The sequence below is a fragment of the Bradyrhizobium archetypum genome (genome assembly GCF_013114835.1).
Lineage (GTDB): Bacteria > Pseudomonadota > Alphaproteobacteria > Rhizobiales > Xanthobacteraceae > Bradyrhizobium > Bradyrhizobium archetypum.
The window spans coordinates 415,365-528,693 of record NZ_JAAVLW010000006.1 but is presented as its reverse complement, the minus strand read 5'-3'; the positions used below and the strand labels follow the sequence as shown (position 1 = coordinate 528,693).

The following is a 113,329-nucleotide window of genomic DNA, read 5'->3' as shown; positions in this document are numbered from 1 at the left end:
CTCCGGCACTATTCATTTTGCCGGCCGCGACGTCACCTGGTTGCCTTCTTATCAACGTAGCCGGCTCGGGCTGGCGCGCTCATTCCAGATCACCTGCCTGCTGCCGGACTTCACCGCGGCGGATAATGTTGCGCTCGCAGCCCAGGCGCATGACGGCCACTCGTTCCGCTTCTGGGGCGCGGCGCGCAAGGAGAAGCATCTGCGCGACGCGGCGCAGGCGGCGTTGAGCCGGGTAGGGCTCGCCAACCGCGCCGATGTGCTGGTGTCGAAGCTCAGCCACGGCGAACAGCGCGAGCTCGAGCTCGCGGTGGCGCTCGCGACCAAACCCAAATTGCTGTTGCTCGACGAGCCGATGGCCGGCCTCGGCGTCACCGAATCGGCGCGCATGGTGGCGTTGCTGAAAGAGTTGCGAAAGGAAGTCACCATCGTGCTGGTCGAGCATGACATGGAGGCGGTGTTCGCGCTGGCCGACCGCATCACGGTGCTGGTCTACGGCCGTGTCATCGCCTCAGGCGATCCGGACGCGATCAGGAACAATGAGGAAGTCAAGCGCGCCTATCTCGGCGAGCAACATGCGGTGACGCGTCATGGCTGAAACCTTGCTGGAAATCGATGGCGTCGAGACCTGCTACGGCCTCAGCCAGGTGTTGTTCGGTCTGTCGCTGAAGGTTCAATCGGGCGAGATGGTCGCCCTGATGGGCCGCAACGGCATGGGCAAGACCACGACGATCCGTTCCATCATGGGCATGACGCCGGCGCGATCAGGCACGATCCGCTTTGCTGGCGAGCAGGTGCGCAGCCTGCCGTCGTACAAGATTGCAAAGCTAGGCATCGGCCTGGTGCCGGAAGGCCGGCAGATTTTTCCGAACCTCACCGTGTACGAAAATCTGGTCGCGGCTTCCGGCAACCGTCAGGGCGTGTCCGATCCCTGGACCATCGACAAGATCCACGCGCTGTTTCCGCGGCTCGCCGAACGCTGCAACAATATGGGCGTGACGCTGTCGGGCGGCGAGCAGCAGATGCTGGCGATCGGCCGCGCGCTGATGACCAACCCGAAACTTCTGATCCTTGACGAAGCCACCGAAGGCCTCGCGCCGTTGATCCGCGACGAGATCTGGAACTGCCTGTCGATGCTGAAGGGCCGCGGGCAATCCGTGCTCGTCATCGACAAGAACGTCGCCAACCTCTCCAAGATCGCCGACCGCCACTACATCATCGAGCGCGGCCGCACCGTGTGGACGGGGACATCAGAGCAGTTGATCGCCGAGCCGGACCTGCAGCACCGGTATCTGGGGATATAACCTCTCTCTCTCTCTCTCGTCGTCGCGGCGAACGCCCGGACCCATACCGCGTGATCTATCGATTCAAGGAACGCTGTTCGACCACCTGTCGTAAACACTAACGTTTGTGGTCATGGGTCGCGGCGTTCGCCGGGACGACGAGAGAATGGCCCCCTCAAAACATCTCGAAATATTCGCGGTGCTCCCAGTCCGACACTTCGGCCTGAAAGCGCTCGATCTCCGCGTTCTTGATGTGGACGTAATAATCCACGAATTCTGCGCCCAGTGCCTGCCGGAAGAACGGGTCGTCCTGCAGCGCGAAGACTGCTTCGCGAAGGCTCTTTGGCAATAGCGCGGCCTTGGTCTCGTACGGCGTATCGGCCGACGGCTCCGGATCGAGCTCGCGGTCGACGCCGTCGAGGCCGGAGAGAATCTGCGAGGCCATGTAGAGATACGGGTTGGCTGCCGGCTCGCCGATGCGGTTTTCAAGCCGCGTCGCGGCATCATTGGGTCCGCCGAGCACGCGGATCATGACGCCGCGATTGTCGCGGCCCCAGATTGCGCGATCGGGCGCTAGCGAATAGGAGCGGTAGCGCTTGTAGCCGTTGATGGTCGGCGTCGTGAACACGGTGGAGGCGCGGGCGTGCTCCAGCAGGCCCGCCAGGTAGTGCCTGGCGAACGGGCTCAGCGGCTCGCTGCCATTCTTGGCCATGAACGCATTCTCGCCGCTGGCGCGCGAGACCAGCGATTGATGCAAATGCCAGCCGGAGGCGAATACATTGGGCAGTTTCGGCCGGCACATGAAGGTGGCGTGATAGCCGTGGCGATGCGCGATCTGCTTCACGGCCGAGCGGAACAGCACCATGTTGTCGGCGGGCACCAATCCTTTGGTCGGCTGGAAGGTGAATTCGCACTGGCTCGGCCCGAACTCGACCTCGACCGAGCGCAGGGGAAGCCCGAGCGCCAGCACGTCGCGGCGGATGATTTCCAGCGCCGGCTCCATCTGGTCGTAACGCTGCTCGGTCAGATATTGATAGCCGTGCGAGAGCAGGCTGACGGACGGCGGCCGCCCGGGCTGGCCGGCGTCTTCCGGCGCCATATGCGCATCGTCGAGCTTGAAGAGATGGAATTCGACCTCGAGCCCCGCGACAAAATCGTAGCCGCGCTGTGCCAACTGATCGAGCACCTTGCGATAGAGGTGGCGTGTGGCGAACGGCACGGGGCGGCCGTCGTTGAAATAGAGGTCGCAGAGCAGAAGGCCCGTGGTCGGCGCCCAGGGCAGTACGCGGAAGGTAGCGGGGTCAGCCACCATCAGCACGTCGGCGGCGCCTTCCATCTCCTTCATGCCGAAGCCGCCGCCCGATGTGAACACCGGAAACACCGTCTTGTGCGAGGTGTCCTTGGCGAGCATCGTTGTGGTGATCGAGCAACCGCTCTCCAGCGAGGCAAGCGCTTCACTCGCGATCAGCGCCTTGCCGCGCAGGATACCGTGCTGGTCGGGGAACGACAGTCGGATGACTTCGAGATTCTTCTCTTCGACGATTTTGCGCAGGCGGCTCGCCGCCTCCTGCTGCTCCCCAGACCAGAGCCCGTGACGTTTAACGAAACTCAACGCCAATCCCCCGAAAGCTCGCTTGAACCTACCGCGTCATTGCAAGGAGCGAAGCGACGAAGCAATCCATCTATCCTTGCATTGAGGCGTGGATTGCTCCGCTGCGCTCGCAATGACGGTGGAGAGATCATCACTCCGCCGCCGTCAGATGCGTAACCTTTCCCGCAATCTCCGCCGGCACCGGCGCAGCCCACGGCGCACCGCGGCGGCGCTTGACGTCGACTTCCATCCAGTAGATTTCCCAGCCTAACGTCGGCCCGATGCCGTCCATCGTCGCCGGGCCCTGAATCGAGCGCGCATGCGCCGCGTCCAGGAACAGCATCGGCTTTGCGCCGCCGACCACCTTTTCGATCTCCTGCCGCAAGAGGCGGCGATACTGCACGATCGCCTTGTCGGACTGGCCGAGATGCTCGTTGGTGCGGTCCTGGATCGGGCCCATCGACTCCACCGCCCACTGGTCGTGGACATTGATGTCGGTCCCCATGCCGGTGTAGGTCGCGGTCGCCTGTTCGTGTGGATCGAAGCCGTAATCGTTGCTCTTGTTCTTGCGCGATTTGTAGTCGGGCAACTCGTACAGTTCGAGGCGCTGGTCGCGCATCTTCTTCTTGTCGACCGGAGTCGTGTAGGAGGTGAAGATCGCGTACCAGTAGCAGTTCTCGTCATCGATCGGCACGTGCCACTGCGTGATCGTCATCTCCGTGCTCATCGGGATGACAAAGCCGTGCGGGAAGAGCTGGTTGGTGACGCGCACATGCGTCCGCTCTTCGTCGAGTTCGCGCAGCGCGATCAGGCGCAGGCCGTATTCGGTGTGCTCGACATTGATGATCGGGTTGTCGTATTCGCGCAAGATCCTGGTCATCGGCATGTCGCTTCCGGCGGAGGCGCCGCGGAATTGCTTGCCATAGGCCGTCGAGGTGTCCTCGTCCTCGAAGAAGCGATGCAGGAACGAGGCGTGGGCTGGATCGATGCCGACTTCCAGCGCCTGCAGCCAGTTGCAATTGATATGGCCTTTGAACGTAAAGGTATGGCTGTCGGGCGCGACGAAGCAGTCGATCTCCGGAAACGCCGGCGGCTCGCCCTCGCCGAGAAAGGCCCAGAGAATGCCGCTCTTCTCGACCACGGGGTAGGAGCGCTGCCTGATGCCCTGGCACAGCTTCGAATCCTTGGGCTCCGCGGGTGCCTCCAGGCATTGGCCTGAGACGTCGAACAGCCAGCCATGGAAGGCGCAGCGCAGGCCGCCGTTCTCGAGCCGCCCGAAGGCGAGGTCGGCGCCGCGATGCGCGCAGTGGCGGTCGATCAGGCCATAGCGGCCTTGTTCGTCGCGAAACAGCACGAGGTTTTCGCCGAGCAGCTTTACCGGGCGAACCGGCCGCGGCCCTTGCAATTCGTCGACCAGCGCCGCCGGTTGCCAATACATCCGCATCAGCTTGCCGCAGGGGTCCTTGCGACCGGTGCGGGTGATCAGGTCGTTCTGCTCCTGGCTCATCATGGCGAGGCCTCCGACAGATTTGTTCGCCTATTGAACTTCTGTGCGATTTTAACGTAGGCTGGGCGTGAGGCAAGCGGATTATGGAGGCGGCGATGCCCAAGCTTAAGCGCGCGGCGGACGCAGACAACCGCGGCGCGACCGATTTCATCGAAAGCCTCGACCGCGGGCTGCGCGTGCTCGAAATATTTGGAGGCAGCCGCCAGCCGATGACGCTTAGCGACCTCGCCAAGGCGGCTGAGCTGCCGCGCGCGACCGCGCGGCGCATCCTTTTCACGCTCGAGCGCGCCGGCTTTGTCGCAAGTGACGGCAAGCTGTTCCGCCTGACGCCGCGCGTGCTGGCGCTGGCATCAAGCTATCTCGCCTCCAACCATGTCGTCTCGGTGCTGCAGCCGGCGCTTGATCGATTGTCCAGTGAGGCGCAGGAAATCTCGTCGATGGCGATCCTCGACGGCAACGACGTCGTCTTCATCGCGCGCGCCAGCCCGACGCGGATATTCTCGTCAGGCATCGATATCGGCTATCGCCTGCCGGCGTTCTGCACCTCGGTCGGTCGCGTCCTACTGTCGCGGCTCCCGGATGACGAACTGGCCGCCGCGCTGGAACGGATGGAGCTTACCCCGCTGACGCCGTTTACCGTGACCGACAAAAAACGGCTGCTGAAGACGATCATCGCCGATCGCGCACAGGGCTATTCGCTGGTCGATCGCGAAGCCGAGCCGGGATTTCGTTCGGTCTCCGTGCCGGTCCGCCGCTATGACGGCGCAATCGTCGCCGCCATCAATATGGGCGCGCATGTCGACCGCGTCTCCGCCGCCGAGATGGTCGAGCGCTTCCTGCCGCGATTGCGCGACACCGCGGCCTCGGTCAAGTCGCTGCTGGTGTGATGGGAGCAACGTCATCTCCATCGTCATTGCGAGCGAAGCGAAGCATACATCCGTTATGCGGCGATCGCGGTCACTTCCGCCGGCATCATCCCGCTCAGCATCGCGCCGTTCCGCCGTAATAGACGCGGCTTCTCGGGTGTTGACGGCGCTCCAGCATGATTGTCCCCCATGCGTTTAACGCTTTGGTAACACCCCTATAGGATGTATTGCAGTCGTCACTCGCATGAAAATTGTGCAGCTGGTTAACGGTAGCGCTAGCTTTCGGATGCAACCACAACCGCGCGCCCTCGGCCGGGCCGAAGACAGGCGTTTACCGATAGCGCCCTCTTAACTTAAAAAGAAATCAGGAGACCGCGCTACGCAGGCCGAATGCGTGCTTGTCGTGGAGTACGGGCGTCACCGCATCGCTTAAGCGCGCAGCCGCCGCGTCGACGGAAAGCCCTGCGGTGTCGACCACGGCGGAGGCGCGGGCGTAGAGCGGCTCGCGGCTGATCAGGATGTTGCGCAATTCGGCCATAGCGGAGCGATCGTCCGCCATCGGGCGCAGATCGCCCTGGCCGCGGACACGGGCCATGTGCTCTTCCGGATCGGCCTTGATCCAGATCGTGTAGAACGACGACAGGATCAGATCGAAGGTCAAAGGCTCGGAGACGATGCCGCCGCCGGTTGCCAGCACCATCAACTCCTTTCGCGCCAGCAATTGGCTCAGCGCCGCCTGCTCCATGCGGCGAAAGCCTTCCTGGCCGTAGAGTGCGATGATCTCGGCGACGGACAGGCCGTTCTGCGCCTCGACCTCCTTGTTGAGCTCGACGAACTTCCAGCCGATTTTCTTGGCGAGCATCCTGCCGAGCGTGGATTTGCCGGCGCCGCGCAGGCCGATCAGCGCGATGCCGGAGAACGAGATGCGCCGCTGCGCCGCCGCACCGCCGCCGGCGAGTGCATCCTTGGCTTGCGCGATCTGCGCAGGCGTTGCCTTGCGCAGGAGATCGCGGATAACAGCCCAATCGGGCGCCGGCTCGGCGGACGGAATCAGGTCCTCGAGATGGGCGCCCATTGCATTCGACACGCGCCTGAGCAGCACGATCGAGACATTGCCCTTGCCGCTCTCGAGTTGCGCGATGTAGCGCTCGGAAATTCCCGATACCTTGGCCAGCACCTTTCGCGACATGCCGCGAAGGGCGCGCATGGTGCGCACACGCTGGCCGAGCTGCTCGAGAAATCCGGATTCGGGGTTGCTGGCCTCGGTCATTTGCCTCGTTCGGCGCTGCCCATGGAGTGGCGGTATTTCGGAAACATAATGCCGATGAGGATTGACAGCAAGCGGCGCCAGTGTCTTTGTATGAATTATAATTCTTAAAAGCTCAGGGAGAAGCGTCGTGAGCGGCACGTCCGGTTCGTACAATGCGGTGACCTGGCTGCTTGATCGCAATGTCGACGATGGCCGCGGGGCCAAGCTTGCCTTCACCGATACGGTCTCCGAACTCACCTACAGCGAGCTCCAGCGGCAGACCCGCCGCGTCGCCAACATGCTGCGCCGGCTCGACGTCCGCCGCGAGGAGCGCGTGGCGATGATCATGCTGGATACGGTGGATTTCCCGTGTGTGTTTCTCGGCGCGATCCGCGCCGGTGTCGTACCGGTGCCGCTCAACACGCTACTGACGTCGGAGCAATATGCCTACATTCTCGGGGATTGCCGCGCGCGCGTGCTGTTCGTCTCCGAAGCGCTGTTGCCGGTCGTCAATGACATCATCACGCGCATGCCCGATCTCGAGCACGTGGTCGTGTCGGGCAAGGACGCGCACGGCCACAAAAGACTCTCAGACGAGCTCGCACGTGAAAGCGACACGTTTGCGACCGCCGCGACGCATCCCGACGAGCCGGCGTTCTGGCTCTATTCGTCCGGCTCGACCGGCATGCCGAAGGGCGTGCGGCACCTGCACTCCAATCTGGCCGCGACGGCGGATACCTATGCAAAACAGGTGCTCGGCATCCGCGAGGACGATGTCTGCTTATCAGCAGCAAAACTGTTCTTCGCCTATGGCCTCGGCAACGCAATGACCTTTCCGATGTCGGTCGGCGCTTCCACGGTCCTGCATACCGACCGGCCGACGCCGGCTGCGATGTTTGCGCTGCTGAACAAATATAACCCGACCATCTTCTACGGCGTGCCGACGCTGTTCGCCGCGATGCTCAACGACGAGACGCTGAAGGACGCCCGCGCCGGCAATCGCTTGCGCATCTGCACCTCCGCCGGCGAGGCGCTGCCGGAATCGGTCGGCAACGCGTGGAAGGCGCGTTTCGGCGTCGACATTCTCGACGGCGTCGGCTCGACCGAGCTGTTGCACATCTTCCTGTCGAACGCGCCCAGCGACATCAAATACGGTTCGTCGGGACGTCCGGTACCCGGCTACAAGGTGCGGCTGGTCAATGAAGCGGGCAACGAGGTTGCTGACGGCGAGGTCGGCGAACTCCTGGTCGATGCGCCCTCGGCCGGCGAGGGCTACTGGAATCAGCGCGCCAAGAGCCGCTCGACCTTCGAAGGCCATTGGACTCGCACCGGCGACAAGTACGTCCGCGATGCTGATGGCCGTTACACCTTCTGCGGACGCAGCGACGACATGTTCAAGGTCTCCGGCATCTGGGTTTCGCCATTCGAGGTCGAGAGCGCGCTGATCACCCACCCGGCCGTGCTGGAAGCCGCCGTGGTGCCCGAGGCCGACAGCGAAGGCCTGCTGAAACCAAAAGCCTTCGTCGTGCTGCGCGCCGGCGCCAAGACCGATGGTCTGAATGAGGCGCTGAAGGAGCACGTCAAGCAAAAGATCGGCCCCTGGAAATATCCGCGCTGGATCGACGTGGTGGACAGCCTGCCGAAAACGGCGACGGGGAAGATTCAAAGATTCAAGCTGCGGGAACATAATTGATGTCGTCATTCCGGGACGCGCGATAGCGCGACCCGGAATCTCAAGATTCCGGATCGGCTCGCTTCGCGATCCGTCCGGAATGACGGAGCAAGATTAGCACATGACCACCCTTACCCCCTCAGGCTTCCTCACTGTTGGCGCCTCGCATCTCGAATACCGCATGATCGGCCCGTCGCCCGAGAGCGCACCTACCATCGTGATGCTGCATGAGGGCCTCGGCTCGGCCGCGCTGTGGGGCGACTTTCCCGACAGGCTGCAGGCCGCGACCGGCGCCGGCGTGTTCGTCTATTCGCGCGCCGGCTACGGCGCATCGACGCCGGTGAAATTGCCGCGGCCGCTCGACTACATGCATATCGAAGCGCTCGACGTGCTGCCGAAGCTGCTCGACAAGATCGGCTTTCGCCGCGGGCTTCTGCTCGGTCATTCCGATGGCGCCTCGATCGCGGCGATCTATGCCGGTTCGCATCAGGATCACCGCGTGCAGGGTCTCGCGCTGATCGCGCCGCATTTCATCGTCGAGAATATTTCGATCGCCTCGATTGCGCAGATCCGGACCATCTATGAGACCACGAATCTGAAGGGCAAGCTGTCGCGCTGGCACCGCCACGTCGATAACGCCTTCTATGGCTGGAATGACGCCTGGCTCGATCCCGATTTCCGCAATTGGGATATTTCCGAATATCTCGCCTATATCCGCGTGCCGATCGCGATCGTGCAAGGCGTCGACGACCAGTACGGCACGATGCGCCAGGTCGAGATTGCCAGGGACGAGTGCTACTGTCCGGTCGATGTGACTGTGATTCCGGGCGCGGGACATCAGCCGCATCGCGAAGCGCCGGAGGCGACGCTCGATGCGATCACGGAATTCGCAAAGGCGCTGTTGCATGCCGATGACGGCTCGCAAGGACGCGCCGCGTAACGCATCTTCGCCTTGCGGGACGGTGCCCCGATGAGTGCGCCGCCATCAGGCGCCGGCAATCTGCCGCTGCCGCGATGGGCTTATGTGCCAGGCGTGTCCGAGAAGGCCGGGGCCGATTACGAAACCCTGATGCAGATCGCAGCTTTGGTGCCGCCGCGCTTCCAGGGCTACGTGCCGGCGCGCCACCCGGCGCTGCGCTACGGCATCATGCTCAACGACCGCGGCTACTTCTGGGAGGCGCAGGAGATCCTGGAAGCGGTGTGGGCGGCGGCGCCGCAGGGCGGCCGCGAACGGATATTGCTGCGCGCCTGTATCCTGATCGCGACCGCGAATTTGCGGCTGCGCATGCAGAAGCCGCATGTCGCCGCGCGCATGCTAGGGGAGGCGCTTGGCGAAATCGACGTGCTGGGGATGCGGAATGCCGGTGGCCACGGCTTTGCCGATAGCTTTCCGGTCGCGCGCCTCGCGGCGCTCATCAAGGCCAAACTGGCCCGCCCGCAGCTTGCCGTGACCGATTGGGTGACCCTCGCGGCTGCCGGCCGAACATGAAACAAAATGCATGTTCCAGCGTTTTCGACTAGACTCGTTCGAAAACATGCATTATTGTGCATCTAATTGATCAAGTCTGAATCAGAGAAAACGACAGAGGGTGGCCCAATGGCTGGTGAAAAGCCCGGTGAAGATCGCGTGCTCGCAGGCGGCGCGAAATACATCGATTTTCAAACCGAACCATCGCGCTACCGGCACTGGAAGCTGGCCGTCGAGGGCGAGGTCGCAACGCTGACGATGGATGTCGACGAGAATGCCGGCCTGTTCGAAGGCTACCAGCTCAAGCTGAATTCCTACGACCTCGGCGTCGACATCGAGCTCGCCGACGCCGTGCAGCGGTTGCGCTTCGAGCATCCCGAAGTGAAAGTGGTGGTGATGCGCTCGGGCAAGAACCGCGTGTTCTGCGCCGGCGCCAACATCCGCATGCTGGCCGGCGCAACCCACGCCCACAAGGTCAATTTCTGCAAATTCACCAACGAGACCCGCAACGGGATTGAGGATTCATCCGAGAATTCCGGCCAGCGCTTCATCACCGTCGTCAACGGCACCGCGGCCGGCGGCGGCTATGAGCTGGCGCTCGCGACGGACCACATCATCCTCGCCGACGACGGCGCCGCCGCCGTGGCGCTGCCCGAAGTACCGCTGCTCGCGGTGCTGCCGGGCACCGGCGGGCTGACGCGCGTGGTCGACAAGCGCAAGGTGCGCCGCGACCATGCCGACTTCTTCTGCACCATCGAGGAAGGCATCAAGGGCAAGCGCGCCGTCGCCTGGCGGCTGGTCGACGAGATCGCGCCGAACAGCAAGCTCGATGCCAAGGTCGCCGAGCGCGCCAAGGCGTTCGCCGCCGCCTCGAAGCGTAACGGCAGCGGCAAGGGGATCACGCTTACGCCGCTCAACCGCATCATTGATGACAGCGGCATCCGCTACGGTTTTGTCAACGTCGACATTGACCGTGCCGCACGCATCGCGACGATCTCGATCAAGGCGCCGGAAGCGGCGCCGCCGGCCGATATCGACGGCCTGATCGCGCAAGGCGCCGCGTTCTGGCCGCTGCAGGTGGCGCGCGAGCTTGATGATGCGATCCTGCATTTGCGCATCAACGAGCTCGGGATCGCGATGCTGGTGTTCAAGTCGCACGGCGATCCCGCCAATGTGGTGGCCTGCGACGCCTTCCTCGAAGCCAACAAGGCGCACTGGCTGGTCAATGAGATCAGGCATTACTGGAAAAGGGTGTTGAAGCGCATCGACGTCACCTCGCGCACGCTGGTGACGCTGGTCGAGCCCGGCTCCTGCTTCGCCGGCACGCTCGCCGAACTGGTGTTCGCCGCAGACCGCTCCTACATGCTGATCGGCTCGCGGCAGGGCGACAACCGACCACCGCCGGCAATCCAGCTCACCGCGCTGAATTTCGGTCCCTATCCGATGAGCCACGGCCTGACCCGGCTGCAGTCGCGTTTCCAGGCCGATCCGTCCGACCTGGAGCGCGCGGAAGCGACAATCGGCAAGGCGCTCGATGCGGAGGAAGCCGAAGAACTCGGCCTCGTCACCTTCGCGCTCGACGACATCGATTGGGACGACGAGGTGCGGGTGTTCCTGGAGGAGCGCACGTCCTTCTCGCCCGACGGCCTCACCGGGATGGAAGCCAATCTGCGCTTCGTTGGCCCCGAGACCATGGAATCGAAAATCTTCTCGCGCCTCACGGCGTGGCAGAACTGGATCTTCCAGCGCCCCAACGCGGTCGGCGAAGACGGCGCGCTGCGCCGCTACGGCACCGGCCAGAAGGCGCAATTCGACATGACGAGGGTTTAAGGGGGCGAATAGCGAATAGGGAGTGGCGAATAGTTGCCCTTCTTCCCATTCGCTACTCGCCATTCGCTATTCGCTAAACACCCCCAAACACGGGAGGCCCCAATGAACTACATGAACGTCGACTATTCGACCAAGATTCCGAACAATGTGAATCTCAGCGAAGATCGCCAGGTGCTGAAAGCCCTGGAGGGCTGGCACCCCGGCTACATGGACTGGTGGGGCGACATGGGGCCGGAAGGTTTCCAGCAGTCGCTGGTTTATCTGCGCACCGCCTATTCGGTCGATCCGCGCGGCTGGGCCAAGTTCGACTATGTGAAAATGCCAGAATATCGCTGGGGCATCCTTCTTGCTCCCCAAGAAGAAAATCGCGTCATTCCCTTCGGCGAGCATTACGGCAAGCCGGCTTGGCAGGAAGTCCCCGGCGAATACCGCGCCATGCTGCGCCGCCTGATCGTGATCCAGGGCGACACCGAGCCAGCTTCCGTCGAGCAGCAGCGCCATCTCGGCAAGACTGCGCCCTCGCTCTACGACCTGCGCAACCTGTTCCAGGTCAATGTCGAGGAAGGCCGCCATCTCTGGGCGATGGTCTATCTCTTGCAGAAATATTTCGGCCGCGACGGCCGTGAGGAGGCCGATGATTTGTTGCGCCGCCGCTCCGGCGATGCGGACTCACCGCGCATGCTCGGCGCCTTCAACGAGGCGACGCCGGACTGGCTGTCGTTCTTCATGTTCACCTATTTCACCGACCGCGACGGCAAGATGCAGTTGCACTCGCTGGCGCAATCCGGCTTCGATCCGCTGTCGCGCACCTGCCGCTTCATGCTGACCGAAGAAGCCCATCATATGTTCGTCGGCGAGAGCGGAATCACCCGCGTCGTACAGCGCACTTGCGAGGCGATGAGGGAAGCCGGCATCACCGATCCCACCGATATCGCCAAGGTGCGCGCGCTCGGCGTCATCGATCTTCCGACGATCCAGAAGAAGCTGAACCTGCATTATTCGCTGTCGCTCGATCTCTTTGGCTCGGAAGTTTCGACCAATGCGGCGAATGCCTTCAACGCCGGCATCAAAGGCCGCTACAAGGAGACGCAGATCGACGATGATCACCAGCTCAAGAACGCCACCTATCCGGTGCTCAAGCTGGTCGACGGCGTGATCAAGCGCGTCGACGAGCCGGCGCTGACCGCGCTCAACATGCGGCTGCGCGACGATTACACGCAGGATTGCGTCAAGGGCATGCTGCGCTGGAACAAGGTGATTTCGACAGCCGGTTATCAGTTCAAGCTGACGCTGCCGAACGTCGCGTTCCATCGCCAGATCGGCGAGTTCAAGGATATCAATGCCACTCCCGAGGGCGTGCTGATCGACGACGCCACCTGGAACAAACGCAGGAGCGAATGGTTGCCTTCGTCGCAGGATGGCGACTTCATCGCCTCGCTGATGAAGCCGGTGACCGAAATCGGCGCATTCGCTTCCTGGATATCGCCGCCGAAAGTTGGCATCGACAACAAGCCCGGCGATTTCGAGTACGTGAAGATCGAAAGCTGAACCACCCCTTCATCGGGGAGCAGTAGATGGACCCCGATCAGGACCTTGCAGCAATGAACCGCGACCAACTGGTCGCGGAGGTGAAGCGCCTCAGGGCCGGCATCCGCGCGCACCGCGACAGCACCGGTCACGATCTATGCTGGCACCATCCCGATCTCTGGGGATTGCTGCCCGAGCGGGTCACGCCTGAAGTAGCCGTCCCGCCCTGGCCGAAATTCCTGCGCGGCTGCCTGCGTTACCGCGAAGCGCTGGAGCGCGAATTGTCCAACGCGCCGAAGGCGGATTACGAATACGGGGAGAAAGAGACGTGAACTCCCGTCGCCCCGCCCCTGAGCCGGGGCCCATAACCACCGGGCGCCGTTGTTTTGGCATGGCGTCTGCCATCGCACCCAATTGATGCATCACGCGGTATGGGTCCCGGCGTTCGCCGTGACGACGCTGGTTTTGACTATCCCGCAATCTCACTTCCCGCTGTGGCGTAAACCACGCCGCCATCGACGGCGATCGTGTTGCCAACGACATAGTCGCCCGCCCGCGAGGCGAGGTAGATCGCAACACCGGCCATATCCTCGTCGGTGCCGATGCGCCGCGCCGGAACGCGCTTGGCCACCGCATCGGACTGGTCGCGTGCTGCGCGGTTCATGTCCGATGCGAAGGCGCCCGGTGCGATCGCCGTGACGTTGATGTTGTCCTTGATCAGCTTGGCCGCCATGCGCCTCGTCAAATGGATCACCGCGGCCTTGCTCGCGGCATAGGAGTAGGTCTCCGTCGCGGCGACGAAGATGCCGTCGACCGACGCAATGTTGATCACCTTGGCCGGCCGTTCGGCCGAGGCCGCCGCGCGCAGCGGCTTCGCCAGCGCCTTGGTCAGAAAGAACAGCGATTTGACGTTGAGGTCCATCACTTTGTCCCAGCCGCTTTCCGGAAACTCGTCGAATTCCGCGCCCCACGCCGCGCCGGCATTGTTGACGAGGATGTCGAGCTTCGGCTCGAGTTTGATGATTTCGCCGGCGAGCTTGTCGCAGCCCGCGACGGTGGAGATATCGATCGGCAGCGCGATGCATTCGCCGTCATAGGCGGACGAGAGTTCTTTGGCGGTCGCTTCGCAGGGACCGGCCTTGCGCGCGGTGATGTAGACCTTCGCCGCGCCCTGCGCGAGAAAGCCAGCCGCGATCATCTTGCCGATGCCGCGCGAGCCGCCCGTCACCAGCGCGATCCGGCCATTAAGCGAGAACAGATCCTTGAACATTGCTTTCCTCCATTGTCTTGCGGAGGTTTTGGGCGGGGGGACGGTGCGAGTCAAGGACGCCAATTTTCGTCCTCCCTGCGAACGCAAGGACCCCATAACCACAGGACTTCGTTGTTATGGCGAACTGTCGCTCCAGCTACGTGCAACAACTGACATTTGGGGTTAGGGGTCCTTGCGTTCGCAGGGACGACTGGTGGAAAGATTTCAGGCCGCGTCGATACGACGAAAACCGTTCCACATCGCGGTGGCGGCGCCGGAGGTCAGGACCGGGAGGATACGCGCGTCCTGGTAGTTGCCGTTGAGCGAAACCCGCTGCAGCGCGGTCAGGTGATCGGCGCTTTCCGGGAAGATCATGCCCGGTCGTGTCGTCACCGCGGTCTTGAATCCCGCCGCCTTCGCCAGCGCGAATTCGCGCCGGCCAGCCGCGACCCGGTCGCCATAGGGATAGGCGAGATGACGTATCGGGCGCTGCAGCGCCGCTTCGATCCGCGCGCGGCTCTCAGTCAGTTCGAACGAGGCCATCTCTTCGCTCTGCCGCGCCAGGTTGCAATGCGTGATCGTATGGGCGCCGACCGTCACGAGCGGATCGTCCGCGAACGCCTTCAGTTCTTCCCAGGACATGCAGAGCTCGCGGGCGATCGAAGTCTCGTCCACCTCATGCCGCGTGCAGAGCGCCGAGATTTCGCGCTGCAGGTCGTGCTCGGTCGGCAGTGAACGCAACCAGTCATGCATGCGGTCGAAGGCCGCCTGCTTGGCCGCCGGCGTCGAGGTGTCGAGCCGTGTCTTGGTGCCGCCGACCAGGGCTTCGATCGAAGAAGCCTTGGCGATCGCCCGTTCCAGCGCGACCCACCACAACCGTCCGGTGCCTTCAGCGAAATCGCTCGTTGCGTAGACGGTGAGGGGCGCGTCAAATTCGCGCATCACGGGTAAAGCGTAATCGCGGTTGTCGCGATAGCCGTCATCGAGGGTGAAGCAGACGAAGCGGCGCGCGAAATTGCGCTCGTGAAGCCGCTGATGCACCTCGTCCATGGTGACGATGTCGACATCGAGCGTACGAAGGTGCGCCAGCATTGCCCGCAGGAATTCCGGTTCGACTTCGAGATGGTGGTTGGGCTGAAACTCGCCGTCACGGCGGGGGCGGACATGGTGCAGCATGAAAATGGCGCCGACACCTGCGAAGATCGGTCGCAGCAGGTAATGCGCTCCGGAGAAGTACAGCGCTTCCAGTCCGGCGCGGATGACGGTGTTGCGAAGCAGTTTCATTGAGGTGCGGGGCTGCCCGGTTATTTACGGGCAGAAATTAGCGAAAGATCGCTGAAGAAACTGTTAGCCGGGCTAATTTCGGAGCTCTTCGGCGCCTGCGACATTTCGGGTTTGACAGCCTCGCAAGGGTTTGTTTTCTCTCGGTCCGGACCCTGCGGGAACTCGAATGCACGGACTTTTCAGGTGGAGTGGCAAATGGTGGCCGGGCATCATTCCTTTGGTCATCTTCTGGGCTATCGCGGCCTGGACCAGCACTGAACCGCTGGAAGCCGATCTGGCGCAGCGTTCGGTCGCAGCCCTCAAGGATACCGTCCTCGACAAGAGGCGAATATCGGTCGCAGGCCGCGACGTAACGCTTGCCGCGGATGCTTTCTCGGCAGACGGCCGGCAGAGCGCGGTGGCGTCGGTGGAAGCGGTGCCGGGCGTGCGGCTGGTTAACGATGAAACCAGGCTCGTTCCCGAGGCCAAGCCATTTGTCTGGTCGGCCGAGCGCGATGTCGTCCGGGTGACGCTATCGGGCAGCTCGCCGCTGCCGGCCAGCAAGGGCCGGCTGATGGAGGCGGCCCGCGCCAATCTCGGCGGCGTCGAAGTGGTCGACCGGATGAATCTGTCACGCGGTGCGCCGCCGCGTTTCGACGATGCCGCGCTGTTGCTGCTCGACCAGGTCGGCAAGCTGAAGGACGGCAAGATCACGCTGTCGGATACCAGCGTTACCCTGTCCGGCATGGCGCGCGAGCTCGGCGGCCGGGAAGCCATCGCCGCGGCGCTGAAAAATCTGCCCGAGGGCTATTCAGTCGCGGCCAACGACATTAAGGCGCCACCATACATCTTCCAGGCCTACAAGGATCCGGTCGCGGTGACGCTGACGCTGACCGGCAATGTGCCTGATGGCAACGCCCATGCTGCGCTCGTGGCGGCGGCGGGACGCAAGTTCTTTCGCGAAAAGGTCGTCGACAACCTGAAGGAGAGCATCGGCGCGCCATCAGGCTTCGCCGCCGCAGTGGTGCCTGCGCTCGGTGCGCTGTCGCGGCTGTCAACCGGCACGCTCGTCGTGACCGACCGCGAGGTGACGCTGTCGGGCGATGCGCTCTATGAAAACGCCGCCAGTCAGATCCGCGCCGGCCTTGGCAAAGATTTTCCGCCACGCTGGCAGTTCAAGCCGGAAATCTCGGTCAAGCCGCCCGCAGCGCCGGTGGATGCGACGGTCTGCCAGCAATTGTTCACCGAGCTGCTCGGCAAGGCCCGGATCCGTTTCGAGCCGGGCAAGGCCGACATCGTCGCGGATTCCGCAGGTCTGCTCGACCGGCTGATCGAAACGGCGCTGCGCTGTCCGACCGCCAATATCGAGATATCAGGACATACCGATAGCGACGGCGACGAGGGGGCCAACCAGGCGCTGTCCGAGAGGCGGGCGCAGGCGGTCGCCGACTACCTGGTCAAGGCGGGATTGCCGGCCAACCGGTTCAGCGCGGTCGGCTACGGTTCGACACAGCCGATTGCGGGTAACGATAACGATCAGGGCAAGGCGCAGAACCGGCGCATCGATTTCGTGGTGAAGTGAGCATGGCCTATCTGACCACATTCTACTGGGGCTGGCTGGTGGGGTCGGTGCTGCTCGGCTTTGCCATGGGCTGGATATCCGTGGTTCAGCGCGGCAAGGGTGTCTCGCGGAAACTGCGGTGGTGGCTTTCCGCCCTGGTCGCGGCGCTGGTCGCGGCCGCCTTCGGGCGCGTGGTGCCGGGCCGTTTCGGCTACTGGCTCGATCTCGGCCTGATCATGTTCGCGCTCTATCTCTGCGGCTGTGCGGTCGGATCATGGTTGCGCGACTGGGTGGTTTCGCGCAGCGCGCCGTCGGCCTGACCGCGCCATGATCCGGCCAGCGTCACCGCCATCATTGTCACGGGTTGTTGACCGGTCGCGGCTATGGTCCGGAACCGGCATGGGGTGGCGGGAAAGCAGCAAAAGCTTGCTGCCGCCGTCATCAACTGTGCCTAATATGTTGAAGAAACGCGTTTTATTCTCGTCAGGCGAATTCCACTGCGGCCCAAAACGCGCTACCAGAAAGGCGAGGGAGCAGCGTGGCGTCGCCGGCGGGGTTCACGCCACTGTCGTCGTCGCAGAAGCGCAATTCGAGGTGTAGATGCTGGAAGCAATACGCAGGGCGATCTCGTTTCTGCGCCAGAAGCAGGTGCTGCACAAGCTCGGGGTCTTGATCAGCATCACGGTCATCGCCGTTGCGTGCTACGTCCTCTATCACATGCTTCGCGGCATCGACGCCAATGAGGTGATCGACGCCATCAAGGGGACCGAGCCGCGCCAGATCGCGCTGGCGGCCCTGTTCGTGGCGGCAGGCTATTTCACGCTCACCTTCTATGACTGGTTCGCCGTCCGTGCCATCGGCCAGCACCATGTGCCCTATCGCATCAACGCGCTGGCCGCCTTCACGTCCTATTCGATCGGGCACAATGTCGGCGCCAGCGTCTTCACCGGCGGCGCGGTCCGTTACCGGATCTATTCGGCCTGGGGGCTGAACGCGATCGACGTTGCCAAGATTTGCTTCCTGGCCGGGCTGACCTTCTGGCTCGGCAATGCCGCGGTACTGGGACTGGGCATCGCCTACCACCCGGAAGCCGCCGCCTCGATCGATCAGCTTCCGCCCTGGCTCAACCGTGTCGCGGCGTTCGGAATCATCATCGCCCTGGTCGGCTATGTCGCCTGGGTCTGGGCCCAGCCACGCAGTGTCGGCCGCGGACCGTGGACGGTGACACTGCCGGGCGGCCCGCTGACGCTGCTGCAGATCGCCATCGGCATCGTCGATCTCGGGTTCTGCGCGCTGGCGATGTACATGCTGGTGCCGGATGAGCCCCAGATCGGCTTCGTCGTCGTCGCGGTAATCTTTGTCTCCGCCACGCTGTTGGGATTTGCCAGCCATTCCCCGGGCGGGCTCGGCGTTTTCGACGCCGCCATGCTGGTCGGCCTCTGGCAGATGGACCGGGAGGAACTGCTCGCCGGCATGTTGTTGTTCCGCGTCCTCTATTATATCGGGCCCTTTGTCATATCTGTAATCTTGCTGACGCTTCGGGAGATTATCATCGGTGCGCGATCGAAGCGCCTGCGTCAACTGGCGCAGGCCGCCGAGCCCAAGCCGAGGCATGAGGCCGCCGTCTATGTGCGCGAGCGCGGAGACACGGGTGCCTGATGATGCGGCGGGCGCCTCGCGAATAGAGGAAGAAAGCCTGCACCATGGCGATAGACGATTCCAGCTCCTCCTCCTTCTTTGCACCGTGGCCGGACCGGCTGCGGCATTCGGCCATCATCCTGCTTGCCGCAGGCCTCGCCCTGTGCGCGCTGGTGCTGTTGGCCGATCTCTCGCTGGCACGTGCGGTGGCTGTCTTCATCTGCATCGCCGCCGCGGCGCTGGTGCCATGGCGGCTGCATGATGCCGTCAATTCCCGGGAGGATGTCCGCGCCGTCCGTCCGGTCGAGGCCCCCGCCGTCAGCGCGGTGGTTGCCGGCATGCCGGATCCGGCCGTGCTGCTCGACCGTGCCGGGCGCGTCATCCATCTCAATGCGGCGGCTGCCCAGCTCGCGCCCGCGCTGCGCAAGAACGAACTGGCGCAGTTCGCGCTGCGCTCGCCCGAGATCATCACTGCGCTACGCGAGGCGATCGCGACCAGTGAGCCGCGCCGGGCGACCTATCTCGACCAGGTGCCGGTCGACCGCTGGATGGAACTGATCGTCACGCCGGTGCCGGTGCCGACGCTGTTCGGTGGCACCGAGAAATGCATGCTGCTGACCTTCCACGACCAGACGCCGCTGCGGCGGGTCGAGGAGATGCGCGCCGATTTCGTCGCCAATGCCAGCCACGAATTGCGCACGCCGCTCGCCGCCTTGTCCGGCTTCATCGACACGCTGCAGGGCCCGGCCAAGGAGGATGCCAAGGCGCGCGAGCGCTTTCTCTCGATCATGCATACGCAGGCAACGCGGATGGCACGGCTGATCGACGATTTGTTGTCGCTGTCGCGGGTCGAATTGTCGGCCCATGTCCGGCCCGACGCCTGCGTCGATATCGTGCCGATCATTCGCCAGGTCGCCGACGGGTTGGAGCCGCTGGCGAAGGAGCGTCAGGTCGCGATCGAAATCGACCTGCCGGAGGCGCCCGTGACGCTGGCGGGCGACCGCGAGGAGCTGCTGCGGCTATTCGAAAACCTGATCGAGAACGCGCTCAAATATGGCGCGTCCGGCGGACGGGTGATCGTCTCCCTGACTGAGGCCACATCGAGCGAGGGCGCCCCGGAAGTCCGGGTCAAGGTCCGGGATTTCGGGCCCGGCATCGCGCCGGAACATCTGCCGCGGCTGACCGAGCGCTTCTACCGTGTCGACGTCGGCGACAGCCGCGCGCAGGGTGGAACCGGGCTCGGCTTATCCTTGGTGAAACATATTCTTAACCGCCATCGTGGCCGGCTTTTGATCGAAAGCGTGCCCAAAAACGGCGCCACTTTCACCGCCTGCTTTCCCCAGACCAAGCCCGTGACATCGGCTTAAAGTCTAGCGATTTCAGGCGGTTGCGCCTGTCATCCAACTGTCATCAAACCTTCGTAAAAGCTCTATCGACCGCCCCTACACGGGCGGCATGAGCGCGATCGGGCGCAACGGCGCTTCGCTCAGAAATGGAGATCAACCATGAATTTCGTCAGGACAATCGTCGCCGCCGGCCTGATCGCCGCGTCGACGTCGGCCTTTGCCGCCGATATCACCGGCGCGGGCGCCACCTTCCCCTTCCCGATTTATTCGAAGTGGGCGGACGCCTACAAGAAGGAGACCGGCAACGGCCTGAACTACCAGTCGATCGGCTCCGGCGCCGGCATCAAGCAGATCCAGGCCAAGACCGTGACCTTCGGCGCCACCGACGCGCCGCTCAAGCATGAGACGCTCGAAAAGGACGGCCTGGTGCAGTGGCCGATGGTGATGGGCGCGATCGTGCCGGTCGTCAACCTCGAAGGCGTCAAGCCGGGCGAGCTGGTGCTGTCGGGCGAAGTGCTTGGCGACATCTATCTCGGCAAGATCAAGAAGTGGGATGATGCCGCGATCGCAAAGCTCAATCCGAAACTGAAGCTGCCGGCCGACGCGATCACCGTGGTCCGCCGGTCCGACGGTTCGGGCACCACCTTCAACTTCACCGATTACCTGTCGAAGTCGAACGCCGAATGGAAGGCCAAGGTCGGTTCCGGCACCGCGGTCGAATGGCCGACCGGCGTCGGCGCCAAGGGCAATGAAGGCGTCGCCGGCAATATCGGCCAGACCAAGAATGCGATCGGTTACGTCGAGTATGCCTACGCCAAGCAGAACAAGCTGACCTATGCGGCGATGATCAACAAAGCCGGCAAGACCGTGCAGCCGACCATTGCAGCGTTCCAGGCGGCGGCTTCCAACGCCGACTGGGCCAAGGCTCCCGGCTACTACGTGATCCTGACCGACCAGCCGGGCGATGCTTCCTGGCCGATCACGGCGGCGACCTTCATCCTGATGCACAAGGATGCAACCGACAAGGCGGCGTCCCAGGAAGCCATCAAGTTCTTCAAATGGTCGTTCGAGAAGGGCGCCAAGATGGCCGAAGAGCTCGACTATATCCCGATGCCGGAATCGGTCGTCAAGCTGATCGAAAAGACCTGGAGCTCCGAGATCAAGAGCTGAGGCCTCGTTTCGCGGACGCGGTGCAGCGCCCCCGCGCTGCGCCGCATCCGGAGCACAAGACGGATCAAATAAGATCAAGTAAAGGTACAGGGGATCAGCGTGGCAGAGATGGCGGTTGAAAGCGACGTGATGGAAGCTGCCGGACCCTATGATCGCGCCCGGGCCCTCAGCGCTTTCAAGCTTGGCGATATCACCTTCTACTGGATCACGCGCCTCTGCGCGATCTCGGTTCTCCTCATCCTCGGCGGCATCATCATCTCGTTGATCGTCGGCGCCTGGCCCGCGATCCGGGAATATGGCGCGGCCTTTCTGTGGACACAGCGCTGGGCGCCGTCGGCCGATCCGCCGGTCCTGGGCGCGCTCGGTCCGATCTACGGTACGCTGATCACTTCCGTGATCGCGATGATGATCGCGATTCCCGTCGGCCTTGGCATTGCGGTGTTTCTTACTGAAATCTGTCCGCTTTGGCTGCGCCGCCCGATCGGGCTTGCCGTCGAGCTGCTCGCCGGCATCCCCTCGATCATCTACGGCATGTGGGGCTTCTTCGTGCTGGGCCCGTTCCTGGCCAACACGTTCCAGCCCTTCATGATCAGCGTGTTCGATGGCGTTCCCGTGCTGGGAACGATCTTCGGCGGTCCGCCGTCCTATCTCAGCCTGTTCAACGCCTCGCTGATTTTGGCGATCATGGTGCTGCCCTTCATCACCTCGATCTCGGTCGACGTGTTCAAGACTGTGCCGCCGGTGCTGAAGGAAGCTGCCTATGGCGTCGGCTGCACCACCTGGGAAGTCGTCCGCAACGTCGTCATCCCCTATACCCGGGTCGGCGTGATCGGCGGCATCATGCTGGCGCTCGGCCGCGCGCTTGGCGAGACCATGGCGGTCACCTTCATTATCGGCAATTCGTTCAAAATCCAGTCCTCGATCTTCGCGCCGGGCACCACGATCTCAGCCGCGATCGCTTCCGAATTTGCCGAGAGCGACGGGCTGCACCAGTCCGGCCTGATCCTGCTCGGCCTGCTGCTGTTTGTGCTCACCTTCTTCGTGCTGGCGGCCGCGCGGCTGATGCTGCTGCGGCTGGAAAAGAAGGCGGGGAACTGAGATGAACCCGATCTACGCTTCCCGCCGCCGCAACGACATCATCATCCGCGGCCTGTGCATGGGCGCCGCCCTGTTCGGCGTGACTTGGCTCGCGCTGATCCTGTTCACGCTGTTCTACAACGGCCTTTCCGGCATCAGCCTCGCCGTCTTCACCCAGGACACGCCGCCGCCGGGATCGACCGAAGGCGGCCTGCGCAATGCCATCATCGGCTCGATCATCATGACCGTGATCGGCGTCGGCATCGGCGCGCCGCTTGGCCTGTTCGCCGGAACCTATCTCGCCGAATACGGCAAGCACGATAAGCTCACTTCGGTGATCCGCTTCATCAACGACATCCTGTTGAGCGCGCCGTCGATCATCATCGGCCTGTTCATCTACGGCGCCATCGTGGTGCCGATGGGCGGCTTCTCGGCCTTTGCCGGCTGCCTCGCGCTCGCCGTGATCGTGATCCCCGTGGTGGTGCGCACCACCGAGGACATGCTGGGGCTGGTGCCCAACCCCTTGCGGGAAGCGGCGTCCGCACTCGGCCTGCCGCGCTCGCTGGTGATCCGGCGTATCGCCTACCGCGCCGCGCGCTCCGGCCTGATCACCGGTGTCCTGCTCGCCACCGCCCGCATCGCCGGTGAGACCGCACCGCTGCTGTTCACTGCCCTTTCCAACCAGTTCTTCAGCCTGAACCTGACCAAGACGATGGCGAACCTGCCGGTCACCATCAACAACTTCGTCCAGAGCCCCTATGCCTATTGGAAGGAGCTCGCCTGGAGCGGGGCCTTGTTGATCACGCTCACCGTGTTGGCCCTGAACATTGGCGCGCGCATTCTCGGCGCCGAGAGGACATCCAAATGACCGATCTTTCCGTATCCGTGAGTAACGCAGGCGGACCCGTTCCGCAGGTGGCGCTGCCCGAAGCCGCGCCCAAGGTGACCGCGCGCGGCCTCAACTTCTATTACGGCGAGCATCACGCGCTGAAGAACATCAACCTGACGCTCGGCACCCACCGCGTCACCGCCTTCATCGGCCCGTCCGGCTGCGGCAAGTCGACCCTGCTGCGCATCTTCAACCGGATGTACGACCTCTATCCCGGCCAGCGCGCGACCGGCCAGCTTCTGCTCGACCAGACCAATATCCTCGATCCCAAGCTCGACCTCAATTTGCTGCGCGCCCGCGTCGGCATGGTGTTCCAGAAGCCGACACCGTTCCCGATGACGATCTACGAGAACATCGCCTTCGGCATCCGCCTCTACGAGAAGATCTCGAAGTCGGAGATGGATGACCGCGTCGAGAAGGCGCTGCGCGGCGGGGCCCTGTGGAACGAGGTCAAGGACAAGCTGAACGCCTCCGGGCTCTCGCTGTCCGGCGGCCAGCAGCAGCGGCTTTGTATCGCCCGCACCGTGGCGGTGCGCCCCGAGGTGATCCTGTTCGACGAACCCTGCTCGGCGCTCGACCCGATCTCGACCGCCAAGATCGAGGAACTGATCCAGGAACTGTCGGAGGACTACACCATCGCCATCGTCACGCATAATATGCAGCAGGCGGCCCGCGTCTCCGACAAGACCGCCTTCATGTATCTCGGCGAGCTGATCGAATTCGACGACACCAGCAAGATTTTCACCTCGCCCCGCGATCGACGCACCCAGGATTACATCACCGGACGGTTTGGTTAAGGAGACAACAGATGGCTTCCGAGCACACCGCCAAGGCGTTCGACAGCGATCTTCAGGAGCTGACCCGTCTCGTCGCCGAGATGGGCGGGATGGTCGAGCGTATGATCACCGAATCCGTCGACGCGCTGGTCCGCCGCGACATCCCGCTCGGCAAGCGCGTCGTGGCAACCGACGTCGAGATCGATCGCCTGCAGCATCTGATCGAGGAGCGCGCGGTTCTGACCATCGCCCGCCGCCAGCCGATGGCGATTGACTTGCGCGAAATCGTCGGCGCCATGCGCGTCGCCACCGATCTGGAGCGGATCGGCGACCTCGCCAAGAACATGGGCAAGCGGGTCGCGGCGCTGGAGAATGATTTCCAGCCCTTGAAGCTGATGCGCGGCCTGGAACACATGACTGACCTGGTCCAGTCGCAGGTCAAGTCGGTGCTGGACGCCTATGCCGCGCACGATCTGCCGGCCGCGATGGCGGTCTGGAAGGGCGACGAGGAAGTCGACGCCATCTGCACCTCGCTGTTCCGCGAGCTCCTCACCTATATGATGGAAGATCCGCGCAACATCTCGTTCTGCATTCACCTGATGTTCTGCGCCAAGAACATCGAGCGGATCGGCGACCACGCCACCAATATCGCCGAAACCGTGTTTTACATGATCGAGGGCCAGCAGATGCTCGACAAGCGCCCGAAGGGCGACATGACGACCTTTGCCACCACGGTCCCCAATACTTGACAAAGCGTTTTCGAGCGAAGTGGAGATCGGTTCGCGTGAAGAAAACGCGTCAAACAGAAGAGGCAAGAGCAGAATGAGCGCGCGCATTATGGTGGTCGAGGACGAGGAAGCGCTCACCACGCTGTTGCGCTACAACCTCGACGCCGAAGGCTATGAGGTTGAAACCGTCGGCCGCGGCGACGATGCGGATACGCGGCTGAAGGAGCGCGTGCCCGATCTCGTCGTGCTCGACTGGATGCTTCCGGGCCTGTCAGGCATCGAGCTGTGCCGTCGGCTGCGGGCTCGGCCCGAGACCAAGCAATTGCCGATCATCATGCTGACCGCGCGCGGCGAGGAGAGCGAACGGGTGCGGGGGCTTGCGACCGGTGCCGACGACTACATCGTCAAGCCGTTCTCGGTGCCCGAACTTCTGGCGCGGGTGAAGGGCCTGTTGCGGCGGGCGAGCCCCGAGCGGCTCGCCACCGTGCTGACCCATGGCGACATCGAGCTTGACCGCGAGAAGCGCCGCGTCGCGCGCTCGGGACGCCAGATTGATCTCGGCCCGACCGAGTACCGTCTGCTGGAGTTCTTCCTCGAACATCCCGGCCGCGTCTTCAGCCGCGAGCAGTTGCTCGACAGCGTCTGGGGTCGCGACATCTATATCGACGAGCGCACCGTCGACGTGCACATCGGCCGTCTGCGCAAGCTGCTCAACCCCGGCCGCGAGCAGGACCCGATCCGCACCGTGCGCGGCGCCGGTTATGCGCTGGATGATCGGTTTGCGAAGGTGGAGCCGTAGCGCGCCGCAGCTATCTTGGCAAGCTCCCCTGTCGTCCTCGCGAACGCGAGGACCCATCACCCAAATCTCGATGGTAAAAAGCGCTGGAGCCCCAGCGAGGCATAACCACTGACATCGGCAGTTATGGGTCCCTGCGCTTCGCAGGGACAACGGCGTTGAGATAATCCCGTGCGCCTTACCTGGTCGTCTTCGGCTGCTGCCTCCGCCGGTCGGCGGCGGGCTGGTAGGCGATGCGGGAGTGATGTGCGCAATAGGGCAAGCCGGTGAGCGCCTTGCCGCCGCAGAAGAAGAATTCCGGGCTCGCGGGATCGCCGACCGGCCAGTGGCAGGTGGCTTCGTTCAGTTCGAGCAACGAGAGCCGCTGGCTCATCGGCACCACATTGTCGAAGGCGATCGGATCCGGCTCCATCTCGACTTCGAAGGCGTGCGCCAGCGCCGTGTTGCCGCGCGAGACGGGGCGCGACACCCGCATCATCTGTTGCGCGGCCGGGCGGGCCTTGCGCTGCCGTGGAGCTGCCGAGGAGGGGCTCTTGGCACGGCCGGACAGGCCCAGCCGGTGCACTTTGCCGATCACGGCGTTTCGCGTCACATTGCCAAGTTCCGCGGCGATCTGGCTTGCCGACAATCCGGCTTCCCAGAGCTTTTTAAGCTGCTCGACGCGATCGTCGGACCAGGTCAAAACCGTCATCGTAATCTTCCCTTCGCATCGCGCCGGCCAATCGGGGGCAGCGCGGGCGATGTCATTCGTCTCAAAAATCCCTGCGGTCAGAATCCCTTAGCCCTCGCCGGGCGCGGCATGAGCGCCCGAACGTTTACGCTTGCACAAAAGGACTCTAAGGGATCAGAACCGCCGCACGAGATGTCGTACCCGACAACCCAAAGGCTACAATATGGCGTGACTCGGGCGCAAGAGTCCGGGCCCGAACGTCCACATGTTCTGACATCTAGGCATTTCACTGCGTGTTTTCCACCACACCGCAATCCTACGGATTTCAGGCATCTTGCGGTGCAGGAAGGGCCGTTCCGTGGCGTGTTGACAGCGCTCCCGGCCCACATAGAATGCTTCTCACGTGCCGCCCTTAAGAGGCGGCACGTTTCGTTTTCGCAAGACCGGCTGCTGCCGCCTTCGCGCCTCAGCACGCGTGTGCTCCGCGGCAGGTCTTAAAAAGCTGGTCTCAAACCCTCTGTGATTGCCATGACCAATAGCGCCACGTCGCATCTGCTCCCCGTCTTCGCCAGGGTCGATCTCGGCTTCGAACGCGGCGAGGGCTGCTGGCTGACCGCCACCAATGGCGAGCGCTATCTCGACTTCACCTCGGGCGTGGCGGTGAACGCGCTGGGCCACTGCCATCCGCATCTGGTCACGGCGCTGCAAGAGCAGTCGACGAAGCTCTGGCACATGTCGAACCTGTTCAAGTCGCCCGACGGCGAGAAGCTCGCCGCGCGGCTTTGCGAGCAGAGCTTTGCTGACCTCGTGTTCTTCTGCAATTCCGGCGCCGAGGCGATGGAAGGCGTGATCAAGGTGGTGCGCCGCTATCACGCGTCGAAGGGGCATCCGGAGCGCTACCGCCTCGTCACCTTCGAAGGCGCGTTCCACGGCCGCACGCTGGCGACGCTCGCCGCTACCGGCTCCGCCAAATATCTCGAAGGGTTTGGGCCGCCGATGGACGGTTTCGACCAGGTGCCGCATGGCGATCTCGGCGCGGTGAAGAAGGCGATCGGCCCGCAGACCGCAGGCATCCTGATCGAGCCGGTGCAGGGCGAGGGCGGTGTGCGCTCCGCGCCGCAGGCTTTCTTCAAGGCGCTGCGCCAGCTCTGCGACGAGCACGGCCTGTTGCTCGCATTCGACGAGGTGCAGACCGGCATGGGCCGCACCGGCGATCTCTTCGCCTACAAGCGCGTCGGTGTGACGCCGGATGTGATGTCGCTGGCAAAAGCGCTGGGTGGCGGTTTCCCGATCGGGGCGGTGCTGACGACAGCAGAAGCCGGCGCCGGCATGACGCCGGGCTCGCACGGCTCGACCTTCGGCGGCAATCCGCTGGCGATCGCGGCCGCCAACGCCGTGCTCGATGTGATGCTGAAGCCCGGCTTCTTCGACCATGTGCAGAAGATGTCACTGCTGCTGAAACAGAAACTGGCCTCGGTGGTCGATCGCTATCCCGCCGTGCTCTCGGAAGTGCGCGGCGAGGGGCTTTTGGTCGGCGTCAAGGCCGTGGTGCCCTCGGGCGATCTCGTCAATGCGCTGCGCGACAAGAAGCTCTTGACGGTCGGCGCCGGCGACAACGTCGTCCGCTTTTTGGCGCCGTTGATCGTGAGCGAGGCCGAGATCGATCAATCCATCGAGATGCTCGAGCGTGCCTGTGTCGCGCTATCGGGCGCGCAGTTGAAGAAGGCGGCGGGATGATGAGCAAGTCCGTCCGTCACTTCCTCGACATCAACGAATTGCCGCTCGCCGAATTGCGCAACATGCTGGCTTTGAGCACCGCCATGAAGGCGAAGCTGAAGGCGCACGAAAAGGGCAAAAGGCCGCTCGAAGGCAAGACGCTGGCGATGATCTTCGAGCGCCCCTCGACCCGCACGCGGGTATCGTTCGACGTCGGCATGCGCCAGCTCGGGGGCGAATCCATCATGCTGACGGGTGCGGAGATGCAGCTCGGCCGCGGCGAGACCATCGCCGACACCGCGCGCGTGCTGTCGCGCTATGTCGATGCGATCATGATCCGCATCCTCAACCACGATGCGCTGCTGGAATTGGCCGCGCACGCCACCGTGCCCGTTATCAACGGGCTGACGCGGCGCTCGCATCCCTGCCAGGTGATGGCCGACCTGATGACCTTCGAGGAGCATCGCGGGCCGATCGAAGGCCGCACCGTGGCCTGGACCGGCGACGACAACAACGTGCTGGCGTCGTGGGCGCATGCGGCCGAGCGTTTCAAGTTCAAGCTCAATGTCGCGACCCCGCCGCAGCTCGCGCCGAACAAGGCGATGCGCGACTGGATCAAGGCGACGCAGGCGCCGATCGTGCTCGGCACCGATCCCGAAGCCGCGGTCCGCGGCGCCGATTGCGTCGTCACCGACACCTGGGTCTCGATGGGCGACAAGGACGGCGAGCACCGCCACAATGTGCTCAAGCCCTACCAGGTCAACGCCAAGCTGATGTCGCTCGCCAAGAAGGATGCGATCTTCATGCACTGCCTGCCCGCGCATCGCGGCGAGGAGGTCACCGACGAGGTGATCGACGGTCCGCAATCGGTCGTGTTCGACGAAGCCGAAAACCGACTGCACGCGCAAAAGGGCATTCTGGCCTGGTGTTTTAACGAAGTGGCGTAGGTCGCTCCACTTGCGTTCCCCGGACGCAGCGCAGCGCGGAAGCGGTGCGCTGCAGAGCCGGGGTGTATCGTGCATGCACAAAATGGGTCCCGGCTCTGCGGAGCAGCGTTTCACGCTGCTCCGCGTCCGGGACACGAGATCTAGCGAAACTGAGCCGCAGCGTTTGCATTTCGCACCCCTTTCACTCAGCCCTCACAGACCCCAGATAGAGCGCCATGGTTCCTGAATCTCCCGACATGAAAATCATGACCGAGGCGCCCGTTCGCGCGCCCTCGTCCGTTCCCGTCGATGACGCGGTGCTGCCGTTCGAAGTTGCCGCCCTTGATCTGCGGGGGCGGCTGACCCGGCTCGGCCCCGCGCTCGACGACATCCTGACCAAGCACGATTATCCCGTACCGGTCGGCAAACTGCTCGGCGAAGCGATCGTGCTGGCGACGCTGCTCGGCTCGGCGCTGAAGTTCGAGGGCCGCTTCATCCTGCAGACGCAGACCGACGGCCCGGTGTCTTTCCTGATCGTTGATTTCCAGTCGCCGGATCGCTTACGCGCCTATGCGCGCTACGACGCGCGGCGGCTGAAGGAGGGTCAGGATTCCGGCAGCCTGCTCGGCAAGGGCCATCTGGCGATGACCATCGATCAGGGCGGCGACATGAGCCGCTACCAGGGCCTTGTCGCGCTCGACGGCGGCAGCCTGGAAGACGCCGCCCATGAATATTTCCTGCGCTCCGAGCAGATCCCGACCCGCGTGCGGCTCGCGGTCGGCGAGGAATGGCGCGGCGGCGACGGCGGCAAGCATCGCTGGCGCGCCGGAGGCATGCTGCTGCAGTTTCTGCCGAAGGCGCCGGAGCGGGCGCGGCAGGCCGACCTGCATCCGGGTGACGCGCCCGACGGCACGGCGACGCATACCGTTGCCGAGGATGATGCGTGGGTCGAGGGCCAGTCGCTGATCGGCACGGTCGAGGATGTCGAGTTGATCGATCCGGATCTGTCCGGCGAGCGCGTGCTGTACCGCCTGTTCCACGAACGTGGCGTGCGCGTTTTCACGCCGCTCACCTTGCGCGCCCAATGCTCCTGCTCGCGCGAGGCGGTATCGGCCATGCTGAAGAGCTTTGCGCCGAAGGACCGCGCCGAGATGGTCAAGGACAACAAGGTGGTGGTGACCTGCGAGTTCTGCTCCTCGGTCTACCAGTTCACGCCGCACGAGGCGGGCGTGGAAGAGTAGTGATGACGAGCGTGAATGCTCGTCAGTTCAACACCCGCTTGTTGTCCGGGCTGTCCAGCGAGAACGTCGGCACGTCGATCTCGAACCGTTCGCCGCTTTCACTGACCATCTGATAGCGGCCGGTCATGAAGCCCGACGCGGTCGGCAACGGCACGCCGCTCGTGTATTCGAAGCGCTCGCCGGGCGCGAGCACGGGCTGCTCGCCGACCACGCCTTCGCCGCGGACTTCCTGCTTGCGGCCGGTGGCGTCGGTGATGATCCAGTGCCGGGTGCGCAGTTGCACGGTCTCGGCGCCGGTATTGGTGATGACGATGGTGTAGGACCAGAAATATTGCCCGCGATCGACCGAGGAGCGCTCGGGAAGGAAGTTCGGCTCGACGGTGACTTCGATCTGACGGGTGACAGCGCGGTACATGCGGGCAAGCTTCCGAAAATCCTGTTCCGCATCATAGCCAAGAATGCCGGCGGAACCAATCTCCGGCCCGCTTGGTTTGTCGCCTGTCAGATCGCGGTTTCAACACAGTTCCGTTCTAGAGCGCGGGCCGCGCGCTGCCGGTCCCGTATCACCTGTTCGTGCACCTTGTGTGCAAGTTGCGGGCCGATATTATCTTTTCCGGCCAGTGCACGCGTGAATCTCAACCAGCGGTGCCAGATGTCGTCCATTGCCGATCCAGTTGCCGGAACGCCTCGCAGCGACGCCGCCACGGCCCCCGATGCCAAGGCCGCCGCAGCATCTTCCGCGCCGGCGATTGCGTTGCCCGTGGCGGGCGAGCGCGAATTGCGGCTTGATCTGTTCCGCGGGATGGCGCTGTGGCTGATCTTTATCGACCATCTGCCGACCAACATCCTGACCTGGTTCACGATCCGCAATTACGGATTTTCCGACGCCACCGAAATCTTCATCTTCATCTCCGGCTACACCGCCGCCTTCGTCTACGGCCGCGCGATGCTGGAGGCCGGTTTCGTGGTGGCGACCGCCCGCATCATGCGGCGCGTTTGGCAGATCTACGTCGCCCACGTGTTCCTGTTCACGATCTTCCTGGCGGAAATCTCCTACGTCGCGACCCGTTTCGAAAACCCGCTCTACAGCGAAGAAATGGGCATCATGGATTTCCTCAAGCAGCCCGACGTGACCATCGTGCAGGCGCTGCTGTTGCGCTTTCGGCCCGTCAACATGGACGTGCTGCCGCTCTACATCGTGCTGATGCTGTTTTTGCCGATCGTCCTGTGGCTCCTGAAATGGCGGGCCGACGTCGGGCTGGCGCTGTCGGTGCTGCTCTACGCGCTGACCTGGCATTTCGACTGGTATCTGACCGCCTATCCGAGCGGCTTCTGGATCTTCAATCCGTTCGCCTGGCAATTGCTGTTCGTGTTCGGCGCCTGGTGTGCGCTCGGCGGAGCTGCGCGGATGTCGCGGATCCTGTCGTCGCCGGTGATGCTGTGGATCTGCATTGCCTATCTCACGTTCGCGTTCTTCGTCACGCTGACCTGGCACATTCCGCAGCTCACCTTCCTGATGCCGAAGCGGCTCGAACAGTGGATGTACCCGATCACCAAGACGGATCTGGACGTGCTGCGCTTTGCCCATTTCCTGGCGCTGGCGGCGCTCACCGTGCGTTTCCTGCCGAGGAGCTGGTCAGGGCTCAAATCGCCATGGCTGCGACCATTGATCCTGTGTGGCCAGCATTCGCTTGAGATATTCTGCCTTGGCGTCTTCCTGGCGTTTGCCGGGCATTTCGTGCTGGCCGAGCTTGGCGGGGGTGCCGTCACGCACGCCCTGGTCAGCGTTGCCGGAATCCTCATCATGTGGGGCGTGGCGTGGGTGATTTCGTGGTACAAGCATTCGGCCGACAAAGGAGCGTCGAAAACGAAAGGCACGGTAATCAACGCCGACATGGCGGGAGGAAGCGCATGAGGCCCGGCTCGGGAGCTGTGCTGGTCCTGACGCTGCTTGCGGGTCTTGCAGCCGCAGGTTCGGCGCGCGCCCAGGATGCTGCCACCCCCCAGGCCTGCGACGTTCCGCCGTACCTGCTCTCCACCGAGAGCACGCTTCCGAAGGTGGCCGAGGCGGTCAAGAACGCCCGGCCGCTGACCGTCCTGGTGGTAGGCAGCCGCTCTTCGACCATCCTTGCCTCCGAAAGCAGCGCCTATCCCGCCAAGCTGCAGGCGGCGCTGAAGGAGAAGCTGCCCTCGATCCCCGTCAACCTCTCCGTAGAGCTGCAGACCGGCAAGACCGCCGAGGAGGTGGATCCCGGCCTCGTTAAGCTGGTGGAAGCAAAAAGGCCTACTTTGGTCATCTGGCAGACGGGAACCGTCGATGCTATGCGTTCCGTCGATCCCGATGATTTTCGCAGCGCCATCGACGAAGGGGTTGTTGCGTTGCAAAATGCAGGGGTCGATGTGGTTCTGGTCAATTTGCAATACAGCCCGCGCACTGAAACCATGATTTCTGCGCCGCCGTACCTAGATAATATGCGCGTGGTTGCGCAGCAGCACAGCATTCCGCTGTTCGACCGGTTTGCCATCATGCGTCACTGGAACGACGCCGGAGATTTCGACCTGTTCAGTACATTCCATGGCACCGACATGGCCAAACGGGTTCATGCTTGCCTCGGCCGCGCGCTGTCGAAATTCGTGCTCGATGCGGCCCGCCTCGATCAGGCGCAGCAGAATTAGGGACTAGCGTTAATGAGTTATCACTACCCTTTTCGTTTGCCGACATTGCTGACTATCTCCGCCGCGGGCCTGGCGCTGATGATGCCGGCCGCGGCGTCGCCCCTGCATGCCCAGACCGCCCCGCAACAGGCCGGCCAGCAGGCGGCGCTGTCTGATAACGCCAGGACCGGCAACAAGCCCGAAAACAAGACCGAACAGCCGCCCCCGGCTGAAAGTGCCCAGCCGCAGGCCACCACCACCAATCCGGCCGCGCAGAAGGGCATCACCGGCAAAGCAATCGACAAGGTGAAGGAAGCCGCGAAATCGGCCGGCGACATCTTCAGCCGTGTTCCGTGCCTGCCGCCCAAGGGCAGCTCGAAATCGATGGGCTCGCTGCCGCGCGTCGCGAGCAAGCTCGTTGCGGGTCAGCCGGTGGTGATCGTCGCGTTCGGGTCGTCATCGACCCAAGGGTACGGCTCCAGCGCACCGGAATTCACCTACCCAAACAGGCTCGCCGCGCAATTGCGCCGGCATTATCCAACCGCCGACATCTCCGTCGTCAACGCCGGCAAGGGCGGCGAGGACGCGCCGGAAATGATGAAGCGGTTGCAGACGGCCGTCATCGACCTGCATCCGGATCTGGTGATCTGGCAGGTCGGCACCAACGCGGTGCTGCGCAACCTCGATCCGGGCGAGACGGCAAAGCTCGTCGAGGAAGGCATTGCGCGCATTCAGTCGGCCGGCTCCGACGTCGTGCTGATCGATCCGCAATATTCGCCGCGCGTCAACGAGCACGCCGAGAGCGCCGGCAAGATGATGAAGCTGCTCAACAAGGTCGCCGAGCTGCGCAAGGTCGGCGTCTTCCCGCGCTTTGCGGTGATGAAGGACTGGCACGAGAAGCAGGCGATCCCGATCGAGAATTTCGTGATCGCCGACGGCCTGCACATGAGCGATTGGGGCTACGCCTGCTTCGCACAACTGCTCGGCGATGACATCATCAAGTCGGTCGGCCAGATCAAGCTCGGCGTCGCTGTGCCGTCGGACGTGCGGGCGTACCGGCCGATGTAGCTTTGGCGAATAGGGAGTAGCGAATAGCGAGTGGTCAAGGCTATTCGCTACTCGCCATTCGCCTCTACGCCTTTTCCAGCGCCTGCGCAAAATCCTCGATCAAATCATCTGGATGCTCGAGCCCGGCCGAGAAGCGAATAAAACCTTCGCTGATGCCGAGCTCGGCGCGCGCCTCGGGCGTCAGCCGCTGATGCGTGGTGGTCGCGGGATGCGTGACGAGACTCTTGGCATCGCCGAGATTGTTTGAAATGCGCGAGATCTGCAGCGCGTTGAGGCAGCGGAACGCGGCTGCCTTGCCGCCCTTGACCTCGAAGCCGATCAGGGTCGAGCCGGCGCGCATCTGCTTTTTCACCAGCGCTGCCTGCGGATGATCTGATCGCCCGGGATAGATCAGCCGCGAGATCTTCGGGTGCGACGCGAGCGCATCCGCCACCTTGGCCGCCGTCTCGGTCTGGGCGCGTACGCGTACGCCCAGCGTTTCCAACCCCTTGAGCAGGGCCCAGGCGTTGAACGGCGACAGCGAGGGCCCGGTCTGGCGCATAAAGTTGTGGATGTGCTCGGCGATGAAAGCTTCCGACGACAGGATGATGCCGCCGAGGCAGCGGCCCTGGCCATCGATATGCTTGGTCGCGGAGTAGACCACGACGTCGGCGCCAAGCGAAAGCGGGCTCTGCCAGATCGGCGTGGCGAACACGTTATCGACGATCAACCGTGCGCCGCCCTTGTGCGCGATCTCGGCAATCGCCGGGATATCGAGTACGTCGAGCGTCGGATTGGTCGGGCTCTCCAGGAATAAGGACTTGGTGTTCGGCCGCAATGCGCGCTGCCACTGGTCGAGATCAAGACCATCGACCAGCGTCGTCTCGATGCCGTAGCGCGGCAAAAGATCCTGCACGACGTAGAGGCACGAGCCGAACAGCGCTTTCGAAGCGACCACGTGGTCGCCGGCCCGAAGCGGTGCGAGGATCGCGGTCGTCACCGCGGCCATGCCGGTCGCGGTCGAGCGCGCGGCTTCCGCGCCCTCGAGTTCGATCATGCGGCGCTCGAACATCGCAATCGTGGGATTGGAGTAGCGCGAATAAATAAAGCCGGGGTCCTCGCCCTTGAAACGCGCCTCGCACTGCTCCGCGCTGTCGTAGACGTAGCCCTGGGTGAGAAACAGCGCTTCCGACGTCTCGCCGAATTGCGAGCGCAGGATGCCGCCATGGACCAGACGGGTTTCGGGACGATAGCGGGCGGCAAACTTTGATTCAGACATGTGACCTCCGACGTGACCACCATTGACAATGGTCACAAAAAACCGGCCTGGAAGAATTTCCACAGGCCGGGATCACACGTGTCCCCGGCCTGTTTAGCGATTTATTTAACGTGGCTGCAAGCCGGCCGGCTCAAATCACCACGGGATAAGTCATGCTGATATTACCTCGTGCTCTTCCCGTCAAGGCGGCCATCGGATAACCCCTAAAAGCCCATATTTATGAGGTTTGGATGACGTTTGGGCATCCGAAAAGGGCCACCTCCGAGGACCGCGCCGTGCCGTTCACGCTTCCGCCCGACGCCAACGGAATTCTGCCCGACCGCATGATCGCGGCGATGGCGGACGCGGGCCTGATCCTGCCGGAATACCCGTTTGTCGAAAGCCAGATCCAGCCGGCGAGCCTCGACCTGCGGCTCGGCGACATTGCCTACCGCGTGCGCGCGAGCTTCCTGCCCGGTCCCGACGCCGCGGTTGCCGAGCGCATCGACGAATTGAAGCTGCACGAGATCGACCTCTCGGATGGCGCAGTGCTCGAGACCAACTGCGTCTACATCGTACCGCTGTTGGAGAGCCTTGCACTGCCGCCGCAGATCGTGGCGGCCGCCAATCCGAAGAGCTCCACGGGACGGCTCGACGTTTTCACGCGCGTGATCGCCGACGGCACGCGCCGCTTCGATATGATCGGCGCGGGCTACCACGGCCCGCTCTATGCCGAGATCAGCCCAAAGACGTTCCCCGTGCTGCTGCGCGAAGGCTCGCGGCTCTCCCAGGTGCGATTCCGTATCGGCGACGCTATCCTGAACGCCGACGAACTCGATGCGCTGCATGGGGCCGAGCGGCTGGTCGATATCGATGATGCCGACCTTGCCAATGGCGTGGCGCTATCGGTCGATCTGTCCGGGCAGAACACCGGCGGCTTCGTCGGCTACCGCGCCAAGCGCCACACCGGTGTGGTCGACGTCGATCGCCGCGGCGGCTATGCGGTCGACGAGTTCTGGGAGCCGATCCCGGCGCGTCCCGACGGCAGCCTCATCCTCGATCCGGGCGAATTCTACATCCTGGCCTCGAAGGAAGCGGTGCAGGTGCCGCCGGATTACGCCGCGGAGATGGTGCCGTTCGATCCCCTGGTCGGCGAATTCCGCGTGCACTATGCGGGATTCTTCGATCCCGGCTTCGGCTATGCCGGTGCCGGCGGGCAGGGCGCACGCGCGGTGCTCGAAGTGCGCTCGCGCGAGGTGCCGTTCATCCTCGAGCACGGCCAGATCGTCGGCCGCCTGGTCTACGAAAAAATGCTGTCACGGCCCGACGCGATGTACGGCCAGCGCATCGGCTCGAACTACCAGGCGCAGGGGCTGAAGCTCTCCAAGCATTTCCGGGTATGAGTGCCAATTGCGCGGCGGGCGTTCGCCTTAATCGCGCAGCTTCGAGATAAACTTGCCGATCTGTGCAATCGCCTGACGCGCTTCGGGAAGTACCGGCGCGAATAATTGCCATGTGTGCGGCATGCGGTGCCAGATCTCCAGCTCGCTGCGCGCATTGTATGACCGCAGCTTCTCCGCCATCCGCACCGCGTCGTCGCGAAGAATTTCGTCGCTGCCGACCTGGATCAGGACCGGCGGCAGTCCGGCCGGGTCGCCATAGAGTGGCGAAGCGTAGGGGGAGCGCGGATCGGTGCCGGCAAGATAGAGCTTCGCCACTTCGGGAAGGTCATCGACGTTCATCATCGGATCGGCCTTGGCATTCGCCTGCAGGGAGGGGCCCGCCAGCGCCAGATCGGTCCACGGCGACAAGGCGACGGCCGCGGCGGGCAGGGCTTTGCCTTCGTCACGGAGCTTCAGCAGCAGGCACAGCGCCAATCCGCCACCGGCGGAATCTCCCATCAAGAACAACCGACCAATATCGGGTGTGTTGTCGGCCAGCCAATGATAGCCGTCGGCAGCATCCTGAAGCGCGGCTGGAAAAGCATGTTCGGGTGCCAGGCGGTATCTGAGCGCCCAGACGCGGGCTCGCAACGCGTCGGCAATTCGCCAGAGGAAGTGCCGGTAATAGACCGGCGAGCCCGAAACATAGCCGCCGCCATGGAGATAAAGCACGTTACGATCCGGCTGCGATGCTTCAGTGGTGACTTGATGAAAGGCCAGCCGGCCAGCCTCGACTTCAATCGTAAGGGTTCCAGCGGGCGGGCGCGGCACAAACCGCTCGATCGCCCGCATCTCCCGCCGCCATTGTTCGACGTCGAGATGTCCGCTGCGCCGCTTGAGCAACATGCGAATGCCCAGGCGGAGAAGCTCGGCCCGCAGGCTCATGGCCGCTCCTCGCGCTCACATCCTGAACGGCACGGTTTTGGGCATGCGCGGGCGGTCAGTTTCACCGGGACGCTCCTGCACGATGAGACCGTCCTCGATCTCGACAATGCGATCGGCGTACGGGACCACGCGCGGGTCATGGGTGACGACCAGCACCGCCCGCTCGCGCTCATGGGCGGTATCGGCGAGAATGCGCATGATGGTCTGGCCGTTCTTGCCGTCCAGCGCCCCGGTCGGCTCGTCGGCAAGGACCACGGAAGGATTTGCGACGAGGGCGCGCGCGATGGCGACCCTTTGCTGTTCGCCGCCGCTGAGCCCGCCCGGCAAACTGTTCGCTTTTGGCTCGAGTCCGACCATGGCAAGTGCCTCCCGCGACTTCTCCGCCGCGCGCCTGCCGTGCTCGCCGCGAATATCCAGTGCCAATTGCACGTTCTGGGCCGCCGTCAGCGTGGGGAACAGGTGATAGGACTGGAATACGAAACCAACATGCTCGCGGCGAATCCTGGCGAGCGCTTCCTTGTCGGCGCCAGCCGTCGGCGTACCGCACACGGTGACGCTGCCCGAACTCGGCGTCAGCATGCATCCGAGCACCAACAGCAGCGTGGTCTTGCCACTTCCCGAAGGACCCATCAGCAACGTCAACTCGCCGCGTCGGAGCGCGAGATCGACGCCGCGCAACGCCTGCACCTCGCCGGCACCGCGACCCAGCGTCTTCTCGACCGACTTGGCTTCAACTACATAATCATTCATCGCATGAACACCGTGGCTGGATCGATACGAACGACACGGATGATCGCTCCGATGCCTGATGCTACGCACATCACGACCGTCAGCGCGAACAGCGCTGCCATCAGCCAGGGCGTGATGACGATCGGAAGTGCGCTCTTGGCGGTCATCTGGACGACGATGAAGCCGATCCCGGCGGCGATAGCGAATCCGACCACGGCGTTGATGAGCGCCTGGTAGATGATCACGCCATAGATATACGCGTTCGATGAACCCATTGCGCGCAGGGTAGCGAATTCGCTCAAATGATCCTTGGTGCTGGAATAGAGCGTCTGCGCGACGATCACCGTGCCGACGATCACGCCGAGCAGTGCGCCGGCAAACAGCGCAGCGCCGGCTCCCGTTCCAAACAGCCAGAACGAGCGGCTGCGGCTGCGGAAATCATCCGAGGTCAGGACTTCCGCATCGCCGGCTTCCGCGCGAATGGCGCTGAGGACCTTCTCTCGATCGGCATCGTCCTTTAGCCGAACGAGAACGCTGCTGGCCCGATCGCGCGGCGTGCCGGTGTAGTTGCGCGCATTTTTCAGGTCGACAAACACGTAAGGCGTCGTGGCAAACGAGCGGATTCCATCGGTGATCGCGACCACGCGCACCTTGCGACCACGGATCTCCGCAGTCGAACCGACGCTGCTGACTCCGAGCCTGTCAAAATAGGAGCGGTCGACCGCAACGTTCGCTCCCTGCGTCAGCGCCTGCACGTTGCCGTCCACGACATTGAACGGTTGCAGGCTGCCGTCGCGCAGGTCGGCGCTCACAATGAAGACCGGCGTCACTTCGCCGCTTTCCAGGCGCCAGTCCGAGAATCCGATCACCAGCGGGACGGCCCAGCTAACACCTTCCATGGTGGCGACGCGGTCGCGCAGCTTGACATCGAGAAGCGAAGGGTCCTCGAAGCATTTGGCGCCCTTGGGCAGGATCCAGAAATCGGCCGAGGCATGGTCGATCATGGTCGTGACCATCCGCCCGAACCCTAGGAACAGACCCATCTGGATCATGACGAGGACGACCGAGAAGACGATTCCGACCATGGTCGCGACGAAGCGAAGCCGATCGTGGAACAGGTTACGCGACGCAAGTGTCAGTACCAGCGACATGTCGGCATCCGTTTATCGCGGTTGATTGGCGATGGCTCTTTCGTCTTCCGGTTCGGAGTGGCGCGAAACGAGCGCCTTGATACCGATCTTCATTCCGGCACTTGCAGCCAGACTTATGGTGAGCGCAGCAGCAAACACCATCGTTGCCTTGCCGATCGCATTGAGATCGACGCCAAGCAACGCGTATTGCAGCCACACGACCACGACGTAATGCACGAGGTAAATGCTGTAGGCATTGCTCGATAGGCTGTCGAGCAGGCGGTCGCGTGATTGCAGCAGCCGAAGACAAATCGCGAGCAGACACAGAGCGGCGGCCGCGGAAGCAACTGGAAACGCCAGCGCCGACGCAAAACGAAATAGCAGCGCGCTTGCCCACCAATCCGGCAAGGTCAGCGATGTGAGCCCGCCCCACGCAGACATGCTAACTACCGCCGCAGCAAGCCAGGCCAGCCAATGACGTGCCAGCGGCCCGTCGAGACGCAATATGCTGTGTTCGGTCCGCTGGTTGCCGATGGCAAATCCTGCGAAGAAATAGACCAGATAGTGCAGCGGCCGGCTCAACTGAAACGAAAATGGACCGAGAAACGTCCATTCCCAGGGCGTCAAGGCCATCGCCAGCGGCACATAGGCCAGCGCAGAGAGCGCTGCGAGTCCGGCGAAAAACATCAGCGGGCGATCGGCGAGGCGCGCGGCGAGCGCGCTTGATGCCCGGAGCCAGTGTGGGGCGAACGCATGGAGAGCGGCCGCAGCCGCGCCCAGCAGGAATATCTGCCACAGGAACCATTGCGGCCCGGCAGGCCACATCGGAAGCGCCCGCCAGTGTTGCCAGAAGGCACTGAAGGAGGCGTCGGCCGCCGTCAGCCGATAGGACGCGAAATAGGCGAGCGGGCTGAGAATGCCGACCGCGAAGACGAACGGCAGGCTGATCCGCCACGAGCGCTCCAGCAGGTAAGTGAGCGACCCCTTGCGGCCCAGGCTGGATGGCGTGAACAAGCCGGCCAGGAAAAACATCAGCGACATCAAGCTGACGTCCTGCCACGCGCAAAACAGATCGAATCCGAACCAGCGCTCGCGGTCGAGGATCGGAAATGCGATCCAGCGATAAGGCGGTGCGTCGAACGGAAATGGATCGGCCGGTTGCGAGGCGAGGTACGGCAACACGGAATGGAACGCGACCACGATTACGATGGTTACCGCGCGCAAGTTGCTGAGGGGCACATTGACCTGTGATGACACGGCCGTTCGTCCACACTGCCGCGCCCAACTGGCTTGGGAACCGGCAGGGATCAACGTGGAATCGGCCCGCTCGTTCCCGCTAACGGGCGGAACTATGCGTGGTCAAAGGCCGCTCGGCTTGCTTAGCCAAGATTAAGGTACCGCCCTGTTACCGCGCCGCTGATTTTGCCGACGGCGTCACGCGCCAAATAGTATTGCCGACGTCGTCCGCGACCAGAAGCGCGCCCTGCTTGTCGAGCCGTACGCCGACGGGACGGCCTTGCGCCTCGCCCTTGTCGTTCAGGAAGCCGGTCAGCACGTCCTGTGGCGGGCCTGAGGGCTTGCCATCCTTGAAGGGCACAAAGATCACCTTGTAGCCTGAGCGTGGCTTGCGATTCCACGAGCCGTGCTGGCCGATGAAGGCGCCGCCTTCCATTTCGGGCGGAAACAGCTTTCCGGTGTTGAAGACGAGCCCAAGCGAAGCCGTATGTGCGCCGAGCGCATAGTCCGGTGCCATCGCCTTCTGCACCAAATCGGGCCGTCGCGGCTCGACCCGTGTGTCGACGTGATCGCCGAAATAGCTGTACGGCCAGCCGTAGAACGCGCCGTCCTTCACCGAGGTCATGTAATCGGGCACCAGATCATTGCCGAGTTCATCGCGCTCGTTGACCACGACCCAGAGTTCGCCAGTCTGCGGATTCCATGCGGGACCGTTCGGGTTGCGCAGGCCCGACGCGAACACGCGCCATTGGCCGCTTGCTCGATCGACTTCCAGTACCGCGGCGCGATCCTTTTCGGCATCCATGCCGTTTTCACCGACGTTGCTGTTGGAGCCGACCGTCGCATAAAGCTTCGTGCCATCAGGGCTGGCGGTGAGGTCCTTGGTCCAATGGTGATTGAGGGTGCCGGCCGGCAGATCGGTCAGCTTGACGCCGGGCCCACCGATCTTGGTGTCCCCGGCGCGGTAGGGAAATTTCATGATCGAATCGGTATTGGCGACGTAGAGCTCGTCGCCGACCAGCACCATGCCGAACGGCGAGTTCAGTCCGCTGATCAAGGTGGTTCTCAGCTCGGCGACGCCATCGCCGTCGGCATCGCGCAGCAAGGTAATTCGGTTGGCGCTCGGAACGCCGGCGCCGGCCCAATTCTGCGCCTGCTTGTAGATGAATCCCTTGATGCCCTTGCCGTCGTCCGGCTTCGGCGGCGCGTTGCTCTCGGCGACTAGCACGTCGCCGTTCGGCAGTGTGTAGACGGTGCGCGGATGGCTGAGGTCGAGGGCAAAGGCGCTGACTGTCATGCCGCTTGCGGCGGTCGGCGTCGCACCGTTCGGCCAGCGCTTGACGGTTGCGATGTCCACCGTGGGGATCCAGGAATGTTCCGGCGGCGGCAGGTTGGGTGAGGGACCATAGCTCTGTGCCACGGTCGCGGTGTCCTTGGGGTCGTTACAGGCGGCCAACGGCAGCGCCAACGCGCCGGCGCAGATGGCGAGGAGGAGGGGGTTGCGCATGGCAGGGTTCTCCGGATATCGCCCCTACAATGCCGTGCCGGCCCGAACGTTCGTGTTCCGGCATGAATTCCCTGTGAGAAGCCTGGCCGCAGGCCTGCCACACAATCCCGCAGGCCCCCATTGCGCCCGGTGCACGCGGAATCAGCCCTTGCCGTGCTAGGAAGCGGCGCGCCGTGGCGACTTAAGTCCGCACGCAGGGAGTAGAAATGTCCGGCCTCGGCGTTGCCGAAATTCCCGTCGACGAGAAGGAGCGCCCGTTTCCGGCGCCGCAAGCGCCTGCGCGGAACGCGCTGCTCGACGGCCCGATCCTGCGCACGCTGCTGTGGCTCGCCTGGCCCAACGTCATCGCACTCACTGCGGGTACCTGCGTTGTGATCGCGGAGACCTCCTATATCGGCAGGCTCGGCGTGGAATCGCTGGCTGCGATGGCGCTGGTGTTTCCGATCGTGATCCTGACCATGACGATGTCGGGCGGAGCCATGGGCGGCGGCGTGGCCTCGGCGATTGCACGCGCGCTCGGCGCCGGCGACCGCGATCGCGCCTCGACCCTGGCCGCGCATGCGCTCCTGATCGGGCTCTGCTTCGGGCTGGCGTTCATGCTGGGCATGCTGATCTTCGGCCCCAAACTGCTGGAATTACTCGGTGGCCGCGGCAATGTGCTGGCGCAGGCGGTCGCCTATACGCAGATCTTCTTCGGCGGCGCCGTCGTGCCGTGGCTGATGAACACGATGTCGGGCATCTTGCGCGGCACCGGCAACATGAAGCTGCCGTCGCTATTGATGCTCTCGTCGGCGGTCTGCCAGATCATTCTCGGCGGCACGCTGGGCTTGGGCCTCGGCCCGATCCCGCAATTTGGCATGCGCGGCGTCGCGGCGGGCTCGCTGATCGCCTACCTGATCAGCATCTCCGTGATGACATGGTATCTGTTCTCGGGCCGCGCGCGCGTCGTCCCGAAGATCCGGGGGCTTCGCATCCGTTTGCCGATATTCATCGACATCCTGAAGGTCGGAGCGATTGCCTGTTTCTCGCCGCTGCAGTCGGTACTGACGATCAGCATCTTCACCCATATGCTCGCAAGCTTCGGTACCGAAATCCTTGCCGGCTACGGCATCGGCGCGCGGCTCGAATTCATGCTGACGTCGATCGCATTCGCGGTCGGCATCGCCTCGGTGCCGATGGTCGGCATGGCGGTCGGCGCGCAACGCATCGCGCGCGCCCGCAAGATCGCGTGGACCGCGGGGCTTGTGGCGTTCGTCTCGGTCGGCGCGTTCGCAAGCGTGATCGCCGTTTTCCCCGACATCTGGGTCAACCTGTTCACCGACGATGCGGCCGTGCGGGCCGCCAGCCGGCAGTATCTGTCGACGGCCGCTCCGATGTACGCGTTCATCGGGCTCGCCACGACGATGTATTTTTCCTCGCAGGGCGCGGCCAAGGTGATCGGCCCCGTGCTGGCGCAGACCGTGCGGCTGGCCTTCATCTGCGCCGGCGGCTGGTGGCTGTTGACGCACGCCGCCACGGCACAGAACTTCTTCACGCTGGCGGCCGCCTCGATGGTGCTGCTCGGTGTGCTGTCGTGCGCCAGCGTGGTGCTGACGCGCTGGGGGCCGAAGTCGCAGCCCGTGGCGGAAGTGAGAGCGGCGTTGCTGTAATGATCGTCATTGCGAGGAGCCGCGCGAATGCGTGCCCGATGACAGGCTCCGCGACGAAGCAATCCATCTATCCTCGTATGCGGAAAGAATGGATTGCTTCGCTTCGCTCGCAATGACGGCTGCGGCCTTTGATGCCGTCAGGCCGCGCTTCGGCCCAGCGCCTTCTGCATCGCGGCGAGGCCCAGATCCATCTGCGCGTCCATGTAGGGTGCGATCTCGTTCGGCAGCACGTCGGCAATCCAGACGAAGCGGGTGCGTCCGTCGGCCTCGGCAAATACCTGCGCGGAAGCGCTGTGTTGCCTGATGCGCTCGCTGACAATGGCATAGACCAGCCGCCGCCGCGTCTCGTCGCAATCGACCAGGATTTCGCGCGCGACGGTGCCGTTCGAAAACGTGACGATGCGCGCGTCGCCGTCGAGCTTGGTGTCGGTCACGAAGCCCGGCACCAGCCGGGTATGCAGCGCGCCGAAATCGCGCAGCGCGTCCCAGACGTCGTCAGGCTTGGCGTCGATGATGATTTGCTTGTGGATGGAAGTCATAGGCGTAATCCTTGATGATGTTGGGTTCGTCATTGCGAGGAGCAAAGCAACGAATCAATCCATCTCTTCCTGTGCGGCGCTAGGGATTGCTTCGCAGAGCCTGTCATCGGGCGCGCATTCGCGCGACCCGTTGGCTCGCAATGACGCGGAGAGATCACGCGCAAACCGCCTCGACATTGTTGCCGTCGGGATCGATCAGAAACGCGGCGTAATAGGTCGGACTGTAATCCGCGCGCGGTCCGGCACCGCCATTGTCGCGGCCGCCGGCCTTCAGGCCTTCGGCATGGAATTGTTTGATCGCCGCGTGATCCCTGGCGCGAAATGCGACATGCGCGCCGGTGCCGGCCTTGCCCTTGTGCAAATGCAGCCAGAGCGCGGGCGCGCCCTTCGGGCCGAAGCCCGCACCGGAATCGTCACGCGAGCACAGCACGAAACCGAGCGGCGCGAGCGCTGCCGTATAGAAGCGCACACTGGCGTCGAGGTCGCTGACGCGTAATCCGATATGGTCGTACATGGGTATTCTCCAGTCAAAGGTGCCGCGAATTTGCGCGGCCTGGAGAAAGCCTACTCAGTGGAGGGCGAGCCGTTCTTGGAAAATATTGCGCATCCCCCGCGAGGCCTGGCGGAATTTCAGTGGCGAGGCGCCGGCGGCGCGATGGAAGGTGCGCACGAAATTGGAAAGATCGGCGAAGCCGACGTCATAGGCGATGTCGGTGATCGGGCTATCGTCGTTGACGAGGCGCCGCGCGGCATGGCGCAGCCGCGAGCGTACCAGATATTGATGCGGGGTGACGCCAAGCGCCTGCGAGAACAGCCGCAGGAAATGGAACGGGCTGATGCCGGCCTGCGCGGCGGCGTCCTCCAGATTGATCTGATGATGCGAATTGGCGTCGATCCACAGCGCGGTTTCCACCGCCCGGCGGCGATCGCGCGCCGCATCAGGGCCGGACTTGCGCGGCTTGCCGGAAACCACCTCGACAAAGCGGCTCGCCAGCACCTGGCCGATCTCGTCGAGGCCGATGTCGCTGTTGCCATCTGCTGCCGCCTGCGCCAGCTCGCCCAGCACTACCAGTTCCGGCAGCGGCGGCACGGAGCCGATCTGCCAGGGCGTTTTGCTGTCGCCGACCGTATCCACCAGTTCGGGGGCGAGGAAGAACGACAGGCATTCGTCGCCACAGACATGCTCGTGGGTGCAGGTATATTCGTCGCCGGGATGGCCAATCAGCACCGATCCCACCACCAGTTCGCTGAACTTGCCGCGGGCGTGCAGGCCGAAACTGCCCTTGCGCACATAGGAAATTGAATGCCCGCCATGCTGCTCCGCGAACGGCTTGTCGCCCGGACCTGCGCTGCAGCGGAAGTCGAAGACGGAGATCGATTTGCGTTCAAGAAGCGTGGTCGCGATCATTCCGCCTACTTAAGGATGCGCGCGGGGTGGCGCAACCGGCAGCAGTACGTCAACAGTGTCTTGCCGGGCATCTGGCCAGCGCCGTCGATCGAAACAGGCGGTCCGACGCGTCTCATCTGGAATTTTGGGAAAGTGAACAGTGAGACGGGACGGCGAATGGAACAGCTTGGCGGATCGCGCAAGGTCGGCTAATCATGGGACGCCGCGGGCGTAGTTCAATGGTAGAACGGCAGCTTCCCAAGCTGCATACGAGGGTTCGATTCCCTTCGCCCGCTCCAATCCTTCAGGCGAGGTGAGCGTTGACCGAGACGATCACTTCCACTGAGACTTCCCGCAACAACTTACTGATGATCGCCGCCGGCGGCATCGTAACCGGCATCCTCACGCCGCTGTCGCCGTTGCTGATCGACAGGATCGCCGGCCCCGGCGACCAGTTTCGCGTCGCGTTAGTCGCGGTGCCGTTCGCCATGCTCGTCTTCGTCCTCGTGCGCCGCTTCGGCCGCAATCCCTGGTGGGCTGCGCTGGTCGCCGCCCTCGTCACGATGGCCGCCTTCGTCTGCGCGGTGGATGCCGCAGTCCTCGTCGAGGGCAATACGGGTGACGCGCCGCGGGTGATGCGCTATCTGCTCGCCGGCCTGACCGGTGGTCTGGTCGGCACGGCCTTGATGGCGCTTGGGACCGCGCTGTTGCCGGCGGGGCCGCGGCAGGCCGCGGCGTGGTGGCCGATGCTGATCACGGGCGCGCTGGCCGGCACGCTGCTGGCGCTCGATGACGCCATCGGACTCGACAAGTTCTCGTTGCTCTATCCGGTGTGGCAGGCGGCGGTGGCAGTGCGGCTGACGATGATCTTGCGTTCAAGAAGCCCGTAGTTCTACCGGCCTCGATTTAAGACGGCCTTAGTTCGTTCCGCCTACGCTGCCCGCTCTCCCAGGCAGAGCGGAAACAGAACATGCGGATCGGACGGCTTTTTGCGTTGTCGATGCTTTCGGTGACGATCCTCGCGGTCGTTCTCGGCGCCGGAGTTTTGGTCCCGCAATATCGCACCTTTGCCAGCAAGAGTGAGGCGATCAAGACCGTGGAGGCCTATGGCGCGGTGCTGGCGGTCGGCCAGCAGGTCGCCGGCTACCGCGCGCCGTATGTCGGCCCGCTGTTTCAAGAAACGGCCGCGACGCCGGTGCAGATCGAGACCGCCGCGAAAGCGGTGCAGGCGGGCGATGCGGCGTTCGCGAGGGCGCGGACGGTGGTCGGCGCGCTCAACGATGAGGCGGCGATCGTCCAGGGCCTGAACCAGGCGGCGGCCAAGCTGGCCGATGTTCGCGCGGCCAGCGACCGCGCGCTGGCCTTGCCCATGAGTGCGCGCGATCCGGCGGATATCAAGGGTTTTCTGCCGGGCATTGCCGCGGTGGTCGGCATCCTCGAACCGCTGTTGAACCGGCTGGAAAAGCAAGTAGCGCTGGCGGATGCCTCGCTGACGGCGCTGTTGAATATCGCCCGCACTGCCCAGGATCTGCGGATCTCGGCCGGCGGCCGCGCCGCCACCGTGTCGCTTGCGATCAGCACGCGCCGGCCGCTGACGGCGGCTGAAATTTCCATCACCGACCGCGCCCAGGGCCGGGTCGATCTCGACCGCGAGCGGATCGAGGCCGGCGTCGATCAGATCGGCAGCCCGCAGCGCCTTGCCAAGGCGATGAACGATGCCATCGAGGGCTACTTCGGCAAAGCCGCGCCTTGGCTTGAAAAGGCGATGGCGGCCGGTCGCGCCGACGGCAACTACGGAATCAACTCGGAGCAACTCGCCGGCGCGATCGTGCCGGCGGTGCAGGCCTTCTTCGCTGTGCGCGATGCGGCGCTCACGGAAGCCGCCGAGCGCGCCGGTGCCGCGCGCGATGCGGCCCTCACGATGCTGATGCTAGCGGGCCTTGCTGTGGTGGCGCTGCTCGGCGTACTTGCCGGCGTCACTGTGATGCTGCGCCGGCGCATCATCACGCCGCTGGCGACCTTGACCGGCGCGGTCGGCGATCTCGCCGTCGGCCGGCACGACGTCACGATTCCAACCATCGACCGGGCCGACGAGATCGGCGCCATGGCAGGTTCGCTGCAGGTGTTCAAGGAGGCGCTGATCGCCAAGAAGGCCGCCGATGAGGCCGCCGCGGTGGAAGCCGATGCAAAAATCCAGCGCGGCCAGCGCGTCGACAGGATCACCAGCGAGTTCGAGGCAATGATCGGCGAGATCGTCGAGATCGTTGCATCGGCGTCGAGCGAACTGGAAGCCTCCGCCGGCACGCTGACGGCGACCGCGGAGCGTTCCGAGGAGCTGGCCACCATGGTTGCGGCGGCGTCCGAGGAAGCCTCCACCAATGTGCAATCGGTCGCGTCCGCCACCGAAGAGATGGCGTCGTCGATCAACGAGATCAGCCGTCAGGTCCAGGGCTCGGCGCGCATCGCCGGTGAGGCGGTGGAGCAGGCGCAGAAGACCAATGGCCGCGTCGGCGAGCTCGCCAAGGCTGCCACCCGCATCGGCGATGTGGTGGAGCTGATCAACACCATTGCCGGCCAGACCAATCTGTTGGCGCTGAACGCCACCATCGAGGCGGCGCGCGCCGGCGAGGCCGGTCGGGGCTTCGCGGTGGTCGCCTCCGAAGTGAAGGCACTGGCCGAGCAGACGGCAAAGGCGACCGGCGAGATCAGCCAGCAGATTTCGGGCATCCAGGCCGCGACGCAGGAATCGGTCGGCGCCATCAAGGAGATCGGCGATACCATCGCGCGGATGTCGGAGATTGCCGCCACTATTGCCGCCGCCGTCGAGCAGCAGGGCGCAGCGACCCAGGAAATTTCCCGCAATGTCCAGCAGGCCGCGAATGGCACGCAGCAGGTTTCCGCCAATATCACCGACGTGCAGCGCGGCGCCAGCGAGACCGGCTCCGCCTCCGGCCAGGTGCTCACTGCCGCGAAATCGCTCTCCGGCGAAAGCGACCGGTTGAAGCGCGAGGTCGGCAGGTTCCTAAGCTCGGTGCGCGCGGCCTAGGCCGCTTCGCCGGCTGCTAAGTAAGTAAGCGCGGCCTGCGCAAGTTCGAAGACGCGCTGCGCTACGGCGCGATCGTCAGCACTGCCTTCATGTTCGGATGGTACCGGCAGTAATATTCGATAGCACCCGCCTTCGTCAGGACCGATGTCACGGTCTTCTTCGGCGGCGTGATCACGTCGAAGTCGCCGTTGCGCGCGGTCGCGGTGTGCACGAGGACGTCCTTGTTGATCCATTCGATGGTGTCGCCGACCTTGGCTGCGACTTCGGCCGGCGCGAACACCAGATTGTCGATCGTGATCTGAATCGTCGCCGCCTGCGCCGGGACGGCCATCGCGCCAAGGAGCAGGGCGACGACGAGGGGCGGACAGCGTCCCGGCATCATGGCGCTCTCCTACTTCAGCTTGGCGGCGACCTGTTCGGCGTGCTGCTGGTGGCCCTGAAAAATTTTCAGGCCGGTCTGCAGCAGGCTCTTCAGCTCGGCATTGCTGGCTGACGGAATCAGTTGCGTCTCCAGCGCGCCGTTCACCGCCTTGTGGTAGGCAACTTCGTTGGCGACATAGGCCTTGTCGTAGTCGGCGCCTTTCAATTTGTCGAGCTCGGCGAGCTTCTCCGTGGCCTGCCTCGACAGCGTCTTGCTGGTGTCGTTGTCCTCCGGCGTCACATTCAGCTTCTTGACGAGATCGAGCGCCTGCTTGTTCACGGCCTCATGATCACGCACCATGTCTTCCGCGAACGCCTTGACGTCCTTGTTGCTGGCTTTCGAGATTGCCTGCTTGGCCGCGTTGATGTCGATGACGCCTGCGGTGTAGGCGATATGGGCGATCTGCGGGTCGGTGGGCTTTGTGCCTTGCGCCACTGCGGCGCTACTCAAGAGGCTCAATGCGGCGACCGCTGCGCTTAATCGAATGAACATGATCTGACACTCCTGTGGCGCGGCGGAGAGCCGCGCGTTATTGATGCACAGGCGTTGGATGGTCAGAATGCGCGGAGGTTCCCAAGAAATTGAGTTCGTCGCGCCATTCGGGCCTGCATGGTTTGAGACGCGCGGCCTCGCCGCGCTCCTCACCATGAGGATTACTAACAGGCCTCATCCTGAAGAGCGCGCTTGCGCGCGCCGAAGGACTGAAGGCCAATGCTATGCGACGCTTTACCTAATACCCCAGCCGCTTCAGCACAGCGTCCGTCAACCTTTCGCAACGCTTGCCGGCAAACGGAAACGCCTCCATCACGACGGGGCCGATCTTCCGCTCGACGTTGTCGCGCAGCATGGTGCGGGCGCGGTGCAGCCGGCTCTTTACCGTTTCCTGCTTCAGCCCAAGAATTTCGGCGGTCTCTTCCACGTTCATCCCCTCGATGACGCGGGTGATGAAGACGAGGCGGAACGCTTCCGGCAGTTCATCGATGGCGTGTTCGACGACGGCTTGAATTTCACGCTGGGCCATGGATTTTTCCGGATCGTCGGGAGCGGCGAGAGGGAACGGGATGATCTCAGCCTCCAGCGCGCCTTGCGGCAATGCGTTCAGTTCGACAGCGGGCCGCTCGCGGCGCAGCCGACCGAGCGCCTCGTTCATGGTAATCCGCGACAGCCATGTCGACAGGCTGGAATCGCCGCGAAAGCTTTCCAGGTGCGTGAAGGCACGGACGTAAGTCTCCTGCACGACGTCCTCCGCCTCGCCGTCGTTGCGGAGAATGCCGCGGGCGAGGCGATAGAGCCTGCGATTGTTCGCCTGCATGATGGCGCGAACCGCCGTCTCGTCGCGGGCCAGCGCGCGGCGCACGAGCTCCGTATCGCCGGTACCGAGGGGCGGGACGTTCGGTCTGTGGGCCTGACGCATGATGTCCACCAATAATAGGCTATTGGGATTGGATGCGGCAGAGCGAAAGAGGTTCCCAGAAATTTGTGGGGTGGGCGGCGAACCCACCCGACGCTGCTAGACCTCACCCTGAGGAGCCGCGAAGCGGCGTCTCGAGACGGCGCTTATGCGCCTCCTCACCATGAGGGTTAGGACCATTACGCCCCCGCCGGCACCTGGTCGAGGAACCCGGTGATGCTGCGGATGCGGCCTTCGCTGAGGACGGCAAAATCCGTGCCCTTGATCGGGCTTTCGCCGCCCCCGGGACCCAGCCCCCAGGAAAAGCGAAGGTAGTCGCCAAATCCATTGGCCTCGCCGATCAGGCTGAACTTGAAATCCGGAAAGCGCTGCTGCACACCTGCGATCATCGCGTCGACGCCGTCATGGCCGTCGGCGGACATCAGCGGGTCGACATAGCGGGCATCGCTGGTCCAGTTCGCGGCCAGCATTTCGCGCCGGCGGCCTGGCGTCCGTTCGTTCCATAGATCAATGTAGCTGCGGGCGATCTTGTTGATGTCGGTCATCATGCACTCCGTCGGTTACGCCGGATTCATCGGCTGACCGATCATCGAAAAATCGCGAGCGCCAATCGATTACCTCGGAGGTCAAGAATTTCGATTTTTCTGGCGCGGCAAATTGAGGCGGAGGGGAACACGGGGCTGGGGCCTGAAAGGGATTTGGCGTAAAAGCATGATCTGGACCTCGTTGGTTCTTGATCAGATCAATGCTTCTCTCCTGCGTCCCAATCATTGTGGGACGATCAATCGGTGAACGGGTGTGGCAGAGAAAACCAAGACGCCGGAGCAGCATGGGGGCGCCGACTGGACGCAGCAGCCGTGGCTGTGGCCGCTCGAAGCCACGCGGTTGGCGCTGAACACCTACGCGCAATGGCTCGCCGATCAGGAGCCTAAGCCTTCCCCCGCGCCGGACCAGCCGCCGCTGGCCTGGACCACGCCGAACGTGGTGACGCTGCAACTTCCGTCGATGCGGTTGCGGGCGTTTTCGCAACGGAAGGCGGGACAGCAACCGGTTCTCGTCTGCGCGCCCTATGCGCTGCATCGCGCGGTTGTCGCGGACTTCGCGCCAGGCCATAGCCTGGTCGAGGCGTTGCAAAAGAGCGGCGTGAACGGCATCCACGTCACCGATTGGTGCTCGGCGACACCGCAGATGCGCTCTCTGTCGATCGACAATTATCTTGCCGATCTCAATGTGGCGGTTGACGAGATCGGCGCGCCGGTCGACCTCATCGGCCTGTGTCAGGGCGGATGGCTGTCGCTGGTCTATGCCGCCCGCTTTCCCGGCAAGGTGCGCCGCATCGTGCTCGCCGGTGTTCCTGTCGATGTCTCTATGCCATCAGGGCTTTCGAAGATGGTGGCCGCGCTTCCTCGCGAGGCATTCGAGCAGATGGTGCGGCAGGGAGACGGCATCGTCAGTGGCGAGCACATGCTCAAGCTCTGGAACATTCCGTTCAGTCAGCATGAGGTGGAAGCCGTGCTGCAAAGAAATCTCCGCGACGGATCGGACGAGGCCCGCACGCTGCTGGATCGCTTCAAGCGCTGGGATCGCGAGGCGTTGGATCTGCCGGGAGCCTATTATATTGAGGTGACCGACCGGATCTTTCGCCAGAACCAGATCGCCGAACGACGTTTCGTCGCGCTCGGCCGCCGGATCGATCTCGCCGAGGTTCGCGTGCCGATCTTTCTGCTTGCTGGAGATAACGACATCGTTGTCCCGCGCGATCAGGCGTTCGCCACCGCTCACCTGTTGGGCACGCAACCGGCGTGGCTGGACCGGGCCTCCGAGCCGTGCGGCCACCTCAGCCTTTTCATGGGGCGAAAAGTTTTGAGCCATTCCTGGCGCCGGATCGGCCGCTGGCTTCAGGCCGACATTGGCGACGTTGCCGGGACAAGGGCCAGTGCCTGAGGCGCAAATGAAAACGCCCCGGATCGTGCCTGGAATCCGGGGCGAGGTTTCTTGCGGCAGACGGCCTTACTTCGCCGCGACCACCATGATCTCGACATTGTACTGTGGTGCGGCGAGCTTGGCCTCGACGGTGGCACGCGCCGGCGTGTTGCCTGCCGAAACCCAGGCGTCCCACACCGCGTTCATTTCGCCGAACGTCTTCATGTCGGTGATATAGATCGTTGCCGACAACAGCTTCGACTTGTCGGTGCCGGCTTTGGCAAGGTGGCCGTCGATGATCGCAAGGATGTCCTGCGTCTGTTCGGTGACGCTCTTGCCGGCGGCGCTGCCGGCCACGACGCCCGCGAGATAGACGGTGTTGCCGTGGACGACGACCTGGCTCATGCGAGGTCCGGTTTCGAAGCGCTGGATGGTCATGTTTTTCTCCTGATAGGGGACGGCGGCTTCTTAGCGCGCGGATGTCTTTTGCGCCACTGCGTTATTTGCATCGAACCTCGTCACGTCAGGGCATAGGCGAGCGGAAGCGACGCCGTCCTTCAGACGGCTGTGACGAGAAGGCGTCTCACCCCGCCGCCTTCGCCGCGGCTCGTCCCGCATTCCTCCCCGAGAACAGGCAGCCGCCGAGAAAGGTGCCTTCCAGCGAACGGTAGCCGTGCACGCCGCCGCCGCCGAAGCCGGCGGCTTCGCCAGCGGCATAGAGTCCCCTGATGATCTCGCAATTGGTGCCAAACACGCGCGACTCGAGATCGGTCTCGAATCCGCCCAGCGTCTTGCGGGTAAGGATGTTGAGCTTGACCGCGATCAAAGGACCATGTTCGGGGTCGAGAATTTTGTGCGGCTTTGCGGTGCGGATCAGCTTGTCGCCGATATAGCGCCGCGCATTGTGCAGGTTCATCACCTGCGCGTCCTTGACGTAGGGGTTGGCGATCTCGCGGTCGCGCGCTTCGATCTGTGCCTTGATGTGATCGAGCTTGAGCAGCTCGTTGCCCGCCAGCGCGTTCATCGCGCTGACGAGGTCGGCGAGATTGTCACGCACGATGAAATCGGCGCCGTTTTTCTTGAATGCCTCCACCGGCGCCGGCGCGCCCTTGTTGGTGGCGCGCTTGATTGTCATGCGCCAGCTCTTGCCGGTGAGATCCGGATTCTGTTCGGAACCGGAAAGCGCGAACTCTTTCTTGATGATGCTCTGGGTCAGGATGAACCAGGAATAATCGTGGCCGGTCGACATGATGTATTCGAGCTGACCGAGCGTGTCGGAGCCGGGGAAGAGAGGCGCGGGCAGGCGCTTGCCCGTGGCGTCGAACCACATCGAGGACGGGCCGGGCAGGATGCGGATGCCATGGCGCGGCCAGATCGGGTTCCAGTTTCGGATGCCCTCGACGTAATGCCACATCCGGTCGCGGTTGATCAGCCGCGCGCCGGCGGCCTCGGTGATGCCGATCATGCGTCCGTCGACATGTTCGGGTACGCCGGAGATCATGAATTTCGGCGGCTCGCCTAGGCGCTTCGGCCAGTTCTGTCGGACCAGCTCGTGGTTGCCGCCGATGCCGCCGGAAGCAACGATCACGGCCTGCGCGCGAAAGCTGAAATCGCCGATCACCTTGCGCGAGGAGCTCTTGCCGCGCTCGACGCTGTCAGGTTCGAGCACCGAACCGCTGACGCCCTCGACCGCGCCGCCTGTCATCATGAGTGTGTCGACGCGGTGGCGGAACTTGAACGTTAACCGGCCATTTTTTTGCGCTTCGCGCGCGCGGCGCTCGAACGGCTCGACGAGACCAGGGCCTGTGCCCCAGGTGACGTGAAAGCGCGGCACTGAATTGCCGTGACCCATCGCGTCATAGCCGCCGCGCTCGGCCCAGCCGACTACCGGAAAAATACGGTGCCCCATCGCGCGCAGCCAGTCGCGCTTTTCGCCGGCTGCAAACGCGACATAGGCTTCTGCCCATCGCTTCGGCCAATGGTCGTCGTCGCGGTCGAAGCCCGCCGTGCCCATCCAGTCCTGCAATGCGAGATCAAGCGAATCCTTAATGCCGAGCCGCCGCTGTTCGGGAGAATCAACCAGGAAGAGTCCGCCGAACGACCAAAAGGCTTGTCCGCCAAGGCTTTGCTCACCTTCCTGATCGATGACGATGACGCGCTTGCCGGCATCTGCGATCTCTGTCGCCGCGACCAGCCCCGCCAGTCCAGCGCCGACCACGATTACGTCTGTGACCTCAATCATTGTTTCCTCCCCCGTGCCATTTTTGATTCAAGCTTGCGTCTTCACGTGCGGTCAACGGCAAACCGGTTCTTGCCTGTGGCCGCATCGCCACCTCGGCGAGAACAGCTTGTTCCAGATTGGGACCTTTACGCGCGGAGGGTGCAGCGGCCAAGCAACACTTAATTTGAATTTGTTTTGAGCGGCTGTGGCTGCCTAGACAAAATCACGATCTCAAACGACGCTACATTCCGTCATGCATCACAAAGACGATCAGATTCGGTTTCGACATTTTTCGACTGGGGCTGGGATATGAAGTTGGTGACGGGGTTGCTTGCCGGCGTGCTGCTGCTGGCGGGAGTTGGGGCGAGCCAGGCAGTGGTGCGGATAGCCGATGACCGCGGCGGCAGGATCGGCACCTATGTCGACCGGTACCAGGGCCTCCGTTCGTCGGGCGAGACCGTCATCATCGATGGCCTGTGCGCTTCGGCTTGTACCATCGTGCTGGGTGCGGTTCCTCATGATCGGATCTGCGTGACCTCGCACGCCAATCTTGGCTTCCATGCCGCCTGGGATTTCGGTGCCAACGGCCGCGCCGTCACCAACGCCGAAGCAACCCAGATGCTCTATTCGATGTATCCGCCACCGGTCCGCAAGTGGATTGCAGCGCGCGGCGGCCTGACCCAGCGCATGCTGTTCCTGCGCGGCAAGCAGCTGCAAGCGATGTACAAGCCCTGCTATCTCGACGCCCAGGCCTCCTCCAACAAGCCGGCATCGCGCTAAGCGTGCCAGGCAGCGACGTCGTGGCCGGGCTTGTCCCGGCCATTTGCTTTTGGTGCGCCGTTTGCCCGGCATGCCTCCGCAGGACGTGATATGTCAGGCGCGGCCATTCCGCTTGCCTGCCCGGGGAACTGACCCTATCTGAACGCCATGGTTCAGCCGATTTCCACGCAAGCCGGAATGATGGCGGCGACCCCGCGTCAGCGCAGGGTGGCATCCATGATCGTTTGGGGCGCTGCCGGTCTCGGTGCGCTAGCCGTGCTTGGCGCGGCCGCATTGTGGTTCCATTACGGCACCACGGTGTTTTTCGAGATGATCTCCGCCGGCATCTCGGCCTGCTTCTGACGAGCGAAAAGGAATCGACGATGGACCGGACGATCCGCCCGCTGGTGATTATCGCTGCCTTCGCTGCGAGCCTCGCGGTAGGACTGGCAGTCATGCTGTGGGCACTCGGCGGCTTGCGAACTGTCACGGCGCCGGCTGCGATCGGCGGGCCGTTCCAACTGACCGACCAGGCCGGCCAGACCGTCACCGATCAGAATCTAAAGGGCAAGCCGACGCTGATCTTCTTCGGCTTCACCCATTGCCCCGACGTCTGCCCGACCTCGCTATTCGAGATTTCCGAAGTCCTGAAGGCGATGGGGACGGATGCCGACAGGGTGAACGCGTGGTTCGTGTCCGTCGATCCCGAGCGCGACACGGCCGCCGCGATGAAAGACTATCTTTCCAGCTTCGATCCGCATCTCAAGGGGCTGACCGGTACGCCGGACGCGGTGGCGAAAGTGCTTTCGGCCTACCGGGTCTATGCCCGGAAAGTGCCGCTCAAGGACGGCGATTACACCATGGACCATACCGCGCTGATCTATCTGATGGATCGCAACGGCAATTTCGTCGCGCCCTTCAACCTGAAACGGACGCCGGAGGAAGCCGCCAAGGATTTGAAGCGCTATCTCTGAGCGACAGCCGACCGGCCGGAAGCCGAAAAACGGTCCTCGCGTCGCGGGCCGGATGGTCTATAAGGCCTTGAAATTCCGCAAACCTATTGCCGATGCCATACCCTACTGCCCCGTTAACCAATGCAAGACTGCATCGAGCCATCGGCGGCCGGCTGGCCTGCCTGTCGCTCGCGTTCGCATTGATCGTGGCCGGCGGTGTTACGACGCAGGCGCAGACCCAGCCCCGCCCGGCGGTGGAGGCGGCGCCGCAGGCGGTGCCCGGCTTCTGGGACCCGCGGCGGCGTCCGGACCGTCCGGACATGTCGCGCCTGACTGTGATCCGGTTCCTGACCGAGACCGATTACCCGCCCTTCAACTTTACCGGTCCCGACGGCAATCCCGCCGGCTTCAACGTCGATCTGGCACGCGCGCTGTGCGATGAGATCAAGATCTCCTGCACCATTCAGATGCGCCGGTTCGAAACGCTGGTCGACGCCGTCACCAGCAACCGCGGCGACGCCATCATCGCCTCCATGGCGGTGACGCCGGCCTTGCGCGCCCGGCTCGATTTCACCGATCCCTATTATCGCGCGCCGGCCCGCTTCGTGTCGCGGCGCGATGCGGTGATGCCGGAGGTCCGCCCCGAATATCTCGAAGGCAAGAAGGTCGGCGTCATCGGCGGCACCTCGCACGAGGCCTATCTGAAGGCGATGTTCACCGACGCCGAGATCAAATCCTACCCCAATGACGACGCGCTGCGGCTGGCGCTTCGGCGCAGCGAGGTCGACTTCATCTTCGGTGACGCGATCTCGCTGGCATTCTGGATCAACGGCACCGATTCGGCCGAATGCTGCGCCTTCTCGGGCGGGCCTTTCGTCGAGAGCCGCTATTTCGGCGAGGGCATCGGCATCGCCGTACGCAAGGGCAACGATCTGTTGCGGACGTCGCTGAACTGGGCGCTGTTCCGGATCTGGGAAAAAGGCCGCTTCACCGACCTGTGGCTGCGGTATTTTTCGATCAGTCCGTTTTAGCGCTGTCATTCCGGGGCGCGAAGCGAACTACGGGGCGCCCTTGCGCCCCTGAGAATCTCGAGATTCCGGGTCTGGTGCCTACGCACCATCCCGGAATGACGGCTTCATCGTCATTTTGCATTTTGCCGCGGAAGCGCTAGTTTCCGCGGCTTCCGGAGAGAGCCTCTAAAAATGTCCGTTATCGACCTTGCCGCCAGCCCGAGCGATTTGCGCGCGCTCGCCGAACAATCCAATGCCTGGCCGTTCGAGCAGGCCAAGGCGATTGTCGCGCGGCTGAAGAAAAACCCGAAGGACGAGGTGCTGTTCGAGACCGGCTACGGTCCGTCGGGACTGCCGCATATCGGCACCTTCGGCGAGGTCGCGCGCACCACCATGGTGCGCCATGCTTTTCGGGTGCTGACCGAGGACAAGATCAAGACGCGGCTGCTCGCGTTTTCCGACGACATGGACGGCCTGCGCAAGGTGCCGGACAACGTGCCGAACAGAGAGATGCTAGCGTCGCATCTCGGCAAGCCGCTGTCGCGGATACCAGATCCGTTCTCCAACGAGTACCCCTCGTTCGGCGCGCACAACAATGCGCGGCTGCGCGCGTTCCTCGATACTTTCGGCTTCGACTATGAATTTGCGAGCTCGACCGACTATTACACTTCAGGCCGGTTCGACGCTGCGCTGCTGCGGATGCTGGAGCGGCTCGAAGCCGTCATGAAGATCATGCTGCCCAGCTTACGCGAGGAACGCGCGGCGACTTATTCGCCGTTCCTGCCGATCTGCCCGCGCACCGGCATGGTGCTGTATGTTCCGATTGTCGAGCATGACGTGAAAGCCGGAACGGTCTCCTACGATGATCCCGAGACCAAGGAGCGCGTCACGGTCCCCGTCACCGGTGGGCATTGCAAGCTGCAGTGGAAGCCGGACTGGGCGATGCGCTGGTTCGCGCTTGGCGTTGACTATGAAATGGCCGGCAAAGATCTGATCGATTCGGTCAAGCTGTCAGGCAAGATCTGTTCGGCGCTCGGCGGCACGCCGCCGGAAGGGTTCAACTATGAGCTGTTCTTGGACGAGAAGGGTCAGAAGATCTCGAAATCGAAGGGCAATGGGCTTACGATCGACGAATGGCTGCGCTACGCCTCGCCGGAATCGCTGTCGCTGTTCATGTACCGCGAGCCGAAGGCGGCGAAGCGGCTGTATTTCGACGTGATCCCGCGCAATGTCGACGACTACCAGCAGTTCCTCGACGGCTTCACGCGGCAGGATGCCAAGCAGCAGCTCGCCAATCCGGTCTGGCATATCCATTCCGGCAAGCCGCCCAAGGCCGACATGCCGGTCACATTCCAGCTCTTGCTGACGCTGGTGTCGTCGTCGAACGCGGAGAACGCCGAGACGTTGTGGGGCTTCATCGGGCGCTACCGCCCGGGGGTGACGCCGCAGACCCATCCGAAGCTCGACGCGATGGTCGGCTACGCCATCAACTACTACCGCGACTTCGTGGCGCCGACGAAGCAGTTCCGCGAGCCGACTGAGGGCGAGCGCGCCGCGCTGCAGGATCTGCGCGATGCGCTGTCGCAATTGCCGCCGGGGTCGAGCGCGGAAGACATCCAGAACGTGGTCTACGAGATCGGTCGGCGCGAGCCGTTCCTCGACCAGGTGAAAAAAGGCAAGGACGGCCGGCCCGGCGTCTCGCTCGACTGGTTCAACATGCTCTACCAGGTGCTGCTTGGCCAGGAGAAGGGCCCGCGCTTCGGCTCCTTTGTCGCGGTCTATGGCGTGTCGAATGCCGTGAACATGATCGACGGCGCGCTGGCAAGGAGTGCGTAAGCACTCTCCATCGTCGTCCCGGCCTTGAGCCGGGACCCATAGCCACAGCTCTGCGGGTTCGCAACAGCTGGGCCACATCCGATGTCGCACCCGACGTTAGTGGTTATGGGTCCCTGCGTTCGCAGGCGGACGCCGGGACGACTAGGACGATCACACCGATTGCGGCACGTAGCAGCAGTTGTCTTTTTGCGCTGCCGCGCATTCATCGGATAGAGCTTTGCAAAACCAGCCGCATCGTTGGCCGCAACTTGAATCGGCTGCGACTCTACCGATCTGCGGCATCTACAGCGGCTCCCCGCTTCGTCATCCCCGCAATGCTCTTGCTCTACCAATAGCTTGTGCGGTTTCCGGTTTCTCGGCGCGCCATCTTCGGAATGCTCCGTCGTTCCGTCCGGCCGATGCGGGCGCCACGATCATTTCCCGCAACGCGTCATCGCAAATGGAGATAGTAGGCCCGCGCCAATTTCAACCAACACCGGCCCCAAACTGCGCTACAGTATTGTAAACAGCAACAACCGCGATAGGGAGGGTACCGATGCAGTACCGGGTTTCGCCGCAGACGCTCAGCGAGTACAGCGCCGAGGAATGGCAGGCGCGGGTCGATCTCGCGGCCGCGCACCGGCTAGCGTTCATCCAGGGCTTTTCCGAAGGCATCTTCAACCACCTGACCTTCGTGGTGCCGGGCAAGAGCGACCGCTACTACCAGATCCCGTTCGGCACGCATTGGTCCGAGGTCACCGCTTCCTGCTTCATGGAAGTTGGCATCGACGACGGCGAGGTCAAACGCGGCGAGGGCGAGGTGGAGCGTTCCTGCTATTGCATCCATGCGCCGATCCACAAGGCGCTGCCGCAGGCAAAGGCGGTGTTTCACACCCATATGCCACACGCCAGCGCGTTGACCCGGCTCGAAGACCCTCGCATCAAGGAGATCGGCCAGACCGAGGTCGGCCTGTCGGGCGCCATCGCCTATGACGATATTTACACTGGCCCGGCGCTCGATCCCGCCGAGGGCGCGCGGCTCGCACAAGTGATCGGCGACAAGACCGTGCTGTTCATGGCCAATCACGGCATCTCCACCGTCGGCGCCACCATCGCCGAAGCTTATGACAAGCTGTATTACGTCGAGCGCGCCGCCCAGGTGCAGATCTACGCGATGTGGACCGGCCAGAGGCTCAAGCAATTGCCGGCGCCAGTGGTCGAGAAGACCCGGCGCGACTACATGGACGATCATCTCTACAAGGGCCCTACCCCGGCGCAGCGCCATTTCGCGGCCTTGCAGCGGATGCTGGATAGGAAAGAGCCGGACTACGCGACGTAATACTTGGTCGTACCTGCGAACGCAGGGACCCATACGCCGCGGCGGAAGGGGCAGGCGGGGAGACACTACTGTTCGCCGCGAGCATTTGTGGTTATGGGCGCCTGCGTTCGCAGGGGCGACGCTGCGGGTGATGTTAGTGGCTCGCCCGCGGCGCCAGCCGCTCTCACCGCATCCGCAAACCGGTGCCAGACTTCCGGCCGCCAGCTTCCATTGGCCGCGCCCGAGGTCGACGGCAGTATCCACACGCGGGTATCGCCGATCAGCTCACGCTGCTCGCCATAGTCGCGCCTGGCATCGAAAAATCTCTGCCCGGCGGTCTTGCTGGTGAATGCGAGAAATCGCGGGCGAAATGTCGCGATTGCCTCGCTCAGCCGGGTGCGATCCGCAACCGTCAGTTTTGGTAGCGTCGCACGGTCCATCCCGGCACCCGCTTTCACCAGATCGGTCAGGCCGATCCCATGCTGCAGCAGGCTGCGATATTGATGTGGCGCTAGCTGCTCGGGTGTCAGCTTCGTCTCGTGCAGGATCTTCCAGAATTTGTTTTGCCGGTGTGCGTAGTACGCCCGCTCGGCCGCGGACGTTGCCCCGGCGGCGGTGCCACACAACACGATGCGAAGGGAATGTTGCAGCAGGTCGCTGAGCACGTCGGTCACGAGCGCGGCAATCCTACTGGCTCGCCCACACGATCCTGGCAATCCAGGCGACGTCGTCGGCGTCGAGGGTACGGTCGGCTTGCGCCGGGTTCAGCGATTGCAGCTCCAGCGTCCTGGTGGTCCGGCGCTTCAGTTCCTTGACCATCACTTCGCCGCCCGACGTCTTGAGCACGACGCGGTCGCCGCGCCGGATCGGCGTGCCCGGCGATACCACGATGATGTCGCCGTCGCGATAGGTCGGCCTCAGCGAATCGCCGGAGATTTCCAGCGCGTAGGCGTGCTCGTCGCTGGCCGACGGCAGCGCGACTTCGTCCCAGCCTTTGCCGGCCGGAAAGCCGCTCTCGTCGAAATGGCCGCCGCTGCCGGCTTGGGCGAGAGCGAGCAGTGGCACCGATTGCAGGCTGCGTGCGCCGTCGCCGATCAACTGCACGAAGCTGTCGATCGACGAATTCGTGGCCGCCAGCGCCTTGGATACCGATTCGGTGGAAGGCCAGCGCTCCCGGCCGTCGGCGGTGATGCGTTTGGACTTGTTGAACGTGGTGGGATCGAGGCCGGCGCGCTTGGCAAGCCCGGAAGGGGACATGCCGGCGCGCTCCGCCAGCCGGTCAAGGGCGGTCCAGACCTGGCTGTGGGTCAGGATATGTTGTGCCTTGGCATGCCTCGCCATCTAGAATCCCCCGGAGCGGTCTAGGAATTATTGCCTGATCCGGCCGGTTTGAGCAAATCTGGCGCAACCTTTTCAGGCGAAGTAGGCACGTGCTTGCGTGAAGAAAGCGCGTCAAAACACGAAATTGGCGCATGGAATCAGAAACGGGCGCCGCGTTCCGCCGCAGCAGTGCTTGAGTTGGCGGCCTGCCGCCATTACGGTCGGCCGCCAGCCCGGCCATTTCCGGGAAATCCCAACAGACTCAACAACAAGCCCGGAGAGCCGTGCCGACCATCTATAAAATCACTTCCGCGTCGGCCTGGCGCGAGGCCGAGCGGCAGGGCGTCTACCGAGGCAGCGCGGACGATCTGCGCGACGGCTACATTCATTTTTCCACGGCCTCGCAGGTCGCCGAGACGGCGCGAAAGCATTATTTCGGCCAGACCGGCCTGTTCCTGGTCGCGGTCGATGCCGACGCGCTCGGCGACGCGCTGCGCTGGGAACGCTCGCGCAACGACGAACTGTTCCCGCATCTCTATGGCGAGCTCGATCTCGGCGCGGTGACCGCCATCCTTGATATGCGCGCGCGGTCCGACGGCACGCACGACATTCCGGAGCTCACGCCGTGATCCGCGCCTTCGACGCCTTCTCGCTGCCGCTGCTCCGCTGGTTCGATCCGGAGGACGCGCATCGCATGGCGATCCACGGCCTGCGGCTGTTGCTGCCGATCAAGCCGCGCGCCGACGACCACAAGCTCGCGGTACGCGCCTTCGGCCTGAATTTTCCCAATCCGATCGGCATGGCCGCGGGCTTCGACAAGAGCGCCGAGGTGCCCGACGCATTGCTCCGGCTCGGCTTCGGCTTTGTCGAGATCGGCACCGTGACGCCGAAGCCGCAGGGGGGCAATCCGCGGCCGCGGCTGTTTCGGCTCGAGCGGGACGAAGCGGTGATCAACCGCATGGGCTTCAACAATGACGGCGCCGAAGCCGCGCTGCGCCGCCTCGCGGCGCGCGCCCACCATGGCGGCATCGTCGGCGTCAATGTCGGGGCGAACAAGGATTCGTCCGACCGCGTCGCCGACTACGTCAAGCTGATCGAGACGTTTGCGCCGGTGGCGAGCTACTTTACAGTCAACGTCTCCTCGCCGAACACGCCGGGCCTGCGCAATTTGCAGCAATCGGCGGCGCTCGATGAACTGCTGGCCAAGGTGATCGATGCGCGCGAGCGCGTGCGCAGGAATGCCGGCGACTCGCCGGTGCTGCTCAAGATCGCGCCGGACCTCAGCCTGACCGAACTCGACGACGTCGTGCACATCGCGCGCTCGCGTAAAGTCGACGGCATGATCGTCGCCAACACTACGCTTGCGCGTCCCTCGACGCTGCGCGAACAGGCGCGTGCGAAGGAGCAGGGCGGCTTGTCGGGGCGGCCGCTGTTCCGGCTATCGACGCGCATGGTGGCGGAGACCTATGTCCGCACCGAGGGCGCGTTTCCGCTGATCGGCGTCGGTGGCATCGATTCCGGCGGTGCCGCGCTGACGAAAATCCGCGCCGGCGCCAGCCTGATCCAGGTCTATTCGGCTCTCGTCTACAAGGGGCTTGGCCTCGTCGACGACATCAAGAATGATCTTGCTTCGACCTTGCTGCGCACCGGGCGTGACTCATTGTCGGAAATCGTCGGCGCCGATGCTGCGACGATCACCGCCGAAGACTGGCCGGTGAGGTGATCTCTTCGCGCGCAAGCGCGTTTTGAGTCACCTCGCCTCGCTCTTGCGGCCGCAGGAGCGGGGCGAGGGAGAAGAGCGTCGCCCATCTCCTCCAAATGACCTCTTCAACAGCGCGGGATACCGCAACGCCTCCAGTCCGCCCCGCGCAGCGTAATGCACGAGCAGCGCCGCCCACAGCCCGGCATTGCCGAACGACCGCAGCGCGAACCAGGCGGCAAGGAAGATCACGAGCGAGGCGACCATCAGGTTGCGCATGTCGCGCGCCCAGGTCGCGCCGATATAGATGCCGTCATAGGCAAAGGCGAACACGCCGAGCAGCGGCGCGAAAATGACAAACCACAGATAATCGCGCGCAATGCGGCGCACGTCCAGGCTTGCGGTCATGATGTCGATCAGCGCTGGACCGAACAGCAGGAAGCAGACGGCCACCGCGAGCGCAAAGCCGAAGCCCCAGATGACGACGAGCCTTACCGCGCCTGCAAATGCATCCTTGTCGCGTGCGCCAAAAGCGCGGCCGCAGAGCTGTTCGGCGGCGTTCGCCAGGCCATCGAGGAAGAAGCCACTGATCATCAGAAAATTGTTCAAGACTGCGTTTGCCGCAAGTGTCGTGTCGCCGGCGCGGGCTCCCTGCGCGTTGAAAAACAGGAAGGCGGCGATCAGCGCGGCGGTACGAATCAGGATGTCGCGATTGACCGTCAGCATCCGCATCAGTTTCGTGCGATCGAACAGCATCGCGCGGGAAGGGGCGTGGCGGCCTTGCGCGAGGCGGTGCGCAATCAGCCCGCCGAGTGCGAGGCCTGTAGCCTCCGCAATCACGGCTGCGATCGCCGCGCCGGCGATGCCGAAGTCGAACACCAGCACCAGCAGCACCGTCGCCGTCGTGTTGGTGAGGTTGACGGTGATCTGCGTGCCGAGTGCGAGCTTGGCGCGAGCCTGCCCGATCAGCCAGCCCAGCACGACGTAGTTGCCGAGCGCGAGCGGCGCCGACCAGATCCGGATCGTGAAGTAGGTTCTTGCCGCGCGGGTAACGCCCTCGCTGCCTCCCATCGCGTCAAGCAGAATCGTTGCCACTGGCGCCTGAAGTGCAATGAGAGCGCTGCCGATCAGGGCCGCGACGATCAGCCCGCGCAGCAGGATCGCGCGCAGTTCCGACGTCTCGCGCGCGCCCAGCGATTGCGCGGTAAAGGCCACTGTGCTCATGCGCAGGAAGCCGAACAGCCAGAACATGCAGTCGAACAATACCGAGGCCAGGGCCACGCCGCCGAGCAACGTGGCGTCGCCGAGCCGGCCGATCGCGGTCGTCGAGACGATGCCGATCAGCGGCGTCGTCAGGTTTGCGACCATCGCGGGACCGGCGATGGCAAACACCTGTGCCGTCGTGACCCGGGACGCAGATTTAGGGGAATGCATGCCTAGAGCTCGACCACCATGCCGTCTTCGGCAGCGGTGTAGGGCAACTCGCCCAATCGTCCGAGCATGTCGTCGCTCATATGCGTCAGCACCAGCCGCCTGGCATTGATCGCGGGAAGGTGCGCTTCCAGCGTCTTCAGGCTGAGATGGTTCTTGACAATCTTGTCGTAGTAATAGGCTTCCGCGATGAAGAGATCAGCGCCCTGCGCCGCCGCGATCAGCGTCTCCGTCCACTCGGTATCGGCGCTGTAAGTGATGACGCGGCCCTCGGCTTCGACCCGGTAGGCGAGGAACGGCCCACCGGATTCGCCGTGGACGACGGAACAGGGCGTCACCTTGACGTCACCGAACGTCCGGCTCCGCTCGGCTTCAAGCGCAATGACGGAAAGATCGAAGCGCTGCTTTGTCTTCGAGGAGTGCTCGAACAGCGCTTCCATCAGGATGGCGAGCTTGGTCTCGATACCTTGCGGTCCGGCAATGACGAGCGGGCGGGAGCGGCGCGTGAACTGCGCATCCAGCAGCAGAAACGGCAGACCGCCAAAATGATCGCCGTGGAAATGCGTGATCAGGATCAGGTCGATCGCATCGCGCGCGATGCCGAGGCGCTTGAGCGCCGGCAGCGATGACGCGCCGCAATCGATCAGGAAATTGACGCTGCTGCCGGTAACGTGGAAGCAGGTATTATACCTGCCACCAGAGCCAAGCGCATCGCCGCAGCCGACAAATCTCAGTTGCATCGGCCACTCACCGCCTGTGAATGGTTATCGCCCGCGCGGGGCGCCAAACAGCCGCGACAGCAGCCAGATCGGGATGACGATCACGGCGCCGAGCAGGAAGTAGCGCCACAGCCAGTTGACCGCGTCGAACCCAAGATCCCACAGCCGCTGGAACAGCATGCGAATGCTGTGGAGGATGTTCCACGGATCGAAGCCGATGGCGGCGAGCACCACGCCGACCAGGATCGACAGCAGGATCAGCCGGAATGCGACTGCCAACGGCGAGCCGCCGAGAAAACGGTACAGGCCGTCATTGCTGGCCGGCAGGTCTCTGACGTCGTTAGGCATCGCTTTCTCCTCGCGGGTCGCGCGCATTATAGGCACGGCGGGGCACATGGGGAACCCGCCCCGCGCAGTCAATGGCCGCCATGCGCGTCTGGAATGTTAATTTGCCGTCACGTCTTTCAGCATCCGCTCCAGCGTCTCCAGCCGGTCGGCCTCGCGCGGCGGCTTGTCCCAGCGCAGCCGGTTGATGCGGGGAAACCGCATCGCGACGCCGGATTTGTGCCGCGGCGAGCGCTGCAAGCCCTCAAAGGCGACTTCCAGCACCAAGCCCTGGTCCGGCTCATGCACGACATGGCGCACGGGGCCGAACTTTTCGGTGGTGTTGCGGCGGACGAAACGGTCGATCTGCAAGAGTTCCTCGTCGGTGAAGCCGAAATAGGCCTTGCCGACCGGCACCAGTTGCTCGCCACCTTCGCCATCGGTCCAGACGCCAAACGTGTAGTCCGAATAGTAGGACGAGCGCTTGCCGTGGCCGCGCTGCGCATACATCAGCACGGCATCGATGATGTGCGGATCGCGCTTCCACTTCCACCACTGGCCCTTGGGGCGGCCCGGCAGATAGGGCGCATCGCGCCGCTTGAGCATCACGCCTTCGACCGCATCCGCATCCTCGCCGGCACCGGCGGCTTTCGGATCGGCGCGCGCCGCCATCAGCGCTTCCCAACTGTCGAAGGCAACCGTCGGCGACAGGTCGATGCGCGGGTCGTTGAGCTTCCTGACGAAGGTCTCGAGATGGGCGCGGCGCTCGGCAAACGGCAGCTCGCGCAGATCGTTCTCGTCGTCGCCGAGCAGGTCGTAGGCGCGCAGGTGAATCGGAAATTCCTTGATCAGTTTCGGCGAGACGACTTTTCGGTTCAGCCGCTGCTGCAGCACGTTGAAGGTCTGCACGCGCCCCTCGCGCAGCACCAGCAATTCGCCGTCGATGGCGCCGGGCAGGTGCAGTGAGGGTACGAGGTCAGGGAAGCTCTTGGTGATGTCCTCGCCGGTGCGCGAATACAGCCGCGACTGCATATGCCCGCGCTCGTCGCGGCCCGCGACCGCCTGCACGCGAATGCCGTCCCATTTCCATTCCGCGATGAAGTCAGCCGGATCGAGACTGGCGAAATCGGTATCCTCGATCGCATGCGCCAGCATCACGGGGCGGAATGGCGCGGGATCGCGGTTGACCGGCTTGTCGCCCCGGCCTTCCAGCCACGCGAACAGGTCGAGATAGGGCGGGGTGAGCCCGGGCCAGATCAGTTCGATCTCGTGCGGATCCTTATTCCCCAGCGCCGCCGCGGCGGTTTTCGCCAGCCGCGCCGAAATCCCGATCCGCATCGCGCCGGTGACGAGTTTTAGCAGCGCCCAGCGTCCGGTCTCGTCGAGCTCGTCGAGCCAGCGCGCGAGCTGTCTTGGCAACTCGGTCTTGCCGAGGGTGCGGAGCGTGGTGACGACTTCGGACAGCGTCGGGGGCGGCGGATTATTGTGGCCGGCCAACTCGACCTTCGGCCACATCAGCGCAACCGTCTCGGACAGGTCCCCGACGTAATCGTACGACAGCCCGAACAGCACCGGATCGGTACGATCCATGATCAGATCGCGAATGAGTCCCGGCTTGGCATGCTTGAACGACAGTGCGCCGGTCAGCGCGGCCAGCGCGTAACCGCGGTCGGGATCGGGCGTGTCGCGGAAATAGGCCGTGATCAGCCGCAGCTTGTTGTTGCGGCCGGGCTCGTAGGCGAGCCGATCCAGCAGTTCGGCGAACCGGTTCATGCCTCGGCCTCGTCGGCCGCGACCACGTCGTGCTCCTCCTCATCGCCATAGCCGACGAGGTCCAGCGGCCGCGCGGCAAGCCCGCGCGTTTTGCACCAATGCACCAGCGCATCTTCCTGGCCGTGCGTGACCCAGACCTCGCCGGCGCCGGTAGCTTCGATGGTCGCGGTCAGGCCATCCCAATCGGCATGGTCGGAGATCACCAACGGCAGTTCGATGCCGCGCTGGCGGGCGCGCGCCCGCACCCGCATCCATCCCGAGGCGAACGCCGTAACCGGATCGGGGAAACGTCGCGTCCAGATATCGGATGTGGCCGTGGGCGGCGCGAGCGCAATGGTGCCGGCGAGATCGGCCTTCTTCACGCCTCTCACGGCGCGCAGTTCGCCGAGCGCGACGCCACGGCTTTCGTAGTAATGCGTGATCTTTTCCATCGCGCCATGCAGATAGACCGGCGCATCGTAACCCTGCTCCCGCAATAGCGCGATTACCCGCTGCGCCTTGCCGAGCGAATAGGCCCCGACCAGATGCGCGCGCTCCGGAAACAGCGCCACTGAGGCCAGCAGCTTCTTCACCTCGTCCGCCGCATCGCCATGGCGAAACACCGGTAGCCCAAAGGTCGCCTCGGTGATGAAGACGTCGCAGGGTATCACCTCGAACGGCGTGCAGGTCGGATCGATGGCGTCCTTGTAGTCGCCGGAGGCAACGATGCAGGTGTCCTTGCAGCTCACCGCAATCTGCGCCGAGCCGAGCACATGGCCCGCGGGGTGGAATTTGATCTTGACGTCGCCGAGCGCAATTTCCTCGCCATAGCGAATGGCCTGCGTAGCTCGTGCAAAATTGTCGCCGTAGCGCAGCCGCATCAGGTCGAGCGTTTCCTGCGTGGCGAGCACCGCGCCATGACCCGCACGGGCGTGATCGGAATGGCCGTGGGTGATAACGGCGCGCTCCACAGGCCGCACCGGGTCGATATGGAAGCCACCCGGCTTACAGCACAGGCCGGCGGGAAGGGGAATCAGGATGTCCTGCGGACGCATGCAAATTATATAGGAGGTCCTGTGACGAATTTTACCCGTCATGCGCGGGCTTGACCCGCGCATCCATCCTGAAGGAATCTTCCAATCGATGGGTTGCCGGGTCATCCCCGATCGGGTCGGGGACAGGCGCCCGGCGATGACAAGTTTCGGAACCCATGCCTGCCCGCCTTTTTCTCTCCTCCGGCGATCTGATGGCCGACCGCCGGTTCGAATTTGCGCGCGACCTTCAACTGAAGGGTGATCTGCCTGCCGCCGCCGATCTCCTGCTGCAGGCAACCGAACTGGCGCCGGATTTCGCGTCCGCCTGGTTCGCGCTCGGAGGCATCCGCGAAGAGCTCGGCCAGCGCGAGGCGGCCGTCTCGGCGTTTCAAAAGGCCAGGGCCAGCGATCCCGACGATCGGCACGGCGCCGGGATTCGATTGATGCGCCTCGGCGCCGAACCCGTGGCCGGCATGCCGCAGGCCTATGTGCAAACCCTGTTCGATCAATATGCGCCGCGGTTCGAATCCTCACTGGTCGGCGATCTCGGCTATCGCGGGCCCGCGCTGCTGTTCGGGGCGGTCCTGTCGGTGCGATCGGCCGAACGCAAGCCAGCGTTCTTCAAGCGCGCGATCGATCTCGGCTGCGGCACCGGGCTTGCGGCATCGGCCTTTGCCAACGGGGTCGACCATTTCGTCGGCGTCGATCTGTCGACGCGCATGATTGAGCGGGCCCGCGCCACTGGTCTCTATGCCGAACTTAACGTCTCCGACATGCTGCAGGGGTTGCGCGCACAGCCGGATGCCAGTGCCGATCTCATTCTCGCCGCGGACGCCATGGTGTACGTCGCCGAAATCGCGCCCGTGCTGAAGGAGGCCGCACGCGTGCTAGTTTCCGGCGGGCTGCTCGCCTTCACCACCGAAACCCATGATGGCGAAGGCGTCATCATCGGCGGAGGGCTGCGCTATGCCCATGCTGCGGCATACGTGCGCGCCGCGGTCGAATCGGCCGGCCTCAAATTGTCCCTGCTGGAAGATCGCTCCGCCCGCAATGAGGACAACGCGCCAGTTCCCGGGCTGGTCGCCGTCGCCGCCAAAACTTGAGTCTAGACGCTACGCTCGCCGCGAATGGCGGCATTGCGTGCGACATGTCAGCTATTGCCACTGACGGCGGAATGCCTGATCAAGACTCCCATAAGGGAGAACAACAATGAAAAGCAAACAGACCCGCCGCGAATTCGGCGCCACGGCCCTCGCCAGCATTCTTGCATCCGCGATGCCCGCGCCGTTCGTCTGGGCGGCGGAGAAGAAATACGATCCGGGCGCCAGCGATACTGAAATCAAGCTCGGCCAGACCGTGCCGCATTCCGGGCCCGGCTCGCTCTATGGCGTGCTGGGGCGGGTCGGCGAGGCCTATTTCCAGATGTTGAACGAGAAGGGCGGCATCAACGGACGCAAGGTAAAGTTCTTCACCATGGACGACGCCTACAGCGCGCCGAAATGCGTCGAGGCGACGCGGCGGCTGGTCGAGCAGGAAGAAGTGCTGGCGCTGTACGGCTCGCTCGGCACCGCGCCGCAGACCGCCGTGCACAAATATCTCAATTCCAAGGGCGTGCCGCAACTGCTGCTCAATACCGGCGCGTCGAAATGGAACGATCCGAAGAACTTCAAATGGACCATGGCGGGTCTGCCGCTTTATCCGACCGAAGCGCGTATTCTCGCCCGGCACGTCGTGAGCGTGAAGCCGAATGCGAAGATCGGCATCCTCTACCAGAACGACGATTTCGGCCGTGACTTCCTCGGTCCCTTCAAGAAGGTGCTGGCGGATGCCGGCGGCACCGCCAAGGTGATCATGGAGCAGACTTATGATCTGACCGAGCCGACGGTCGACTCGCAGCTCATCAATCTCTCGAAGTCCGGCGCGGATGTTTTCTACAATATCTCGACCGGCAAGGCGTCGTCGCAATCGATCCGGAAGGTGGCCGAACTCGGCTGGAAGCCGCTGCATCTGCTGTCGGCGGGATCGACCGGCCGCTCGATTCTCGCGGCCGCTGGCCTCGAGAATGCCACCGGGATCGTCGCCATCCGCTACGCCAAGGAAGTCGGCGTGCCGCGCTTCGAGAAGGACCCCGACGTGATGGCGTTCGAGGAACTGCGCAAAAAGTATCTGCCCAACGTTGATCCCGACAACACCATCGCCTTTGCCGGCTACGGCCAGGTCGCGACCATGGCAGAGATCGTGCGCCGCTGCGGCGATGAACTCACCCGCGCCAATGTGCTGAAGCAGGCGACCATGCTGGCGGGTTTCCACTCGCCCTATTTCCTCGACGGCGTGAACTACAGCTACACGCCCGAGGACTACACGCCGATGAAGACGCTCTACATCTCGATCTTCAACGGCAAGGACTGGGATATTTCGGACAAGCCGGTGACGGAGTAGGGTGACGGTCATTCCGGGGCGATGCGAGGCAGCGAATTATGGTGCGCAATTGCGCACCTGAGAATCTCGAGATTCCGGGTTCGCTGCGCCCGGAACGACGGCGCGAGCCGCTCTGGCCCTCGACGAACCCTCCCCGACGGCTTACCTCTTGCCTGTGCCGTCGCCTGACCCCTCGCCTTTCACGCCGCTCGAAACGGCTGCGCTGCTGCCCGAGCGCTTCCGGCGCTGGTTCGCTGCGCGCGGCTGGTCGCCGCGCGAGCATCAATTGGCGCTGTTGGCGAAAGCCGGCGAGGATCGCTCCGCCCTGCTGATCGCGCCGACCGGCGCCGGCAAAACGCTGGCCGGCTTTCTGCCGACGCTGGTGGAGCTCTCGCGCCCCAGGGGCCGGCGGGACGAAGGCACGAAGAGCCTCATCTCCACCGGCCGCAGCGTGAAGCGAACCGGTGGGCTCCACACCCTCTACATCTCGCCGCTCAAGGCACTCGCGGTCGACATCGCGCGCAATCTGGAGACGCCGATCGCGGAGATGGCGCTGCCGATCAAAGTCGAGACCCGTACCGGCGACACGCCGGTATCGCGGCGGCAGCGGCAGCGGCGTTATCCGCCGGATATTCTGCTGACCACGCCCGAGCAACTGGCGCTGCTGCTGTCGTCGGACGATGCGCCATTCCTGTTCTCGTCCCTCAAGCGCATCGTGCTCGACGAGCTGCATGCGCTCGTCACTTCCAAGCGCGGCGACCTGTTGTCGCTCGGGCTGGCGCGGCTGTGGCGGCTGGCGCCGGAGATGCGTGCGATCGGCCTTTCCGCGACGGTCGCCGAGCCGGAATCGCTGGCGCGGTTTCTGGTGCCGCAACGCGAGGGCAGGGAGCTCGCTGCCGATATTGTCTTGGCCGGCGGCGCGGCGGCGCCCATTGTCGAGATGCTCGACACCCAGGAGCGCCTGCCGTGGGCCGGGCATACCGCGCGCCATGCGCTCGGCGAAATGTACGAGCTGATCAAGCGCAACAAGACCACGCTGATCTTCGTCAACACCCGCAGCCAAGCCGAAATGCTGTTCCAGGATTTCTGGCGCATGAACGACGACGGCCTCGCGATCGCCCTTCATCACGGCTCGCTCGACGTCGCGCAGCGTCGCAAGGTCGAGGATGCGATGGCGGCTGGAAAACTGCGCGGCGTGGTCTGCACCTCCTCGCTCGACCTCGGCATCGACTGGGGCGACATCGATCTCGTCATCAATGTCGGCGCGCCCAAAGGGGCTTCGCGGCTGATGCAGCGCATCGGCCGCGCCAATCACCGCCTGGACGAGCCCTCGCGCGCGGTGCTGATCCCGGCCAACCGCTTCGAGGTGCTGGAATGCCGCGTGGCGATCGATGCCATCGCGGAAAATGCGCAGGATACGCCGCCGTTGCGTACCGGCGCACTCGACGTGCTGGCGCAGCACGTGCTCGGCTGCGCTTGCGGTGAACCTTTCCTTTCCGACGAACTCTACGCCGAAGTGCTGACGTCTGCGCCTTACGCCTCACTGACGCGAACCGATTTCGACGACGTCGTCGATTTCGTCGCCACCGGCGGTTACGCGCTGAAGACCTATGAGCGTTTTGCCCGCATCAAGCAGGACAAGCAGGGCCGCTGGCGCGTCGCCAACCCGAAGGTGCGGCAGAGCTATCGGCTCAACGTCGGCACCATCGTCGAAGATACCATGCTGAAGGTGCGCCTGGTGCGCTCCCGCAGCGGTGGTTCCGGCTCGACCGGCGCGCTCGGCCGCGGCGGGCGGATGCTGGGCGAGATCGAAGAGGCCTTCATCGAGGGCCTCGTCATTGGCGACACCTTTGTGTTCGGCGGCGAGGTCGTGCGCTATGAGGCGCTGGCCGAGGACGTGGTCTACGTCTCCCGCGCCAACGACAAGGATGCCAAGGTGCCGTCCTACATGGGCGGCAAGTTTCCGCTCTCGACATATCTCGCCGAGCGCGTCCGCAAATTGCTCGACGACCGCCGCGCCTGGAACGCGCTGCCCGATCAGGTCCGCGATTGGCTGTCGCTGCAAAAGGATTTTTCTCGTGTGCCGGCGGTGCGCGAACTGCTGGTTGAGACCTTTCCGCGCGGCAACAAGCATTACCTTGTCTGCTACCCCTTCGAGGGCCGGCTCGCGCACCAGACGCTCGGCATGCTGCTGACGCGGCGGATGGAGCGGGCGCGGGTGCGGCCGCTCGGCTTCGTCGCCAACGAATATGCGTTGGCCGTGTGGGGACTCGGCGACATGTCGTTCATGATTCGCCATGGCAAGCTCGATCTCGACGCGCTGTTCGAGCCCGACATGCTGGGTGACGATCTTGAAGCATGGCTTGCCGAATCCGCGCTGATGAAGCGCACCTTCCGCACCTGTGCCATCATCTCCGGACTGATCGCGCGGCGCTTCACCGGCGAGGAGAAAACCCGCCGCCAGGTGCTGTTCTCGACCGATCTGATCTACGACGTGCTGCGCAAGCACCAGGCCGACCATGTGCTGCTCCGCGCCGCGCGCGCCGATGCCGCCACCGGACTGCTCGATCTCAAGCGGTTGGGTGATATGCTCTCGCGTATTCAAGGACGAATCACCCATCGGGAACTCGATCATGTTTCGCCGCTTGCGGTACCGGTGATGCTGGAAATCGGCCGCGAGTCAGTTTATGGCGAAGCAGGGGACGAGTTGCTGGCGGAGGCCGCCGATGAACTCGTCAAAGAGGCGATGGGATAGGCGGGCAGGCACGTGACGGCAGGGGCGCAATCTTCGGAAGACAATCAAGGGATGCGCGCTTCGAAGGTCACGATCGCGGATGTCACATTTGTCGCCGATGTCTCGGGCGCGCTGTTCTGGCAGGAGCAGCGCCTGCTCGTGGTTTCCGATCTGCATCTCGAAAAAGGATCGAGCTACGCCAGGCGCGGCGTGCTGCTGCCACCCTATGACACCGTGGCGACGCTGAGCCGGTTGGCCGCGGTGATCGCGCGGCACGATCCGCGCATGGTGATCGCGCTCGGCGACAGCTTTCACGACCGCGACGCGCATCAGCGGCTGTCGGCATCTGACCGCGATGCGCTCTCGGCGCTGCAGGCGCGGCGCGACTGGATCTGGATCTCCGGCAATCACGATCCGGCGTTGCCGTCCAATCTCGGCGGCACGGTAGCGAACGAAGTCGCCATCGGCGCGATCATATTCCGACACGAGCCGACCGGCGCCGCCGGCGAAATCGCCGGCCATCTGCATCCCAAGGCGCGCGTCGCGACCCGGGGGCGATCGATGGAGCGTCGATGCTTCGCGTGCGACGGCGAGCGCGCGGTGATGCCGGCGTTCGGCGCCTACACGGGCGGCTTGAGCATCCGCGATCCAGCCTTTGCGAAAATCTTCCCGACGCCGGCTTTGATGGCGCATGTGCTTGGCAATAACCGGCTGCACACGATTGCAGCGTCGCGATGTTATTGAGTATTTGATGCGAGAGCCTTCTTACCTCTCCCGCTTGCGGGGGAGGTCGACGCGCTCGAAGAGCGTGGCGGGTGGGGGCCTCTCCCAGCATTCGAACATCTGTTATGCGGCGCTACCCCCACCCCAGCCCCCCGGCAAGCGGGAGACGGAGCGCGCCGCCCGTGCCGCTACGCCGCCTTCGCGTCCACACTATCGCAGAACTCGGCGAGGCGGTCGGCGAGCCGCAGCGTCGCCGGGCTCGCATCGGGCGAGGCCATCAGCGCGATCTCCGTCTTGTCGATCGGCGCAAAGCCGTCTTTCGCCGTGAGCACGCGATGGCCGGGCTGGATCGCGATTTCCGAGAGGATGCTCAGCCCCAATCCCGCGGCGACCGCGGCCTGGATGCCGGCGAGGCCTGAACTCGTATAGGCCATGTGCCAGGAGCGGCCCGCGCTTTCCAGCGCATGGATAGCGCGCGACCGATAGAGACAGCCGGCGGGAAAGCCGATCAGCGGCACCGAGCCCGAACTGATGTCGAGTGGATGGGTCTTGCTGGCGACCCAGTGCACTCGCTCCGGCCACACCGCGATCGCGCCCTTTTCGCCGGCGTCGCGCTTGAGTAGCGCGAGATCGAGATCGCCGCGTTCGATGTCGCGCTTCAGATACGTGCTCTGGTCGGCGCGCACATCGAGCCGTAGCCCGGGTCGCGAGCGCGCAAACGTCGCCAATAGTTTCGCGAGCCTATAGGCGGCGAAATCCTCGGGGATGCCGAGCTTGATTGCGCCTTCGCTCTCGGGGCGCGCCACCACGTCGCGTGCCTCTTCGGCAAGCGCCAATAGCCGCCGCGCATAGGAAAGCAGCCGTTCGCCGGCCTCCGTCGGCGTCACGTCCTTGCCGTTGCGGTTCAGCAGTGGCTGGCCGACATCGTCTTCCAGCCGCTTGATCTGCTGGCTGACGGTCGACTGCGTGCGATGGACACGTTCGCCGGCGCGGGTGAAGCCTCCGGCATCGACTACGGAGACGAAGCTGCGCAGCAGTTCCAGATCGAGCATGGATATGCTCCATTTATAAATCCACTGAACAACAGCTTATCATTTAATTTCCAAATATCAAGGCGCGGCCTTAGATCATGGGCAAAGGAGATCTTCCATGTCGCTCGCGCCCTCGGTCGCGGTCTCCCGCCCGACCTTCAATCCGCTGCCGCTCTATGTCGGGCTCTTCTGCCTGCTCTGGAGCTTTGCTTTCGTCGCCGGCAAAATCGGCGTTACCGATTGTCCGCCGCTGATCCTGCTCGCCGCGCGGTTTTCGCTGGCGGGCATCCTGATCCTTGGCATTTCGGCGCTCCGCAGCGAGAAATGGGATCTATCGTGGCGCGACACCGCCGTGTTCGCGCTGCTCGGTGTTGCCAATAACGCGCTCTATCTCGGTCTCGGCTATACCGGGTTGCAGACGGTCTCCGCCGGTCTCGGCGGGCTGATCGTCTCGGCCAATCCCGTTTTCACCGCGATGCTGGCGGCGCTGGTCCTCCGTGAAACCATGACCTGGCGCAAGGTGACGGGCCTCATGCTCGGCGTCGCCGGCGTGGCGTTCATTGTCTGGCACCGCATGTCGGTCGGCACCGATGACTGGCACGGCATTCTGTTCACGCTGGCGTCATTGGTCTCGATCGTTGCCGGCACCATCCTGTTCAAGGTGCTGGCGCCGAAGGGCTCGCTGTGGATCGGCAACGGCATCCAGAACATCGCCGGCGGCCTTGCGGTGATGCCGTTCGCCTTCACGTTTGCCAGCCTCAGTGACATCGTGCCGAGCGCGCGGCTCGCCGGTGCCTTCGCCTTTCTGGTGCTGGGCGGCTCGATCCTTGCCTATCTGCTCTGGTTTCATCTCCTGAAAGTGTGTGGCGCGACAGCCGCGAGCGCCTATCACTTCCTGATGCCGCCGCTCGGCATCCTGTTCGCCTTTCTGGTGCTCGGCGAGCACGTCGAGTTCCGTGACCTGCTCGGCATCGTTCCGGTTGCCCTCGGCATTTACCTGGTGACCCGCCCCGCTGCGGCGGGCCCATCTGCATAAGGAGCAAAATATGACAGTGACGATCACCCTGATCGGCGGCCCCACCGCGCTGATCGAAATCGACGGCTTCCGACTGCTCACCGATCCGACCTTCGATGAACCCGGCGCCTATCAACTGCCGCATGTGAAGCTCGAGAAGCTCGTTGGCCCGGCGCTCAGCCCGCAGGATATCGGTGCGGTCGATGCCGTCCTGCTGAGTCACGACCAGCATTCCGATAATCTCGATCATGCAGGGCGCGACTTTCTCAAATCGGCCAAGCGCGTGCTGACGACGGAAGTCGGTGCGAAGCGGCTCGGCGGTCACGCCGAAGGTTTTGCGCCGTGGCAGGCCACTGAACTGTCCGGCAAGAACGGTCACTCGCTCACAATTACCGCGACGCCCGCGCGCCATGGCCCGGCCGGCATCGAGCCGCTGGCGGGCGACGTGATCGGCTTCGTCGTCGCCTCGAACAGACCGGGCAGCCGCCCGATCTATATCAGCGGCGACACCGTTTGGTATGACGGCGTGGACGAAGTCGCCAGGCGCTTCAAAGCGGGCATCGTGCTGCCGTTTGCAGGCGCGGCGCAAACCCGCGGGCCCTTCCACGTCACCATGGACACCAACGACACAATCGAGACCGCGCGGGCGTTTCCCGATGCGGTGATCGTGCCGGTACACACCGAGGGGTGGAAGCACTTTCGCCAGAGCGCGAATGACCTGCGTGCCGCTTTCGACACGCTGGGCTTTGGATCGCGATTGCGGATTCTGGAGCCGGGCGTGCCGACCGCGATCGAGCCGGCACATTCCGGATAAAGCCGGGTTGCCGTCTTCCAGGGAGTCTATGGCAAGTTCCGTCGGGGAACCTGTCGCTGTCAGCGTCGTTGTCGCTGCGGCTGGACCCTTGGCATGGCAGATCGCAAATCGAGTTCGAATTATCGCAAGCGGCCTGCCGCCGGCCATGCGAAGCCGGCCGCGAAGGCGACGCCGGTACGGCGCAGCTTCCGTGATGCGCTGAAGGCGCTCGGCCCCGGACTCATCACCGGCGCATCCGACGACGATCCATCGGGGATCGGTACCTACAGCCAGGCCGGCGCGCAGCTCGGCTACGGCATCGGCTGGACCATGCTGCTGACCTTTCCGCTGATGGCGGCGATCCAGGAAATTTCCGCGCGTGTCGGCCGCGTCACCGGGCACGGCATTGCGGGCAACGTGTGCCGGCATTATCCACCGTGGCTCCTCTATGTGGTGGTGACGCTGTTGTTCATCGCCAACACCATCAACATCGCCGCCGATCTCGGTGCCATGGCGGACGCCGCCAAACTGCTGATCGGTGGCCACAGCATCGTCTATGTGTTGCTGTTCGGCGTGACGTCGGTGGCGGCGCAGATCTTTCTGGACTACAAGCGATACGTCTCCGTGCTGAAATGGCTGACGCTCAGCCTGTTTGCCTATGTTGCGGCGCTCGCCTTCGCGAGGGTCGATTGGGGCGACGCGCTCGCCGGAATCCTGCTTCCGCGACCGATCTGGAGCTTCGACTATTTCACCACCATCGTCGCCATTCTCGGCACCACGATCTCTCCCTACCTTTTTTTCTGGCAGGCCTCGCAGGAGGCCGAGGATCAGCGCGTCGATGCCGCGAAACGGCCCTTGATCGAAAAGCATTATGGCGCACGGCGGGAATTCAGCCGCATCCGCGCCGACACCATCATCGGCATGGCGTTCTCCAACCTGATCGCGCTGTCGATCATCGTGACCGCCGCGGCGACGCTGCACGCCGCCGGAAAGACCGATATCCGGAGCTCGGCGGAGGCGGCCGAAGCGCTGCGTCCGATCGCCGGCGCATTCGCCGAAACGATCTTTGCGCTCGGCATCATCGGCACCGGTTTGCTGGCGATCCCCGTGCTCGCCGGTGCTGCGGCTTATGCGGTCGGTGAGGGGCGGCGCTGGCCGGTCGGGCTCGCCCGCAAGCCGAAGGAAGCGGCCGCCTTCTACGCCGTGCTGGCGCTGTCGGGGGGCATCGGGATTGCGCTGAACTTCACCCCGATCAACCCGATTTCGGCACTGTACTGGAGCGCCGTCATCAACGGCGTGCTCGCGGTCCCCGTGATGGTATTGTTGATGTTCGTGGCGCGCCGCAAGGACGTGATGGACACGTTCGTGATCAAGGGTCCGCTCTATTGGCTGGGCTGGCTGTCGACGCTTGCGATGGTGCTCAGCGTGGCGGCGATGGGAGCGGGGCTTTTTGTCGGACGATCATAACGCCACGCCCGCCGCCCTCATCCCTGAGGAGCCGCGGAGCGGCGTCTCGAAGGATGGGCCGCGGGCCTCTTCGCGCCTCCTCACCATGAGGGTTGAAATCAATCCTTCCTGAACACGATCGAGGCCATCCAGCCCGTCATCAGCGCCATGAAGGCGGTGATCAGCCCGTAGATAAAGCCATGCTGCTGTGCGGTGGAGGCAACGAACTGTTCGAAGCCGACCTTGACGATTTCGAACGCAGTATCCGTCTTGGTCACCAGCGCGCCGTCGGCGAACAGCTTGATCTCGACATTGTAGAGGCCGATCGGCACTTCGGCGGGCAGGGGAATGCCGGTGCGGAACAGCGTCGGAGTCAGGAACGTCACCGCCGACATCTCCTCGCGATAGAGGCCATGCTGCCGGCGCAGCCGCACGAAGGCGCTGCGGAACGCGTCGTCCGGCACGACGTCGGCGTAGTCGGGTCCGACGCGCTGGGTCAGCAATACATTGTTCAGCCCGAGCTGTTGTCGCCGCTGCACCTCGGGCGAGGCAATGGCATCAAATGGCCGGTTGGAGAACAGCGCCAGATAAGTTGGCACTTTAAGGAACTGCCGGAAATCGGTGTTGATCCAGATTCCGAACCGGCGCTCCTTGCGGCGGGTGACCATGTCGGCGCGCGGGCCGGCGACCGTCACCACCAGATCATAATTGCGGCCGGGTGGCGTGGCGCCGTCCTTCTCCACCGAGCCGAACAGCACCAGCTCTTCGCCGGAATAGTTCGGCGTCACGGTGACGCGGTGGTTCGACACCGACACGATCAGCCGCTCGGCCTGCGCGGGCGAGGCGGCGAGCACGGCGCCCAGGAACAAGCCAGCCAGCATGAGCGGGGCGCGCGCGGTCATCCGGCGCTCCCGGTTTCTCGAATGGTGAAGAGATCCTCGGGCCGGATCACCAGCTCGACGGCAAAACGGACGCCGACGGCGAGCACCAACAGCCCGAGCAGCAGCCGCAAATGTTCGCCGCGGATTTTTTGCCCCGCGCGGGCGCCGAACTGCGCCCCGGTGACGCCGCCGACCATCAGGATCAGCGCCAGCACGGCATCGACCAGATGATTGGTGATGGCGTGCAGCATGGTGGCGAACACCATGGTGACGAGGGTGAGGATCATCGAGGTGCCGATCACGGTCGAGGTCGGCACCCGCAGCACGTAGATCAACAGCGGCACCAGGATGAAGCCGCCGCCGATGCCCATCACGGCGCCGATGAAGCCGATGATCAGGCCGATCAACACGACGGGAATAACGGACAGATAGATCTTCGAGCGCTTGAAGCGCATCTTCAGTGGCAAACCATGGATCCAGACATGGCTGCCGGGGCGGCGCAGGGTGACCGGGCCGCCGCGGCGGGCCCGCAACAGCGCCCGCAGGCCCTCCCAGAACATGAGGCCGCCGACGGTGGTCAGCAGGATCACGTACGACATCGCGATCATGAGATCGAGCTGACCGAGGGCACGCAGCACCGTGAAGGTCCATACCCCGAGCGCCGTGCCCAAACTGCCGCCAGTCAACAGCACCGCGGCGAGGACCGGGTCGATGGCGCGCCGTCTCCAATAGGAGATCGCGCCGGAAAACGAGGAAGCGGCGATATGGCTGGCGACGGAAGCAACTGCGACCGCCGGCGCAATGCCGACGAAAATCAACAGCGGCGTCATCAGGAAGCCGCCGCCGATCCCGAACATGCCGGAGACGAACCCGACCGCCGCGCCCATCGCCAGGATGAGGAAAACATTGACTGGAATGTCGGCGATCGGGAGGTAGAGCTGCACGCGCGCCTGCTTTTTGTAGCTTTGCCGCACGAGACGGCCGGGGAGGCCGCTCAGGGCGTGGTTTCTGTCGTGTTTGCCGGCAGTGGGAATCCGGTTCGCGCATGCATCGTTGCGTGCGCAGGGCCGGTTCCCGCACCTTTGCATAACTGAATTCGAAGGGGTGAGGGACTAAAAATGCCCGGCAAGGCAAATTTTTGCCTATGCCGTTGCTGCCATCGGGCTGTTGAAACGCTGTTACAAATCCGCGGGGGCTGGCCGGTTGCCGGCCGCAGCGGTCGGTGGTCTCAGGGCTTGCCGAGCGGGTCCGTGACGAGGTTCATCGCCAGCGCCTGTTTCGGGCTGAGCCAGCGAATTTCCCTCGTCTCGGACATCGCTTCCACGATGGAGGACGAGACCCCCATTTTGGTCATGTAGCCGAGCACTAGGCCGGATATCCGCTGCGCCTCCGCAATGGGGTCGTCGACGGGCCGGGCTGTAACAAAGCGATGAACTCCGAGTGCCGAGCCAAGGACGCCGAAGCGGGTCTTACCGCCGGCATAGACGAGCACGCAGGCGCTGGCGCAATAGGCCGGCTTGACACGGCCCGAGGCATCCGTGCTGCCGACTGCGGTCGCCAGTGATCGCGACCGAACGATCTCGCCCATGATCGCGGCCTGGTTCAGATCACCGCCGGGAGAGGCCAGCAGGATGATGTCGCCGGGCGCGAGGTTGGCCTGCTCCAGTCTGCCGCGAAACCAATTCGCGGCGGCAGGACCAATCGTCCCGCTGACGAACAGCGCGCGCCGGCCCTTGCTCGGACCATCGAGGTAGAGTGTATCGATCACCTCCGATGTCAGGCTTGGCGACACATAGTGGTCCTTCCAGTAATGCCAAGCCTCCGGCTGCGACAGGTCCCGGTAGGCGCGGATGCAGACGCCGGCAACCAGCAGGATGAAGATCGCGATCGTCCAGAAATGTCGTCTACGCCGGGGTGGCTGGACCGGCGGCGCGGGCGCCCGGCCGGGTGGTATGCGCGGTGGTGCGACCGCAGGGCCTGTCGGCGATTTGCGGAAGCGATTTTCGCTGCCCTGGCTGTCTTCAGTCGACAATCGATCCTCGTTGCACGCCGACCCTTTCGGGGGCGGACCTAGCCGACAGCATTATACAGATTTGTGGCCGTGGATGTGGCGGCGATGCCGGCGGCATCGCGGCTTGTCTTACTGAACGGCGGCGGTGCGCTTGGTCGCGGCCGGTTTGGCCGCGGGCTTGATGGCCGGCGCGGAATCCCAGCCACCAGCGGGCGAGGCGACGTTGACGGCGTCGTCGGGCTGCGGCTCAACCGTAAAGGTCTGGATCGCGAGCCTGGCCGCAGCCAGCGACTGGGCGTCGAGGCGCTTGGCGATATCGTCGCGCTTGCGGCCGGCGTCCGCGTCGCCCTGGGCCGCCGCGAGGCTGAACCATTTGAAGGATTCGGCGAGGTTCTGTTCGACGCCGATGCCACGGGCATAGAGAATGCCGAGGTTGAACTGGCTGTCAGCAACGCCGCGGTCGGCGGCCTTGCGGAACCAGATCGACGCGCTCTTGTAGTTGGCGCCCTTGCCGCCGCCATCCGCGTCGAGCACGGCCAGATTGTGCATCGCCTTGGCGCTGCCGCGTTCGGCCGCCTGGAGATAATAACGCCGCGCGATGTCGAGGTCCTTCTTCACGCTCATGCCCTTCTCGTAGAAGGTGCCGAGCCGGAACAGCGCGGGCACGACGCCGGCCTGCGCCGCGCGGTCGTACCATTTGGCGGCCTCGTCGAGGTTTGCGGCCACGCCTTTGCCTTCGGCAAACCGTACGCCGACCTCGTAAGCTGCGGCCGGGTCGCCTTTCAGCGCTGCGGCTCGCAGGAGCGGGCCGCCGATGCCGTCCGGCAGCCGCTCGCTCGGCGGCACCGCGATCATTGCAAGCTTGGCGCCGGTCGCCGGCACCGTCGAGATCGTGCCTGTGATGTCGCTGGCCGCGGCCGGGGGCATTGGAGCCTGCGGTGGAACCCGCGCGCTGTCTAGCGTGTTCGGGGCGGAAGAATTGTTGGACTGCTTCTCGACCGGCGTCGGCGACATCATCATGGGCGCCGGCGTCGCGGGCATTGCGGGCCTGGCATTGCTCTCCGAAGGCGCAGGGGCCTGCGCCGGAGGGGCCGGCTCGCTCGATTGTTCCATCATCGGCAGTTGCAGCACGCTGCCGGTATCCAGCAGCGTCATGGCCATCTTGAACGTGCCGAGCACGATCACGATCACGCTTGCACCGACCAGCAGCGAGCGGATCCTGGCGGAGATGTTCGAGGAGCCCTTGTCGTCCGCCTTGGCTTTGTCAGCGCCCTTGTCCTTGAGCACCGCCTTCGCGGCCGAACGTCCGGCCTTCTCGGGCGGGGGCGCTGCGGCGGCGGCCTGGGCTGCGCGGCGCGCAGCGGCGATGAAGCTCGACGAACTGACCGGCTCTTTCGGCCCGGAATTGATCTCGCTGAGGGCGTTTTCGGAAGCCGCGATGCGTTCCGACGGCGAGGCCATGCGCGCGGGCGGCCGCGTGCCCGGCTCGAGCGGATGGTCCGGCGGCAGTTCCGGCGCGATCGCTGTGCGCGGCGCAGCGGCATGCGGCTCCAGGATTTCGCTGATCGCGCGCGGCGGCAATGGCGGAGTGATCGGCGCGACCGGCTGCACCGCGTGGAAATCTCGAGGCGCGGCGACAAAAGGCCCCGGAGCATTTCCCTGCAGCGCGGCAGGGTTGGGCAATTCCGGCTTCGATTGCTGCGGATAGGTCTTCAGCGGTGTGGTCGGGCGGGGCGCTTCCTCGCGCATCTCGTCCGCTGCGAGCGGAGCAGTGGACGTGGCCGGCGCGGCGCGAACGGTGCGCAGATCGCCTTCGATGGTCGACAGGCGATCGACTACGTGGCCGAGGGTATTGTGAACCGTCTCCAGTGAATCCTGCGTGCGGCGGTCGGTTTCCGACTGGCTGAAGCGGATGTCGGACAGTTCGCGTTTGACCAGATCGACGATGCCGGAGTCGGCCGGCGATGCCGCAGAAGCGGAATTGCGGTTGGATTCGGCGAGCGCGACCAGGCTGGCATGCTGGCGTTCGAGCGAACGCAGAATGTCGTGCAATCCCTCCTCGACCGGTCCGAGATCGATGGTTGGCGCAGCGGACCGGTCAGTGGAGGTCTCCAGGCGCTCCAGCAGATAGGACACGCGCTGTTCGAGATGGGCAAACGCCGACGCATTGTCGTTGCCGACCGGGATGCGGTCGAGCCGCTCCGACAGGGTGCGCAGCGCGTTTTCGAGATATTCCGAAGGGTCGCTCGCGGCCGGCTGCCGGGTTTCGAGTGTCGAGGTCAGCGCGGCCAGGCGCTGCTCGAGCTGTCCGAAGGCATCGCTGTTGCCGTCAAAGCGGGAAAGCTGGTCGACCTTGGCCGACAGCGTGTGCACGTCCTCGGCCAGCCGCGCCAGCGCGTCGTTGGAGGCGACGTTGGAGACGATACCGCGCAGTGCCGCAATCGCGCTTTCGAGCTGCTGCACTGTCGACGGATCGTCGTTTGTGCGCAGGATCAGATCGAGCTTGGCGCCGAGATTGTGGATCGCCTCGTCATAGCCGGTGAGCTGCTCGGCCGGCGTCAGCGAGCGCAGCGCCTCGCGGATTTCGCCGAGTGCGCGCTCGATGTTGGCCAGCATCTGGCCATCAGTGCCGTTGTGCCGGCTGTCGTCGATGCGGCGGGACAGCGAGCGGATTTCGTTTTCGAGCGATTCGATCTCCCGGCGCGGCACCGCCTCGGTGATGGCCTGACGGATCTCGGCGAGCTCGCTGCGGAACGCCGCAATCGACTGCTCGATATGGTCGGGACGCTGCAGCGACTCGATCTGGCTTGTGATCTTGAGCAGATGCCGTTCGAGCGAGGAAAAATCCGGACCGGCGGGCGCGGCCGGCTGCGCAGAATGAGGCTGTGCCGAAGCGGCCGTCGGCGTGCCATGGCGGGGCGGCATCTGACGCGGCGGCGCGCTGTCCAGTTCGTTCTGGCGCGCGGCGATTTCGGCGATCGCAAAATCCATCGATGCCGGGCTGAGCGGCGGCGAGGGGCGATAGACCTGGGCCGCGGCCCGCTCGACCAGTTCGGTCTGGCGCTGCTTTTCCTGCATCTGGGCCTGACGGACCGGCGCGGGATTCGAAATCTGCGACAGCCGGGCGTCGAGGCGTGAGATGGCGTCGTTGAGCTGGCGGGCCACCGTCGGCTCGCCACGGGCGACTTCGCCGCGGGCCGCAGGCCGCGAAATCTGCTCGATCTGCTTTGTGATCGAATCCAGCCGCTGGTGAATGTCGGCAACGTCAGGAATCTGCCGGCTCGGCCGATCGGAGGGCGCGCCGAAATTGGGCGGCTGTGGTTCGCCGATAGTGGAATTGAGCCAGTCGTTCAACGACATGCCGGCGCGGCGCGCCGCCGCTTCAGCCCTGTCGCGGACGGATGGATCGATGCCGTCAACACTCCACGATACGCGCGAATTCATGCTCTGGTCCGGTTCCGCTTCGGCGCTCCCACCCGCGCCATCAGCCTCCCCGCGCGTCCCACTGAAGAGACAATCGTATTTTCGCGCAGGTCGCCTGCCTCGGAACTGACTTTTGTTCGTTACGGTAAAGAACGGGTTAAGGAATGGGACAGACGGCCTCAAAAGTTACCGGACGGCCAGGCCGACCGATTCTAGCCGTTGTTTTCGCGCTTGCTGCCGTCGATGGGCACGACGTTGATGCACTCGGCCTTCGGCGACAGGGCCGATAATGCCTCAATCGCCTCTTCGCACCATTCCGCCACGGCGCGCTCATGGCTCATGCCGATGCGAAGTCCGAGCAACTTGCCGACATCGGCCGGCGGCGCCGTGCCGTCGGGGAATCGCTTGTTGAGCAGGCGCTCGTAGCGGGCGAAGCGGTCGCGGTGATGTTCCAGCCGCGCCATCAGGTCGGTACGCAGCGGTTCGATGTCGACACTGTCGAGCGCGTAGAGCCGCACCAGGAGATCATCCTTGATCGAGGCGGGCACGCTCGGCCGCGCGGCCCAGTGCCGGAGCGCGGCGCGTCCCTCCGGCGTCAACGTATAGACCAGCTTGTTCGGCTTGCCGGACTGCACCACCTCGCGGCCCTGGATGTGGCCGCGGTCGCGGAGCTTGGTGAGCTCTCGATAAATTTGCTGGTGGTCAGCCTTCCAGAAGAAGCCAAGGGAGTTGTCGAACGTCTTCGCGAGCTCATAGCCCGTCATCGGACGTTCGGTCAGGCAGGCAAGGATCGCATCCCCAAGCGCCAAGACGCTGGCCTCCGGCTTTCATTGTGATTTGACATTGTGATTTGACATTATGCATAAAGTTGCATATGCGTCAACGCGCATAAGCTCGGGTAGGTTCATTCCCGGGCGTCCAGCCCGTCATCGCCCGCAAAGGAGACATGATGACCATGAGCGGCCTCGACAAGTGGTACGGCTACATGAAGTCCCATGACACCGCGGCGCTATGGGATCTCCTGCACCCCGATGCGGTATTCGAAAGCCCTGTCGTCCACACGCCGCAGCGCGGGCGCGACATCACCTTCAAATATCTCGCAAGCGCCGAGAAGGTGCTGGGCGGCCCCGGCTTCAAATACACCGGCGAATGGCGCAACGAGAGCGGCGCCGTCCTCGAATTCGAAAACGAGGTCGAGGGTATCAAGATCAACGGCGTCGACATCATCACTTTCAGCGATGACGGTAAGATCACGCACTTCAAGGTGATGGTGCGTCCGCTGAAGGCAATCAATCTGCTGCACCGTTTGATGGGGGAGCAACTCGCCAGACAATGAGGGCGAGGAAGCAAAAAGCCGCGAACATCTCCGGCGCCGTCCATGTTGCAATGGCTTTTTGGATATTTGCTGGCCCGCTCACTCCCTGAGACTGCCGGAACGCGATAAGGTCTCGTTCTGGAACGCCACAACGACTTTTCATTTTTCACGCGCCTCCGCCACCCTTTGCCGCTGCCGGGAGAACATCATGCCGATCTACAAGGCCCCTGTGGAAGACGTCACCTTCCTGCTCAACGACGTGTTCCAGATCGATCGCTACGACAATTTGCCCGGTTTCACCGACGCCTCCGCCGACGTGCGCGAAGCGATTTTGGGCGAGGCCGCCAAACTTTCCGAGGAGGTGCTGCAGCCGCTCAATCGCACAGGCGATCTCGAGGGTTGCAAGCGGCATGACGATGGCTCGGTGACGACGCCGAAGGGCTTCAAGGAAGCCTTCAAGCAGGTGGCTGAAGGCGGCTGGCTTGGATTATCCGCGCCGGTGGAATTTGGCGGGCAGGGACTGCCGGTGACGCTGAGCCAGGTCGTCACCGAATTCCAGAGCGCGGCCAATATGGCGTTCTCGATGTATGGCGGCCTCACCATGGGTGCGACCGCGGCGCTATTGGTGCACGGCGACGACGAGCAGAAGAAGACCTACGTGCCGAAAATGGTGGCGGGCCAGTGGACCGGCACCATGAACCTCACCGAGCCGCAATGCGGAACCGATCTCGGCCTGTTGCGCACCAAGGCGGTCAAGCAGGGGGATGGCAGCTACAAGATCACGGGCACCAAGATCTTCATCTCGTCCGGCGAGCACGACCTCGCCGAGAACATCATCCATCTGGTGCTGGCGCGCATCGAAGGCGGGCCCGCTGGCATCAAGGGCGTGTCGCTGTTCGTGGTGCCGAAATTCCTCGTCAACGCCGATGGCTCGCTGGGACAGCGCAACGGCGTGTCCTGCGGCTCGATCGAGCACAAGATGGGCATCCACGGCAATTCGACTTGCGTGATGAACTACGACAACGCCACCGGCTGGCTGATCGGCGAGGAAAACAAGGGCATGCAGGGCATGTTCGTGATGATGAACGAGGCCCGCCTCGGCGTCGCCGTCCAGGGCCTTGCGCAGTCCGAAGTCGCCTATCAGAATGCGGTCGCCTACGCGCGCGAGCGCCTGCAGGGCCGGTCGCTCACGGGCGCGAAGGAGCCGGACAAGGCGGCCGATCCGATCATCGTGCATCCCGACGTGCGCCGCGTGCTGCTCACCATCCGAGCCTTCAACGAGGCGGCGCGCGCCATGGTGGTGTGGACCGCGCTGAAGAGCGACGTCGCCCACCGCTCGTCGGACCCGAAGGACCGCGAGGCCGCGGACGACCACATGGGCCTGATGACCCCTGTCATGAAGGGCGTGATGACCGACGTCGGATTCTCCAACGCGGTGCTGGCGCAGCAGATGTATGGCGGCCATGGCTATATTGCTGAGCACGGCATGGAGCAGTTCGTGCGCGATGCGCGCATCGCGATGCTCTACGAAGGCGCCAACGGCATCCAGGCGCTCGACCTTGTCGGCCGCAAGCTGCCGCGCAATGGCGGCCGTGCCGTGATGGCGTTCTTCGCCGAAGTCGGCGCCTTCGCCAAGGAGCACGGCGGCGATGAGGCGATGAAGCCGTTCGTCGCACCGCTCTCTACCGCGCTCGGCCATCTGCAGCAGGCCACCGGCTGGCTGATGCAGAACGCGCTGACCAAGCCCGACAATGCCGGCGCTGCCGCCACCGACTACATGCAATTGTTCGGCCTCGTCGCCTTCGGTTACATGTGGGCGCGGATGGCGAAGGTGGCGCAGGACAAGATTGCGGCCTCCGGCGCAACGCCCTACCTGAACACCAAGCTGGTGACCGGCCGCTTCTTCATGGAGCGGATGTTGCCGGAGACTCACGTCCATCTTGCACGCATCCAGACCGGCTGCGCGACCACCATGGAATTGGCGGCGGAAGCGTTCTGATTTCCGCCGTTTCCCGTTCGATCTGCCTATAATATTATGATCCTCATACCAGGAGGGCGTCATGCCTGAGGCATATATCTACGATCACGTTCGCACCCCGCGCGGCCGCGGCAAGCCCGATGGCGCGCTGCACGAGGTCACCGCGCTGGCGCTCGCCACCGTGCCGCTGCAGGCGCTGAAGGAGCGCAACAACCTTGCTGAAGACGTCGTCGATGACGTCATCCTCGGCGTGGTCGATCCGGTCGGCGAGGCCGGATCCGACATCGCGCGCTTCGCGGCGCTGAAGGCGGGGCTCGGTGAAAGCGTCCCCGGCGTGCAGATCAGTCGCTTCTGCGCCTCCGGCCTTGACGCGGTGAACTTCGCCGCCGCCCAGATCATGGCCGGCCAGCATGAGCTCGTGATCGGCGGTGGCGCCGAATCGATGAGCCGCGTCGGCATCGGCGCTTCTGGCGGCGCCTGGCCGATGGACCCCTCAATGGCGGTGCCGGCCTATTTCATGCCGCAGGGCGTCTCAGCCGATCTGATCGCGACCAAATACGGTTTTTCGCGCGACGACGTCGACGCCTATGCGGTGCAAAGCCAGCAGCGCGCGGCGAAGGCCTGGGACGAAGGCCGCTTCAACAAGTCCGTGGTGCCGGTCAAGGACATCAACGGCCTCACCATCCTCGCCAAGGACGAGCACATGCGCCCGACCACGACGATGCAGTCGCTGGCGCAATTGCAGCCGTCCTTCACCGTGGTGGGGCAGATGGGTGGCTTCGATGGGGTCGCGATCCAATCGCACCCGGAAATCGAACGCGTCAATTACGTCCACCATGCCGGCAACTCGTCCGGCATCGTTGACGGCGCCGGCGCCGTGCTGCTCGGCAGCAAGGAAGCGGGCGCCAAGCACGGCCTGAAGCCGCGGGCAAAAATCCGCGCCTTCGCCAATATCGGCTCCGAGCCGGCGATGATGCTGACCGGCCCGGTCGACGTCACCGAAAAGCTGTTCCAGCGTTCCGGCATGAAGAAGTCGGACATCGACCTGTTCGAATTGAACGAGGCCTTTGCTTCGGTCGTGCTGCGCTACATCCAGGCGTTCGAGATCGACAATGCCAAGATCAACGTCAATGGCGGCGCGATCGCGCTCGGCCATCCGCTCGGCGCGACGGGAGCCATGATCCTTGGCACCGTGCTCGATGAGCTGGAGCGCACCAACAAGTCGACGGCGCTGGTGACGCTGTGCATCGGCGGCGGTATGGGGACGGCGACGATCATCGAGCGAGTCTGACTGCCGTAGGGTGGGTAAAGGCGCTCCTGCGCCGTGCCCACCATCGCGAGCGCTGCAAGAAATGGTGGGCACGCTGTGCTTTGCCCACCGTACGAGATCCAGACACAACCGCCGCGCCTGACACTGGCTGCGGCACCGAGGGAGCAACCAACATGGCCTTCAAGAATTTCAAGCTAGAGACCGACGCCGACGGTATTGCGCTCGTCACTTGGGACATCCCCGGACGTTCGATGAACGTGCTGGACGAGACCTCGACCACCGAGCTCGAGGAGATCCTGAAGCAGACCACCGCTGACGCCGCCGTGAAGGGCATCGTCATCACCTCCGCCAAGGAAGCGTTCTGCGCCGGCGCCGATCTTTCGATGCTCGAGGGCATGAACAAGGAATACGCCAAGGTCTTTAAAGAGAAGGGCGAGGTCGCGGCCAACCAGATGCTGTTCGATCAGAGCCGGCGCTTTTCGCTGGTGCTGCGCGGCATCGAGACCTGCGGCAAGCCGTGGGCGGCCGCGATCAACGGGCTCGCGCTCGGCGGCGGTTTCGAGGTGACGTTGTCCTGCCACTACCGCGTCGCGGCCGATAATCCCAAGACCCGGCTCGGCCTGCCGGAAGTCAAGGTGGGCCTGTTCCCCGGCGCGGGCGGCACCCAGCGTGTGTCGCGTCTGGTGCCGCCGCAGGATGCGATGACGATCCTGCTCAAGGGCGATCCGGTCACGGTCGAGAAGGCCAAGTCGCTCAACCTGATCCATGCCGTTGTGCCGGCCGCCGATCTGATCAAGGCGGCCAAGGACTGGATCAAGGGCGGCGGGAAAGCGGTCGCACCCTGGGACGAAAAAGGCTTCAAGCTGCCGGGCGGTCCGGTGTTCTCCAAGGCAGGCATGATGATGTTCCCGGCGGGCAACGCCATCTACCGTCGCGAGACCTACGACAATTATCCGGCGGCGCGCGCCATCATGAGCTGCGTCTATGAGGGCCTGCAGTTGCCGATCGACGCCGCGCTTCGCGTCGAGTCGCGCTACTTCACCAAGGTGCTGCGCTCGAAGGAAGCGGCGGCGATGATCCGCAGCCTGTTCCTGTCGATGCAGGAACTGAACAAGGGCGCGCGGCGGCCTGCGAACGTGCCGCCGACCAAGGTGAAGAAGCTCGCCGTGATCGGCGCCGGCTTCATGGGCGCGAGCGCCGGCTACGTCTCCGCCCGCGCCGGCCTCGACGTCGTCCTGATCGACCGCGACCAGGAAAGCGCCGACAAGGGCAAGGCGCATGCGCAGAAGGTGATCGACGAGCAGATCGCCAAGGGCCGCGCCAAGGCCAGCGATCGCGACGCGCTGCTGGCCCGCATCACCCCGACCGCGGACTACGCCGCGTTGAAGGATTGCGACCTCGTCATCGAGGCCGTATTCGAGGATCGCAAGGTCAAGGCGGACACCTTCGCCAAGGCGCAGCAGTACCTCAAGGCGGACGCGATCTTTGCGTCCAACACCTCGACGCTGCCGATCACCTCGCTCGCCGAAAATTTCAAGGACCAGGGCAAGTTCATCGGCATCCATTTCTTCTCGCCGGTCGAGAAGATGATGCTGGTCGAGATCATCCTCGGCAAGAACACAGGCGATGTCGCGCTCGCGACCGCGCTTGATTACGTCCGCATCATCGGCAAGACGCCGATCGTCGTGAACGATTCCCGCGGCTTCTACGCCAACCGCTGCGTCGGCCGTTACATCGCCGAAGGCAACGAGATGTTCCTCGAAGGCGTGCCACCGGCGATGATCGAGAACTGCGCCAGGATGGCCGGCATGCCGGTCGGACCGTTGTCGCTGTCGGACGAAGTCGCGCTCGACCTCGGCCTGAAGGTCATGAAGGCGACGGAAGCCGATCTCGGTCCCAACGCCATCAACCCCGATCAGAAGAAGCTGATGGTGGAAATGGTCGAGAAGCAGGGCCGCTTGGGGCGCAAGAACAGCAAGGGCTTTTACGACTATCCCGAGAAGGGCAAGGGCCAGAAGAGCCTGTGGCCCGGGTTATCGGCGCTGCAGCCGAAGCAGCTCGACCCCGACACGCTTGACGTCGAGGAATTGAAGCAGCGCTTCTTGGTGGTGCAGGCGGTGGAAGCCGCGCGCACGGTGGAGGATCACGTCATCACCGATCCGCGCGAGGCCGATGTCGGCTCGATCTTAGGGTTCGGCTTTGCGCCGTTCACCGGCGGCACGCTGTCCTATATCGACTTCATGGGCGCGCGAAAGTTCGTCGAACTCTGTCACAGGCTGGAAGCCAAATACGGCTCGCGCTTCACCCCGCCGAAACTGCTGGAAGATATGGCGGCAAGCGGCGAGACCTTCTACGGCCGCTTCCCGCCGAAGAAGGCTGCGGCGTAAGCGTTCCCTCGGTCGTCAGACCGGGATGGTCCGAAGGACCGGACCCGGAATCTCGAGATTCTCAGGTGCGCAACCGCGCACCATAGCTCGATGCTGCGCATCCCCCGGAATGACGGCACAACAAAAGGGCCGGATCGTCGATCCGGCCCTTTCGCTTTCAGCAATCCGTGAGCGCCTCACGCCGCTTTCAGCAGCCCTTCCTTGGTCATCGCTTCCTGCACCTTCGGCCGCGCGGCGATGCGGGCCTTGTAGGCCAGAAGGTTCGGCATGGCTGAAAGATCGAACTTCAAACGGTCGGTCGCCCACATCAGCATGGTGAACAGATAGCCATCGGCTACGGTGAATTGCTTGCCCATCACGTAGTCGCGCCCGGCAAGCGCCGTTTCCAGGTAGTTGAACTTGCTCATGACGCGGTCCTTGAAGAAGGCCTTGGCGTCGTCGGCCAGCGCCGGCGAGAACATCGGTCCGAGGTTCTTGTGCAACTCGGTCGTGATGTAGTTCAGCCACTCCAGCAGCTTGTAGCGCTCGTCCGAATCGCGGGGCGGCGCCAGGTTCTTGCCCGCCTTGTCGGCGATCATCTGGACAATAATCGGCCCTTCGGTGACCAGTTCGCCCGAATCGAGGGCGAGGGCCGGCACCTGGCCCTTTGGGTTGACCTTCAAAAAGTCGTCACCATTCTCCAGCTTCTTGGCGCGCAGGTCGACCTTGACCAGATCGTAGGGCAGACCGGCCTCGAGAAGCGCGATATGGGGGGACAGCGAGCAGGCGCCTGGGGAATAATACAATTTCATTGGATTTTCCTTCCCTCGTAATTGTTGGTGAACTGACTAAATGCATTTGCATGGAATAGTCAAGATTGATGCATCTGCATTTAGTGCGGTACACTGAGCATTGACAGATACGGACCGGATCATGAAACGCAAACCATCGACCGAGGCGACCGCCGCCTGGATCCGCCTGATGCGGGTGCAGAGCCGGGTGCTCGACGCCGTCGAGCAGGATTTGAAGAAAGCGGGCTTTCCGCCGCTGGCCTGGTATGACGCGCTGTTGGAACTGTCGCGCGCGCCGTCCGGCGAGATGCGTCCGGTGGAACTGGAAAAGCAGATGCTGATCCCGCAATATTCCACCTCCCGGCTGATCGACCGCCTGGTCGACGAGGGTCTGGCGGCACGGCGCGAATGCAAGATCGACAAGCGCGGGCAATTCGTGGAGATCACCGAGGCGGGCCGCGAACTGCAGAAGAAAATGTGGGGCGCCTATTCCGCGGCGATCGAAAAGCACGTCGGCTCCAAATTGTCCGATGCCGATGCCCTGAAGCTTTGCGGTCTGCTCGACCGGCTGGGCTGCTCCTGCTCGGACGTCAAGCCGGCCGCCGCCCGTGACGGCGTGCCGGCGCGATGACGGTTCCGACATGTTTCGTTGTTGCGGACTTGGTTGTCCGCATTCCCTCATTCACACGGCGCGTTCGGTCGAATCGCCAGAGTTCCGGATTTTTTCATGGCGCGTGACCAGATCGATATGACGCCGCTACAATCGCGTGACGAACTCGTCGCGTGGTTCGAAGGCGGCATCAAGCCGCCGTCCGAGTTCCGCATCGGCACCGAGCATGAGAAGACCCCCTTCACGCTGGAAGGCCGTCAGCCCGTGCCGTATGAGGGCGCGCGCGGCATCGGTGCGCTGCTCGAAGGCATGCAGCTTTTGCTCGGCTGGGAGCCGATCATGGAGCGCGGCAACATCATCGGGCTTTACGACGTCACCGGCGGCGGGGCGATTTCGCTCGAGCCCGGCGGGCAGTTCGAATTATCGGGCGCGCCGGTCGAGACCGTCCACCAGACCCAGGCCGAACTGATGGCGCACCTGGCGCAGGTCCGCGAGATCGCGACGCCCCTGGGTATCGGTTTTCTCGGGCTCGGCATGACGCCGTCCTGGTCGCGGTCACAGATCCCGGTGATGCCCAAAGGCCGCTACAAGATCATGACCAACTATATGCCGAAGGTCGGCACCTACGGCATCGACATGATGTACCGGACCTGCACGGTGCAGACCAACCTCGACTTCTCCTCCGAAGCCGACATGGTCAAGAAGCTGCGGGTGTCGCTGGCGCTGCAGCCGGTCGCCACCGCCTTGTTTGCCAATTCGCCGTTCACCGAGGGCAAGCCCAACGGCTTCCTGTCGTTCCGCTCCGAGATCTGGCGCGACACCGATAATGCGCGCTCCGGCATGCTGCCCTGGGTGTTCGAGGACGGCATGGGATTCGAGCGCTGGGTCGACTACGCGCTCGACGTGCCCATGTACTTCGTCAAGCGCGGCGAAACCTATATCGACGTCGCCGGCTCGTCGTTCCGCGCCTTCTTCGAGGGCCGCAACAACTCACTCCCCGGAGAGCGTCCGACGCTGTCGGACTGGGCCAACCATCTGTCGACGATTTTCCCGGAAGTCCGTCTCAAGCGTTATCTGGAAATGCGCGGCGCCGACGGGGTGCCGTGGGGCCGGCTGCCGGCGCTGCCGGCGTTCTGGGTTGGCCTCTTGTACGACAACGACAGTCTGGATGCGGCCTGGGATCTGGTCAGCCACTGGACGGCCGCGGAGCGTCAGGCGTTGCGCGATGACGTCCCGCGCTTCGGCTTCAAGGCCAGGATCAAGGATCGCTATCTGTTCGAGATCGCCCGAGAATGCCTGAAGCTGTCGCATGCGGGCCTCAGGAGGCGCAACCGCGCCGACCATTCCGGCCGCGACGAAAGCCGTCACCTCGAACCGCTGGAGCGAATCCTCGAATCGGGCCGCACGCCGGCGGAGGAAATGCTCGACAAATTTAATGGTCCCTGGGGCGGTTCGGTCGAGCCCGTCTATCAGGAATACGCGTTCTGATTGAACGGGTTGCCTCGGTTTCGGGCTGTTCATCCACCGTACAGGTTGATGGCGCTCAAATGACAGCCCGCGAGAAACGCGCAAACGAAAGCGATCCAGATGGGGACAGGTCGCCTGCTCAGGGCGTGTATGGTGGCGCTCGCCTGTTTGGCGGCGGCCATATCCGCGCGCCCTGCGCTGGCGCAGGCCAATTTCGATCGTCCGGGCAGCGACTATCTGAGCCTGCCGGTGATCTCCGGCGATCCGGCCGAATGCGCGTTGATCTGCGAGCGTGACCGGCGCTGCCGGGCATGGAGCTTCAACTACCCAACCGGCCTGATCAAGGGGGCGGTCTGCTGGCTGAAGGGCAGCGTACCGGAGCGAGTCCAGAGCGATTGCTGCGTTTCCGGCATCCGCGGCGCCGGCGTCGTCGAGCGCCGCAACGATTCCGTCGAAACCTCGATCGACCGTTACGGCGGCGACTACAAGAATTTCGATCTCAAGGATGGCGATGGCGACGGCGCCTGCAAGGCAGCCTGTGCCGCCGACAACAAGTGTCGCGCCTGGACCTATGCGCGGCCGGGCTATGCCGGCAAGGAAGCGCACTGCTTCCTGAAGAAGGACATCAAGCCGCCGCGAAGGAAAGCGGGGTTTACGTCCGGCGTGGTGCGGTAGGTAGGCATACTCCGCCGTCGTCCCCGCCAACGCGCCGCGAACGCGGGGACCCGCACCCATGAATGCCTGCTGTGGCCCTAGCTTCTTGAGCATAAACATGCGTGCTTATGGGTCCCTGCTTTCGCAGGGCGACGATGAAATGTTGCTATGTCGCCGCCGGCAGCACCGTGATCTCCGGCCACAGCGCTTTCCATCGCGCGGCCTTCGCTGCGTAATTCGCTGCTGAGAAATTCGGCCCCGGATTGGGTCGCGCGATCATCCCCACGACGTCATCGAAACCATTCGGCGCGTAAATCTCATAACCGTCGCGCGTGCGGCGAATTCCAACCTGCGTGTTCTTGGTGAGAAAGCGATCGATGCCTTCGGTCGAGCAATGCAAGGGCGGGTAGGGCAGCCCATGCTTGTCCGGGTACCAGAGGTGAACGCGCGCCTGGTTGCGCGCCTCGACCGCGATGTCGCGCGGTGCAAGACGCTCCGCCAACGTGCGGATGACTTTGTCTTCCGCTTCCCACGATGTGTCGGGATCGAAATAGAACACGTCGTAATCGTTGATGCCGTAATCCACCGCGCGCTTGGTCAGCACATTCCACACCGTCTGCACCAGGCATCCGGAAACCAGCCACGCATCAGGGAGCGATAGCCGATGCAGCTCTTCGACAATGATTTCGTTAGCGGGATTGCGCAGGGCGGCGGCGAGGAATTCGGCTTGATTCATGAGGGGTCACTTGCAATGTTTGAAACCCTCGTGGTGAGGAGGCGCTTTAGCGCCGTCTCGAACCATGCGGCCCGTTGGCGCCATTCATCCTTCGACACGCCGCTGACGCGGCTCCTTAGGGATGAGGTCTGAGTGAATGCATCGTGAGCACGGCGCTTGCGCGCCTTTGCCTATCACGATTTCATATCGAATTCCTTCACCGCCTTTTTCGATGCCAGCGTGCGCCAGTGCCGCCGCAGCAACGGCTCGACGGTGGCGCGGCTGGCCTTCGCCAGGCGGATCAGGACGATTGGATAATCGCGGTAGTGATCGGTGAAGTAAAATGCCTTCGGCTGGCTTTCCACCAGCATCTCGCGCTCATCCCTAGGCACGCCCGGCATCACCAGGCTGTCACCGTCTTCCCTCAGCCGTGCCAGCATCTTCTTGCGCACCTTCAGGGCCGGCGTGCCGTAGGAGCTGCCGTCCTCGACCTCAGGCCAGGCAAGCGCGATTTTTCTTACGTCGTCGAAGGTCACGAGCCGACGAACAGCCAGGATGGAGCCGTGCTCAATGCACGGAGGTGAAAAACCGCGCCAGCCGGAAGCCGGACAGCCAGGTCCACATCGGCTGGCTGCGCATGCCGAGATCCCATGAGCCGACCACGGCATCGGCGCGGCCGATCAGATTGTCGATCGGCAATAGTCCCACGCCGCCGTCGCGCACCGCGACGCGGCTATCGGCCGAATTGTCGCGGTTGTCGCCGAGCACGAATAATTGGCCCGCCGGCACGGTTACTTCGGGCGTGTTGTCGAGCCTGCCATTGTCGCGGATCTTGAAGATCGCGTGGCTGACGCCGTTCGGCAGCGTCTCAATGAAACGGTAGGCCCGCTCGGTGTTGCCCCGATCGTCTTCGGCTTCGCCCATTCCGTCCGGCCTCAGCGTTGCCGCGTGGTCGTTGATGAAGAGCTGGCCCTGCCGCAACTGGATGCGGTCGCCCGGCAATCCCACCACGCGCTTGACCCAGGCTTGCGAGCGGTCGCCCGGCCAGCGGAATACGACGACGTCGCCGCGCTTCGGCGTGTCGCCGAACAGCCGGCCGGTCTCCGGCAGCGTGATCTGGATCGGTAGCGACGCTGCCCCGTAGCCGTACGGGTATTTCGATGCAACGAGCGCATCGCCGATCAGAAGCGTCGGCTCCATCGAGCCGGACGGCACGTAAAACGGCTCGGCGATCGCGCCTTTGGCAATGAACACGACGGCCACGATGGCGGCGAGCTGGGTGACCTGCCCGCGCCAGCTCGTCGGTTTGTGGGGGGAGATCTCCTTGTCGCTTGCAATCCTCTCGTCGCTCACTAGCCCGTTCCTCCGACCGTGATCCGTTCCATCCGCAGTGTCGGCTGGCCGACGCCAACCGGCACGCCCTGTCCGTTCTTGCCGCAGGTGCCGATACCGGTATCGAGCGCCAGATCGTTGCCGACCATGGTGATGCGGTGCAGGTCGGTCGGCCCGTTGCCGATCAGCATCGCGCCCTTCAATGGCGCGCCGAGCTTGCCATTCTCGATCTTGTAGGCCTCGGTGCACTGGAAGACATATTTGCCGGAGGTGATGTCAACTTGGCCGCCGCCGAAATTGGCGGCGTAGACGCCGTTCTTCACCGACGCGATGATCTCGGCCGGATCGCGCTCGCCGGCCAGCATATAGGTGTTGGTCATGCGCGGCATCGGCACATGGGCATAGCTCTGGCGGCGGCCGTTGCCGGTCGGCTTCATGTTCATCAGCCGCGCGTTCTGCCGATCCTGCATGTAGCCGACGAGAATGCCGTCCTCGATCAGCACGGTGCGGTTGGTCGGCGTGCCCTCGTCGTCAATTGAAAGCGAGCCGCGCCGCGAGGCGATGGTGCCGTCGTCGACCACGGTGACGCCCTTGGCCGCGACCTGCTTGCCCATCAATCCTGCAAAGGCCGAGGTCTGCTTGCGGTTGAAGTCGCCTTCGAGCCCGTGACCGACGGCCTCGTGCAGCATCACGCCGGGCCAGCCGGCGCCCAGCACCACGTCCATCTCGCCGGCAGGCGCAGGCACCGATTCCAGGTTGACCAGCGCTTCGCGGATCGCGCCGTCGGCGGCCTCGCGCCACGCCTTGGTCTCGATGAAGCGGGCATAGCCCTCGCGGCCGCCATAACCCTTGCTGCCGCTTTCCTGCCGCTCGCCTTGGCCGGCGACCACGGAAATATTGACCCGCACCAGCGGGCGGATATCGCGGTAGCTTTCGCCATCCGGCCGCAGGATTTCGACCACCTGCCAGGTGGCCCCCAGGCTGATCGAGGCCTGCCGCACCCGCGGATCCTTGTCGCGGACATAGGCGTCGATCTCGGCCAGCAGTTTCACCTTGGCTTCGAAGCCGGGCGCATCCAGCGGATTCTCATCGCCATAAAGGCGCACATTGGTATGCGGGGGCGCTGCCGCGAAGTTGCCGCTGTAGCCGCCGCGCACGGCGGCCACCGCATCCGCCGCGCGGATCAGCGCCGGCAGCGAGACATCGGAGGAATGCGCGTAACCGACCGCGTCATCCTTCACCGCCCGCAGCCCAAACCCCTGGCTGGTGTCGTAGGTCGCCTGCTTCAGCCGGCCGTTGTCGAAGCCGAGCGCTTCGGTCTGGCCATATTCCAGAAACAGCTCGCCGTCGTCGGCCCCCGCCAGTCCCCGCGTGATCTCACGACGGACAGCATCGCGGTCGAGATTGGCGCGGTCGAGCAGGGAGGTGGTGGCGAGATTGGTCATGCGGGCTCCGATTCTGCGCAAAGTCGTCCCTGGCTTGGCGAGGGACGACGATGGTTTGAAAGATAGTCATGACCGTAACGAAAGGGGAGCCCCTCACGGCAGCTTGTCATATCCCTCGCCGAGCCCGTTCAGGCTGAGCGGAAAGCCGATACCCTCTTCGGGCGTCTCAAAAATAATAAAGGTCGCGGTTTTGGCGCCCCGGAGCTGGCCCAGCAGTTTTTCGTCCATCACGACTTCCGCCACGCAGCCATTGGGCAGGCAGCGGACAAAGCCGGCGCGGCCGACGTCCTGGTTGTCCAGCTTTAGCCCAAGCCCGGAGGGCAGCAGCACGCCCAAGGGGGCAACCACCCGCATTAGCTTGCTTTTCTGGTCGGCGGTTTTCAGCACGATCACCGTGAGGCCGGCGTTGGAGCGGTCCTCGGCGACCACGCTCTGGATCAGGGCGCATTGCTCGCCCTGCGCGCCCGGCGGGGTGTCGCAGCGGATCTGCCAGTCGCCATGGACCGACCGGACCGCGCCTTGCGCGCTCGCCGCCTGGGTCAGGCCGAGCAGGAGGGCCACGGCGAGCAGGCCGCCGAGCCAGCGGGCCGGTTCCAAGCCATATCCCGCCTGATGTTTCGAACGCCCCATCCGGGTCGATCCTCTCACGGTTTCCGGCCGCGGCCGGTGACATTTCCGGCCAAGCGGCAGCACACATTGTAACTGGGTAAGTGGACTTACTTGTAACTGGACTTACCCGGACTGATACGCAATGACGGCGCCTTGAAGGCGGCCGATAGCCAATCTGCGCCATCGAGGACCGGTTCGCCCGAGCGAATCAGGCCGCGCGGGAGCGCTGTTCCTGTGCCTACATCCGGCAATCGGGCTGTCAAGCGGCGCGGGCCTGCCGGACGGCAGGTTTTGCCTGATTTGTCGGGAAAATCCGACATCCGGTGACGCATGGCTTTGCCGCCTACTACTGCATTGCGAGAGCCTTAGAATTATGGTTTGAGAGGCGGGATTTCGACGCGTTCTAACGATCTGGCCCGGGGTACTGCAGCAACAGCGTTGCGGGTACTTTCGAAGGTGTACTTCCAAAAGTACCTCCGGTAGGCCGTTTGTGAGGGCGGATCGTGCGGCATTTCCGGCCATCCGGCAGGAGTGCTTTGGGGATAATTCTTAAGGGAGCGCGAGCGGCATGAAGATGTCGAGTGGCCTGATGGGCCGGCGGTTGCTGGGGTTGGCGGTAGCGGGCATGGCGCTCGTCTCCGGCGGGGCGGCTTTTGGGGCGCAGCCCAAGCCGTGGGAAGTGACGCTGCAGGAAGCCGCAACCCCGGTGATGGAAAACATCATCAGCTTCCATAATTTGCTGCTGGTGATCATCACGCTGATCACGTTGTTCGTGCTGGCGCTGCTCGTCATCGTGGTGGTGAAGTTCAACGCCAAGTCCAATCCGGTCCCCTCCCGGACGACCCACCACACGCTGATCGAAGTGGCCTGGACGCTGATCCCGGTGCTGATTCTGGTCGGCATCGCGGTGCCGTCGTTCCGCCTCCTGTTCCAGCAGCTCGACGTTCCCAAGGCCGACCTGACCGTCAAGGTCACCGGCAAGCAATGGTACTGGAGCTATGCCTACCCCGATAACGGCAAGTTCGAGTTCGATTCGCTGATGGCGCAGGACAAGCAGCCGCGCCTGCTCGGCGTCGACAACGAGATGGTGGTGCCGGTCAACAAGGTGATCCGGGTCCAGACCACCGGCGCCGACGTGATCCACGCATTCGCGGTGCCGTCGTTCGGCATCAAGATCGACTCGATCCCCGGCCGTCTCAACGAGACCTGGTTCAAGGCGACCAAGACCGGCATGTATTACGGCCAGTGCTCGGAATTGTGCGGCAAGGATCACGCCTTCATGCCAATCGCGGTCAAGGTGGTGAGCGATCAGGAATTCGCGGCCTGGCTTGAGGCGGCGAAGAAGAAATATGCGACCAACCCGGCGAACACCTACGCCTCGGCTGGTGGCCAGGCCGCGCAGTAAGGCGTTGGCCAAGGGGCAAGCAAGGGACAAGGGCGACGGGACCTGAAAAGGTTCGCAAAGGGACTGCAAGGCAGGATTTCAAAATGGCAACGACCGCAGCGACACACCACGATCACGCCCAAGGACACGGACATGACACCCATGCGCATGCCAATCCGACCGGATGGCGGCGCTGGCTCTATTCGACGAACCATAAGGACATCGGCACGATGTACCTTATCTTCGCGATCTGCGCGGGCATCATCGGCGCTGCGATGTCGATCGCGATCCGCATCGAGCTGATGTATCCCGGCGTCCAATTCTTCCACGAATCCCACACCTACAATGTGTTCGTGACCTCGCACGGCCTGATCATGATCTTCTTCATGGTGATGCCGGCGATGATCGGCGGCTTCGGCAACTGGTTCGTGCCGCTGATGATCGGCGCGCCCGACATGGCGTTCCCGCGCATGAACAACATCTCGTTCTGGCTCCTGCCGGCGTCCTTCGCGCTGCTGCTGATGTCCACCTTCGTCGAGGGTGAGCCGGGCGCCAACGGCGTCGGCGCGGGCTGGACCATCTACGCGCCGCTATCCACCTCGGGCCATCCGGGACCCGCGGTGGATTTCGCGATCCTGTCGCTGCATCTGGCCGGCGCTTCCTCGATTCTGGGCGCCATCAACTTCATCACCACGATCTTCAACATGCGCGCGCCGGGCATGACCCTGCACAAGATGCCGCTGTTCGTCTGGTCAATCCTGGTGACGGTGTTCCTGCTCCTGCTGTCGCTGCCGGTACTTGCTGGTGCCATTACCATGCTGCTCACCGACCGCAACTTCGGCACCACCTTCTTCGCCGCCGACGGCGGCGGCGACCCGGTGCTGTTCCAGCATCTGTTCTGGTTCTTCGGCCACCCCGAAGTCTACATTCTGATCCTGCCCGGCTTCGGCATGATCAGCCAGATCGTTTCCACCTTCTCGCGCAAGCCCGTGTTCGGCTATCTCGGCATGGCCTACGCCATGGTCGCGATCGGCGGCATCGGCTTCGTGGTGTGGGCGCACCACATGTACACGGTCGGCATGTCGTCGGCGACGCAGGCCTATTTCGTCGCCGCCACCATGGTGATCGCAGTGCCGACCGGCGTGAAGATCTTCTCCTGGATCGCCACGATGTGGGGCGGCTCGATCGAATTCCGCACCCCGATGCTGTGGGCGATCGGCTTCATCTTCCTGTTCACGGTCGGCGGCGTCACCGGCGTCGTGCTGGCGAATGCCGGTGTCGACCGCGTGCTGCAGGATACCTACTACGTGGTCGCGCACTTCCACTACGTGCTGTCGCTGGGTGCGGTGTTCGCAATCTTCGCCGGCTGGTACTACTGGTTCCCGAAGATGTCCGGCTACATGTATTCGGAAACCATCGGCAAGCTGCACTTCTGGGTCACCTTCATCGGCGTCAACCTGGTCTTCTTCCCGCAGCACTTCCTCGGCCTGTCCGGGATGCCGCGCCGCTATATCGACTATCCGGACGCGTTCGCCGGCTGGAACCTGATCTCGTCAATCGGTTCGTACGTTTCGGGCTTCGGCGTGCTGATCTTCATCTACGGTGTCGTCGACGCCTTCATGAAGAAGCAGGCGGCTGCCAACAATCCGTGGGGTGCGGGCGCCACCACGCTGGAGTGGACGCTGACCTCGCCGCCGCCGTTCCACCAGTTCGAAACGCTGCCGCGCGTGCAGTAAGCAACTGGTCGCGGCGCGCCATGGTTTGCGCGCCGCGGCATTTCTGAAGCGAGATAGATCTTGTCGGTAGTCGACCATAACGCCATCGATGCTCGCCCTCGGATTTCCGAGGCGGAAGTCGGTGACTACATCGCGCTGTTGAAGCCGCGGGTGATGTCGCTCGTGATCTTCACCGCGCTGGTCGGCCTCTTCATTGCCCCGGGCCATGTCCACCCCGTGATCGCCTTCACCTCGATCCTCTGCATCGCGGTCGGCGCCGGCGCTTCGGGCGCAATGAACATGGCTCTGGAAGGCGACATCGACGCGCTGATGACGCGCACCGCCAACCGGCCGATCCCGCGCGGACGTATCACCAGCGCGGAAGCGATGGCATTTGGCCTGACGCTGGCTTTCTTCTCGGTGCTGACGCTCGGCATCCTCGTCAACTGGCTGGCCGGCGCGCTGCTCGCGTTCACCATCTTCTTCTATGTGGTGATCTACACGATGTGGCTGAAGCGCTGGACCGCGCAGAACATCGTGATCGGCGGTGCCGCCGGCGCGCTGCCGCCGGTCGTGGCGTGGGCCGCCGCCACCGGCTCGCTGTCGATGGAGCCTGCGCTCCTGTTTCTCATCATCTTCTTCTGGACCCCGCCGCATTTCTGGGCGCTGGCGCTGTTCCGCAGCGACGATTATGCCCGCGCCGGGATTCCAATGCTGCCCGTGGTCGCCGGGCCCGAGGCGACGCGGCTACAGATCCTGCTCTACACGATCGTGCTGGTCGCCATCGCCGCCGCGCCGTGGCCGCTCGGCTATTTCGACGCGGTCTACGGCGTCACTTCGCTGGTGCTCGGCGCCGGCATGATGTGGTTCGCGATCGAGGTCTACCGCCGCCGCGAGGGCAAGCAGGCGGGCCGCGCCACCCGCCGGCTGTTTGCCTTCTCGATTCTTTACCTGTTCGCGCTGTTTGCGACGCTCCTGCTCGAGGTCGTGATCCGCGCTGTCGCACCTCTGATCGGGTAAGGGGCGCATGGGACGCGAATGGACGACGATCGCAAGCCAGATGGAATCGTGCTCACCGAGGCGCAGAAACGCAGCCGTCGCCAGCGCTCGATTGCCATTGCGCTCGCGCTCGGCGTCCTGGTCGTGCTTTTCTTCGCGGTTACCATGGTCAAGGGGCCGGCCGTTCTCGTCCGGCCGATGTGACTGAGATGCAGAACGAGCCGCAAATGCCCGAAGATGTGACGGGAGGTGACAAGATCGTCTCCCGCCGTGTGCTGACGCGTGATGCGGCGGTGGCTTCGATCTGCGGTTTCGTCGTGGTTTTCATGGTCGGCGCGTCCTATGCCGCCGTGCCCTTCTACAACTGGTTCTGTCGCGCCACCGGTTTCAACGGCACCACCCAGGTCGCGACCTCGGCGCCGTCGGATGCGCCGCTGGAGCGCCGAATCGCGGTGCGGTTCGATGCCAATGTCGGCCCCGGCCTGCCCTGGAAGTTCGAGCCCGAGCAGAACGAGATCGAGGTCCGGATCGGCGAGGTTGTCACCGTGTACTACACCGTGACCAACCAGGCCGCGCGCGCAACCGCGGGTCAGGCAGCCTACAATGTCGCGCCACTGACCGTCGGCGCCTATTTCCAGAAGATCAACTGCTTCTGCTTCACCGAGCAGACCATGGGCCCCGGCGAAAAGCGCGAAATGCCCGTGGTGTTCTACGTCGATCCGGCGCTGGCCAAAGACAGCGAGAATGACACCCTGAAGACGATCACGCTATCCTACACCTTCTATCCCGTGCGCGATCCGGCGCCGAAGCCGCTCGCGGCCGGCGAAGGCGACAAGCGCAAGGGAAACTTATGACGCGAACCTGTGAGAAACCTGTGACCGCCGAATTCCGTATCTGACGGGGTTCGGATCTGAAATTTGAGACGAATATGCGCCGAAGGGAACGGCGCATCTAACGGAGAGACCGCAATGGCTACGGCGCACGCGAAGCACCACGACTACCATCTCGTCGATCCGAGCCCGTGGCCGGTCGTCGGCTCGATCTCGGCGTTCATCATGGCGGTGGGTGCGATCGCCTGGATGCATCACATGTTCGCTGCCGCGCCGATCATCTTCGGCGTCGGCACCATCGGCGTGCTCTACACCATGGCGAGCTGGTGGGGCGACGTGATCCGCGAAGCCCAGTACAAGGGCGACCATACCCGCGTGGTGCAGATCAGCCACCGCTACGGCATGATCCTGTTCATCGCCTCCGAGGTGATGTTCTTCGTCGCCTGGTTCTGGGCATTCTTCAATTCCGCGCTGTTCCCTGCCGACGCGGTCCACGCCACCCGCGACGCGGTGTTCGGCTGCGGCCCGGGCACGGCGATGGGCGCCTGCAGCGTGCCGGGCACCTGGCCGCCGAAGGGCATCGAGACCTTCGACCCCTGGCACCTGCCGCTCCTCAACACGCTGCTGCTCCTGACCTCCGGCACCACCGTAACCTGGGCGCATCACGCGCTGCTCGAGAACGACCGTCAGGGCCTGAAGTACGGCCTGATCCTGACCGTGCTGTTGGGCGCCACCTTCACCTGCGTGCAGGCCTATGAATACGCCCACGCCACGTTCAGCTTCTCCGGCAACATCTACGGCGCGACGTTCTTCATGGCGACCGGCTTCCACGGCTTCCACGTGCTGGTCGGCACCGTGTTTCTGTTGGTCTGCCTATTCCGCGCCTATGCTGGCCACTTCACGCCAAAGCAGCACCTCGGCTTCGAATTCGCCGCCTGGTATTGGCACTTCGTCGACGTGGTGTGGCTGTTCCTGTTCGTCTGCATCTATGTCTGGTTCCGCGGCGCGGGGCCCGTAGCCGGCCACTGATGCAGGACTAACGTGCTAGAAGGGGCGGTCGGAAAGACCGCCCCTTTCACTTTTCCTTGTCCCGTTGTGGGAAAGGGGAAGGACAGAGCAGAACATGACGGTTGACACTTCACCCACACTCACCCGGAGCGCACTGCGCGGGCTTGCCTGCCGCTGCCCGCGTTGCGGCCAGGGCAAGCTCTATGCGGGCTTTCTCAACCTGCGCCCGAATTGCGAAACGTGCGGGCTCGACTACGCCTTCATCGATTCCGGTGACGGGCCTGCCATCTTCATCATCATGCTGGCGGGCGCCATCGTCGTCACGGCGGCGCTGATCGTCGAAATCAAGTATCAGCCGCCATTCTGGCTGCATGCGGCGCTGTGGCTGCCGCTCATCGTCGCGACCACGCTGCTGCCGCTGCGCTCGATGAAATCACTGCTGATCGCACTGCAATTCCATCACAAGGCGGCGCCCGGCCGACTGATCGATCGCGAGCCGAAATGACTGGCCGCCTTTCGTCGCGGAGGCCCGCAGTTGCCGGCTTTGCCATCTTCACGCTGATGATGGTGATGGGCTTCGTTGGCCTCGGCATCTGGCAATTGCAGCGCCGGGTCGAGAAGCACGCGCTGATCGCGATGCTGAACGAGCGGCTCGCCGCCGCGCCCGTGGCTCTGCCGGCCCCTTCGCAATGGAGCTCGCTGACGCCAGCCAAAGACGAATTCCGCCGCGTCAGCTTCAGCGGGACTTACGCGCCGCTGCCGGATGCGATGGTCTACAGCGCGGGCTCCGCGGTGCGCCACGACGTCTCCGGGACCGGCACCTGGGCGTTCCTGCCGGTGCAACTCGCCGACGGCAACACCATCGCGGTCAACGCCGGCTTTGTGCAGAACACGATGCAGGACCGCGCCCAGCAGGATCGCGCCGTGAGAGGGCTCATCACCGGTGACCCGGTGCAACTCAGCGGCTATATCCGTTTTCCCGAAAGCGCCGGCACGCTGACGCCGCCCGAGAGCGTTGCAAAGCGGCTCTGGTTCACCCGCGATCATCTCGCGATGGCGCGCGCGCTGGGTTGGGGTGAGGCCGGCAAGGCCGTCGCGCCGTTCTACCTCGATCTCGAAACGCCCGTGCCCGAGAACGGCATTCCAAAGCCGGGGCCGCTTTCCGTGCATCTCAAGGACGACCACCTGCAATACGCGATCACCTGGTTCACGCTGGCATTTGCGGTCCTCGTCGCATTCGGTGTTTGGTGGCGCGGCAGGCGGCATGCTTAACGAGCTGTCCCCGTATTCGCCCGGACTGGTTGTCGGAACTGTTGTTCCGCAAAATCGCTTTCGGTTCCACGCGAGTTCCGTGTCGAGCTCCGTACAAAGGACTGTTCAGTGTCCATTCACGACGATCGTCATACTCCGTCACCCGCTTCAGCGCTCCGGACATATGGCGATGGGGATGGGCTCGCGAACTTGACCGACGATTTTGATCCGATCGCATTGGTGGTCGACTGGCTGGACGCGTGCCGCAATCGCGACCTCGCGACGTTGCTCGACCTTTATGCCGACAACGCGACGCTCGAATGCCGGTGCGGCGAGCCCAAGATCAGTGAAGGCCGTGCGGGACTGGAATCCTATTGGCGGCAGCGCCTCGACGCACCCGCCCCCACCGCATTCGGTCTGGAGGAAATCATGCCGACGACAGAAGGGGTCGTGCTCGATTATCTCAGCCACGAAGGCAAGCCGGTGCGCATCGCCTTCAGCTTCACCCGTGCCGGAAAAATCCAGGCGACCCAATGCTTGCCGGTGGCGGATTTGCCGCAGCCGGCTGCCGGCCTGCAGGATTACGCCGGGTAGTAATCATTTCCGTCAGGCTTGTTTCCGCCTCGCCCCTGTGAGGCGGAATCTGCCACGGGAAGCCGGCAGCGAACGTAGGTGCGGCCGGCTTCGCGCAATAGCTCAAGTGTCCCGCTCAGCGCGCGAACGCGCTCCAGCATTCCGGTCAATCCCCGGCCAAACCGCCGATCCGCCGGAAAGCCGATGCCGTCGTCGGATATTTCCACGATCACTTCGCGGCCCTTGATAGCAGCCGTGACGCGCATCGAGTTCGCCTTGGCGTGCCGCAGCACGTTGGTCACCGCCTCCTGGATCACGCGATATACCGTTTGCGACATCAGGCCGTCGACCTCGCTCAGTGAGGCGTCGATCTCCGACGTCACCTTGAGATCGGGCGCCTGCGTTTTCACGTTCTGCAGCAGCGTCTGGATGCTCTTCGCCAGGCCGAGCTCCTGAATGTAAAGCGGCCGCAGCCGGTCGAGAATGCGGCGGTTCGCATGCTGCAACGTTTCGACCGATTGCAGGATGCCTTCGGCGGCCCGCCTCAACTGCGCTTCGTCGGTGGGAATCGATTCCAGCAGCGCCACCGTGCTGGCGCGGATTCCGAACAACAGCGGCCCGAGCTCGTCATGAAGCTCACGCGCCATGTCCTGCCGCTCGTCGTCCTGCAGCGATACGATCCGGCGCAGCAGGCTGCGATTATCCTGGCTGAGGCGGTTGAGCGTGCGCGCGAGTTCGTTGGCTTCCAGCGCGCTCTTGCGGATTTCGGGTGGGCCGGCCGGGGCAATCGACTGTTCGTAATCGCCCGCTCGCATCCGGGTGAGGCCATTGCCCAGATTCTGCAGCGGTCGCAATGCCGAGCGCGCGGTGAAGTGGGCTATGGCTGCCGTCAGCAGCATCAAGATGATTACGGAGCAGGCGATCGTCAGAAACCCGATCCATTTTTCGTAGACGTCGGCGGACATGTCGGGCGCAAATACGATATCACCGACCTGTTTGCCTTCGACCGTCACCGGGAAGGCCGCCTTGAACTCGGGGATGGCGAGCAGGCGAACGAACCAGTCAGGCACCGTTCCGAACGGGGTCTGCACTTCGGGCGGGTGCACGTCGAGGTCGGTCCCGAGACGCCGAAACCGGATCGCTTCGGAATCTCCTAGCGATTGCACGAACGCATCGAGCGTCGCCTGCGGATTGGCAGACGCCTGCAGCGCACCGTTGAGCGCGGCCGCGACCGCTCTGGCCGAGCGAGCCGCCGGCTCGGTTTCTTCCACAAGTTGCGCCGAGGCGAAGATCTGCAGCGAGACGGCGCCGGCCAGCAGTGCCGCCACGAACATCAGGCCAAGCGGCAGCAAGAGCCGCGTTCGAAGCGAAAGTCTTTCCCACATTTTGGTTTATTATAGTTCCCGCAACCCAAGATTTCTCTTTTCAAATACCGGCAACCGCTTATTTATTCCCCCAGGGGATGAATGATGCAGAATTCCGCCAGATCGGCAACAAAGGTCCTGATCGTGGATGACCACCCGGTGGTCCTGTCGGGGTGCCGCTCGCTGTTTGCGTCGGACAATTCTGTGAAGATCGAGGAGGCCAGCGACGCCAAGTCCGGTCACCGCGCCTACATGGCCAGGAAGCCTGACGTAACGGTCATCGATATCAAGCTTCCCGACGTTTCCGGTTTCGAGCTGATGCGGCGCATCCGCAAGGAAGATCCGCACGCCAGGATCATCATGTTCAGCATGAATGACGATCCGGCTTTCGTGGTCCGCGCCATCGAGATGGGCGCGCAGGGCTACGTCTCGAAGGGCGACGATCCGCGGATGCTGGTGAGGGCAGTCCGCAAGGTGGCCGCGGGAGACAATTTCATCTCGCCGCAACTGGCCGAGGCGGTGACCTTCTCAGGCGCTTCAATCAAGGCCAATCCGGCTTCGCAGATGACGGCGCGCGAACTGGAAATCCTGCGATTGCTCGGCCGCGGCGACAAGATCGTCGAAGTCGCCGACGCGCTGGAAATCTCCTACAAGACCGTGGCCAACACCACCTCGCTCCTCAAGCAGAAGCTCGGCGCCAAGAATCATTCGGACCTGATCCGGATCGCGGTGGAGATGGGGCTGGGCTAGCTATTGCCTCTCGTCCGATGAAGCTGAACCGGCCGCGCCACGTGAGCGCGGCCTGTTCGCGCCGCTGCAATTCGCCTGCGTCCGGGCAATGGAATGACGATAAGCGAATCCAGCGAAGCCTTACCAATGGTGATGGCGGCGATGGTGGCGCCATTTATGATGACCGCGGCCCCTGTACCATCCGTAGTGATGACCGCGTCCCCGATGCCCACGGCCATGATGGCCATGCCCGTGCCTGACCTGGACCACCGCGCCGTCCTGCGCGGCCAAGGGCGCGATGCCCAACCTGGCGGAAGCGGACAAGCTCATTGCCAGCGAGGCAATCAATGCCGCGCCAATCAGAACGATACGTCTCATGCAGGCTCCTTCCAATCGCTTGATCGCGATACCTGACACAAGTTCCCGATTACCGATTTGGTTCCAGGGCAAGCCAGGCAAGAGACACTCCGGATGCTGCGGGGGCAAATTGTCCCGATGCATTCCGCTGCCCGCTCGCCAAGCCCCGTACAGTGCGCGGCGTCGAACTGCCGGGGGGTGCGATCGCCAAAAGCTGCATGGTTGTTTGCAGGAAAAACTGGCAAAATGGGCTCCCTCTATGACCTGAAGGGAGAGCTGGATGAACAGCCCGGATATTGCGGAGGCCGCCTTTGCGCGGGCCTGGAGCGTTTACCTGTTGATCCACAGCGGCATCGACGAGAACGACGCGCGGCGGGCAAGCCTCCAGCGCTTTATCCGGCAGCGCTGCCAGGCGGGCGAAACCGACTCGGAGCTATTGGCGGTAGAGGGGCTCAAATATCTCAAGACCCTGGAACGGACCGCAGAGGACTAATTCGTTGCCGCAGCTCCCGAAATCGCGTCGTCCAAGTCGGGAAAAAATGGAACAATCCGATTTTCTCGTGCGTTGCCGGTTGCATCACGGAAATCTCGGAGGAGGACACCTTGAGGAAATTTCTGTTGATCGGGACGCTGGCCTTTGCAGTATCGGCGGCCCAGACGGCAGTGGCCGCTGAATTCTACGTGGTTCGCGACGCCACCACCAAGAAATGCACGGTGGTCGATACCAAGCCGACCAGCACGACCACCACCATCGTCGAAAACGGCACGTTCAAGACCAAGACCGAGGCCGAAACCAGCATGAAAACCATGAAGGTCTGCACAAGCAACTAGACAGACCCTTCCAGGAGAGAGGGCCGCAGGTTCGCCCCTGCGGCCCTCTTGGTTTGTCCAGACCGCGACACGCCCAGCTGCGCCGTCGCCCCGGGTGAAGCTCCTTTGGCGCGCCACCAGAGCAACGCGATGAGATCGCTGATGTTTTGCCGCTCCATTCATGAAGCCAATTCATATATGCAAGCCAATCCACCATCTAATTTCGCGTCTTGTCACGTTCGGACCGGGTCCTCACGTCACGTTCGCACCGGGTCCTCACGCTCTTTCAGACGTGAATGCTGCTGGAGGAACAGCCGAAAGGTGGCGCAGTTACAGGTGCGCGACCGGATGTTTCAGGCGGGCCGATGGTGAAACCGGATCTCCCATCGAACGCGATCCCCGACAGCACAAACGGGAACACGATATGACAAGTCCCAGCGATTTCGAATTGTCGCGGCGTAAACTATTGGCAGGAACTGCCGCATCGGTGGCACTGACGGCGGCGCCATCCATCGTCAATGCCCAGGCGCCCACCATTGCGGAGCAAAACGCCGCGGCAGGCTCCGCGACATTGAAGGTCTCCTTCACCGTGAACGGCGCGGCGCGCGATCTCACGCTCGACACGCGGACCACGCTGCTCGACGCGTTGCGCGAGCACCTGCATCTCACCGGCACCAAGAAGGGCTGCGATCACGGCCAGTGCGGCGCCTGCACCGTCATTATCGGCGGGCGGCGGATCAACTCGTGTCTGACGCTTGCCGTGATGCACGAAGGCGACAGCATCACGACGATCGAGGGGCTGGGCACGCCCGAGAAAATGCATCCGATGCAGGCCGCGTTCGTCAAGCATGACGGCTATCAATGCGGCTATTGCACGCCCGGCCAGATCTGCTCGGCGGTGGCGGTGCTGGACGAAATCAAGGCCGGCATTCCGAGCCATGTCAGCGCCGACCTGAACACGCCGGTGCAACTGACCAGTGCCGAGCTCCGCGAGCGCATGAGCGGCAACATCTGCCGCTGCGGCGCCTATTCGAACATTGCCGAGGCGATATCAGAAGTCGCCGGGAGGCCCGCATGAAGTCCTTCACTTACGAACGTGCCCAATCGCCGGCCGCGGCCGCGGCCGCCGCTGCACGCCATCCCGATGCCAAATTCATCGCGGGCGGCACCAATCTGCTCGACTTGATGAAGCTCGAGATCGAAACGCCTGCGCATCTGATCGACGTCAACGGCCTCGCGCTCGACAAGATCGAGCCGACGCAGGAGGGCGGATTGCGGATCGGCGCGCTGGTGCGCAATACCGATCTGGCCGCCGACGCGCGCGTCCGGCGCGACTATGCCGTGCTGTCGCGCGCGCTGCTCGCCGGTGCCTCGGGCCAGTTGCGCAACAAGGCGACGACGGCAGGCAATCTCCTGCAGCGGACGCGCTGCCCGTATTTCTATGACACCAACCAGCCCTGCAACAAGCGGAAGCCCGGCAGCGGCTGTGCGGCGATCGGCGGTTTCAGCCGCCAGCATGCCATCGTCGGAGCAAGCGACGCCTGCATCGCCACCCATCCAAGCGACATGGCGGTGGCGATGCGCGCGCTTGATGCCGCGGTGGAAACCGTGCGGCCCAACGGCGCGACCCGGACGATCCCGATCGCCGAATTCCACCGCCTGCCGGGCAACACGCCCCATGTCGAGACGGCACTTTCGCCGGGTGAATTGATCACGGCGGTAACGCTGCCAAAACCCACCGGCGGCGTGCAGATCTATCGCAAGGTGCGTGATCGTGCCTCTTATGCGTTCGCGCTGGTCTCGGTTGCTGCGATCGTGCAGCGCGACGGCACCGGCCACGTGGCGCTCGGCGGTGTTGCCCACAAGCCATGGCGCCTCGAATCGGCCGATGCGCAGTTGCCGCGTGGCGCCAAGGCGGTCACGGCGGAACTGCTGTCCGGCGCCAAGCCGACGCGCGAGAACGCATTCAAGTTGCCGCTGGTCGAGCGCACGCTCGGCGCGGTACTGACCGAAGCGAAGGGTTGACCCATGAAATTCGAAACCCCCGCCACGACCAATCCGATCGATGCGCTCAAGATCGTCGGCAAGCCCTTTGGCCGGATCGATGGCCCGCTCAAGACGACCGGCAAAGCGCCCTACGCCTATGAGCGCCATGACGTCGTTTCGAACCCGGCCTATGGCTATGTTGTCGGTTCAGCGATCGCGAAGGGACGGATCGCCCGGATCGACCTCGCCGCGGCCAAGGCGGCGCCCGGCGTGCGGGCGATCGTCACGGCCGACAATGCCGGCCAGCTCGGCAAGGGCGAGCGCAACACGGCAAAACTGCTCGGCGGCCCCGAGATTGAACATTATCATCAGGCGATCGCCCTGGTAGTCGCCGATACCTTTGAGCAGGCGCGCGCCGCCGCGGAGCTGCTCCGCGTCGACTACACCAAAGCGGAGGGCGCCTTTGACCTCGCGGCGGTGAAGGGTACCGGCGAACCCCGGCCGCTGTTCGGCGGTCCGGCCGATACCGCGCTCGGCGATTTTTCCAGCGCATTCGCCGCGGCGCCGGTTCAGCTCGACGCAACCTACACAACGCCCGATCAGGCGCATGCGATGATGGAGCCGCATGCCTCAATCGCCG

Annotated in this window: 110 protein-coding genes, 1 tRNA gene and 1 riboswitch (2 of these 112 only partly in view); of the genes, 68 read left to right on the top strand and 43 right to left on the bottom strand. The window is 63.8% G+C overall.

Annotated elements, in window-relative coordinates:
* Nucleotides 1-595: the 3' portion of an ABC transporter ATP-binding protein gene (locus HCN50_RS22720; RefSeq protein ID WP_171712077.1), read on the top strand. It extends 173 nt beyond the left edge of the window; the window shows 595 of its 768 coding nt (coding positions 174-768); its start codon lies beyond the left edge, outside the window; it ends in the stop codon at nt 593-595.
* Entirely contained in the window at nt 588-1,301 is a 714-nt protein-coding gene (locus tag HCN50_RS22715) for an ABC transporter ATP-binding protein (RefSeq protein WP_171711977.1), read from the top strand. Before HCN50_RS22720 ends, HCN50_RS22715 begins: the two co-directional genes overlap by 8 nt.
* 154 nt (nt 1,302-1,455) lie before the next feature.
* On the opposite strand, the gene HCN50_RS22710 is transcribed toward HCN50_RS22715, so the two are convergent.
* The gene (locus HCN50_RS22710) at nt 1,456-2,892 is read right to left on the bottom strand and encodes a glutamine synthetase family protein (protein ID WP_171711975.1); all 1,437 of its coding nucleotides are present in this window, start codon (nt 2,890-2,892) and stop codon (nt 1,456-1,458) included.
* Nucleotides 2,893-3,022: 130 nt separating this feature from the next.
* The gene (locus tag HCN50_RS22705) at nt 3,023-4,381 is read right to left on the bottom strand and encodes an aromatic ring-hydroxylating dioxygenase subunit alpha (RefSeq protein WP_171711973.1); all 1,359 of its coding nucleotides are present in this window, start codon (nt 4,379-4,381) and stop codon (nt 3,023-3,025) included.
* 92 nt (nt 4,382-4,473) lie between these two features.
* Between HCN50_RS22705 and HCN50_RS22700 the strand changes: the two genes are divergently transcribed.
* Nucleotides 4,474-5,265, top strand: a complete 792-nt coding sequence (locus HCN50_RS22700; RefSeq protein WP_171711970.1) for an IclR family transcriptional regulator domain-containing protein — start codon at nt 4,474-4,476, stop codon at nt 5,263-5,265.
* Nucleotides 5,266-5,608: 343 nt separating this feature from the next.
* On the opposite strand, the gene HCN50_RS22695 is transcribed toward HCN50_RS22700, so the two are convergent.
* Nucleotides 5,609-6,550, bottom strand: coding sequence for a helix-turn-helix transcriptional regulator (locus HCN50_RS22695; RefSeq protein WP_311968119.1), 942 nt, complete (start codon nt 6,548-6,550; stop codon nt 5,609-5,611).
* A 91-nt stretch (nt 6,551-6,641) separates the two neighbouring features.
* Here HCN50_RS22695 and HCN50_RS22690 point away from each other — a divergent pair, with 91 nt between their 5' ends.
* The 6 genes from HCN50_RS22690 (at nt 6,642) to HCN50_RS22665 (ending at nt 13,322) form a co-directional block, all read left to right on the top strand.
* Nucleotides 6,642-8,186 carry a benzoate-CoA ligase family protein gene (locus HCN50_RS22690; RefSeq protein ID WP_171711966.1) on the top strand — a complete coding sequence of 515 codons (1,545 nt, stop codon included), beginning with the start codon at nt 6,642-6,644 and terminating at the stop codon, nt 8,184-8,186.
* Between the two features lie 100 nt (nt 8,187-8,286).
* The gene (locus HCN50_RS22685) at nt 8,287-9,105 is read left to right on the top strand and encodes an alpha/beta fold hydrolase (protein WP_171711964.1); all 819 of its coding nucleotides are present in this window, start codon (nt 8,287-8,289) and stop codon (nt 9,103-9,105) included.
* A gap of 30 nt (nt 9,106-9,135) precedes the next feature.
* The gene (locus HCN50_RS22680) at nt 9,136-9,654 is read left to right on the top strand and encodes a DUF309 domain-containing protein (RefSeq protein ID WP_171711962.1); all 519 of its coding nucleotides are present in this window, start codon (nt 9,136-9,138) and stop codon (nt 9,652-9,654) included.
* Nucleotides 9,655-9,762: 108 nt separating this feature from the next.
* Nucleotides 9,763-11,463: a 2,3-epoxybenzoyl-CoA dihydrolase gene (gene boxC, locus HCN50_RS22675; protein WP_171711960.1), complete on the top strand. Its 1,701-nt coding sequence runs from the start codon at nt 9,763-9,765 to the stop codon at nt 11,461-11,463.
* A gap of 111 nt (nt 11,464-11,574) precedes the next feature.
* Nucleotides 11,575-13,011 carry a benzoyl-CoA 2,3-epoxidase subunit BoxB gene (gene boxB / locus HCN50_RS22670; RefSeq protein WP_171712076.1) on the top strand — a complete coding sequence of 479 codons (1,437 nt, stop codon included), beginning with the start codon at nt 11,575-11,577 and terminating at the stop codon, nt 13,009-13,011.
* A 26-nt stretch (nt 13,012-13,037) separates the two neighbouring features.
* Nucleotides 13,038-13,322, top strand: a complete 285-nt coding sequence (locus tag HCN50_RS22665; protein ID WP_171711959.1) for a hypothetical protein — start codon at nt 13,038-13,040, stop codon at nt 13,320-13,322.
* Between the two features lie 137 nt (nt 13,323-13,459).
* On the opposite strand, the gene HCN50_RS22660 is transcribed toward HCN50_RS22665, so the two are convergent.
* Together HCN50_RS22660 and HCN50_RS22655 are read right to left on the bottom strand one after the other, a co-directional pair.
* Nucleotides 13,460-14,260, bottom strand: coding sequence for an SDR family NAD(P)-dependent oxidoreductase (locus HCN50_RS22660; RefSeq protein WP_171711958.1), 801 nt, complete (start codon nt 14,258-14,260; stop codon nt 13,460-13,462).
* Nucleotides 14,261-14,464: 204 nt separating this feature from the next.
* The gene (locus HCN50_RS22655; protein ID WP_171711957.1) at nt 14,465-15,523 is read right to left on the bottom strand and encodes a polysaccharide deacetylase family protein; all 1,059 of its coding nucleotides are present in this window, start codon (nt 15,521-15,523) and stop codon (nt 14,465-14,467) included.
* 166 nt (nt 15,524-15,689) lie between these two features.
* On the opposite strand from HCN50_RS22655, the gene HCN50_RS22650 reads away from it, so the two are divergent.
* The 10 genes from HCN50_RS22650 (at nt 15,690) to phoB (ending at nt 25,486) form a co-directional block, all read left to right on the top strand.
* Nucleotides 15,690-17,084 carry an OmpA family protein gene (locus HCN50_RS22650; RefSeq protein ID WP_171711956.1) on the top strand — a complete coding sequence of 465 codons (1,395 nt, stop codon included), beginning with the start codon at nt 15,690-15,692 and terminating at the stop codon, nt 17,082-17,084.
* A gap of 2 nt (nt 17,085-17,086) precedes the next feature.
* A complete protein-coding gene (locus HCN50_RS22645) occupies nt 17,087-17,383 on the top strand; it encodes a hypothetical protein (protein WP_171711955.1) in 297 nt (98 codons plus the stop codon).
* Nucleotides 17,384-17,663: 280 nt separating this feature from the next.
* Nucleotides 17,664-18,722: a lysylphosphatidylglycerol synthase domain-containing protein gene (locus tag HCN50_RS22640; protein ID WP_171711954.1), complete on the top strand. Its 1,059-nt coding sequence runs from the start codon at nt 17,664-17,666 to the stop codon at nt 18,720-18,722.
* A gap of 44 nt (nt 18,723-18,766) precedes the next feature.
* Nucleotides 18,767-20,068 carry an ATP-binding protein gene (locus tag HCN50_RS22635; RefSeq protein WP_171711952.1) on the top strand — a complete coding sequence of 434 codons (1,302 nt, stop codon included), beginning with the start codon at nt 18,767-18,769 and terminating at the stop codon, nt 20,066-20,068.
* Between the two features lie 138 nt (nt 20,069-20,206).
* A complete protein-coding gene (gene pstS / locus HCN50_RS22630) occupies nt 20,207-21,217 on the top strand; it encodes a phosphate ABC transporter substrate-binding protein PstS (RefSeq protein WP_171711950.1) in 1,011 nt (336 codons plus the stop codon).
* Nucleotides 21,218-21,325: 108 nt separating this feature from the next.
* Entirely contained in the window at nt 21,326-22,315 is a 990-nt protein-coding gene (gene pstC / locus HCN50_RS22625; protein ID WP_171712075.1) for a phosphate ABC transporter permease subunit PstC, read from the top strand.
* 1 nt (nt 22,316) lies between these two features.
* Complete coding sequence (pstA, locus tag HCN50_RS22620; RefSeq protein WP_171711948.1) at nt 22,317-23,162, top strand: phosphate ABC transporter permease PstA; 846 nt, start codon at nt 22,317-22,319, stop codon at nt 23,160-23,162.
* Nucleotides 23,159-23,980, top strand: coding sequence for a phosphate ABC transporter ATP-binding protein PstB (pstB, locus tag HCN50_RS22615; RefSeq protein WP_171711947.1), 822 nt, complete (start codon nt 23,159-23,161; stop codon nt 23,978-23,980). Before pstA ends, pstB begins: the two co-directional genes overlap by 4 nt.
* An 11-nt stretch (nt 23,981-23,991) precedes the next feature.
* Nucleotides 23,992-24,708 (top strand): phosphate signaling complex protein PhoU, encoded by a 717-nt coding sequence (gene phoU, locus HCN50_RS22610; protein ID WP_171711945.1) that lies wholly within the window; start codon nt 23,992-23,994, stop codon nt 24,706-24,708.
* Between the two features lie 73 nt (nt 24,709-24,781).
* The gene (gene phoB, locus HCN50_RS22605) at nt 24,782-25,486 is read left to right on the top strand and encodes a phosphate regulon transcriptional regulator PhoB (RefSeq protein ID WP_171711943.1); all 705 of its coding nucleotides are present in this window, start codon (nt 24,782-24,784) and stop codon (nt 25,484-25,486) included.
* Nucleotides 25,487-25,661: 175 nt separating this feature from the next.
* Here the strand turns inward: phoB and HCN50_RS22600 are convergent, their stop codons facing one another.
* Nucleotides 25,662-26,174 (bottom strand): GcrA family cell cycle regulator, encoded by a 513-nt coding sequence (locus tag HCN50_RS22600; protein ID WP_171711941.1) that lies wholly within the window; start codon nt 26,172-26,174, stop codon nt 25,662-25,664.
* A 507-nt stretch (nt 26,175-26,681) separates the two neighbouring features.
* Here HCN50_RS22600 and HCN50_RS22595 point away from each other — a divergent pair.
* From HCN50_RS22595 to HCN50_RS22585, 3 genes are all read left to right on the top strand, one after another.
* Nucleotides 26,682-27,890 (top strand): aspartate aminotransferase family protein, encoded by a 1,209-nt coding sequence (locus HCN50_RS22595; RefSeq protein WP_171711939.1) that lies wholly within the window; start codon nt 26,682-26,684, stop codon nt 27,888-27,890.
* Nucleotides 27,890-28,816, top strand: coding sequence for an ornithine carbamoyltransferase (argF, locus tag HCN50_RS22590; RefSeq protein WP_171711937.1), 927 nt, complete (start codon nt 27,890-27,892; stop codon nt 28,814-28,816). The genes HCN50_RS22595 and argF overlap by 1 nt, the downstream gene beginning before the upstream one ends.
* Nucleotides 28,817-29,031: 215 nt before the next feature.
* Nucleotides 29,032-30,036, top strand: coding sequence for an Hsp33 family molecular chaperone (locus HCN50_RS22585; protein ID WP_171711935.1), 1,005 nt, complete (start codon nt 29,032-29,034; stop codon nt 30,034-30,036).
* A gap of 22 nt (nt 30,037-30,058) precedes the next feature.
* On the opposite strand, the gene apaG is transcribed toward HCN50_RS22585, so the two are convergent.
* Entirely contained in the window at nt 30,059-30,451 is a 393-nt protein-coding gene (gene apaG / locus HCN50_RS22580; protein ID WP_057853560.1) for a Co2+/Mg2+ efflux facilitator ApaG/CorD, read from the bottom strand.
* Nucleotides 30,452-30,537: 86 nt separating this feature from the next.
* On the bottom strand, nt 30,538-30,699 hold the full coding sequence (locus tag HCN50_RS22575; protein WP_171711934.1) for a hypothetical protein: 162 nt from the start codon (nt 30,697-30,699) through the stop codon (nt 30,538-30,540).
* On the opposite strand from HCN50_RS22575, the gene HCN50_RS22570 reads away from it, so the two are divergent.
* Genes HCN50_RS22570 through HCN50_RS22560 form a run of 3 tightly spaced genes read left to right on the top strand, consistent with a single transcriptional unit; the run spans nt 30,689 to nt 33,759 of the window.
* On the top strand, nt 30,689-31,951 hold the full coding sequence (locus HCN50_RS22570) for an OpgC domain-containing protein (RefSeq protein WP_171711932.1): 1,263 nt from the start codon (nt 30,689-30,691) through the stop codon (nt 31,949-31,951). The genes HCN50_RS22575 and HCN50_RS22570 overlap by 11 nt on opposite strands.
* On the top strand, nt 31,948-32,712 hold the full coding sequence (locus HCN50_RS22565) for an SGNH/GDSL hydrolase family protein (protein ID WP_171711930.1): 765 nt from the start codon (nt 31,948-31,950) through the stop codon (nt 32,710-32,712). The genes HCN50_RS22570 and HCN50_RS22565 overlap by 4 nt, the downstream gene beginning before the upstream one ends.
* Nucleotides 32,713-32,724: 12 nt before the next feature.
* A complete protein-coding gene (locus tag HCN50_RS22560) occupies nt 32,725-33,759 on the top strand; it encodes an SGNH/GDSL hydrolase family protein (protein ID WP_171711928.1) in 1,035 nt (344 codons plus the stop codon).
* 64 nt (nt 33,760-33,823) lie between these two features.
* Here HCN50_RS22560 and HCN50_RS22555 read toward each other — a convergent pair whose 3' ends face one another.
* Nucleotides 33,824-35,017 (bottom strand): O-succinylhomoserine sulfhydrylase, encoded by a 1,194-nt coding sequence (locus HCN50_RS22555; RefSeq protein WP_171711926.1) that lies wholly within the window; start codon nt 35,015-35,017, stop codon nt 33,824-33,826.
* Between the two features lie 72 nt (nt 35,018-35,089).
* A riboswitch (SAM riboswitch) is annotated at nt 35,090-35,169 on the bottom strand.
* Between the two features lie 123 nt (nt 35,170-35,292).
* Here HCN50_RS22555 and HCN50_RS22550 point away from each other — a divergent pair.
* Nucleotides 35,293-36,399 (top strand): 2'-deoxycytidine 5'-triphosphate deaminase, encoded by a 1,107-nt coding sequence (locus tag HCN50_RS22550; protein WP_171712073.1) that lies wholly within the window; start codon nt 35,293-35,295, stop codon nt 36,397-36,399.
* 27 nt (nt 36,400-36,426) lie between these two features.
* On the opposite strand, the gene HCN50_RS22545 is transcribed toward HCN50_RS22550, so the two are convergent.
* From HCN50_RS22545 to HCN50_RS22525, 5 genes are all read right to left on the bottom strand, one after another.
* Entirely contained in the window at nt 36,427-37,323 is an 897-nt protein-coding gene (locus HCN50_RS22545; RefSeq protein ID WP_171711924.1) for an alpha/beta hydrolase, read from the bottom strand.
* Between the two features lie 15 nt (nt 37,324-37,338).
* Nucleotides 37,339-38,073, bottom strand: a complete 735-nt coding sequence (locus tag HCN50_RS22540; protein ID WP_171711922.1) for an ABC transporter ATP-binding protein — start codon at nt 38,071-38,073, stop codon at nt 37,339-37,341.
* A complete protein-coding gene (locus HCN50_RS22535) occupies nt 38,070-39,203 on the bottom strand; it encodes an ABC transporter permease (protein WP_171711920.1) in 1,134 nt (377 codons plus the stop codon). Before HCN50_RS22535 ends, HCN50_RS22540 begins: the two co-directional genes overlap by 4 nt.
* Nucleotides 39,204-39,215: 12 nt before the next feature.
* Nucleotides 39,216-40,439 carry an acyltransferase family protein gene (locus tag HCN50_RS22530; RefSeq protein WP_171711918.1) on the bottom strand — a complete coding sequence of 408 codons (1,224 nt, stop codon included), beginning with the start codon at nt 40,437-40,439 and terminating at the stop codon, nt 39,216-39,218.
* Between the two features lie 148 nt (nt 40,440-40,587).
* A complete protein-coding gene (locus tag HCN50_RS22525) occupies nt 40,588-41,925 on the bottom strand; it encodes a PQQ-dependent sugar dehydrogenase (RefSeq protein ID WP_171711916.1) in 1,338 nt (445 codons plus the stop codon).
* Between the two features lie 206 nt (nt 41,926-42,131).
* On the opposite strand from HCN50_RS22525, the gene HCN50_RS22520 reads away from it, so the two are divergent.
* Nucleotides 42,132-43,574, top strand: a complete 1,443-nt coding sequence (locus HCN50_RS22520; protein ID WP_171711914.1) for an MATE family efflux transporter — start codon at nt 42,132-42,134, stop codon at nt 43,572-43,574.
* 137 nt (nt 43,575-43,711) lie between these two features.
* Here HCN50_RS22520 and HCN50_RS22515 read toward each other — a convergent pair whose 3' ends face one another.
* The 3 genes from HCN50_RS22515 to HCN50_RS22505 form a co-directional block, all read right to left on the bottom strand.
* Nucleotides 43,712-44,113 carry an SRPBCC family protein gene (locus HCN50_RS22515; RefSeq protein ID WP_171711912.1) on the bottom strand — a complete coding sequence of 134 codons (402 nt, stop codon included), beginning with the start codon at nt 44,111-44,113 and terminating at the stop codon, nt 43,712-43,714.
* A gap of 154 nt (nt 44,114-44,267) precedes the next feature.
* On the bottom strand, nt 44,268-44,627 hold the full coding sequence (locus HCN50_RS22510; protein ID WP_171711910.1) for a VOC family protein: 360 nt from the start codon (nt 44,625-44,627) through the stop codon (nt 44,268-44,270).
* Between the two features lie 54 nt (nt 44,628-44,681).
* Complete coding sequence (locus HCN50_RS22505) at nt 44,682-45,521, bottom strand: helix-turn-helix transcriptional regulator (protein WP_171711908.1); 840 nt, start codon at nt 45,519-45,521, stop codon at nt 44,682-44,684.
* 204 nt (nt 45,522-45,725) lie between these two features.
* Between HCN50_RS22505 and HCN50_RS22500 the strand changes: the two genes are divergently transcribed.
* The 3 genes from HCN50_RS22500 to HCN50_RS22490 all read left to right on the top strand — a co-directional run bounded on the left by HCN50_RS22500 (nt 45,726) and on the right by HCN50_RS22490 (nt 48,546).
* Nucleotides 45,726-45,799: transfer RNA gene (locus tag HCN50_RS22500), tRNA-Gly, on the top strand.
* A 21-nt stretch (nt 45,800-45,820) separates the two neighbouring features.
* Nucleotides 45,821-46,390 carry a hypothetical protein gene (locus tag HCN50_RS22495; RefSeq protein WP_171711906.1) on the top strand — a complete coding sequence of 190 codons (570 nt, stop codon included), beginning with the start codon at nt 45,821-45,823 and terminating at the stop codon, nt 46,388-46,390.
* Between the two features lie 80 nt (nt 46,391-46,470).
* A complete protein-coding gene (locus HCN50_RS22490) occupies nt 46,471-48,546 on the top strand; it encodes a methyl-accepting chemotaxis protein (protein ID WP_171711904.1) in 2,076 nt (691 codons plus the stop codon).
* Between the two features lie 61 nt (nt 48,547-48,607).
* Here the strand turns inward: HCN50_RS22490 and HCN50_RS22485 are convergent, their stop codons facing one another.
* From HCN50_RS22485 to HCN50_RS22470, 4 genes are all read right to left on the bottom strand, one after another.
* Entirely contained in the window at nt 48,608-48,928 is a 321-nt protein-coding gene (locus HCN50_RS22485) for a cupredoxin domain-containing protein (protein ID WP_235977142.1), read from the bottom strand.
* Between the two features lie 9 nt (nt 48,929-48,937).
* Nucleotides 48,938-49,459 (bottom strand): DUF4142 domain-containing protein, encoded by a 522-nt coding sequence (locus HCN50_RS22480; protein WP_171711902.1) that lies wholly within the window; start codon nt 49,457-49,459, stop codon nt 48,938-48,940.
* 238 nt (nt 49,460-49,697) lie between these two features.
* Nucleotides 49,698-50,381, bottom strand: a complete 684-nt coding sequence (locus HCN50_RS22475; RefSeq protein ID WP_171711900.1) for an RNA polymerase sigma factor — start codon at nt 50,379-50,381, stop codon at nt 49,698-49,700.
* Nucleotides 50,382-50,557: 176 nt separating this feature from the next.
* The gene (locus HCN50_RS22470; RefSeq protein WP_171711898.1) at nt 50,558-50,923 is read right to left on the bottom strand and encodes a nuclear transport factor 2 family protein; all 366 of its coding nucleotides are present in this window, start codon (nt 50,921-50,923) and stop codon (nt 50,558-50,560) included.
* Nucleotides 50,924-51,176: 253 nt separating this feature from the next.
* Between HCN50_RS22470 and HCN50_RS22465 the strand changes: the two genes are divergently transcribed.
* Nucleotides 51,177-52,322: an alpha/beta fold hydrolase gene (locus tag HCN50_RS22465; protein ID WP_171711896.1), complete on the top strand. Its 1,146-nt coding sequence runs from the start codon at nt 51,177-51,179 to the stop codon at nt 52,320-52,322.
* A gap of 66 nt (nt 52,323-52,388) precedes the next feature.
* Here HCN50_RS22465 and HCN50_RS22460 read toward each other — a convergent pair whose 3' ends face one another.
* Nucleotides 52,389-52,739, bottom strand: a complete 351-nt coding sequence (locus tag HCN50_RS22460) for a RidA family protein (protein WP_171711894.1) — start codon at nt 52,737-52,739, stop codon at nt 52,389-52,391.
* Between the two features lie 145 nt (nt 52,740-52,884).
* Complete coding sequence (locus HCN50_RS22455; RefSeq protein WP_171711892.1) at nt 52,885-54,543, bottom strand: FAD-binding dehydrogenase; 1,659 nt, start codon at nt 54,541-54,543, stop codon at nt 52,885-52,887.
* A 288-nt stretch (nt 54,544-54,831) separates the two neighbouring features.
* Between HCN50_RS22455 and HCN50_RS22450 the strand changes: the two genes are divergently transcribed.
* From HCN50_RS22450 to HCN50_RS22425, 6 genes are all read left to right on the top strand, one after another.
* Complete coding sequence (locus HCN50_RS22450; RefSeq protein WP_171711890.1) at nt 54,832-55,302, top strand: hypothetical protein; 471 nt, start codon at nt 54,832-54,834, stop codon at nt 55,300-55,302.
* A gap of 216 nt (nt 55,303-55,518) precedes the next feature.
* Nucleotides 55,519-55,644 (top strand): hypothetical protein, encoded by a 126-nt coding sequence (locus HCN50_RS34290; protein ID WP_283812108.1) that lies wholly within the window; start codon nt 55,519-55,521, stop codon nt 55,642-55,644.
* Between the two features lie 20 nt (nt 55,645-55,664).
* Nucleotides 55,665-56,255: an SCO family protein gene (locus HCN50_RS22440; protein WP_171711887.1), complete on the top strand. Its 591-nt coding sequence runs from the start codon at nt 55,665-55,667 to the stop codon at nt 56,253-56,255.
* 92 nt (nt 56,256-56,347) lie between these two features.
* Nucleotides 56,348-57,265: a transporter substrate-binding domain-containing protein gene (locus HCN50_RS22435; RefSeq protein WP_171711885.1), complete on the top strand. Its 918-nt coding sequence runs from the start codon at nt 56,348-56,350 to the stop codon at nt 57,263-57,265.
* A 171-nt stretch (nt 57,266-57,436) separates the two neighbouring features.
* Nucleotides 57,437-59,080, top strand: coding sequence for a lysine--tRNA ligase (locus HCN50_RS22430; protein ID WP_171711884.1), 1,644 nt, complete (start codon nt 57,437-57,439; stop codon nt 59,078-59,080).
* A 535-nt stretch (nt 59,081-59,615) separates the two neighbouring features.
* Nucleotides 59,616-60,398, top strand: a complete 783-nt coding sequence (locus HCN50_RS22425; RefSeq protein ID WP_171711882.1) for a class II aldolase/adducin family protein — start codon at nt 59,616-59,618, stop codon at nt 60,396-60,398.
* A 65-nt stretch (nt 60,399-60,463) separates the two neighbouring features.
* On the opposite strand, the gene HCN50_RS22420 is transcribed toward HCN50_RS22425, so the two are convergent.
* Both HCN50_RS22420 and HCN50_RS22415 read right to left on the bottom strand, forming a co-directional pair.
* Entirely contained in the window at nt 60,464-61,051 is a 588-nt protein-coding gene (locus tag HCN50_RS22420) for a mismatch-specific DNA-glycosylase (RefSeq protein ID WP_210265042.1), read from the bottom strand.
* A 13-nt stretch (nt 61,052-61,064) separates the two neighbouring features.
* Nucleotides 61,065-61,718, bottom strand: coding sequence for a S24 family peptidase (locus tag HCN50_RS22415; RefSeq protein ID WP_171711880.1), 654 nt, complete (start codon nt 61,716-61,718; stop codon nt 61,065-61,067).
* A gap of 263 nt (nt 61,719-61,981) precedes the next feature.
* Here HCN50_RS22415 and HCN50_RS22410 point away from each other — a divergent pair, with 263 nt between their 5' ends.
* Complete coding sequence (locus HCN50_RS22410) at nt 61,982-62,326, top strand: DUF952 domain-containing protein (protein WP_171711878.1); 345 nt, start codon at nt 61,982-61,984, stop codon at nt 62,324-62,326.
* Complete coding sequence (locus tag HCN50_RS22405) at nt 62,323-63,420, top strand: quinone-dependent dihydroorotate dehydrogenase (protein WP_171711875.1); 1,098 nt, start codon at nt 62,323-62,325, stop codon at nt 63,418-63,420. The genes HCN50_RS22410 and HCN50_RS22405 overlap by 4 nt, the downstream gene beginning before the upstream one ends.
* Nucleotides 63,421-63,447: 27 nt before the next feature.
* On the opposite strand, the gene HCN50_RS22400 is transcribed toward HCN50_RS22405, so the two are convergent.
* The 5 genes from HCN50_RS22400 to HCN50_RS22380 form a co-directional block, all read right to left on the bottom strand.
* A complete protein-coding gene (locus HCN50_RS22400; protein ID WP_171711873.1) occupies nt 63,448-64,830 on the bottom strand; it encodes an MATE family efflux transporter in 1,383 nt (460 codons plus the stop codon).
* A gap of 2 nt (nt 64,831-64,832) precedes the next feature.
* The gene (locus HCN50_RS22395; RefSeq protein WP_171711872.1) at nt 64,833-65,567 is read right to left on the bottom strand and encodes an MBL fold metallo-hydrolase; all 735 of its coding nucleotides are present in this window, start codon (nt 65,565-65,567) and stop codon (nt 64,833-64,835) included.
* Nucleotides 65,568-65,591: 24 nt separating this feature from the next.
* Nucleotides 65,592-65,894, bottom strand: coding sequence for a DUF6460 domain-containing protein (locus tag HCN50_RS22390; RefSeq protein ID WP_171711870.1), 303 nt, complete (start codon nt 65,892-65,894; stop codon nt 65,592-65,594).
* A 96-nt stretch (nt 65,895-65,990) separates the two neighbouring features.
* Nucleotides 65,991-67,643, bottom strand: coding sequence for a cisplatin damage response ATP-dependent DNA ligase (locus HCN50_RS22385; RefSeq protein ID WP_171711867.1), 1,653 nt, complete (start codon nt 67,641-67,643; stop codon nt 65,991-65,993).
* Entirely contained in the window at nt 67,640-68,677 is a 1,038-nt protein-coding gene (locus HCN50_RS22380; RefSeq protein WP_171711865.1) for a ligase-associated DNA damage response exonuclease, read from the bottom strand. Before HCN50_RS22380 ends, HCN50_RS22385 begins: the two co-directional genes overlap by 4 nt.
* 155 nt (nt 68,678-68,832) lie before the next feature.
* Here HCN50_RS22380 and HCN50_RS22375 point away from each other — a divergent pair, with 155 nt between their 5' ends.
* The 4 genes from HCN50_RS22375 to pdeM all read left to right on the top strand — a co-directional run bounded on the left by HCN50_RS22375 (nt 68,833) and on the right by pdeM (nt 74,552).
* Nucleotides 68,833-69,759, top strand: a complete 927-nt coding sequence (locus HCN50_RS22375; RefSeq protein ID WP_171711863.1) for a class I SAM-dependent DNA methyltransferase — start codon at nt 68,833-68,835, stop codon at nt 69,757-69,759.
* Between the two features lie 106 nt (nt 69,760-69,865).
* Nucleotides 69,866-71,095, top strand: coding sequence for an ABC transporter substrate-binding protein (locus HCN50_RS22370; RefSeq protein WP_171711861.1), 1,230 nt, complete (start codon nt 69,866-69,868; stop codon nt 71,093-71,095).
* A 148-nt stretch (nt 71,096-71,243) separates the two neighbouring features.
* Nucleotides 71,244-73,829 carry a ligase-associated DNA damage response DEXH box helicase gene (locus HCN50_RS22365; protein WP_210265041.1) on the top strand — a complete coding sequence of 862 codons (2,586 nt, stop codon included), beginning with the start codon at nt 71,244-71,246 and terminating at the stop codon, nt 73,827-73,829.
* Nucleotides 73,830-73,880: 51 nt separating this feature from the next.
* Nucleotides 73,881-74,552 (top strand): ligase-associated DNA damage response endonuclease PdeM, encoded by a 672-nt coding sequence (gene pdeM, locus HCN50_RS22360; protein ID WP_171711859.1) that lies wholly within the window; start codon nt 73,881-73,883, stop codon nt 74,550-74,552.
* Between the two features lie 167 nt (nt 74,553-74,719).
* On the opposite strand, the gene HCN50_RS22355 is transcribed toward pdeM, so the two are convergent.
* Entirely contained in the window at nt 74,720-75,583 is an 864-nt protein-coding gene (locus HCN50_RS22355; RefSeq protein WP_171711856.1) for a LysR family transcriptional regulator, read from the bottom strand.
* A gap of 97 nt (nt 75,584-75,680) precedes the next feature.
* Between HCN50_RS22355 and HCN50_RS22350 the strand changes: the two genes are divergently transcribed.
* The 3 genes from HCN50_RS22350 to HCN50_RS22340 all read left to right on the top strand — a co-directional run bounded on the left by HCN50_RS22350 (nt 75,681) and on the right by HCN50_RS22340 (nt 78,837).
* Complete coding sequence (locus HCN50_RS22350) at nt 75,681-76,598, top strand: DMT family transporter (RefSeq protein ID WP_171711854.1); 918 nt, start codon at nt 75,681-75,683, stop codon at nt 76,596-76,598.
* A gap of 10 nt (nt 76,599-76,608) precedes the next feature.
* Nucleotides 76,609-77,391: an MBL fold metallo-hydrolase gene (locus HCN50_RS22345; RefSeq protein ID WP_171711852.1), complete on the top strand. Its 783-nt coding sequence runs from the start codon at nt 76,609-76,611 to the stop codon at nt 77,389-77,391.
* Nucleotides 77,392-77,484: 93 nt separating this feature from the next.
* Nucleotides 77,485-78,837, top strand: coding sequence for an NRAMP family divalent metal transporter (locus tag HCN50_RS22340; protein ID WP_171711850.1), 1,353 nt, complete (start codon nt 77,485-77,487; stop codon nt 78,835-78,837).
* Nucleotides 78,838-78,935: 98 nt separating this feature from the next.
* Here the strand turns inward: HCN50_RS22340 and HCN50_RS22335 are convergent, their stop codons facing one another.
* The 5 genes from HCN50_RS22335 to HCN50_RS22315 form a co-directional block, all read right to left on the bottom strand.
* Nucleotides 78,936-79,718: a TIGR02186 family protein gene (locus HCN50_RS22335; RefSeq protein WP_376700313.1), complete on the bottom strand. Its 783-nt coding sequence runs from the start codon at nt 79,716-79,718 to the stop codon at nt 78,936-78,938.
* On the bottom strand, nt 79,715-80,641 hold the full coding sequence (locus HCN50_RS22330; protein WP_171711848.1) for a sulfite exporter TauE/SafE family protein: 927 nt from the start codon (nt 80,639-80,641) through the stop codon (nt 79,715-79,717). Before HCN50_RS22330 ends, HCN50_RS22335 begins: the two co-directional genes overlap by 4 nt.
* Nucleotides 80,642-80,925: 284 nt before the next feature.
* The gene (locus HCN50_RS22325; RefSeq protein ID WP_171711846.1) at nt 80,926-81,729 is read right to left on the bottom strand and encodes a COG3904 family protein; all 804 of its coding nucleotides are present in this window, start codon (nt 81,727-81,729) and stop codon (nt 80,926-80,928) included.
* 108 nt (nt 81,730-81,837) lie between these two features.
* Nucleotides 81,838-85,152 carry a tetratricopeptide repeat protein gene (locus HCN50_RS22320; protein ID WP_171711844.1) on the bottom strand — a complete coding sequence of 1,105 codons (3,315 nt, stop codon included), beginning with the start codon at nt 85,150-85,152 and terminating at the stop codon, nt 81,838-81,840.
* Nucleotides 85,153-85,343: 191 nt separating this feature from the next.
* The gene (locus tag HCN50_RS22315) at nt 85,344-85,940 is read right to left on the bottom strand and encodes a PadR family transcriptional regulator (RefSeq protein ID WP_171711842.1); all 597 of its coding nucleotides are present in this window, start codon (nt 85,938-85,940) and stop codon (nt 85,344-85,346) included.
* A gap of 140 nt (nt 85,941-86,080) precedes the next feature.
* Here HCN50_RS22315 and HCN50_RS22310 point away from each other — a divergent pair, with 140 nt between their 5' ends.
* The 4 genes from HCN50_RS22310 to HCN50_RS22295 all read left to right on the top strand — a co-directional run bounded on the left by HCN50_RS22310 (nt 86,081) and on the right by HCN50_RS22295 (nt 92,081).
* The gene (locus HCN50_RS22310) at nt 86,081-86,467 is read left to right on the top strand and encodes a nuclear transport factor 2 family protein (RefSeq protein WP_171711840.1); all 387 of its coding nucleotides are present in this window, start codon (nt 86,081-86,083) and stop codon (nt 86,465-86,467) included.
* A gap of 187 nt (nt 86,468-86,654) precedes the next feature.
* Nucleotides 86,655-88,445, top strand: a complete 1,791-nt coding sequence (locus HCN50_RS22305; RefSeq protein WP_171711838.1) for an acyl-CoA dehydrogenase C-terminal domain-containing protein — start codon at nt 86,655-86,657, stop codon at nt 88,443-88,445.
* A gap of 61 nt (nt 88,446-88,506) precedes the next feature.
* Entirely contained in the window at nt 88,507-89,715 is a 1,209-nt protein-coding gene (locus tag HCN50_RS22300; RefSeq protein ID WP_171711836.1) for an acetyl-CoA C-acetyltransferase, read from the top strand.
* Between the two features lie 152 nt (nt 89,716-89,867).
* Nucleotides 89,868-92,081 (top strand): FAD-dependent oxidoreductase, encoded by a 2,214-nt coding sequence (locus HCN50_RS22295; protein ID WP_171711834.1) that lies wholly within the window; start codon nt 89,868-89,870, stop codon nt 92,079-92,081.
* A gap of 176 nt (nt 92,082-92,257) precedes the next feature.
* Here the strand turns inward: HCN50_RS22295 and gstA are convergent, their stop codons facing one another.
* Nucleotides 92,258-92,872 carry a glutathione transferase GstA gene (gene gstA, locus HCN50_RS22290; protein WP_171711832.1) on the bottom strand — a complete coding sequence of 205 codons (615 nt, stop codon included), beginning with the start codon at nt 92,870-92,872 and terminating at the stop codon, nt 92,258-92,260.
* Between the two features lie 121 nt (nt 92,873-92,993).
* On the opposite strand from gstA, the gene HCN50_RS22285 reads away from it, so the two are divergent.
* The 3 genes from HCN50_RS22285 (at nt 92,994) to HCN50_RS22275 (ending at nt 95,603) form a co-directional block, all read left to right on the top strand.
* Complete coding sequence (locus HCN50_RS22285; RefSeq protein WP_171711829.1) at nt 92,994-93,482, top strand: MarR family winged helix-turn-helix transcriptional regulator; 489 nt, start codon at nt 92,994-92,996, stop codon at nt 93,480-93,482.
* 96 nt (nt 93,483-93,578) lie between these two features.
* A complete protein-coding gene (locus HCN50_RS22280; protein ID WP_171711827.1) occupies nt 93,579-94,949 on the top strand; it encodes a glutamate--cysteine ligase in 1,371 nt (456 codons plus the stop codon).
* 129 nt (nt 94,950-95,078) lie between these two features.
* Nucleotides 95,079-95,603: a PAN domain-containing protein gene (locus HCN50_RS22275; protein WP_171712063.1), complete on the top strand. Its 525-nt coding sequence runs from the start codon at nt 95,079-95,081 to the stop codon at nt 95,601-95,603.
* A 145-nt stretch (nt 95,604-95,748) separates the two neighbouring features.
* Here HCN50_RS22275 and HCN50_RS22270 read toward each other — a convergent pair whose 3' ends face one another.
* The 5 genes from HCN50_RS22270 to HCN50_RS22250 form a co-directional block, all read right to left on the bottom strand.
* Nucleotides 95,749-96,318: a nucleotidyltransferase family protein gene (locus HCN50_RS22270; protein ID WP_171711824.1), complete on the bottom strand. Its 570-nt coding sequence runs from the start codon at nt 96,316-96,318 to the stop codon at nt 95,749-95,751.
* 173 nt (nt 96,319-96,491) lie between these two features.
* Nucleotides 96,492-96,833: an MmcQ/YjbR family DNA-binding protein gene (locus HCN50_RS33755; RefSeq protein WP_171711822.1), complete on the bottom strand. Its 342-nt coding sequence runs from the start codon at nt 96,831-96,833 to the stop codon at nt 96,492-96,494.
* A gap of 31 nt (nt 96,834-96,864) precedes the next feature.
* Complete coding sequence (gene lepB, locus HCN50_RS22260) at nt 96,865-97,650, bottom strand: signal peptidase I (RefSeq protein WP_171711821.1); 786 nt, start codon at nt 97,648-97,650, stop codon at nt 96,865-96,867.
* Nucleotides 97,650-99,074 (bottom strand): metalloprotease TldD, encoded by a 1,425-nt coding sequence (tldD, locus tag HCN50_RS22255; RefSeq protein WP_171711820.1) that lies wholly within the window; start codon nt 99,072-99,074, stop codon nt 97,650-97,652. The genes lepB and tldD overlap by 1 nt, the downstream gene beginning before the upstream one ends.
* A gap of 93 nt (nt 99,075-99,167) precedes the next feature.
* A complete protein-coding gene (locus tag HCN50_RS22250) occupies nt 99,168-99,704 on the bottom strand; it encodes an invasion associated locus B family protein (RefSeq protein WP_376700312.1) in 537 nt (178 codons plus the stop codon).
* Between the two features lie 547 nt (nt 99,705-100,251).
* On the opposite strand from HCN50_RS22250, the gene coxB reads away from it, so the two are divergent.
* From coxB to HCN50_RS22205, 9 genes are all read left to right on the top strand, one after another.
* Entirely contained in the window at nt 100,252-101,088 is an 837-nt protein-coding gene (gene coxB, locus HCN50_RS22245) for a cytochrome c oxidase subunit II (protein WP_171711810.1), read from the top strand.
* A gap of 83 nt (nt 101,089-101,171) precedes the next feature.
* Nucleotides 101,172-102,803, top strand: coding sequence for a cytochrome c oxidase subunit I (ctaD, locus tag HCN50_RS22240; protein WP_171711795.1), 1,632 nt, complete (start codon nt 101,172-101,174; stop codon nt 102,801-102,803).
* A gap of 60 nt (nt 102,804-102,863) precedes the next feature.
* Nucleotides 102,864-103,802 (top strand): heme o synthase, encoded by a 939-nt coding sequence (locus HCN50_RS22235; RefSeq protein ID WP_171711794.1) that lies wholly within the window; start codon nt 102,864-102,866, stop codon nt 103,800-103,802.
* Nucleotides 103,803-103,820: 18 nt separating this feature from the next.
* Nucleotides 103,821-103,985, top strand: coding sequence for a cytochrome c oxidase system small membrane protein (locus HCN50_RS22230; protein WP_171711793.1), 165 nt, complete (start codon nt 103,821-103,823; stop codon nt 103,983-103,985).
* A 23-nt stretch (nt 103,986-104,008) separates the two neighbouring features.
* Nucleotides 104,009-104,635 (top strand): cytochrome c oxidase assembly protein, encoded by a 627-nt coding sequence (locus HCN50_RS22225; protein WP_376700311.1) that lies wholly within the window; start codon nt 104,009-104,011, stop codon nt 104,633-104,635.
* A gap of 114 nt (nt 104,636-104,749) precedes the next feature.
* Nucleotides 104,750-105,640: a cytochrome c oxidase subunit 3 gene (locus HCN50_RS22220; protein ID WP_171711791.1), complete on the top strand. Its 891-nt coding sequence runs from the start codon at nt 104,750-104,752 to the stop codon at nt 105,638-105,640.
* A gap of 94 nt (nt 105,641-105,734) precedes the next feature.
* The gene (locus tag HCN50_RS22215; RefSeq protein WP_171711790.1) at nt 105,735-106,124 is read left to right on the top strand and encodes a DUF983 domain-containing protein; all 390 of its coding nucleotides are present in this window, start codon (nt 105,735-105,737) and stop codon (nt 106,122-106,124) included.
* Nucleotides 106,121-106,891, top strand: a complete 771-nt coding sequence (locus tag HCN50_RS22210; RefSeq protein ID WP_171711789.1) for an SURF1 family protein — start codon at nt 106,121-106,123, stop codon at nt 106,889-106,891. The genes HCN50_RS22215 and HCN50_RS22210 overlap by 4 nt, the downstream gene beginning before the upstream one ends.
* Before the next feature lie 189 nt (nt 106,892-107,080).
* Nucleotides 107,081-107,464, top strand: a complete 384-nt coding sequence (locus tag HCN50_RS22205; protein WP_210265039.1) for a nuclear transport factor 2 family protein — start codon at nt 107,081-107,083, stop codon at nt 107,462-107,464.
* Here the strand turns inward: HCN50_RS22205 and HCN50_RS22200 are convergent.
* Nucleotides 107,452-108,828 carry a histidine kinase gene (locus HCN50_RS22200; protein WP_171711788.1) on the bottom strand — a complete coding sequence of 459 codons (1,377 nt, stop codon included), beginning with the start codon at nt 108,826-108,828 and terminating at the stop codon, nt 107,452-107,454. The genes HCN50_RS22205 and HCN50_RS22200 overlap by 13 nt on opposite strands.
* A gap of 84 nt (nt 108,829-108,912) precedes the next feature.
* Here HCN50_RS22200 and HCN50_RS22195 point away from each other — a divergent pair, with 84 nt between their 5' ends.
* The 6 genes from HCN50_RS22195 to paoC all read left to right on the top strand — a co-directional run.
* Nucleotides 108,913-109,557, top strand: a complete 645-nt coding sequence (locus HCN50_RS22195; protein WP_171711787.1) for a response regulator transcription factor — start codon at nt 108,913-108,915, stop codon at nt 109,555-109,557.
* Nucleotides 109,558-110,173: 616 nt separating this feature from the next.
* Nucleotides 110,174-110,386, top strand: a complete 213-nt coding sequence (locus HCN50_RS22190; RefSeq protein WP_171711786.1) for a hypothetical protein — start codon at nt 110,174-110,176, stop codon at nt 110,384-110,386.
* Nucleotides 110,387-110,496: 110 nt separating this feature from the next.
* Nucleotides 110,497-110,724, top strand: coding sequence for a hypothetical protein (locus HCN50_RS22185; RefSeq protein ID WP_171711785.1), 228 nt, complete (start codon nt 110,497-110,499; stop codon nt 110,722-110,724).
* 403 nt (nt 110,725-111,127) lie between these two features.
* The gene (gene paoA / locus HCN50_RS22180) at nt 111,128-111,781 is read left to right on the top strand and encodes an aldehyde dehydrogenase iron-sulfur subunit PaoA (RefSeq protein WP_171711784.1); all 654 of its coding nucleotides are present in this window, start codon (nt 111,128-111,130) and stop codon (nt 111,779-111,781) included.
* On the top strand, nt 111,778-112,728 hold the full coding sequence (locus HCN50_RS22175) for an FAD binding domain-containing protein (RefSeq protein WP_171711783.1): 951 nt from the start codon (nt 111,778-111,780) through the stop codon (nt 112,726-112,728). Before paoA ends, HCN50_RS22175 begins: the two co-directional genes overlap by 4 nt.
* A gap of 3 nt (nt 112,729-112,731) precedes the next feature.
* Nucleotides 112,732-113,329: the 5' end (the start) of an aldehyde oxidoreductase molybdenum-binding subunit PaoC gene (paoC, locus tag HCN50_RS22170; RefSeq protein ID WP_171711782.1), read on the top strand. The gene runs 1,607 nt beyond the window's last position; the window shows 598 of its 2,205 coding nt (coding positions 1-598); it begins with the start codon at nt 112,732-112,734; the stop codon falls past the right edge of the window.

Bases quoted from the DNA above. Each gene is read 5' to 3' on its own strand.
- HCN50_RS22700 (WP_171711970.1), top strand. From the start codon at position 4,474: ATGCCCAAGCTTAAGCGCGCGGCGGACGCAGACAACCGCGGCGCGACC.
- HCN50_RS22175 (WP_171711783.1), top strand. From the start codon at position 111,778: ATGAAGTCCTTCACTTACGAACGTGCCCAATCGCCGGCCGCGGCCGCG.
- HCN50_RS22555 (WP_171711926.1), bottom strand. From the start codon at position 35,017: ATGTCTGAATCAAAGTTTGCCGCCCGCTATCGTCCCGAAACCCGTCTG.
- HCN50_RS22400 (WP_171711873.1), bottom strand. From the start codon at position 64,830: ATGCATTCCCCTAAATCTGCGTCCCGGGTCACGACGGCACAGGTGTTT.
- HCN50_RS22385 (WP_171711867.1), bottom strand. From the start codon at position 67,643: ATGAACCGGTTCGCCGAACTGCTGGATCGGCTCGCCTACGAGCCCGGC.
- HCN50_RS22415 (WP_171711880.1), bottom strand. From the start codon at position 61,718: ATGGCGAGGCATGCCAAGGCACAACATATCCTGACCCACAGCCAGGTC.
- HCN50_RS22460 (WP_171711894.1), bottom strand. From the start codon at position 52,739: ATGACCATCCAGCGCTTCGAAACCGGACCTCGCATGAGCCAGGTCGTC.
- HCN50_RS22200 (WP_171711788.1), bottom strand. From the start codon at position 108,828: ATGTGGGAAAGACTTTCGCTTCGAACGCGGCTCTTGCTGCCGCTTGGC.
- HCN50_RS22375 (WP_171711863.1), top strand. From the start codon at position 68,833: ATGCCTGCCCGCCTTTTTCTCTCCTCCGGCGATCTGATGGCCGACCGC.
- phoB (WP_171711943.1), top strand. From the start codon at position 24,782: ATGAGCGCGCGCATTATGGTGGTCGAGGACGAGGAAGCGCTCACCACG.
- HCN50_RS22520 (WP_171711914.1), top strand. From the start codon at position 42,132: ATGTCCGGCCTCGGCGTTGCCGAAATTCCCGTCGACGAGAAGGAGCGC.
- HCN50_RS22600 (WP_171711941.1), bottom strand. From the start codon at position 26,174: ATGACGGTTTTGACCTGGTCCGACGATCGCGTCGAGCAGCTTAAAAAG.
- HCN50_RS22680 (WP_171711962.1), top strand. From the start codon at position 9,136: ATGAGTGCGCCGCCATCAGGCGCCGGCAATCTGCCGCTGCCGCGATGG.
- HCN50_RS22455 (WP_171711892.1), bottom strand. From the start codon at position 54,543: ATGATTGAGGTCACAGACGTAATCGTGGTCGGCGCTGGACTGGCGGGG.
- HCN50_RS22705 (WP_171711973.1), bottom strand. From the start codon at position 4,381: ATGATGAGCCAGGAGCAGAACGACCTGATCACCCGCACCGGTCGCAAG.
- HCN50_RS22525 (WP_171711916.1), bottom strand. From the start codon at position 41,925: ATGCGCAACCCCCTCCTCCTCGCCATCTGCGCCGGCGCGTTGGCGCTG.
- ctaD (WP_171711795.1), top strand. From the start codon at position 101,172: ATGGCAACGACCGCAGCGACACACCACGATCACGCCCAAGGACACGGA.
- HCN50_RS22485 (WP_235977142.1), bottom strand. From the start codon at position 48,928: ATGATGCCGGGACGCTGTCCGCCCCTCGTCGTCGCCCTGCTCCTTGGC.
- HCN50_RS22570 (WP_171711932.1), top strand. From the start codon at position 30,689: ATGTCGTCCATTGCCGATCCAGTTGCCGGAACGCCTCGCAGCGACGCC.
- HCN50_RS22210 (WP_171711789.1), top strand. From the start codon at position 106,121: ATGACTGGCCGCCTTTCGTCGCGGAGGCCCGCAGTTGCCGGCTTTGCC.
- HCN50_RS22635 (WP_171711952.1), top strand. From the start codon at position 18,767: ATGGCGATAGACGATTCCAGCTCCTCCTCCTTCTTTGCACCGTGGCCG.
- HCN50_RS22450 (WP_171711890.1), top strand. From the start codon at position 54,832: ATGAAGTTGGTGACGGGGTTGCTTGCCGGCGTGCTGCTGCTGGCGGGA.
- HCN50_RS22395 (WP_171711872.1), bottom strand. From the start codon at position 65,567: ATGCAACTGAGATTTGTCGGCTGCGGCGATGCGCTTGGCTCTGGTGGC.
- HCN50_RS22475 (WP_171711900.1), bottom strand. From the start codon at position 50,381: ATGCGTCAGGCCCACAGACCGAACGTCCCGCCCCTCGGTACCGGCGAT.
- argF (WP_171711937.1), top strand. From the start codon at position 27,890: ATGAGCAAGTCCGTCCGTCACTTCCTCGACATCAACGAATTGCCGCTC.
- boxB (WP_171712076.1), top strand. From the start codon at position 11,575: ATGAACGTCGACTATTCGACCAAGATTCCGAACAATGTGAATCTCAGC.
- HCN50_RS22595 (WP_171711939.1), top strand. From the start codon at position 26,682: ATGACCAATAGCGCCACGTCGCATCTGCTCCCCGTCTTCGCCAGGGTC.
- HCN50_RS22585 (WP_171711935.1), top strand. From the start codon at position 29,032: ATGGTTCCTGAATCTCCCGACATGAAAATCATGACCGAGGCGCCCGTT.
- HCN50_RS22440 (WP_171711887.1), top strand. From the start codon at position 55,665: ATGGACCGGACGATCCGCCCGCTGGTGATTATCGCTGCCTTCGCTGCG.
- HCN50_RS22560 (WP_171711928.1), top strand. From the start codon at position 32,725: ATGAGTTATCACTACCCTTTTCGTTTGCCGACATTGCTGACTATCTCC.
- HCN50_RS22565 (WP_171711930.1), top strand. From the start codon at position 31,948: ATGAGGCCCGGCTCGGGAGCTGTGCTGGTCCTGACGCTGCTTGCGGGT.
- HCN50_RS22645 (WP_171711955.1), top strand. From the start codon at position 17,087: ATGGCCTATCTGACCACATTCTACTGGGGCTGGCTGGTGGGGTCGGTG.
- HCN50_RS22490 (WP_171711904.1), top strand. From the start codon at position 46,471: ATGCGGATCGGACGGCTTTTTGCGTTGTCGATGCTTTCGGTGACGATC.
- HCN50_RS22355 (WP_171711856.1), bottom strand. From the start codon at position 75,583: ATGCTCGATCTGGAACTGCTGCGCAGCTTCGTCTCCGTAGTCGATGCC.
- HCN50_RS22545 (WP_171711924.1), bottom strand. From the start codon at position 37,323: ATGAGCCTGCGGGCCGAGCTTCTCCGCCTGGGCATTCGCATGTTGCTC.
- HCN50_RS22535 (WP_171711920.1), bottom strand. From the start codon at position 39,203: ATGTCGCTGGTACTGACACTTGCGTCGCGTAACCTGTTCCACGATCGG.
- HCN50_RS22195 (WP_171711787.1), top strand. From the start codon at position 108,913: ATGCAGAATTCCGCCAGATCGGCAACAAAGGTCCTGATCGTGGATGAC.
- paoA (WP_171711784.1), top strand. From the start codon at position 111,128: ATGACAAGTCCCAGCGATTTCGAATTGTCGCGGCGTAAACTATTGGCA.
- HCN50_RS22430 (WP_171711884.1), top strand. From the start codon at position 57,437: ATGTCCGTTATCGACCTTGCCGCCAGCCCGAGCGATTTGCGCGCGCTC.
- HCN50_RS22230 (WP_171711793.1), top strand. From the start codon at position 103,821: ATGGACGACGATCGCAAGCCAGATGGAATCGTGCTCACCGAGGCGCAG.
- HCN50_RS22380 (WP_171711865.1), bottom strand. From the start codon at position 68,677: ATGCGTCCGCAGGACATCCTGATTCCCCTTCCCGCCGGCCTGTGCTGT.
- HCN50_RS22435 (WP_171711885.1), top strand. From the start codon at position 56,348: ATGCCATACCCTACTGCCCCGTTAACCAATGCAAGACTGCATCGAGCC.
- HCN50_RS22370 (WP_171711861.1), top strand. From the start codon at position 69,866: ATGAAAAGCAAACAGACCCGCCGCGAATTCGGCGCCACGGCCCTCGCC.
- HCN50_RS22470 (WP_171711898.1), bottom strand. From the start codon at position 50,923: ATGACCGACATCAACAAGATCGCCCGCAGCTACATTGATCTATGGAAC.
- apaG (WP_057853560.1), bottom strand. From the start codon at position 30,451: ATGTACCGCGCTGTCACCCGTCAGATCGAAGTCACCGTCGAGCCGAAC.
- HCN50_RS22320 (WP_171711844.1), bottom strand. From the start codon at position 85,152: ATGAATTCGCGCGTATCGTGGAGTGTTGACGGCATCGATCCATCCGTC.
- HCN50_RS22540 (WP_171711922.1), bottom strand. From the start codon at position 38,073: ATGAATGATTATGTAGTTGAAGCCAAGTCGGTCGAGAAGACGCTGGGT.
- HCN50_RS22390 (WP_171711870.1), bottom strand. From the start codon at position 65,894: ATGCCTAACGACGTCAGAGACCTGCCGGCCAGCAATGACGGCCTGTAC.
- pstS (WP_171711950.1), top strand. From the start codon at position 20,207: ATGAATTTCGTCAGGACAATCGTCGCCGCCGGCCTGATCGCCGCGTCG.
- HCN50_RS22250 (WP_376700312.1), bottom strand. From the start codon at position 99,704: ATGGGGCGTTCGAAACATCAGGCGGGATATGGCTTGGAACCGGCCCGC.
- HCN50_RS22305 (WP_171711838.1), top strand. From the start codon at position 86,655: ATGCCGATCTACAAGGCCCCTGTGGAAGACGTCACCTTCCTGCTCAAC.
- HCN50_RS22220 (WP_171711791.1), top strand. From the start codon at position 104,750: ATGGCTACGGCGCACGCGAAGCACCACGACTACCATCTCGTCGATCCG.
- boxC (WP_171711960.1), top strand. From the start codon at position 9,763: ATGGCTGGTGAAAAGCCCGGTGAAGATCGCGTGCTCGCAGGCGGCGCG.
- HCN50_RS22715 (WP_171711977.1), top strand. From the start codon at position 588: ATGGCTGAAACCTTGCTGGAAATCGATGGCGTCGAGACCTGCTACGGC.
- HCN50_RS22660 (WP_171711958.1), bottom strand. From the start codon at position 14,260: ATGTTCAAGGATCTGTTCTCGCTTAATGGCCGGATCGCGCTGGTGACG.
- gstA (WP_171711832.1), bottom strand. From the start codon at position 92,872: ATGAAATTGTATTATTCCCCAGGCGCCTGCTCGCTGTCCCCCCATATC.
- HCN50_RS22340 (WP_171711850.1), top strand. From the start codon at position 77,485: ATGGCAGATCGCAAATCGAGTTCGAATTATCGCAAGCGGCCTGCCGCC.
- HCN50_RS22425 (WP_171711882.1), top strand. From the start codon at position 59,616: ATGCAGTACCGGGTTTCGCCGCAGACGCTCAGCGAGTACAGCGCCGAG.
- HCN50_RS22655 (WP_171711957.1), bottom strand. From the start codon at position 15,523: ATGAAACTGCTTCGCAACACCGTCATCCGCGCCGGACTGGAAGCGCTG.
- coxB (WP_171711810.1), top strand. From the start codon at position 100,252: ATGAAGATGTCGAGTGGCCTGATGGGCCGGCGGTTGCTGGGGTTGGCG.
- pstA (WP_171711948.1), top strand. From the start codon at position 22,317: ATGAACCCGATCTACGCTTCCCGCCGCCGCAACGACATCATCATCCGC.
- HCN50_RS22285 (WP_171711829.1), top strand. From the start codon at position 92,994: ATGAAACGCAAACCATCGACCGAGGCGACCGCCGCCTGGATCCGCCTG.
- HCN50_RS22350 (WP_171711854.1), top strand. From the start codon at position 75,681: ATGTCGCTCGCGCCCTCGGTCGCGGTCTCCCGCCCGACCTTCAATCCG.
- tldD (WP_171711820.1), bottom strand. From the start codon at position 99,074: ATGACCAATCTCGCCACCACCTCCCTGCTCGACCGCGCCAATCTCGAC.
- HCN50_RS22505 (WP_171711908.1), bottom strand. From the start codon at position 45,521: ATGATCGCGACCACGCTTCTTGAACGCAAATCGATCTCCGTCTTCGAC.
- HCN50_RS22270 (WP_171711824.1), bottom strand. From the start codon at position 96,318: ATGAATCAAGCCGAATTCCTCGCCGCCGCCCTGCGCAATCCCGCTAAC.
- HCN50_RS22225 (WP_376700311.1), top strand. From the start codon at position 104,009: ATGCCCGAAGATGTGACGGGAGGTGACAAGATCGTCTCCCGCCGTGTG.
- pstC (WP_171712075.1), top strand. From the start codon at position 21,326: ATGGCGGTTGAAAGCGACGTGATGGAAGCTGCCGGACCCTATGATCGC.
- HCN50_RS22685 (WP_171711964.1), top strand. From the start codon at position 8,287: ATGACCACCCTTACCCCCTCAGGCTTCCTCACTGTTGGCGCCTCGCAT.
- HCN50_RS22275 (WP_171712063.1), top strand. From the start codon at position 95,079: ATGGTGGCGCTCGCCTGTTTGGCGGCGGCCATATCCGCGCGCCCTGCG.
- HCN50_RS22650 (WP_171711956.1), top strand. From the start codon at position 15,690: ATGCACGGACTTTTCAGGTGGAGTGGCAAATGGTGGCCGGGCATCATT.
- HCN50_RS22480 (WP_171711902.1), bottom strand. From the start codon at position 49,459: ATGTTCATTCGATTAAGCGCAGCGGTCGCCGCATTGAGCCTCTTGAGT.
- pdeM (WP_171711859.1), top strand. From the start codon at position 73,881: ATGCGCGCTTCGAAGGTCACGATCGCGGATGTCACATTTGTCGCCGAT.
- HCN50_RS22345 (WP_171711852.1), top strand. From the start codon at position 76,609: ATGACAGTGACGATCACCCTGATCGGCGGCCCCACCGCGCTGATCGAA.
- HCN50_RS22510 (WP_171711910.1), bottom strand. From the start codon at position 44,627: ATGTACGACCATATCGGATTACGCGTCAGCGACCTCGACGCCAGTGTG.
- HCN50_RS22295 (WP_171711834.1), top strand. From the start codon at position 89,868: ATGGCCTTCAAGAATTTCAAGCTAGAGACCGACGCCGACGGTATTGCG.
- HCN50_RS22310 (WP_171711840.1), top strand. From the start codon at position 86,081: ATGACCATGAGCGGCCTCGACAAGTGGTACGGCTACATGAAGTCCCAT.
- HCN50_RS22575 (WP_171711934.1), bottom strand. From the start codon at position 30,699: ATGGACGACATCTGGCACCGCTGGTTGAGATTCACGCGTGCACTGGCC.
- HCN50_RS22640 (WP_171711954.1), top strand. From the start codon at position 17,664: ATGCTGGAAGCAATACGCAGGGCGATCTCGTTTCTGCGCCAGAAGCAG.
- HCN50_RS34290 (WP_283812108.1), top strand. From the start codon at position 55,519: ATGATCGTTTGGGGCGCTGCCGGTCTCGGTGCGCTAGCCGTGCTTGGC.
- phoU (WP_171711945.1), top strand. From the start codon at position 23,992: ATGGCTTCCGAGCACACCGCCAAGGCGTTCGACAGCGATCTTCAGGAG.
- HCN50_RS22300 (WP_171711836.1), top strand. From the start codon at position 88,507: ATGCCTGAGGCATATATCTACGATCACGTTCGCACCCCGCGCGGCCGC.
- HCN50_RS22665 (WP_171711959.1), top strand. From the start codon at position 13,038: ATGGACCCCGATCAGGACCTTGCAGCAATGAACCGCGACCAACTGGTC.
- HCN50_RS22335 (WP_376700313.1), bottom strand. From the start codon at position 79,718: ATGACCGCGCGCGCCCCGCTCATGCTGGCTGGCTTGTTCCTGGGCGCC.
- HCN50_RS22215 (WP_171711790.1), top strand. From the start codon at position 105,735: ATGACGGTTGACACTTCACCCACACTCACCCGGAGCGCACTGCGCGGG.
- HCN50_RS22515 (WP_171711912.1), bottom strand. From the start codon at position 44,113: ATGACTTCCATCCACAAGCAAATCATCATCGACGCCAAGCCTGACGAC.
- pstB (WP_171711947.1), top strand. From the start codon at position 23,159: ATGACCGATCTTTCCGTATCCGTGAGTAACGCAGGCGGACCCGTTCCG.
- HCN50_RS22190 (WP_171711786.1), top strand. From the start codon at position 110,174: ATGAACAGCCCGGATATTGCGGAGGCCGCCTTTGCGCGGGCCTGGAGC.
- HCN50_RS22280 (WP_171711827.1), top strand. From the start codon at position 93,579: ATGGCGCGTGACCAGATCGATATGACGCCGCTACAATCGCGTGACGAA.